The following is a 115,343-nucleotide window of genomic DNA, read 5'->3' on the forward strand; positions in this document are numbered from 1 at the left end:
GGCCGAGCAGGTGCTCGGGCTGGCGGCGCACCTGGACGACGACGGGCGGGTGCCAGTGGTCTTCTTCAGCACCGATGTGGACGGGGCCGCCGAGGTGTCGCTGGACGACTACGCCGGCCGGGTCGGCGCGCTCCACGACTCGCTGGGGCACATGGGCCGTACGAACTACCACCTGGCGATGGAGGCGGTGATCGAGCACCACCGGGAGAGCGGCGCGGACACCCCGGCACTGGTGGTCTTCCAGACCGACGGCGGCCCCTCGTCGCGGGCGGCGGCCGAGCGAGTGCTGTGCGAGGCCGCGCGGCTGCCGCTGTTCTGGCAGTTCATCGGCTTCGGCGAGGACGAGTTCCGCTTCCTGCGGAAGCTGGACGAACTGCCCGTGCCCGCGAAGCGGGTGGTGGACAACGCCGGGTTCTTCGCGGCCGGGCCCGACCCGCGCGCCGTGTCCGACGCGGTGCTGTACGACCGGCTGACCGGCGAGTTCCCCGACTGGCTGCGGGCCGCCCGGGCCGCCGGCATCGTGCGCTGAGCGCGCGGCGGACGGCGGTGGCGGGGCGGCCCGGTACGGCACCCTGCCTCAGGCCGGCGTCGTGACGCCCTGCCTCAGGCCGACGTCGTGGCCTTCCGGCGGGCCAGCCAGAACTCCTCGAAGGAGAGCAGGCCGTCGCCGTTGGCGTCGTGCTGGTCGATCAGGGTCTGGGCCAGGCCCGCGGTGATGTGGTGGTCCCCCAGCTCGCTCATCACCTGGTGGAACTCCGCCGCCGTGATCAGTCCGTCCCCGTTCAGGTCGAACCGGTCGAAAACCCTGCGCGCGGCTTCGAGATCGGCCATCTTTTGCTGCTCCTCCCCTGGTGCGGTCATGTCGCGCACACCCTAACCGGCCGCACCAGGGGCCTCACACGGCACATCCGTAACAGCAGTGCTTCAGTACATCACGCGCCACACCAGTACCGAGCGTGCCGGGAGCTCCACCACCTCACCCGCCGGGTGCACGGTGCCCGGCTCGGTCTCCTGGTCCTCCCGCGAGGTGTCCACGACCAGCTCGTACGCCTGCCCCCAGGGCGGGGAGGGCAGCCGGAAGCTCCCGTCCTCCCCCTCGGCGTGGAGGACGACCAGGAAGCTGTCGTCGGTGACCGGCTCGCCCCTCGCGTCGCGCTGCGGGATGTCCCGGCCGGACAGGTACATCCCCAAGGTGGCGCCGGGCGCGTGCCAGTCCGCCCCGGTCATCTCCTCGCCCTCACCATTGAACCAGGCCAGGTCGCGCAGCCCCTCGGGACCGTGCGCCCGCCCCGAGAAGAAGGCCCGCCGCCGCAGCACCGGGTGGTTCCGGCGCAGCGCGATCAGCCGGGCGGTCAGGTCGCACAGCGCCCGCCAGCCGGGCTCGGTGAGCAGCGACCAGTCCACCCAGCCGGTCTCGTTGTCCTGGCAGTAGGCGTTGTTGTTGCCGCCCTGGGTGCGGCCCATCTCGTCGCCGGCCACCAGCATCGGCACCCCGGTGGACAGCAGCAGGGTGGTCAGCAGGTTGCGGAGCTGGCGGCGCCGCAGGGCGGTGATCTCCGGGTCGTCGGTCTCGCCCTCCGTGCCGCAGTTCCACGACCGGTTGTCGTTCGTGCCGTCGCGGTTGCCCTCCCCGTTGGCCTCGTTGTGCTTGCGCTCGTAGCTGACCAGGTCGCGCAGGGTGAAGCCGTCGTGGGCGGTGACGAAGTTGACCGACGCGTACGGCCGCCGCCCGCCCCAGGCGTACAGGTCGCTGGAGCCCGACAGCCGGTAGCCCAGGTCGCGCACGTCCGGCAGGGCGCCGCGCCAGAAGTCCCGGACGGTGTCGCGGTAGCGGTCGTTCCACTCCGTCCACAGCGGCGGGAAGGCGCCGACCTGGTAACCGCCCGCGCCGACGTCCCAGGGCTCGGCGATCAGCTTCACCCGGCGCAGCACCGGGTCCTGGGCAATGACGGCCAGGAACGGCGAGAGCATGTCCACGTCGTGCATGGCGCGGGCCAGCGCGGCGGCCAGGTCGAAGCGGAAGCCGTCCACGCCCATCTCCTGCACCCAGTAGCGCAGCGAGTCGGTGATCAGCCGCAGCACCTGGGGCTGGACGACGTGCAGGGTGTTGCCGCAGCCGGTGTAGTCGGCGTAGCGGCGCGGGTCGTCGGCCAGCCGGTAGTAGCCGCGGTTGTCGATGCCGCGCAGGGAGAGCGTGGGACCCGTCTCGTTGCCCTCGGCGGTGTGGTTGTAGACCACGTCGAGGATGACCTCGATCCCGGCGTCGTGCAGTGCCCGCACCATCCGGCGGAACTCCCCCACCTGCTGGCCGCGGGTGCCGGAGGCGGCGTAGGCGGCGTGCGGCGCGAAGTAGCCGATGGAGTTGTAGCCCCAGTGGTTGCGCAGGCCCCGGCGCAGCAGATGGTCCTCGTGCGCGAACTGGTGCACCGGCAGCAGTTCGACCGCCGTCACCCCCAGCCGGGTGAGATGCTCGACCGCGGCCGGGTGGGCGAGTCCGGCGTAGGTGCCGCGCAGTTCGGGCGGGATGTCCGGGTGGCGCATCGTGAAGCCGCGCACATGCAGCTCGTAGATCACCGAGTCGGCCCAGGGGACCTTGGGACGGCGGTCGTCGATCCACTCGTCGCCGGCGTCGGCGCCCGCGCCCAGGGCCGACTCGACGACGACGCCCTTGGGGACGTACGGCGCCGAGTCGTGCTCGTCGCGCACGGTGTCGGCCAGCTGGCGCTGCGGCCAGCCGCGGACATGGCCGTAGACCTCGGGCGGCAGGGCGTACTCGCCGTCCACCGCCCGGGCGTAGGGGTCGAGCAGCAGCTTGGCCGGATTCCAGCGGGCGCCGGTCCACGGGTCCCAGCGACCGTGCACCCGGTAGCCGTAGCGCTGCCCGGGCAGGACACCGGGCACGAAGCCGTGCCAGATCTCGTGGGTGTGCTCGGTCAGCGGGCAGCGCGTCTCGTTGCCCGCCTCGTCGAAGAGGCAGACCTCGACGGCCTCGGCGCCCGCCGACCACAGCGCGAAGTTGGTGCCCGGCACCCCGCCGGGACCGATGTGGTGGCGGGCCCCGAGCGGCTGGGGGCTGCCGGGCCAGACGGTAGCGGACGGCGGCCGGTGACCGTTCGGCCGCGGCCACTCCGTTCCGTCGTACGCCGACTCCCAGCGGCTCTGCTGTTCGGGTGCGCTCGACACGTCCGACACGTTCTGCCTCCGGCGGCTCGCGGTTCGGACGGACACCGGGCCGGGAGGGCCCGGTGTCCGGGTCGGTCTTGCAGGAGTGTGCCCGGTGGGACCGCCGGCCTCACCCCCGTGATCGATCGTGACCGGTCCGCGGCTCCGGCCGGGTGAGGGGGCCCGGCGCCGAGGCGGCGGACCGCACCGCGTTAACGCCGACTAACCTGCCCCCCATGACTGTGACTCTCGAGGCCGACGGCGGCGTCGGCACCATCCGGCTCGACCGCCCGCCCATGAACGCGCTGGACATCGCCACCCAGGACCGGCTGCGGGAGCTGGCCGCGGAGGCGACGCACCGCGACGACGTACGGGCCGTGGTGCTCTACGGCGGGGAGAAGGTGTTCGCGGCGGGCGCGGACATCAAGGAGATGCGCGAGATGGACCACGCGGCGATGGTGGCCCGCTCCCGCGGTCTCCAGGACGCCTTCACCGCCGTGGCCCGCATCCCCAAACCGGTGGTGGCCGCGGTGACCGGCTACGCGCTGGGCGGCGGCTGCGAGCTGGCGCTGTGCGCCGACTACCGGATCGCCGCCGAGGACGCGAAGCTCGGCCAGCCCGAGATCCTGCTCGGACTGATCCCGGGCGCGGGCGGCACCCAGCGGCTGGCCCGGCTGGTCGGTCCGTCGAAGGCCAAGGACCTGATCTTCACCGGCCGCCAGGTGAAGGCCCCGGAGGCCCTGGCGCTCGGCCTGGTGGACGAGGTGGTGCCGGCCGCGGAGGTCCACGAACGGGCCCGTGCCTGGGCGGCGCGGCTGGCCGCCGGTCCGGCCATCGCGCTGCGCGCGGCCAAGGAGTGCGTGGACGCGGGGCTGGAGACGGACATCGACACCGGGCTGGCGATCGAGCGGAGCTGGTTCGCCGGACTGTTCGCGACCGAGGACCGGGAGACCGGCATGCGCAGCTTCGTCGAGGAGGGGCCGGGCAGGGCGAAGTTCCGCTGAGCCGGGCCGGTCGAAGGCCCGGGCACGGCACGGGACACGGCACCGGACACGGGGGCGGGCCCCGGGTGGAGCGCGGAGGCGCGGAACGGCGCGCGAGCCGTTTCGCGCCTCGCTCCGGTGCGCCGGAGGGGGGTGCGAGACCCGCCGCGCTCCACCAGATGCCCGGCCGGTGGACGGATTCCCGCGGTACGGCCTCGCGGCGGGCGTTCCGGAGCCATCATGAGAGCCATGGCGGGAGTCGACGGGGCGTGTACGGGACCTACCGGATCGTCGTCCGCACCGGCGCCCGTGCCCGCTGCGGCGGGCACGGCGGACCCGGGGCTCCCCGCCGCCCCGGACGAGCCCGGCGACCCGGCCACCGGGGAGGTGCGGCTGCCCAACCGCCCCGAGTCCGCGCGCACCGCGCGCCGGCTCGCCCGCTCCGTCCTGCTGGCCCGCTGGGGGCTGCCCGTCCCGCTCGCCGAGGACACCGTGCTGCTCGTCTCCGAACTGGTCGGCAACGCCGTACGGCACACCGGTGCCCAGACCCTCGGGCTGCGGATGCGACGGCAGCGCGGCCGGATCCGGGTCGAGGTCCGTGACCCCTCGCGCGGGCTGCCGTGCCTGCTGCCCGTCCGGGAGCTGGACATCAGCGGCCGCGGGCTGTTCCTGGTGGAGCGGCTCTCCGACCGGTGGGGCGTGAACCTGCTGCCGTACGGCAAGACGACCTGGTTCGAGATGCGGACCGAGGAGCACTGACCGGGGGCGTCGGCCGGTGTCAGCGGCCGGCCGCGTACCGCTGGGTACCCGCCCGGCGCCGCCGGTCGTTGCACAGCAGGCACCGGCCCCAGCCGGGGGGCAGCGGATCCTCCTTGTCCCCGTACAGCGGGTCGATCGCGCCACGCGGATGCTCGCGGCAGCCCGTACCGCCCCGGTCCCCCTCCAGCGCCCGGGCCGCCTCCAGCGCCCGGCGCAGCGCGTCCACCAGCTCGGCCGTCTGGTCCGCCGGGGGCGCGTCGTCCAGCCCGAAGGCGATGTCGGAGGCGGTGTGCAACGCGGTCTGCAGCTCCCGCACCTCCGCCCGGCGTGCCTGAGCCGCCTGTCCTGTCTGACCTGTCTGACTCATACGCCGCAGCGTAGGTGCCCGCACCGACATCCGGCCCGCGGTCCGGCGCGGGTCCCACGAAGGGGGCCGCCGCGGCCCCTCGACGGAAAACCGCGTGTGCTCCGTCAGTGGCGAACCGTAGTCTCACTCCTGATGTCTGCCGTCGCCACCGATCCCCCGCATCCCGGTTCCCCCCGCTCAGGTCCTCCCCCGGCCGCCGGTCCCCGCGAGCCCGCCGCGGGTCCCGGGCCCGCCGGGGACGCCGGCCGCTCCGCCGTACGCTCCCTGCTGCGGCTGTGGCCCCATGTGCGTCCCGTGCGGGCGCGGCTGTTCACGGCGGCGTTCGTCGCGATCGTCGCCTCCTGCCTGGGCCTGGTCATTCCGCTGATCCTGAAGTGGATCGTGGACGGCCCCATCGCCGGCCGCGACACCGGCGGGGTGTGGCTGGGCGGCGCCCTGCTGCTGGCCGTCGGCGTGCTGGAGGCCCTGCTGTTCGGGCTGCGGCGATGGCTGGTGGCCCGCCCGCTGGCCGGGGTGGAGGCGGCGATGCGCGCCGACCTGTTCCGGCACCTGCAGCGGCTGCCGGTCGCCTTCCACGACCGCTGGGCGAGCGGGCAACTGCTCTCCCGGGCCACGGCCGACCTGCACCTGCTGCGGCTGTTCCTGGCCTTCCCGCTCACCTTCCTGCTGGTCAACGCCACCACCATCCTGGTGGGCTGCGCCGTGCTGCTGGCCCAGGAGTGGACGCTGGGGCTGGTGCTGCTGGCGCCCGTGGCGCCGCTGGTGGTGCTGTGCTCGGTCTTCGAGACGCGGTACGCGCTGGCGGCGCGCCGGGCACAGGACCAGGTCGGCGATCTGACCACGGTCGTCGAGGAGTCGGTCCTCGGCATCCGGATCATCAAGGGCTTCGGGCGCCACCACAGCCAGGCCCGCGCCTTCCGGGAGCTCTCCCGGCGGCTGCTGGGCACCGAGCTGCACAAGGCGCGGCTGCTGGCGGGCATCTGGGCGGTGATCATGACGCTGCCGGAGCTGGCCATCGGCGCCGCCCTGGTGTGGGGGACGGTCCAGGTGGCCGACGGGGAGCTGTCGGCGGGCACCCTGGTCGCCTTCCTCACCACCGCGCTGGCGCTGCGCTGGCCGGTGGAGTCGATCGGCTTCCTGCTCGCCATGAGCAACGAGGCGGCCACCGCGGCCGACCGCTACTTCGAGGTGCTGGACGAGCCGGTGCCGCCGGACGTGCTCACCACCGGTGTTCCGGCGCCCGGTCCCGCTCCCGGGGCCCCGGCGGCGGGAGCCGCCCGGGCGGGCGGCCTCCGCTTCGAGCGGGTCGTCTTCCGGTATCCGGACGCGCCGCCGGACACCCCGCCCGTCCTGGACGGCGTCGACCTGCGCGTCCGGCCCGGTGAGACGATGGCGCTGGTCGGCGCCACCGGCAGCGGCAAGACCACGCTCACCGCCCTGATCCCCCGGCTGTACGAGGTCACTTCCGGCCGGATCACCCTCGACGGCCGGGACATCGCGGCGCTCCCCCGCGACGAGCTGCGCTCGCTGGTGGCCGTGGCCTTCGAGGAGCCCACCCTGTTCTCCGCCTCGGTGCGGGAGAACGTCCTCATGAGCGCCTCCTCGGCGGAGGCGCCCGGGGACGCCGACCTGGCGCGGGCCCTGCGGGTCGCCCGGGCCGAGGAGTTCGTGTCCGCGCTGCCGCAGGGGGCGGACACGCAGGTCGGCGAGCAGGGGCTGAGCCTGTCCGGCGGCCAGCGGCAGCGGCTGGCGCTGGCCCGCGCCGTCGTGGGCCGCCCCCGCTTCCTCGTGCTGGACGATCCGCTCTCCGCGCTCGACGTCCGCACCGAGGCCCTGGTGGAGGCGGCCCTGCGCGAGGTGCTGGCCGGCACCACCGCCCTGGTGGTCGCGCACCGGCCCTCCACCGTGCTGCTGGCCGACCGGGTGGCGCTGCTGTCGCGGGGCCGGATCGCGGCCGTCGGCACCCATCAGGAGCTGCTGCGCACCAGCGCCGAGTACCGCCGTCTGATGTCCGGCGCGGACCATTCTGACCGGGGGAACCACGAGGAGGGACGATGACCGCGACCGTCACCGGGCCGCCCCCCGAGGGGGAGGGCGCCCCGGAGGCCCCGGAGGACGAGCGGGGCGGCGGGGTCGCCGCGCCACCGGCACCGGCACCGGACGGGCCGGACGGCCGGACGGACGCGTTCGACCGCGACGTCCTGCCCGCACCGCGGGGCGCCTCGCGCCGGCTGCTCGGCTCACTGCTGCGCCCGCACCGGCCGTGGGTGGCCGTGGCCGCCGTGCTGCTGCTCCTGCAGCAGGCCGCCGTGCAGGCCGGACCGCTGCTGGTGGCGTACGCCATCGACCGGGCCGTGCCCGCCCTGCGCGACGGCGACCGCGGCCCGCTGCTGGCCGTCGCGGCGGGGTACGCGCTGTGCGCGCTGTCCGCCGGCGCGCTGCAGTACGCCTTCGTCCGCGCCGCCGCACGGATCAACCAGCGCGTCCTGCTGGAGCTGCGGAGCCGGATCCACCGGCACGCCCAGGCCCTCGGCGTGGACTTCCACGACCGCTACACCTCCGGCCGGCTGATCTCCCGCGCCACCACCGACGTCGAGGCGCTGCGCGAGCTGCTGGACGAGGGGCTGCAGGAGCTGCTGGGCGTGATCCTGTCGGTGGTCTACATCTGCGCGATGCTGCTCTGGCTGGACCTCGGGCTGGGCGGCGCGGCGGTGTTCTCCTTCGTGCCGCTGCTGATGATCGTGCAGAACTTCCGGCGCCGCTCGAAGCGCGTCCACAGCCGGAAGTCCACGGCCACGGCGGCGCTCATCGTGCGGTTCACGGAGACGGTGAACGGTATCCGCCCGGTGCAGGCGTTCCGCCGCGAGCGGGCGGGCGAGAAGGAGTTCGGCCGGCTCAACGACCGGCATCTGCGGCTCAACGGCGACGCCATCCTGGAGATGGCCCGCTATGTGGTCTCCTCCCGGCTGGTCGCCAACACCGCGCTGGCCGCCATCGTGCTCTGGGGCGCGCACCGGGTGGCGTCCGGCTCGCTGGAGCTGGGCGTGCTGGCCGCGGCGGCGCTGTACCTGCGGCGGCTGTACGACCCGATCGACCGGCTGGGGATGTTCCTCAACTCCTACCAGTCCGCGGCGGCCTCCCTGGAGAAGATCGCCGGACTGCTCGCCCAGCGCCCCTCCGTCCCCGAACCGGTCCGCCCGCGGCCGCTGCCGGAGCTCTCCGGAGGCGGGCCGGGCCGGGCGGCGGTGTTCGAGGGGGTGCGCTTCGCCTACCGCACCGGCGGCGAGGTCCTGCCCCGTTTCGACCTGGAGATCCCGGCCGGGCAGACGGTCGCGGTGGTGGGCGCCACGGGCGCGGGCAAGTCCACACTCGCCAAACTGCTCGCCCGCTTCTACGACCCCACCGCGGGCCGGGTGCTGCTGGACGGGGTGGACCTGCGGGAACTGGCCACCCCCGAGCTGCGGCGCGGGGTGGTGATGGTGACCCAGGAGGCGTTCCTGTTCTCCGGCACGGTCGCGGAGAACATCGCGATCGGCCGCCCGGACGCCTCCCGGGAGGAGATCGAGCGGGCGGCGCGGGCGATCGGCGCCCATGAGTTCATCGCCGCCCTCCCCGAGGGCTACGACACCGACGTGCGCAAGCGCGGCGGGCGCATCTCCGCCGGTCAGCGCCAGCTGGTCGGCTTCGCCCGGGCCCTGCTGGCCGACCCGGCCGTGCTCATCCTGGACGAGGCGACCAGTTCGCTGGACATCCCCGGTGAACGCGCGGTGCAGCGGGCCATGCACACGGTGCTGCGCGGCCGTACGGCGCTGGTGATCGCCCACCGGTTGTCGACGGTGGAGATCGCCGACCGGGTGCTGGTCATGGCGGAGGGCCGGGTGGTGGAGGACGGCCCGCCGGGCGAGCTGATCACCGGTACCGGCCGCTTCGCCGAACTGCACCGGGCCTGGCGCGGCAGCCTGGTCTGACCGGGACGGGCCTGCACCGGGCCCGTCCCGGGGCCGGACCCGCTGCCCCTCCGGAGCGGAACGGCCCGCCGGACACGGCGCCGGGCCCGGTGGGCCGCCGCACGGCAGCGGCCCGGGGCCGTCGCGGACGGCGCCTCCGGCGCCTGTGCCGCCTTCCGTTTCCCCCGTGCCGGCGCTCCGGCGCGCACGGCGCCCCTCGTCACCGGCTCATCGCGCGTCATCTTCGCGTAAACGGTTATGTTCCGGCCATTTTCTTGATCTGCTCCTGACATACACCCCGCCGCGGTGCCACTCTCCACGCTGTGCGCGCTTCTCGTCACCCGCGCGCACACGAGACGCTCACACCTCACATCCCCCCGCTTCGCAGCGCTCTCCAGAGGGAGTCCAGCGTGATACGCAGATCCACCCCCCGCACCCGCACCACCACCGCCGCCGGTGTGCTCGCCACCGCGTCGGCCCTGCTGGCGGTCGGTCTGGCCGGCCAGACCGCCACCGCCGCCCCCGGGGCCACCGCGGCCAGGCCCGACCCGGGGGCGCTCTCCGCCGAGCTCTCCCCCGCCCAGCGCGCCGGGTTACTCAGGGCCGCCGAGGCCGACACCGCCGCCACCGCCCGGGACCTGGGACTCGGCGGCAAGGAGGAACTGAAGGTCCGCGACATCGTCAAGAACGCCGACGGGACCGTCCACACCCGCTACGAGCGCACCTACGCGGGACTGCCCGTGATCGGCGGCGACCTGGTCGTCGAGGAGTCCCCGGAGGGCGAGGTCAGGGAGGTCACCAGGGCCACCCCGGCGAAGCTCTCCCTGCCGTCGACCGAGGCCCCGGAGAAGCACCGTCCGAAGACCGCCGGGGCCGACGGCGGCACCGCGCCCCGCAAGATCGTCTGGGCCGCCGACGGCACGCCGGTGCTCGCCTGGGAGCGGGTCGTCGACGGCGTCCAGAAGGACGGCACCCCCAGCGAGCTGCACATCGTCACCGACGCGCGGACCGGTGAGAAACTCGCCGAGTACCAGGGCGTGCACACCGGCACCGGCGAGAGCATGTACTCCGGGCGGATTCCCCTCACCACCGGCTCCGCGGACGGCCGTTACACCCTCCAGGACGGCGAGCGCGGCGGCCACCTCACCTACGACCTGGCCGGGAAGACCACCGGCACCGGCAGCCTCTTCACCGACGACGACGACCTGTGGGGCGACGGCTCGCCGTACGACTCCCAGACCGCCGCCGTCGACGCCCACCACGGCGCGGCCCAGACCTGGGACTACTACAAGCAGGTGCACGGCCGCGACGGCGTCCGCGGCGACGGCACCGCCCCGTACAGCCGGGTCCACTACGGCGTCAACTACGTCAACGCGTTCTGGTCGGACGACTGCTTCTGCATGACCTACGGCGACGGGGCGGGCGACACCAGGCCCCTGACCTCGCTCGACGTGGCCGCCCACGAGATGACACACGGTCTCACCTCCCACAGCGCCGGGCTGCTGTACCGGGGTGAGTCGGGCGGTCTGAACGAGGCGACCTCCGACATCTTCGCCGCCGCCGTGGAGTTCCGGGCGAAGAACCCCCAGGACCCGGGCGACTACCTGCTGGGCGAGAAGGTCGACATCTTCGGCGACGGCTCCCCGCTGCGTCACATGGACCGGCCGAGCAAGGACGGCCGTTCCCGGGACTACTGGTCCCCCAGCCTCGCCGACGAGGACGTGCACTTCTCCTCGGGCGTGGCCAACCACTTCTTCTACCTGCTCAGCGAGGGCAGCGGCGCCAAGACGATCAACGGGGTGGCGTACGACTCCCCGACCTACGACGGCAAGCCGGTGACCGGCGTCGGGATCGAGGCCGCGGAGCGGATCTGGTTCAAGGCGCTCACCGAGAAGATGACGTCCACCACCGACTACGCGGACGCGCGCGCGGCGACGCTGTCCGCCGCGGCCGACCTGTTCGGGGCCGGCAGCGAGCAGTACGAGGCGGTCGCCCACGCCTGGGGGGCGGTCAACGTCGGCCCCCGGCCCGGCGCCGCGGACGGCGGCACCGCGCAGGGCGTCGCCTTCGAGAGCACCGAGGCCCTCGCGATCCCCGACCCGGGCACCGTGGAGTCCGCGATCACCGTCGACCGGAAGGGGAGCGCGACCGCGGTGACGCAGGTGGGCGTGGACATCACCCACTCCTTCCGCGGTGATCTGCGCGTCGAGCTGGTCGCGCCGGACGGGACGGTCTTCCGGCTGAAGAACAGCAGCCTGTCGGACTCCGGCAAGAACCTCCGGCGCACCTACGAGGTGGACGCCGCCGGCAAGACCGCCGAGGGCGTCTGGACGCTGCGGGTGACCGACGCCCACAAGTCCGACTCCGGCACCCTCAACGGGTGGAAGCTGGTCTTCTGACCGGGCCCCGGCCCACTTTCCGTCGGACCACGCGCCGGGCCCCACACCGGTGCCTCCGCGAGGGAGCCGCGCCGGCCCGGCGCGGCTCCCTCCTGGCTTCAGGCCCTTCGGTCCGCCCGGCCCGGAACCCCGGGCCGGGCGGACGCGTCAGCGCAGCAGCACCCCGGCGGCCTCCCTGGCCTGGAGGTCGTCCGGGGGCAGGGCGACCAGGCCCAGTTCGGCCGGGCCGGCCAGCAGCGGATGCGCGGGCAGGACGCGGACGGTGTAACCGAACGGGCCGGGGCGGTCCAGCGCGAGCAGCCCCTCGTACAGCCGGCCGCCGTCCTCCGCGGGTTCGCCGGAGGCCTTGAGCGGCACCCGGACGGCGTCCGCGGCCGAGATGGTGTCCGCGGCGTCCACCCGTCCGGCCACCGCCTGCACCTCCACATCGCCCGGCGCCAGGTCGCCCAGCAGCACCCGTACCCGCAGCGCCAGCTTGCCGCCCAGCTCGACGGACCCGGCCACCGACTCCACATGGTCGACGGCCACCCGCGGCCAGCCGGCCCGCACCCGGGCCTTCCACTCGGCCAGCCGCTCCGCGGCGGCGGTGTCCATCGCCCGGTGGGCACGGGCGGCGGGGGTGTAGAGCCGCTCGACGTACTCGCGCACCATCCGGTCGGCGGGCAGCTTCGGGCCCAGCCGGGTGAGCGTCTGCCGGACCATCCCGATCCACCGCTCCGGCAGAGCGTCCCCGGCCGTCCCGCGCTCGTAGAAGCACGGCGCGACCTGCTCCTCCAGCAGCCCGTAGAGCGCGGCGGCCTCCATGGCGTCGCGCCGCTCCCGGTCGGCGGGGCTGTCGCCGAGCGGGATTCCCTCTCCTCCGGCTCCTCCAGCAGCCCCGCTTCCCCCCGCGGCGTCGTCGGCCGTGGGGATGGCCCAGCCGAAGTCCGGCTCGTACCACTCGTCCCACCAGCCGTCCAGCACCGAGAGGTTGAGGCCGCCGTTGAGCGCCGCCTTCATCCCGGAGGTGCCGCACGCCTCCAGCGGGCGCAGCGGGTTGTTGAGCCACACGTCGCAGCCGGTGTAGAGGTGCTGCGCCATGCCCATGCCGTAGTCGGGCAGGAAGACGATCCGGTGCCGCACCCGGGGGTCGTCGGCGAACCGCACCAGCTCCTGGATCAGCCGCTTGCCGCCCTCGTCGGCCGGGTGGGCCTTGCCCGCGACCACGAACTGGACCGGCCGCTCGGGGTGCAGCAGCAGCCGGGTGAACCGTTCGCGGTCGCGCAGCATCAGCGTCAGCCGCTTGTAGGCCGGAACGCGCCGCGCGAATCCGACGGTGAGCACGTCCGGGTCGAACACCCCGTCGATCCAGCCCAGTTCGGCGGGGGACGCGCCGCGCTGCCGCCAGGAGTCGTACAGCCGCCGCCGCACCTCCTGGACCAGTTGCCCGCGCAGGGTGCGGCGCAGCTCCCACAGCTCGGCGTCCCCCGCGCCGGGATCCAGCCGGCGCATCTCGGGGGCGGTCCAGGTGGGGGCGTGGACGCCGTTGGTGACGGAGGCGATGGGCACCTCCCCGGCGTCGAAGCCGGGCCACAGGCCGCGGAACATCTCCCGGCTGACCGAGCCGTGCAGGGTGGAGACGCCGTTGGCGCGCTGGGCCAGCCGCAGACCCATGACCGCCATGTTGAACACGCCGCCGTCGCCGCCCGGATAGGTCTCGGTGCCCAGCTGGAGCACCTGCTCGGCGGCCACCCCGGGCAGCTCGCCGTCCTCCCCGAAGTGGCGGGCCACCAGCTCGCGGTCGAAGCGGTCGATCCCGGCGGGGACGGGGGTGTGGGTGGTGAACAGCGTCCCGGCGCGCACGGCCTCCACCGCGGCCTCGAAGGGCGCGCCGCGCTCGCCCAGCTCCCGGATGCGCTCCAGGCCGAGGAAGCCGGCGTGCCCCTCGTTGGTGTGGAACACCTCCGGTTCGGGGTGACCGGTGATCCGGCAGTACGCGCGCACCGCCCGCACCCCGCCGATGCCCAGCAGCATCTCCTGGAGCAGCCGGTGCTCGCTGCCCCCGCCGTAGAGCCGGTCGGTGACGTCGCGTTCGCGCGGGGCGTTCTCCTCCACCCCGGAGTCCAGCAGCAGCAGCGGCACCCGGCCGACCTTCGCCAGCCACACCTGGGCGTGCAGCGTCCGCCCGCCCGGCAGCCGCAGCGCCGGGCGGACCGGGGTGCCGTCCGGCTCGCACAGCGGCTCCAGGGGCATCTCGTCCGGGTCCAGGACGGGGTAGTGCTCCTGCTGCCAGCCGTCCCGGGACAGGCTCTGCCGGAAGTAGCCGTGCCGGTACAGCAGGCCGACGCCGATGAGCGGGGCGCCGAGGTCGCTGGCGGCCTTGAGGTGGTCGCCGGCGAGGATGCCGAGCCCGCCGGAGTACTGGGGCAGGGCGGCGGTGATGCCGAACTCCGGGGAGAAGTAGGCGACGGCGGCGGGCAGCTCGCCCTCCGCGCGCTGGTACCAGCGCGGTTCGGTCAGGTAGTCGTGCAGGTCACCGGCGGCGGCGGAGAGCCGTCGCAGGAAGCCGGGGTCCTCGGCCAGCTCGTTCAGCCGCCGGGCGGACACGGCCCCCAGCAGCCGTACCGGGTCGCCGCCCGCGTCGCGCCAGCCGTCGGGGTCGGCGGAGCGGAACAGCTCTCTGGTCTCGGGGTGCCAGGACCAGCGCAGGTTGCGCGCGAGGTCGCTGAGGGGTCGTAGGGGCTCCGGAAGGACGGGACGGACAGAGAATCGACGAATGGCCTTCACACCTCGACGGTAGCGGGCCCGGCACCCTTTTCGCCCGGTAAACCGGAGTCCGCCGCCGATCCGGCTCATGCACGCATATGACCACACGGAGTGTCACTTTGCGTTCATGTTTCCGGCACTCGGTGCCGTGGTATACGGGCTCGAACGGGCTGTCCGAAGCGTGCGCGGCGAGCGGGTTGCGACCGTGTGACGGGGACGTTCCCCGGTGCGCTGTTACGTACCGGTAGTTCACACGGGTCCGGCTTTCCCCCCGCTCCGCCTGGGCAGGTTCTTTTCCTGCGGCCCTTTCGGGGCACTCCGAAACGAGAAGCGTCACGCCACCCGAGTGAAAGCGGACAGGAGCGGCCATGCCCGCGACCCGTCAGCGGTCTGTGGAACAGATAGAAAGTACGAAACCACCCGTAACGCCATCAGGGGATCCCATGATCGGTCGCATTCCCGTACTGGATGTCCACCCGCTCGTCGACTGTGGACGCCGTCCGGCGAAGGCGGTGGCCGGTGAGACCTTCCAGGTCTCGGCCACCGTCTTCCGTGAGGGGCACGACGCGGTCGGCGCGAACGTGGTGCTGCGCGATCCGGGCGGACGGCCCGGCCCGTGGACCCCGATGCGGGAGCTGGCGCCCGGCACCGACCGCTGGGGCGCCGAGGTGACCCCCGACGCGGAGGGCCGGTGGACCTACACCGTCGAGGCCTGGGGCGACCCGGTCACCACCTGGCGGCACCACGCAGGAATCAAGGTCCCGGCCGGCATCGACGCCGAACTGACCCTCGCCGAGGGAGCCGCCCTGCACGAGCGGGCCGCGGCCGGCGTGCCCGAGGACGCCGACGGCGGGGCCCGGGCCGCCGTGCTGGCCGCGGCCGACGCCCTGCGCGACACCTCCCGCCCGGTCGCCGCTCGGCTGGCGGCGGCCCTGACGCCCGAGGTGACGGCCGTGCTGGACCGGTATCCGCTGCGCGAGCCGGTCACCGCCACCCGCCCGCTGCCGCTGCTGGTGGAGCGCAGGAGGGCGCTGTTCGGCTCGTGGTACGAGTTCTTCCCGCGCTCGGAGGGCGCGGTCGTGAAGGAGGGCGAGCCGCCCGTGTCCGGCACCCTGCGCACGGCCGCCGAGCGGCTGCCCGCGGTCGCGGACATGGGCTTCGACGTGGTCTACCTGCCGCCGGTCCACCCCATCGGCGAGTCGTTCCGCAAGGGGCCCAACAACTCCCTCACCGCCGGCCCCCACGACGTCGGCAGCCCCTGGGCCATCGGCTCGTCCGCCGGCGGCCACGACGCGATCCACCCCGACCTGGGCACCTTCGAGGACTTCGACCACTTCGTGGCCCGCGCCCGCGAGCTGAACCTGGAGGTCGCCCTGGACTTCGCCCTCCAGTGCTCCCCGGACCACCCGTGGGTCAAGGAGCACCCGGAGTGGTTCCACCACCGCGCCGACGGCTCCATCGCCTACGCCGAGAACCCGCCGAAGAAGTACCAGGACATCTATCCGATCGCCTTCGACGCGGACATGGACGGCATCGTCGAGGAGACCCTCCGCCTGCTGCGGCTGTGGATGTCCCACGGGGTGCGGATCTTCCGGGTGGACAACCCGCACACCAAACCGGTCGTCTTCTGGGAGAAGGTGATCGCCGAGATCAACCGGACCGACCCGGACGTGATCTTCCTCGCCGAGGCGTTCACCCGTCCCGCGATGATGCACACCCTGGCGAAGGTCGGCTTCCAGCAGTCGTACACATACTTCACCTGGCGCAACGGCAGGGACGAGCTGACCGACTACCTGATCGAGCTGACCGGGGACGCCGCCTCCTACATGCGGCCCAACTTCTTCGTCAACACCCCCGACATCCTCAACGAGTACCTCCAGCACGGCGGACGGCACGCCTTCGAGATCCGGGCGGTGCTCGCCGCGACCCTCTCCCCCACCTGGGGCGTCTACTCCGGTTACGAGCTGTGCGAGAACACCCCGGTACGGCCGGGCAGCGAGGAGTACCTCGACTCCGAGAAGTACCAGCTCCGTCCGCGCGACTGGGCGGCGGCCGAGCGGGCGGGCACCACCATCGCCCCGCTGATCACCGCGCTGAACGGACTGCGCCGCCGCCACCCGGCGCTGCAGCAGCTGCGCAACCTGCGCTTCCACCACTCCGACAATCCATCGATCATCGCCTACTCGAAGCGCGGTACGCGCCCCTACGCCGACACGGTTCTCACGGTGGTCAACCTCGATCCCCACCACACCCACGAGGCCACGGTCTCGTTGAACCTGCCGGAACTCGGCCTCGCCCCCGCCCAGGAGAGCGGCGCCGAGCCCTTCCCGGTGCGCGACGAGCTCACCGGCGAGACCTATCACTGGGGCAGGGACAACTATGTGCGCCTGGAGCCGGGCCGTGCCGCGGCGCCCGCGCACATCCTCACCCTGCGACCGTCCTCACCGACCGGAGGGTCACCCACACCATGACCGTCAACGAACCCGTCATCGACACGTTCGAGGACACGCCCGCCAAGGACCGCGACCCCGACTGGTTCAAACGGGCCGTCTTCTACGAGGTACTGGTCCGCTCCTTCCAGGACAGCAACGGCGACGGCATCGGCGACCTGAAGGGCCTCACCGCCAGACTCGACTACCTCCAGTGGCTGGGCGTGGACTGCCTCTGGCTGCCCCCGTTCTTCAAGTCCCCGCTGAAGGACGGCGGGTACGACGTGGCCGACTACGCCTCGGTGCTGCCGGAGTTCGGCGACCTCGCCGACTTCGTGGAGTTCGTCGACGCCGCCCACCAGCGCGGCATGCGGGTCATCATCGACATGGTCATGAACCACACCAGCGACCAGCACCCCTGGTTCCAGGAGTCGCGGCGCGACCCCGACGGCCCGTACGGCGACTACTACGTCTGGGCCGACGACGACAAGCAGTACGCGGACGCCCGCATCATCTTCGTCGACACCGAGGCGTCCAACTGGACCTTCGACCCGGTGCGCAAGCAGTACTACTGGCACCGGTTCTTCTCCCACCAGCCGGACCTGAACTACGAGAACCCGCAGGTGCAGGAGGAGATGATCTCCGCCCTGCGGTTCTGGCTGGACCTGGGCATCGACGGCTTCCGGCTGGACGCGGTCCCCTACCTCTACGCGGAGGAGGGCACCAACTGCGAGAACCTGCCGGCCACCCACGAGTTCCTCAAGCGGGTGCGTGCCGAGATCGACGCCCACTACCCCGACACGGTGCTGCTGGCCGAGGCCAACCAGTGGCCCGAGGACGTCGTCGACTACTTCGGCGACTACTCCAAGGGCGGCGACGAGTGCCACATGGCGTTCCACTTCCCCGTCATGCCGCGCATCTTCATGGCGGTGCGGCGCGAGTCGCGCTACCCGGTCTCCGAGATCCTGGCCAAGACCCCCGCGATCCCCTCGGGCTGCCAGTGGGGCATCTTCCTGCGCAACCACGACGAGCTGACCCTGGAGATGGTCACCGACGAGGAGCGCGACTACATGTACGCGGAGTACGCCAAGGACCCGCGCATGCGCGCCAACATCGGCATCCGGCGCCGGCTCGCCACCCTGCTGGACAACGACCGCAACCAGATCGAGCTGTTCACCGCCCTGCTGCTGTCCCTGCCCGGCTCGCCGATCCTGTACTACGGCGACGAGATCGGCATGGGCGACAACATCTGGCTGGGCGACCGGGACGCGGTGCGCACCCCGATGCAGTGGACGCCCGACCGCAACGCGGGCTTCTCCTCCTGCGATCCCGGCCGGCTCTTCCTGCCCGCCATCATGGACCCGGTCTACGGCTACCAGGTGACCAACGTCGAGGCGGCCATGAGCAGCCCCTCGTCGCTGCTGCACTGGACCCGCCGGATGATCGAGATCCGCAAGCAGAACCCGGCCTTCGGGCTGGGCTCGTACACCGAGCTGCCCTCGTCCAATCCCGCCGTGCTCGCCTTCCTGCGCGAGTACGAGGACGATCTCGTGCTGTGCGTGCACAACTTCTCCCGCTTCCCCCAGCCCACCGAACTGGACCTGCAGGCCTTCAGCGGGCGCCATCCGGTGGAGCTGATCGGCGGGGTGCGCTTCCCCCCGGTGGGTGAGCTGCCGTACCTGCTGACCCTGGCGGGGCACGGCTTCTACTGGTTCCGGCTGCGGAAGCAGGCCTGACGGCGGGCGGAGTACGGGCCGCACGGCGGTGCACCGGCCCGGGGAAAACCCGTGTCACGGGTTAGTCCCGGGCCGGTGTGGGCACGATTGCCAACACCGAAGACACCACCAACGGCGCGGGTCGGCCGAGTTCGTGCCCCCCCGATGTCCTCGATACCGCCTCGGAAGTTCACTAGCCCGCTCGGTGGGTACTCCCCGACACGTCCCGCACCGCCGGACACCCACAGCCGCAATCCGGGACACTCTGCCGTACCTTTCGTGTGCCCGGGGAAAGGACGTCATGTCGGACAGCTCCTCGCCCCGCGCCGCCGTCGTCGCCACGCGCGAGTCCGGGGGCGCGGCGCTGCTGCGTTCGCTCACGCCGCTGCTCACCGAGTGGCTTCCGCGGCAGCGCTGGTTCGCCGGGAAGGGGCGGCCCGTCAGCGGCTTCACCCTGGTCGCCGCCACCGAGCTGCTGCCGTGCGCGAGCGGGGCCGCGCCCGGTCTGCTCCATCTGCTCGTACGGGCCCAGCAGCCCGGCGGCCCCGAGCAGACCCACCCGGTCCCCGCCGACTGCTACCAGCTGCTGCTCGGGGTGCGCCCCGCCCTGCCGCCGCCGCTGGCCGGTTCCCTGATCGGTCATCCCGCCGACGGGCCGCTGCGCGGCCGCACGGTGTACGAGGCGCTGCACGACCCGCGGCTGGCCGCCGTCCTGCTGGAGCGGCTGCGCTCCCCCGGCCGGCTCGGCCCGCTGCGGTTCCAGCGCGAACGCGGCACCGTCATCCCCACCGGGCTCCCGCCGAGGCCGCTGAGCGTGGAGCAGTCGAACTCCTCCGTGGTCTACGGCGACCGGTACATCCTCAAGCTGTTCCGCCGGGTCAGCCCCGGTGTCAACCCCGACCTGGAGCTGCCGCTGGCCCTGGCCCGGGCGGGCTCGGACCGGGTGCCCGCGCCGGCCGCCTGGTTCGAGGCGCGGCCCGGCGGCGAGACGGGCGACCCGATGACGCTGGGGGTGCTCCAGCCCTTCCTGCCGGGCACCAGTGACGGCTGGCAGCTCGCGCTGCGCTCGCTGGCGGTCCGCGGCGACTTCACCGGTGCCGCCCGGGCCCTGGGCAAGGCGGTCGCCGAGGTGCACACCACCCTGGCGGAAGCGCTGCCGGTGATCGCGCTGCGCCGCCGCCAGCTGGAGTTCATCGCCTCCGGCATGAACGAGCGGCTGGAGGCCGCGGCCGCCTCCGTACCCGCCCTGCGCCCGTACCAGGGGCAGCTGCGCTCCGTCTTCGACGCCGTGGCCGACCTCGGCCGCAGCGGCCGGTCCTGGTCCGCCCAGCGCATCCACGGCGACCTCCATCTGGGCCAGGCGCTGTGCGCGGGGGACACCGACCGGTGGTCGGTCATCGACTTCGAGGGCGAGCCCGCCCGTCCGATCTCCGAGCGGCGCCGTCCGCAGCCGGTGGTGCGGGACATCGCGGGCATACTGCGCTCGTTCGACTACGCGGCCTGCCAGCACGCCCGGGCCTCCTCCGGAGACGCCGGGTGGGCGCGCGAGTGGGCCGAGAAGAATCGTGACGCCTACTGCTCCGGTTACGCGAACGCCGCCGGCTCCGACCCGCGCGACGAGGACGTACTGCTGCGCGCCTACGAGACGGACAAGGCCGTCTACGAAGTCCTGTACGAGGCCAGGCACCGCCCCGCCTGGCTCGCCATCCCGATGTCCGCCATTCACCGCCTCGCGGACACCTGAACGACTCTGCGCACCAGGAGGCATCTTCCGTGACCCCCCGTCCTGACAGCCGACCGCTGCCCGACGCCTCCCCCCCGGCCGCCCGCGCCGGGAACGAAGGCGCCGCCGCGTCCCCGGACGCCGCCGGCCCGGCGGACGCGGCCGGGGCGGCGCGGCCCGCCGCGAAGAAGGCCGTCAAGAAGGCCACCGCCAAGAAGACCGCGGCGAAGAAGGCACCCGCCAAGACCACGGCCGCCGCGAAGAAGACCGCGGCCAAGAAGACGGCCAAGGACACGGCGGAGAAGACCGCCGCCAAGGCCGCGGCGAAGACCACCAAGAAGGCCACCGTCAAGAAGACGGCCGCCGAGAAGACCGCCGCCAAGAAGACCGCGGTGAAGAAGACGGCGGCCAAGAAGGCACCCGCCAGGAAGGCGGCCGGGAAGGCGCCCGGACCGGTCGCCGTGCGGCAGACCGAGCCGCTCAAGGACCACGCCCCCAACTGGCCCGACGCCCGCACCCCCGCCCCTGCCGCCGCCCCCGCCGCCGCAGGCCCCGCCGACGGCACCGGTACGGCGCCCGCCCTGGACCCCGGCGAGCGGCAGCGGCTGCTCCACGGCACCCACCACGACCCCCACACGGTGCTCGGCGCGCACCGGGTGGGCGACGGGCTGCTGCTGCGCACCCTGCGCCCGTACGCCCGCGCGGTCACCGTCCTGGTCGAGGGGATGCGGGCCGAGCTGCACGACGACGGCGACGGGCTGTTCTCGGGGGTGCTCCCCCTGACCGTGCGCGACGCCCTCCCGGCGTACCGGCTGCTGGTGCGCTACGGCGAGGCACCCGGCGAGGACGAGATCGAGACCGAGGACCCGTACCGCTTCCTGCCCACCATCGGCGAGCTGGACCTGCACCTGATCGGCGAGGGCCGCCACGAGGAGTTGTGGCGGGCGCTGGGCGCCCGCCCCATGACCGTCGACGGGGTGCCCGGCACCCGCTTCACCGTCTGGGCGCCGAACGCGCTGGGCGTACGGGTCGCCGGGGACTTCAACTACTGGGACGGGACGGTCTTCCCGATGCGCTCGCTGGGCGGCAGCGGCGTGTGGGAGGTGTTCCTGCCCGGTGTCGGCCCGGGCGCGCTGTACAAGTTCGACATCACCCGCCCGGACGGCACCCACACCCTGCGCGCCGACCCGATGGCCCGCCGCACCGAGAAACCGCCCGCGACCGCCTCGGTGGTGGAGGAGTCGGAGTACGTCTGGCAGGACGCGCAGTGGCTGGCGCGCCGCGCCGAGCTGGCCCCGCACCGGGCGCCGGTGTCGGTCTACGAGGTGCACCTGCCGTCCTGGCGCCCCGGACTGACCTACCGCGAGCTGGCCGAGCAGCTCCCGGCGTACGTGAAGGAGCTGGGCTTCACCCATGTGGAGCTGATGCCCGTCGCCGAGCACCCCTTCGGCGGCTCCTGGGGCTACCAGGTCACCGGCTTCTACGCGCCCACCGCCCGGATGGGCACCCCGGACGACTTCCGGTATCTGGTCGACCGCCTCCACCAGGAGGGCATCGGCGTCCTGATGGACTGGGTGCCCGCGCACTTCCCCAAGGACGAGTGGGCGCTGGCCCGCTTCGACGGCACCGCCCTGTACGAGCACTCCGACCCGGCCCGCGCCGAGCACCCCGACTGGGGGACGCTGGAGTTCAACTTCGGCCGTACCGAGGTGCGCAACTTCCTGGTGGCCAACGCGGTCTACTGGTGCGAGGAGTTCCACATCGACGGGCTGCGGGTGGACGCCGTCGCCTCGATGCTCTACCTCGACTACTCGCGCGAGTCCGGCCAGTGGACGCCCAACGTGTACGGCGGCCGGGAGAACCTGGAGGCGGTCTCCTTCCTGCAGGAGATGAACGCCACCGTCTACCGGCGCTGCCCCGGTGTGATCACCGCCGCCGAGGAGTCCACCGCCTGGGACGGCGTCACCCGCGCCACCCACCACACCGGGCCGGGCGGTTTCGGCGGTCTGGGCTTCGGCTTCAAGTGGAACATGGGCTGGATGCACGACTCCCTGGAGTACATGGCCAAGGAGCCGGTCCACCGCAAGTACCACCACAACGAGATGACGTTCTCCATGGTGTACGCCTACTCGGAGAACTACATCCTGCCCATCTCCCACGACGAGGTGGTGCACGGCAAGGGGTCGCTGGTGTCGAAGATGCCGGGCGACTGGTGGCAGCAGCGGGCCGGCCACCGGGCGTACCTGGGCTTCATGTGGTCCCACCCGGGCAAGCAACTGCTGTTCATGGGCCAGGAGTTCGCCCAGGGCGCGGAGTGGTCCGAGGTGCACGGCCCGGACTGGTGGCTGCTGGACCCGGCGTACTCCGCGGCGGGCGACCACCAGGGGGTGCGCGAACTGGTCCGCGACCTCAACCACGTCTACACCGCCACCCCCGCGCTGTGGGAGCGGGACACCGAGCCGGCGGGCTTCTCCTGGATCGAGGGGAACGCGGCCGAGGACAACGTCTTCGCCTTCCTGCGGTACGCCGCCGACGGCACCCCGCTGGTCGCCGTGTCCAACTTCTCCCCGGTGGTCCGCACCGACTACCGGATCGGCGTCCCGGCCGAGGTGCCGGCCTGGCGCGAGATCCTCAACACCGACGCGGCGCGGTACGGCGGCAGCGGCGTGGGCAACCCCGAGCCGCTGAAGACCGACGCATCCGCCCCGGCCCACGGCCGTCCGGCGGGCATCGCCCCGACCCTGCCCCCGCTGGCGACGATCTGGCTCGTCCCGGCCTGAGGCCGGGACGGACACGCGGTCCCGTTCCCTCTCCCGGAGGCGGGAACGGGACCGCCCGGGCCCCGGGCGGGGCGGGCGCGCAGCCGGCGGGACGGCTCAGAAGACCGCCTCGGTCTCGTCCATCCGGTCCTGCGGCACCGTCTTCAGCTCGGCCACCGCGTCCGCCAGCGGCACCATCGTGATCTCGTTGCCGCGCAGGGCCGTCATCCTGCCGAAGTCGCCGCGGTGGGCGGCCTCCACGGCGTGCCAGCCGAAGCGGGTGGCCAGTACCCGGTCGTACGCGGTGGGAGTGCCGCCGCGCTGGACGTGGCCGAGGATGACCGGCCGGGCCTCCTTGCCCAGCCGGTGCTCCAGCTCGACGGCGAGCCGGTTGCCGATGCCGGTGAAGCGCTCGTGGCCGTACTGGTCGATCTGCCCCTTCTCGTAGGACATCGAGCCCTCGGCCGGGCGGGCGCCCTCCGCCACGCAGATCACCGCGAACTTCTTGCCGCGCGCGAACCGCTCCTGGACCATCTTGCACAGGTCGTCGATCTGGAAGGGCCGCTCGGGCACGCAGATGCCGTGCGCGCCGCTCGCCATCCCGGCCTCCAGCGCGATCCAGCCCGCGTGCCGCCCCATGACCTCCACGACCATCACGCGCTGGTGGGACTCGGCAGTGGTCTTCAGCCGGTCGATGGCCTCGGTGGCCACGGTGACGGCGGTGTCGAAGCCGAAGGTGCGGTCGGTGGCGGAGATGTCGTTGTCGATCGTCTTGGGCACGCCGACCACCGGCAGCCCGGCGTCGGCCAGCATCCGGGCGGCGGTCAGGGTGCCCTCGCCGCCGATCGGGATGAGCGCGTCGAGCCCGAGGCGCTCCAGCAGCTCCTCGGAGTTCTGGCAGGCCTCGCGCAGCCGGCCGCGCTCCAGCCGGGCCGAGCCGAGGATGGTGCCGCCGCGGGCCAGGATGCCGGAGACGGAGTTGATGTCGAGCGGCCGGTGACGGCCGTCGAGCAGGCCCTTGAAGCCGTCCTCGAAGCCGATGACTTCGTCGTTCCGGTCGACCACGGCGCGGTGCACGACCGAACGGATCACGGCGTTCAGACCGGGGCAGTCGCCGCCTGCGGTGAGGACTCCGATGCGCATGGGGATCGTTTCTCCTGCTCGCTGCTGGTTCGGGTGCGCCACGCCGATTGTTTCACGCCCTGAACACATTCCGGCCGCCCGTCTCACATCTCGTTCGGTGCGCGACGTCACCGGGCCCGGCGGTAAGGTCGACGGTGGGTTGGAGCCGAACCGGAGGGTGTCCGGGGCAGGACGCGCCGGACTCGCCTGGTGAGGACGCGTTCCCGGCCCTTCTCCGCGGCGGTTCCGGCGCGGCGGACACGGGTACGCGACCGGGGACGGCCCCCCGGGCCCGGTGAACGCGAGACGTAGGGAGAACGCACGTGGCGCGCGGCGTGTACGTGACCGGCATCGGCCGCGGTGACGGCCGGCAGGTCGTGGAGCTGGGGGTCATGGAACTCCTGTCCCGCCGGATCGGCCGGGTCGGCGTCTTCCGCCCGTTCGCCCACGACGGCCCCGATCCCATCTACGACCTGCTGCGCAGCCGCTACCGGCTGTCCCAGCCGCCGGGCACGGTGATGGGCCTGGGCTACGACGAGGCCGCCGCCGTGCTGGCCGACAAGGGCACCGACGAGCTGGTCTCCCTCCTGGTGGACCGCTTCCACACCGTCTCACGCGGCTACGAGGCCGTCCTCGTGCTGGGCACCGACTTCGCCGACACCGGGCTGCCCGCCGAGCTGGCCCTCAACGCCCGGCTGGCCAACGAGTTCGGCACCCCGGTGCTGCCCGTGGTGGCCGGGGCGGGGCAGGACGAGGACTCGCTGACCGCCGAGGTCCGCAACGCCCACCACGCGTACGCCTCGCTGGGCTGCGAGGTGATCGCGATGATCGCCAACCGGGTCCCCGGCGCGTTCGCCCACCGGGCCGCCCGCACCCTGGGCGGGCAGCTCCCGGTGCCGGTGTACGCCCTGCCGGAGGAGCCCGCGCTGGCCGCCCCGACCGTCTCCCAGGTCGCCGAGGCCCTGGGCGCGGAGGTCCTCCAGGCGGACCCGGACGGGCTGGCCCGTGACGTGCGCGGTTTCGTCTTCGGCGGCGCCACGCTGCCGACCTTCCTGCCCGCCCTCACCGAGGGCTGTCTGGTCCTCACCCCCGGGGACCGCGCCGACCTCGTCGTCGGCGCGCTCGCCGCGCACTCCGCCGGCTCCCCGGCCATCGCCGCGGTGCTGCTCACCACCGACCGGCGGCCCGGCGAGGAGACGATGGCGCTGGCCGCCCGGCTCTCCCCGGGCACCCCGGTGCTGGCGGTGTCCGAGGGCTCGTTCCCGACCGCGGCCCGGCTGACCACCCTGGAGGGCAGGCTCACCACGGCCACCCCGCGCAAGGCCGAGATCGCGCTGGGCCTGTTCGAGAACGAGGTGGACACCGGCCGGCTCAGCGAACGGCTCTCGGTGGCCCGCGGCGACCGGGTCACCCCGATGATGTTCGAGCACGAGCTGATCGAGCGCGCCCGCTCCGACCGCCGCCACATCGTCCTGCCGGAGGGGACCGAGGAGCGGGTGCTGCGGGCGGCGGAGGTGCTGCTGCGGCGGGGCGTGTGCGATCTGACCCTGCTGGGCCGGGAGGGCGGGGTCCGCCGCCGCACCGCCGACCTGGGCATCGACCTGGGGCTGCTGGGCCACGACGAGCTCCCGGAGGGGACGGGCGCCTGGGCCCGGGTGGTGGACCCGGAGACCTCGCCGCTGCGCGAGCGCTTCGCCGAGCTGTACGCGAAGCTCCGCGCCCACAAGGGCGTCACCTACGAGCTGGCCTGGGACCTGGTGTCCGACGTGACGTACTTCGGCACCCTGATGGTCCAGGAGGGGCTGGCCGACGGCATGGTCTCGGGCGCGGCGCACTCCACGGCGGCGACCCTGCGGCCCGCCTTCGAGATCATCCGCACCCGGCCGGACGCCGCGATCGTCTCCTCGGTGTTCTTCATGTGCCTGGCCGAGAAGGTGCTGGTCTACGGCGACTGCGCGGTCAACCCCGACCCGGACGCCGAACAGCTCGCCGACATCGCCGTCCAGTCGGCCACGACCGCCGCCCAGTTCGGGGTGGAGCCCCGGATCGCGCTGCTGTCGTACTCCACCGGCACCTCCGGCTCCGGGGCGGACGTGGACAAGGTGCGGCGGGCCACCGAGCTGGTGCGGGAGCGCCGCCCGGACCTGCTGGCGGAGGGGCCGATCCAGTACGACGCCGCGGTGGAGCCGTCGGTCGCGGCGACCAAGCTGCCGGGCTCCAGCGTCGCCGGGCGGGCCACCGTGCTGGTCTTCCCCGACCTCAACACCGGCAACAACACCTACAAGGCCGTCCAGCGCTCGGCCGGCGCCGTGGCGGTCGGGCCGGTCCTGCAGGGGCTGCGCAAGCCGGTCAACGACCTCTCGCGCGGCGCCCTGGTGCCCGACATCGTCACCACCGTGGCGATCACCGCCGTCCAGGCGCAGCAGAACCGGCGGGAGCGGGGCGCGCCGCCGCCCGGCGGCCCGGAGGAGCGGCCGGGCGGGGCGAGCGGGACGGCGGTGCTCCGGTGAGAGGCACCCGGGTCCTCGTCCTGAACTCCGGCTCCTCATCGGTGAAGTACCAGCTCCTCGACATGGCCGACCACTCCCGGCCGGCCGCCGGCATCGTCGAGCGGATCGGGGAGCGCACCTCGTACCTGCGGCACACCCCGGCCGGCGGCGCGCCCCGGGAACGCGAGGAGGCCGTCGCCGACCACGGCGCGGCACTGGAGGCCGTCGCCGCGGAACTGGCCCGCGACGGCCTCGGTCTGGACTCCCCCGAACTGGCCGCGATCGGCCACCGCGTGGTGCACGGCGGCCGGCGGTTCACCGCGCCGACCGTGATCGACGACGAGGTGCTGGCCGAGATCGAGCGGCTGGTGCCCGTCGCGCCGCTGCACAACCCGGCCAACCTCGCCGGTATCCGCACCGCCCTGGGACTGGCCCCGGGGCTGCCGCAGGTGGCGGTCTTCGACACCGCCTTCCACACCACGATGCCGGAGTACGCCGCCCGGTACGCCATCGACCCCGCCGTCGCCGACGCGCACCGGGTGCGCCGCTACGGCTTCCACGGCACCTCGCACGCGTACGTCTCGCGCCGCACCGCCGAGCTGCTGGGCCGCGAGCCGTCCGAGGTGAACGTCATCGTGCTGCACCTGGGCAACGGCGCCTCGGCCTCGGCGGTGGCGGGCGGGCGGTGCGTGGACACCTCCATGGGGCTCACCCCGCTGGAGGGCCTGGTGATGGGCACCCGGTCCGGCGACATCGACCCGGCGGTGGTCTTCCACCTGGCGCGGGTCGCCGGGATGTCGGTCGACGAGATCGACACCCTGCTGAACAAGCGCAGCGGTCTGCTGGGGCTGTGCGGGGACAACGACATGCGGGAGGTCCTGCGCCGGATGGACTCCGGCGCAGAGGACGCCGGGGACACCGGGGACACCGGGGACACCGAAAGCGCAGCCTCCGCGAAGCTGGCCTTCGACATCTACATCCACCGGCTGCGCAAGTACATCGGCGCCTACTTCGCCGTGCTCGGCCGGGTGGACGCGGTCGCCTTCACCGCCGGGGTCGGGGAGAACGCCGCCCCGGTGCGCCGCGCCGCCGTCGCCGGGCTGGAGGGGCTGGGCCCGGTGGTGGACCCGGAGCTGAACGAGGCGCGCGGCGGCGGGCCGCGGCTGATCTCCCCGGCGTCCGCGCGGGTCGCGGTGGCCGTCGTGCCGACGGACGAGGAGCTGGAGATCGCCACCCAGACGTATGCGCTGGTCACCGGTGCCGCCGCGAGACCGGGGTGATCCGGCTCACCCCCTGGAACGTTTTGCCACTGAACAAAAGATAGGATCGCCCCCATGCGCCGTTCCAAAATCGTCTGCACCCTGGGTCCCGCCGTGGATTCCTACGAGCAGCTCAAAACGCTGATCGAAGCCGGCATGAACGTGGCCCGCTTCAACATGAGCCACGGAAGCCACCCGGAGCACGAGGAGCGGTACCACCGACTCCGCAAGGCCGCCCAGGAGACCGGACGGGCGATCGGCGTCCTCGCCGACCTCCAGGGTCCCAAGATCCGCCTGGAGACCTTCGCCGACGGGCCGGTGGAGCTGGTCCGCGGGGACGAGTTCACCATCACCACCGAGGACGTCCCCGGCGACCGGACCATCTGCGGCACCACCTACAAGGGGCTGCCCGCCGACGTCTCCAAGGGCGAGGCGATCCTGATCAACGACGGCAACGTCGCCCTCCAGGTCATCGACGTGGAGGGTCCGCGGGTGCGCTGCATCGTCATCGAGGGCGGTGTGATCTCCGACCACAAGGGCATCAACCTGCCCGGTGTGGCGGTCAACGTCCCGGCCCTGTCGGAGAAGGACGTCGAGGACCTGAGGTTCGCGCTGGAACTGGGCTGCGACATGGTGGCGCTGTCCTTCGTCCGGGACGCCGCCGACGTCCGCGACGTGCACCGGGTGATGGACGAGGTCGGCCGCCGGGTCCCGGTGATCGCCAAGGTGGAGAAGCCGCAGGCCGTCGAGAACATGGAGGACGTCGTCCTCGCGTTCGACGGCGTGATGGTCGCCCGCGGCGACCTGGCGGTGGAGTACCCGCTGGAGAAGGTCCCGATGGTGCAGAAGCGGCTCATCGAGATGTGCCGCCGCAACGCCAAGCCGGTGATCGTGGCGACCCAGATGATGGAGTCGATGATCACCAACTCCCGGCCCACCCGCGCCGAGGCCTCGGACGTGGCCAACGCGATCCTGGACGGCACGGACGCGGTGATGCTCTCGGCGGAGTCCTCCGTCGGCCAGTATCCGATCGAGACCGTCAAGACGATGTCGAGGATCGTCCAGGCCGCCGAGGAGGAGCTGCTCTCCCGCGGCCTCCAGCCGCTGGTACCCGGCAAGAAGCCGCGCACCCAGGGCGGTTCGGTGGCCCGCGCGGCATGCGAGATGGCGGACTTCCTCAACGGCAAGGCGCTGATCGCCTTCACCAAGTCCGGCGACACCGCCCGGCGGCTGTCCCGCTACCGGGCCGCCCAGCCGATCCTGGCCTTCACCACCGAGCCGTCCACCGCCTGTCAGCTCGCGCTCAGCTGGGGCGTGGAGACCTTCGTGGTACCGCACGTCGACCACACCGACGAGATGGTCGACCTGGTGGACGCCGAACTGCTCAAGCTCCAGCGGTACAACCCCGGCGACACCATGGTCATGACGGCCGGTTCGCCGCCCGGCGTCCCCGGCACCACCAACATGGTGCTGGTGCACCACCTGGGCAACGAGGAGCGCTGACGGCGGTCCCGCGAGAGCACGGGAACGGCGGCGGCCCGCGTACCACCTCCCCGGTACGCGGGCCGCCGCCGTTCCGCCGGTCTGCCGCCGTGTCGGCCTGCCGGCGCCCGGTCAGCCCTCGTTGTACAGGTGCATGCCCGGGATGTGCAGGGTGCCGCCGAACTGGCCGGCCTGTGTCACCGACACCTCGGTGAAGAACACCTCGGGGACGTTCAGCGGCGGCGGGGACTCGGGGCTGAAGGTGATCGGGATCAGTCCGAACAGCTTGCCCTTCAGCTCCTCGGTGTACATGGTCACCGTGCCGTTGCGGATGGTGGACGTGCTGCCCCTGGCCGCCTGGACGTGCCCGGCGGTGCCGCCGGGGCCCTCGACGATCTGGTGCAGGTCCCGGATGTCGACCGCGGAGGCGGTGAACTTCAGGACGTTCTTGACCTTGCCGCCGTAGGTGCGGACCTTGACGATGCCGTGGTAGTCGAGTCCGTGCAGCGTCAGGAGACTGGTCTCCAGCCGCCACGGGGCGTCGGGCAGCAGGGCCTCGGTCCGCTCCTCCTCGGCGTCCGCCAGCGCCTGGGCGTCGTAGGCGGGGCAGGGGAAGGGCTCCTTGCCGGAGGCGTCCTTGCCGGTCTCGTCGTCCTTCTCGGCGTCCTCGGTGGTCTTCGCGTCCTCGGTGGTCTTCTCGGCGGCCTCGCCGGCCCCGGCGGCGTCCTCCGCCGCTTCCTGCACGGCCTTCACGGCCTTCTCGGCGTCCTCGGCGGCCTTCCGCGCCTTCCCGGCGGCCTCCTCCAGTTCCTCACCGGCCTTCTCGGCGGCCTCCTTCGCCGGGGTGTCGGAGGTACCGGCGGACGGCTCCGGCGAGCCGGACGGGGCGGCCCCGGCCTCCGGGGTCTCCTGCCGCTCGCTCCGGTCGTCCGGGGTGAGCAGGCCCTTGAGGGCGTCACCCAGCCCCAGGGGGTCCAGCGGGTTCCGCTCCTGTTCCGCCTCGGCCGCGCCGGCCGCCTCGTCGGTCTCCTGCGCGGTCCCGGACGGCTCCGGTCCGGGCTCCGGCGCGGTGGTGGCGGTCTCCGGTGCGCGCTTGCGCGCCTCCCCGGAGCCGGTGTCCTGGTTCCCGGAGTCGTCCTCGCCGGTTCCGGCGGCCGGGGACTCCCGCGGCGCGGGGATCCTCCCGGGCTCGGCGGCCTTCTCGGTCCGCTCCGGCTTCTCCCGGTCCTCCTCCTGCTCCCGCTCCTGCTCCGCCTCCTTGTCGGGCGCGGACACGCACGGCCCGTCCTGGAAGGGGTTCTTCGGCAGCGGCTTGGCGCCGGCGAGCTGCGGGGTGAGGCCCATGCCCATGAGCACGGCGGTGGGCATGGCCGCCAGGGCCACCGCCTTGCCCGCGGGGACGTGCAGCCGGGTCAGCAGCGGCTTCCTCGGCGCGGCGTGCCGCGGTCCGGTCCTCGTACGCCGGGACGCCCCGGCGCCGGTGGCGCCTTCACTGTCCCCCTGGTCTCCCCGGCGCGCCTCGTCAGGCGTCACGGTGCACCCCGTTCTGTCCGTTCTCGGCCCCGGCGGGGTCCGGGCCCGTGCCGGGAGAGGTGCCCGGGCCGGCCGTTCCGTCAGCCGGGGACCGCTCCTCCTTGGCGGGCACCCAGGAGAGGCCCATGGCTCCGCCGACCAGGGCCAGCAGGAAACCGACGAAGAAGCCTCCGAGGTTGGAGACCACCAGGGAGACCAGCCCCAGCAGGATGGCGGCGACCCCGGCGAAGACCCGGGAGTGCGGCTGGAACCACATGGTCAGGCCCAGCACGATCAGCAGCACTCCGATGATCAGCGACCCGGAGCCCGTGGTGGTGGCCAGCCGGAAGGACAACTGGTCCAGGCCGGGATCGGCGTATGGGATGTAGATGATGGGTATGCCGCCCAGCAGCGTCAGCAGTCCCGCCCAGAAGGGGCGCTGCCAGCGCCACATGCGGAACGACTGCCGCCAGTGGCTGATGCGTTCACGCGCTCCCGGCGACTCGGCACTCATCGAAAACAGCTCCCTCGGGCTGAACTGTCACAAAGATCAATGGCACTGCGGGGAGCCGGGGGACCGAACGGCGTACGGTCCCCCGCCTCCCGGCGTTCAGTGCGTCAGAAGCACTCGTTCTTGCCCTTGGCGACCTTCATCGAAAGGCCGGAGAGCTCGAAGGTGCCGGCGCTGGTGGCCCAGGACGTCTGCTTGACATCGGTGAGCACGGCCTTGTCGGCCTCCTGCGCGAAGGAGCCCGGCGCGTGCTTGCGCACGGTCTCCTCGACCTTGGGGCCCTTGGACGCGGCACCGGCCGCGACACCGATGTTGATGTTGGTGAACGTCGCGTCGGCGTCGAGCTGGTCGAGGTCGATGTAGAGGTTCTTCGCCTTCACGACCTTGCCGTTGTTGCCCGCGGTGAGCTTCAGCGAGACATCGCCGAAGAGCGGCACGGGCACCACGACGGACTGGCACAGGCCCCGCAGGTCGGCGTCCTTGAACGCCGAGACCGCGACGGGGATGGTCTTGCCGTCGTGCGTGGTGTTGACCGTGCCGTACTGAACGAACCCTTCGCCGTCCAGCCGGTCAACAGAGACCTTCGCCTGCTGGCCGGAGATGCTGAACGACGCGGCGAGCGCCCCCTGTGCGAGGGCGACCCCGACCGCTGCCGTGGCGGCAACGCTCGGGACCATGACAACGGCGAACCGCTTCCATCTGGTCCCGCCACGAGCCACAGACTCCATGACTTTCCTCCTTCTCGGACGTACATCTCCGGCCCGGGTGTGGCCCGGACGGGATGGGAGAAGTGCTACGTCCTCGGGAGGGAAAGCGCCGGCCGACGGACGAGTGGGTCTCCCCAAGCCTCCGAAGCACCGGCGATCACCCCCGAGCGACAACCACGTGACCGCGCTCCCGCGCGGTCTGCCGGACAGGCTCCGCCTCGCGGCGGAGACCCCCCTGTCCACGACCGGCGCCGAGGCGCCGGCCCACCCGGTGGGGACCCGTTGCCCGCCGGTGCCCGGGTGTGGTGTGCCGGGGCTGCGAGCGATGGACCGAGCGTGGCCGATCGTGCTGCATGAGACGCCGCGGCACAAGGGGTGTCGTTACTTGCGAGTAACGAGCGGATGACGGGAGTGCCTCCCAGGGCGGCGGAACGGACACGGAGGGTCGCCGGACGGCCCGCCTGAAATGCGGACACAGCCGGAACAAGCCGAAGAGAAGCACAGGAGGGCCTTACTGCAAGTAACAGCAGCCGCGACTGCCAAGTTTTGGCAAAGTCGCGGCCGCTGTTTGTCTTCATGTCAGCAAGTGGCGACCCTCTGGAATGGGCAGGTCAGAACAGCACCCGGGCGAGGGCGCCGCGCGCCGCGACCACCCTCGGGTCTTCGGCGCCCACCACCTCGAAGAGTTCCAGGAGGTGTACGCGCGCGGCGTCCCGGTCCTCGCCCGCGGTCCGCCTGACCGCCTCCACCAGCCGGCCGAAGGCGTCCTCCACATGTCCGCCCACCAGGTCCAGGTCGGCCGCCCGGATCTGGGCCCGCACATCGGCCGGAGCGTCCGCGGCCTCCTTGCGCACCCGCGCCGCGTCCAGCCCCTGCACGCGCTGCAGCAGCTCCGCCTGGGACAGCCCCAGCTTGGCCTCCGTGTTGCCCGGGTCACCGGCAAGCACGTTCCGGTACGCCTGTACGGCACCGCCCAGATCACCCGCGTCCAGCGCCGAGTGGGCGGCGGCCAGCGCCGGGTCCTCCGGCTCGCGGGGCTCGGCGGCCCGCTCCTCGTCCGCACCGTCCGCGACGGACACCCCGGTCAGGCCGAAGCGCTGCTCGGCGACCTGGACCAGCTGGTCCAGCACCTCGCGGACCTGCTGCTCGGGCGCGGCACCCTGGAACAGCGGCAGCGCCTGGCCCGCCACCACCGCGAAGACCGCGGGGATGCCCTGCACCCCGAACTGCTGGAAGAGCATCTGGTTGCGGTCCACGTCGATCTTCGCCAGCACGAGCCGCCCGGCGTACTCCCGCACCAGCCGCTCCAGCAGCGGGCCGAGCTGCTTGCACGGCTCGCACCACTCGGCCCAGAAGTCGATGACGACCGGGACCTCGGTGGAGCGCTGGAGCACCTCCCTCTCGAAGTCCGCCTCGTCTACGTCGGTCACCAGAGAGGGCACCGAGGCGTCCGGGGCGGCGCCGGCGCCGCCCTGCTGCCCGGCGGCCCGGGCCCTGGCCCTGGCCTCCTCCGCTTTCTGCTTGGCCTCTCCGGCCGCCTTCACCGCGGCGAGGTCGACCACTCCGCTCATGGACATGTTCCGTGGCTGCATGAGACCAGTTTCCCCCGTCCGCGGACCGTTCCGTACAGCATGGCGCGAGTCGGCACCGGGTCCCCACCCGGCGCCCGTGGCTGTCGCCCGGCGACCGCCGTCTCCGGGCTTTTTACGCTACGGGCCGTAGCGTATCTCACGGACACCGCTAGAGTCTGCGGTCATGGCCGGTTCTCCGCACCGTACGGGCAGGCCGCGCAGCGCCGCGGCCGACCGCGCGATCCTCGACGCCACCCGCTCGGCACTGGTGGAACTGGGGTGGGGCAGGCTGACGATGGGGGACGTGGCCGTCCGCGCGAAGGTGGCCAAAACGACGCTCTACCGGCGCTGGGCCAACAAGAACGATCTGGTCGTGGACGCGGTGGCCGTCCTCTTCGACAATCTGCGGCTGCCCGACCGCGGCAGTCTGCGGGCCGACGTGGAGGGCGTCGTCCTGTCCTTCGCCGAACTGCTGGAGCGTCCGGAGACGAAGGCCTCGCTGATGGCGGTGGTCGCCGAGGCCACCCGTGACGAGACGCTGCGCGGCCGGATCCGCACCGCGATCGTGGACCGCCAGAAGCGCCTGGTCGTCGAGGGCCGCCGCCGCGCCCAGGCCCGCGGCGAGCTGCCCGGTGACCCGCCGGGCCCGGCGGGCGCCGCCGAGGCGGCCCGGGCGGTGGACCTGGTCTTCGACGTGATCGCGGGCGCGGTCGTCCACCGCTGCCTGGTCAGCGCGGAGCGGGTCACCCCCGCGTGGGCCCGCGCCCTGACCACCCTGCTGCTCCAGGGCCTGGCGGCCCCTCAGCCGCCCGCCGGGGACCGGGCGGCGGTCCCGGCGGACCCGGCGGACGGGGAGCGGGATCAGAAGCCGGCGGGCTCGGTGTAGACGCCCCACTCCTCGCGGAGCACCCCGCAGATCTCGCCCAGCGTGGCCTCGGCGCGCACCGCCCGAAGCATCGGCTCGATCATGTTCCCCCCGTCCCGGGCGGCGGCCAGCATCCCGTCCAGGGCGGTACGCACGCGCGCGTCGTCGCGCCCGGCCTTCCGCTCGGCCAGCACCCGCACCTGCTCGCGCTCGACCTCGTGGCTGACCCGCAGGATCTCCAGGTCGCCGGTGACCGAACCGGTGTGGCAGTTGACACCGACGATCTTCTTCTCGCCCTTCTCCAGCGCCTGCTGGTACCGGAAGGCGGCCTCGGCGATCTCGCCGGTGAACCAGCCGTCCTCGATGCCCCGCAGGATGCCCGAGGTCATCGGGCCGACGGGATGGTTCCCGTCGGGCACGGCGCGCCGGCCGCGCTCCCTGATCTCCTCGAAGATCCGCTCCGCGTCCGCCTCGATCCGGTCGGTCAGCGCCTCGACGTACCAGGAGCCGCCCAGCGGGTCGGCGACATTGGCGACGCCCGTCTCCTCCATCAGCACCTGCTGGGTGCGCAGCGCGATCTCGGCGGCCCGCTCGCTGGGCAGCGCGAGGGTCTCGTCCAGGGCGTTGGTGTGCAGCGAGTTGGTGCCGCCCAGCACCGCGGCCAGCGCCTCCACGGCGGTGCGCACCACGTTGTTGTACGGCTGCTGCGCGGTGAGCGAGACGCCCGCGGTCTGGGTGTGGAAGCGCAGCCACTGCGCCTTCTCGCTCCGCGCGCCGTACACGTCCCGCATCCAGCGCGCCCAGATGCGCCGGGCGGCGCGGAACTTGGCGATCTCCTCGAAGAAGTCGACGTGCGCGTCGAAGAAGAACGACAGGCCCGGCGCGAAGACGTCCACGTCCAGACCACGGGAGAGGCCCAGCTCCACGTAGCCGAAACCGTCGGCGAGGGTGTACGCCAGCTCCTGCGCGGCCGTGGAGCCCGCCTCGCGGATGTGGTAGCCGGAGACCGACAGCGGCTTGTACGCCGGGATGTCGCGCGCGCAGTACTCCATCAGGTCGCCGATCAGCCGCAGATGCGGCTCGGGCGGGAACAGCCACTCCTTCTGCGCGATGTACTCCTTGAAGATGTCCGTCTGGAGCGTGCCGTTGAGGACGGCCGGGTCGACGCCCTGGCGCTCGGCGGCCACCAGGTACATGCAGAACACCGGCACCGCCGGGCCGCTGATCGTCATGGAGGTGGTGACCCCGCCCAGCGGGATGTCCCGGAAGAGGACCTCCATGTCGGCGGCCGAGTCGATCGCCACGCCGCAGTGGCCGACCTCGCCCAGCGAGCGCGGGTCGTCGGAGTCGCGGCCCATCAGGGTCGGCATGTCGAAGGCGACCGACAGCCCGCCGCCGCCCGCCTGGAGGATCATCTTGTAGCGCTCGTTGGTCTGCTCGGCGTTGCCGAAGCCCGCGAACTGGCGGATGGTCCAGGTCCGGCCGCGGTAGCCGGTGGGGTGCAGGCCGCGGGTGAAGGGGTACTCCCCCGGCCAGCCGATCCGCTCGAACCCCTCGACGGTGTCGCCGGGGGCGGGACCGTACACGGGCTCCACGGGGTCCCCGGAGAACGTGGTGAAGTCGGCCTCCCGCTTGTGCGCGGCGTCGTACCGGGCCTGCCAGCGTCGGCGGCCCTCTGCGATGGCGTCAGCGTCCATGCCCACAAATTTACTAGGACGTCCAAGTAATTGTCGACGGAAAGCCGCCCGGCGCGGTGACGCGTCCGGGCGGCCTTCCGTACGGCAGGACGGCGCGGGGTGCCCGTCAGGCCCGGGCGGGGGCCGTGCCCTCGTCCACGACCAGCGGCTCGACCTGGCGCGACAGCCTGCGCTCGACGAAGAAGGCGGCGGTGGGGATCGTGCCCGCGAGCAGCACCCAGAGCAGCCTGGGGACCGGCAGTTTCGCCTTGAGGCCCAGATCGAAGGCGAAGACCAGGTACAGCACGTACAGCCAGCCATGGGCGAGGCTGACGACGTAGGTGAAGCCCTCGGCGCCGTCCACCTCCAGCAGATACTTGCCGATCATGCCGAGGGTCAGCAGGATCAGCAGCACACCGGTGACGTACGCCATCACCCGGTAGCGGGTCAGCACGCTCTTCTTCATGCCCACGAGCGTAACCGCCCGGTTCCGGCGCCCCGCCCGGGGCCCGCCTCAGTCCTCCCGGAAGTCGCCCGCCGCCACCCGCAACGGGCGCAGCAGCGCGAAGATCTCGCCGCACTCCTCGGCGTCGTACGCCCCGAGCCCGAAGTCCATGGCCATCAGGTCACGGGTGGCCGCCTCGCAGACCTCCCGGCCCCGGTCGGTGATGGAGGCCAGCGTGCCGCGGCCGTCGTTGGGATTGGGACGCTTGGCGACCAGGCCCGACCGCACCAGGCGGTCGATGGTGTTGGTCACGGAGGTGGGGTGCACCATCAGCCGCTCGCCGATCTTCGACATCGGCAGCTCGCCCTTCTTGGAGAAGGTCAGCAGGACCAGGGCCTCGTAGCGGGCGAAGGTCAGTCCGTAGGGTTTGACGACCGCGTCGACCTCGGCGAGCAGGATCTGGTGCGCGCGCATGATCGAGGTGATCGCGGCCATCGAGGGCACGGACCCCCAACGCTGCTTCCACAGGTCGTCGGCGCGGGCGATCGGGTCGAACGACAGACTGAGCGGCTTCGGCACGGCTACGACCATACCGGCCGGTCACATCGTGGTCAGCTCCGTTCCGGTCCCCGGTCACCGCGGACGGACCCGGGAAGCGGCACGGGCTCGGGTACGGGGTGCCGCCGCACGGCGCGGACCACCAGGAGCACGCACACCGCGCCCAGCGCCCCCGCCCCGGCGACCACCCGGTGCGGCGGCACGAACTCGGCCACCAGCCCGCCCGCGGCCATGCCCAGCCCCTGGACCGACATCAGCCCCGCGGACAGCACGGTCATCGCCCGGCCGCGCAGTTCCCGCGGCACGGCGTCCAGGTACCAGCGGTCCAGTCCCAGGGTGTACGCCGCCCCCAGCCCGGCCAGGAAGAGGGCCGCCAGCGCCGGGAGGAGCCCCGGACGCAGCGCGTAGACCAGCAGTGGCAGCGGCACCAGCACGGCCAGCGGCAGCACCAGCCGCTCCCGGGCCGCCGGCCCCAGCAGCCCGCCGGCCGCCACCTCGGCCGCGACCGCCCCCACCGGCAGCGCGGCCAGCAGCAGTCCCGTGCCGACCGCTCCGGCACCGATGTGCTCGGCGTACGGCGCGGCCAGCGCCTCCGGCACCACCATGAAGGCCGCCGGCACCCAGCACAGCGCGAGCAGGGCCCGCACCCGCCGGTCGGCCAGCAGGACCCGGGTGCCGCCGGCCGTCCGCTCCCGGGCCAGCGGACCGCGCTCCCGGGTGCCGAGCCGGAGGATCACCGCGGAGAGGAGGAAACCCGCCGCGGTGAGCAGCAGCGCGGTGCGCGGCGCCACCACGGCCAGCAGCAGCCCGCCCGCGGCGAAGCCGGCGATCTGGGCGGCCTGGGCGACGATCCGGATCAGGGAGCGGCCCAGGACGAAGGCGTCCCCGTGCAGGATCTCCCCCAGGCTCGCCGCCCGCACCCCGGTGAACAGCGGCGCCACGAACGCCGCCGCCGCACGGAGCGCCAGCAGCGCCGCGGGCGGCAGACCGGGCAGCACCATGGCGGCGACGCACCCGGCGGAGAACAGATCGCACACCACCAGGGTCCGCCGGGCCGGGAACCGGTCGGCGAGCGGGGCGAGCACGGCGCCGCCGACCGCGTACGGCAGGAGCCCGAGCGCGAAGGCGAGCGCGGTCAGCAGGGTGGAGCCGGTCTCCCGGAACACCAGCACCGACAGGGCGAGCTGGGCGACGACGGTGCCCAGCAGCGACAGCACATGGGCGGCGAAGACGGCCCGGAACTCGCGCACGGCGAACACGGCGCGGTATCCGGCGCGCCCGGGGGTGCCGGGATCGGCGGGCTTCCGGGAAGTGGACGGCATGCCCGGCAGCCTGCGCGGCGCGGTCGGGACGGCCTAGTCTTTCGGCTCAGGCCGAATCACCCGAGCCCGTACGGAGGTGGCGCATGCCGGTCCAGCTGCGGCTCGGCGAGGCCGATCTGCTGCGCTGCCGCTTCGCGGTCTCACCGCTGTGGGAGACCCAGGGGGCCGCCCGCGCCCTGGCGCACCCGGGCCCCTACCACCTGCCGTGGCTGCGCCGGAGCGCGCCGGCGGCGGCGGGCCTGGGGCTGGAGCCGCTGTGGCTGCTGATGCCGGCCAGGGGGTACACCCCGGACTTCCTGTGCCCGCCGCCCGCCGGCGGGCCGGTCCCCTCCTTCGCGGCGGAGCTCGCCCGGGTGCGGGCCACCGACCCCGTCACCGCCCGCGCGGAGATCGCACGCTCACTGGCCGGGGTGCCGGGCGCGGCGGACAGCCCGGCCGGCCGGGACTTGCTGGCGGACCCCGCGCGGGCCGTGCGGACCGTGGCCGGGCTCCTGGACCGGGTCTGGCGGGCCCTGGTCGCGCCCGACTGGCCGCGGCTGCGGGCCCTGCTGGAGGCGGACGTCGCCTTCCACGCGCGGCGGCTGGCCGAGGGCGGTCTGGCCCGGCTGTTCGCCGAGCTGCACCCCCGGGTGAGCTGGTCCGAGGCCGACGGCACGCTGTCGGTGCGGCTCCCGCACGACCACACCTGCGTCCTGGGCGGCGAGGGCCTGACCCTGGTGCCGAGCGTGTTCGTGTGGCCCAACGCCGTGGGAGGCACGGCGGGGAGCGCGTCGCACGGCCCCGCCCGGCTCCCCGGCGGGGAGCCGGGCGTACCGTCGGTGATCGTCTACCCGGCACGCGGCATCGGCGGGTTGTGGACCGCGGCCGGCGACGGACCGTCCGGAGCGCTGGCCCGGCTGCTGGGCCCGCGCCGCGCCGCCGTGCTCGCCGCCCTCGCCGAGCCCGCCTCCACCACGGCGCTGGCCGCCCGGCTCGGGCTCGCCCCGTCCTCGGTCTCGGCCCATCTGCGGACACTGCGCGAGGCCGGGCTGCTCACCTCGCACCGGGTACGCCACCAGGTGGTCTACGAGCGGACCCCGCTGGGCAACGCGCTGGCGGCCGGCGGGCGGTGAGCCGGCCCGGATCCGGCCGTACGCCAGGCCGTCAGCCCAGGTGCCGCTCGACGCTCGCCACCTTGGCGGTCAGGCCGTCGGTGACGCCGGGGCGGATGTCGGCCTTCAGCACCAGCGAGACGCGCGGTGCACGGGCCTCGACGGCGGCCACCGCCCGCCGCACGACGTCCATGCACTCCTCCCACTCGCCCTCGACCGAGGTGAACATCGCGTCCGTGCGGTGGGGCAGGCCGGACTCGCGGACCACCCGCACCGCGTCCGCCACGTACTCCCCCACCTCCTCGCCGACGCCGAGCGGGGTGACCGAGAAGGCGACGATCACGCGTCCACCGCCCCGGTCCGGGGCTGCTCGGCCTGCCGGCGGGACTGCTCGGCGCGGGCCCGGGCGGCGATCACGCTGTCCTCGGTCTCGCGGCGCAGCAGCCTGTCGGCGTAGAAGCCGCCGCCGGGCAGCACGGAGAGCACCAGGTAGAGGGCGGCGCGGCCCATCGGCCACCGGGCCCGGTTCCAGGCGTCCGCCCAGAAGAGCACGTAGAGGATGACGAGGACGCCGTGGACGGCGCCCATCACCGGCACGGCGTTGAAGTCCGTCGTCCGCTTGAGCACGGAGCACACCAGCAGCACCAGGAAGGAGACCGCCTCCGGGGTGGAGATCAGCCGGAGGCGGCGCAGCGCTGAAGCAGTCTTGAGGTCCACGGGGGAGATCCTTTGTGAAGGGATGCACAAGCTCTGCCATTGTGACAGCCTCCCGCCGGGCGCGGACGTGCGGGTAGATTGCGTCATGTGGCTCAGTTCCGACTCCAAGGCAGCAAGGTGCTCGCCGTCGACCTGACCGGTGACACGGTCCGGGCGAAGAACGGCGCGATGGTCGCCTACGAGGGCCAGATGGCCTTCAAGAAGCTCTCCGGCGGCGGCGAGGGCCTGCGCGGCATGGTCACGCGCCGCCTAACCGGCGAGCAGATGGAACTGATGGAGGTGAAGGGCCAGGGCACCTGCTACCTCGCCGACCGCGCCAGCGAGATCGTCCTGGTGCCGCTGACCGGCGAGAAGCTCCAGGTGGAGGCGAGCAACCTGCTCTGTGTGGACGGCTCGCTGCGCACCGGCACCACCTTCACCGGGATGCGCGGCGCGACCCAGGGCAACGGGCTGTTCACCACCACCGTCGAGGGGCACGGCACGGCGGCGCTGATGTCGGACGGCCCCGCGGTGGTGCTGCGCGTCACCCCGCAGTCCCCGCTCCAGGTGGACCCGGGGGCGTATGTGGCGCACACCGGCAACCTCCAGCAGCACTTCCAGTCCGGGGTGAACTTCCGGACCTTCATGGGTGAGGGCTCGGGCGAGTCCTTCCAGCTGCGCTTCGAGGGCGACGGGCTGGTGTACGTGCAGCCGAGCGAGCGGAACACCATCGGGGGTGACGTGTAGTGCCTTTCCGGGAGATCAGTTCCAAGATGATCGAGGCCCGGGTGGTGCCCGGGCAGCGGCTGTTCAGCCAGCGCGGCGCGATGATCGCCTACCAGGGCCAGGTCACCTTCACCCCCAACATGCAGGGCGGCCAGGGCGGCGTCGGCTCGATGATCGGGCGGCGGCTGGCGGGCGAGGCCGCCCCGCTGATGACCGTGGAGGGCGACGGCACGGTGCTCTTCGGCCACGGCGGCCACCACGTCGAGGTGATCGAACTGGCCGGTGACACCCTCTTCGTGGAGGCCGACCGGCTGCTCGCCTTCGACGGGACGCTGGAGCAGGGCACGATGTTCATGGGCTCCCAGGGCGGGGTCATGGGCATGGTCCGCGGTCAGGTGACCGGGCAGGGCCTGTTCACCACCACCCTCAAGGGCCACGGCTCGGTGGCGGTGATGGCGCACGGCGGGGTGATCCGGCTCCCCATCACCCCGGGCAACCCCGTCCGGGTGGACCCGCAGGCGTACGTCGCGCACCACGGGAACGTGCAGAACAAGCTCTCCACCGCGCTCGGCTGGCGGGACATGGTCGGGCGCGGCTCGGGCGAGGCGTTCCAGCTGGAGCTGTCCGGCCAGGGAGTGGTGTTCGTGCAGGCGAGTGAGGAGAAACTGTGAGCAGTCCGGTCGTCCACGACGCCCACACCCTGCCGTCGAACGACAACGTCAACGCGTACACCTTCTGTGTGGACCTGCGGGGGCAGTGGTTCCTGCAGAAGGGGAAGATGATCGCCTACTACGGGCAGATCAGCTTCAACGGCATCGGCCACGGCCCGCTGGACCGCCTGGTCGCCACCAGCTTCCACTCCCCGCTGCACGCCTCGGACTGGGTGGTCGCCGAGGGCCAGGGCAAGATGCTGCTCGCCGACCGGGCGTTCGACGTGAACTCCTACGACCTGGAGGACGGCAACCTCACCATCCGGTCGGGCAACCTGCTGGCCTTCGAGCCGAGCCTGTCGCTGAAGCAGTCGATCATCCCGGGCTTCGTCACGCTGCTCGGGACGGGGAAGTTCGTGGCGGCCTCCAACGGCGAGGTGCACTTCGTCGAGCCGCCGGTCCGGGTGGACCCGCAGGCGCTGGTGGGCTGGGCGGACTGCCCCTCGCCCTGCCACCACTACGACCACGGGTACATGCGCGGGGTCCTCGGCGGGCTGCGGGCGGTCACCGGGATCGGCGGGACCTCCGGCGAGGAGCACCAGTTCGACTTCGTCGGGGCGGGCACGGTGCTGATCCAGTCCACCGAGGTGCTGATGGCGGAACGGGCCACCGGCGCCGCCCCGAACGAGCCGGGCGTACCCGGCGGCGGGCCCGGCGGAGGTCATGGCGGGGGCCATGGCGGGCAGCAGTTCCCGCAGCTTCCGGGACAGTTCGGGAGCATCCAGCGGCGCTTCGGCCTGTAGTGGGTGGTTTACCGCCGGTAAGAGGTTCTCGGCGGGTCCGGCGGCGAAGCGCCGGATAGAGTCCACCCCCATGGACACCGACAAGGAATCCCGCTGGCTCAGCGAGGAGGAACAGCACGCCTGGCGCGTGCACCTCGACGTCAACAGGCTTCTGATGTACCAGCTGGAGCGGGATCTCCAGCCGTTCGGGCTGACCCTCAACGACTACGAGATCCTGGTGAACCTGTCCGAGTCGGAGGGCCGCCGGATGCGGATGAGCGATCTGGCCGCCGCCACCCGCCAGTCCAAGAGCCGCCTGTCCCACCAGATCACCCGTATGGAGAAGGCCGAACTGGTGCGCCGGGAGAACTGCGAGTCCGACAAGCGCGGGCTGTTCGCGGTGCTCACCGAGCGCGGCTGGCGGACGATGAGCGAGGTGGCGCCGCATCACGTCGCCTCGGTGCGGCGCCACTTCATCGACCTGCTCCCGCCGGAGGCGCTGTGCGGCCTGTACAAGGCGCTGACGCCCGTCGCCGAGCACCTGCGGTCGGTACGCGGCCGCGGCTGAGACGGCGACCCCCGCGTGTCGGCAGCCGGTGATGGGGAATGATGGACCGGCCCGCTCAGTCTCCGTGACCGACGAGACCCGACGGGTCCGTGGCTGGCGGTGTCTTTCCGGGGGAACGCGGCACCGGACGAGCGGGAGGGCCGTCCGCCGCCGGATCCGCCCCAAGAGGTGACCCCGACATGAGTCAGCCTCCCGGCTGGCCCCCGCCGCCCCCCGACGGCCACGGCGCCCCCGGTTCCCAGGGCGGCCCCCCGCCACCGCCCCCCGGCCCGCCGCCCGCCGGTCCTCCGGCGTATCCCGCGGGCGGGCAGCCCGGCTACGCGTATCCGCCGCCCCAGCAGCCGCCGCACCCGCAGCAGTCGCCGCAGGCACCGCAGTCGCCGTATCCGCCGCCCCAGCAGCCCTACGGGCAGCAGGGCCCGTACGGCGCCTGGCCGCCCCCGCCTCCGCCGGACGGCGGAAGCTCCGGCGCGCGGGGCAAGGTGGCCCTCATCGTCGGCGGTGCCGCGGTGCTGCTCGCCCTCATCGGCGGCGGTACCTACCTGGCGGTCCGGGACGACGGGGACGACGGGAAACAGCCCGCCGCCGGCGCCTCCGTGAGCCCGGAGCCCACCGGCTCCTCCGCCTCCGACCCGGCCGCGGAGCCCTCGGCGGAACCCGAGGCCACCGACGACCCGCTCGCCGGGGACACCGAGGAGCCCGAGGAGCCGGCCGGGCCGCCGCCCGCCGACCGGGCCGACTTCCTGGGGCAGTGGCAGGCCGACGCCGGCCAGACGCTGACCATCGGCGCGAAGCTCGACAGCGGGGAGATGAAGGGCAAGAACTCGGCCATCTGGATCGATCCGGGGGGCGAGGGCCTGTGTCTGGGCGTCGGACAGAACCAGGGCGACGACTTCCGGCTGGCGCTCAGATGCGGACAGGGGGAGGACGAGAAGTACCTCGCCGCCACCGCCGCCAAGTCCCCGGACGGTGACAGCATCAGCCTGAAGTGGGACGAGGGCGGTACGGACGAACTCGCCTGGAGCGGTTAGCGCCCGTGCGGGCGGGGTCCGCCCGGTGCCGGGGCGCCCTGGTGCCGGAGCGGCCACGGGGCGGCCCGAAGCCGTACGGGCCGGACCTCCTGCCCGGTGCCCCGGCCGACGCGCCACGGGGCGCCCCCCGGCGGTGACCGGGGTGGCACCGGGGCAGCCGGTGTCCGAAGGGGCCGCGAGGTGTGCCGGTGGGTGCGCCCGTGAGACGGGTGCAGGCCGCGGGCGGCCGGGGCACCGCCCGGGCTCCCGGCCGTCCGCGGCACCGGTCCGGGCTCCGAAGGCGCGGCGCGCCGTCAGGTCCCGGCAGCGGGCAGCCGCAGGGTGAACAGGGCGCCCCCCTCCCGGGCCCGGCCGGCGGTCAGGGTGCCGCCGTGGCGGACCGCCACGTCCCGGGCGATGGCCAGCCCCAGCCCGGCCCCGCCGTCGTCCCGGCTGCGCGCGTCGTCGAGCCGCACGAACCGCTCGAAGATCCTCTCCCGTTCCGCCTCCGGGACGCCCGCGCCGTCGTCGGCGACTTCCAGCACCACCTGCCCGCCCTCGCGGCGCACTCCCACCCGGACCCCGTGCTCCGCGTGGCGCTGCGCGTTGTCCAGGAGGTTGCCCAGCACCCGGACGAGCTGGCCGCGGGAGCCCGTCACCTCCGGTGGGGGACCCCGGTGCTCCTCGACGGCCACGGGGACCCGGTCCGCGGGGCGCTGTGCCAGTTCCTCCCGCACCAGCGCGTCCAGCGCCACCCGCTTGTCCCCCGGCCGCTCCCCCGCGTCCAGCCGGGCCAGCAGCAGCAGGTCGGCGGCGAGGTCCTGAAGCCGTACGGTGTCGTGGACGGCGCCGTCGAGGTCGAGCAGCCGGGGATGGGCCGCGGCCACCTCCAGCTGGGTGCGCAGGGAGGCGATCGGGCTGCGCAGTTCGTGCGAGGCGTCGGCGACGAAGCGGCGCTGCCGCTCGACGGCCGCCTGGAGGGCCGCCAGGGTCTCGTTGGTGGTCCGGGCCAGTCTCGCGATCTCGTCCCCGGTGGCGGGCTCGGGCACCCGCCGCGACAGGTCGGTGCCGGCCGCGATGGCCGCCATCTCCCGCCGGATGCCCTCCACCGGCCGCAGCGCCCCGCGGGTCACCAGCCAGGTGACCCCCCCGACCACGGTCAGCAGCACGGGCAGCCCGATCAGCATGGCGTCGCCGACGGTGGACACCGCCTCCTCCTGCTCGGCGAGGGACGCGCCCGCGTAGACGGTGACGGGGACCCGGTCGCGGGTGACGCTCTGCACGGCGACCAGCCGGAAGTCCTGCAGTTCGGTCGCCCGGCCCTCCCGGAAGGTCACCTCGCCGTCGTCGTCGACGGGCAGGGGGACGGTCTCGGTGACGCTGTTGCGGTCCACCTCGACGGGCTCCTCGGGCGGTGCGGTGGTGCCGCCGCCGTCGTCGTCATCGTCGCCGTCACCGTCGTCGTCGTCGCCGTCACCGGTCTGGCCCTCCCGGCCCTCCGGGGAGGGCGTGGCGGGCGGCTGCCGCGGTCCGGATTCCGCGGGCCGGTTGAAGTCGGCCACGGGGGCACGGTCGCGCAGCGGGCGGCTGGCGCCGAGCACCGTTCCGGCGGCGTCCACCACCTGCACCGGTTCGTCGTCCGCCAGCGCGTCCATCCCGGCCACCTCGTCCACCGGTACGTCGACGATCCCGGCGGCCACCTCGCGGGCGGTGGTCTCGGCATGCAGCCGGGCGTTCTCCGCGAGGCCGCCGCGCAACACCGCGACCACCGCGAAGCCGGCCGCCACCAGGGCGACGGCCACCACGAGCGTGGCGCCGAGCGCGGCGCGCGTACGGACGGTGAACCGGGCCAGGGACGGCCTAGGCACCGGCACCCACCAGCCGGTACCCGGCACCGCGGACGGTGGCGACCGCGCCGGGGCCGAGCTTGCGGCGCAGCGCGCTGACGTACACCTCGACGATGTTGACGTCTCCCTCGTAGGCGAAGTCCCAGACGTGTTCGAGGATCTCCGACTTGGAGACCACCTCCCCCGCCCGCACCGCCAGGTACTCCAGTACCGCGAACTCCTTGGCGGTCAGCGCCACGTCCCGGCCTGCCACCGTCACCCGCCGCGTGCCGGGGTCCACGACCAGTTCTCCGACACGCACCACGGACGCCCCGCCGCGGGTACGGCGGCGCAGCAGCGCGCGGACCCGGGCGAGCAGCACCACGTAGGAGAACGGCTTCGTCAGGTAGTCGTCGGCGCCGGTGTCGAGCCCCTCCGCCTCGTCGTACTCACCGTCCTTGGCGGTCAGCATCAGGATGGGCGTCTCGTCGCCCGCGGCGCGCAGCGCGGCGCAGACCCGGTAGCCGTTCATGCCCGGCAGCATGATGTCGAGGACGATCAGGTCGTACGGACCCTCGGTCGCCCGGTGCAGCCCGTCGATCCCGTCGTGGGCCACGTCGACGGCGAAGCCCTCGGCCGTGAGCCCCCTGGCCAGCGACAGGGCGAGCCGCTTCTCGTCCTCCACGATCAGTACGCGCACGGCCCCAGCCTGACAGAACGCGCCTGAAGAGATCTTCAGGTGGTTTCAGGAAACCTTCAGTCGGCTCCTGCGACGGTATCGCCCATCAACCGCAGGCCCCGCCGCTCGGGAGGAATCAGCTCATGAACCGCAAGCCGACCGTCAACCGCAAGCTGGTCATCGCCGCCGTCGCCACCGCCGCACTCGCCGTCGGCGGGACCACCCTCGCCTTCGCCGACGACGACACCTCGTCGGACGCCCTGACAGCGGCTCTGCGGGCCGACGCCGACGACCGCGACGACCGGGACGACAGCAGGGACGACCGCGACGACTCCGACGACCGACGGGAACTGCACGACGCGAAGGTGACGCTCCAGAAGGCCGTCGAGGCCGCGCTGGAGGCCGTGCCGGGCACGGCGGAGTCCGCGGAGCCGGCCGACGACGGCGACCGGCCGGCCTGGGAGATCGACGTCCTGGGCGAGGACGGCAGGTGGCACGAGATCACGGTGGACGCGGGCAGCGGCGGCATCCTCGCCCAGGACATCGACCGGGATGACCACCAGGACGACGACCGCGACGACCGCGACGACCGGGACGACCGGGACGACGACCGCTGACCTGCCGCCCCGCCGGGACTACTCCCCGGTCAGCCCGGCGACCAGTTCGTCGGCCGCCGCGTACGGGTCGAGCGTCCCGGCCGTGATCCGCTCGGCCAGCGCGTCCAGCCGCCGGTCGCCGTGCAGGTCGCCGATCCGCTCGCGCAGCGCGGTCACCGCGATGGTCTCCACCTCGCGGGCCGCGCGCGCCCGGCGGCGGACGGCGAGCACGCCGTGCTCCGCCATCCAGGCGCGGTGCTTGTCCAGCGCCGCCACCACCTCGTCGACGCCCTCGCCGCGCGCGGCGACGGTCTTGACGATCGGCGGGCGCCAGTCGCCGGGCCTGCGGGCCTCACCGAGGCCCAGCATGTGGTTCAGCTCCCGGGCGGTGGCGTCGGCACCGTCCCGGTCGGCCTTGTTGACCACGTACACGTCACCGATCTCCAGGATTCCGGCCTTGGCCGCCTGGATGCCGTCGCCCATGCCGGGAGCGAGGAGGACGACACAGGTGTCGGCCTGCGAGGCGATCTCCACCTCGGACTGGCCGACGCCGACCGTCTCCACCAGGACCACGTCGCAGCCCGCCGCGTCCAGCACGCGGATGGCCTGCGGGGCCGCCCAGGCCAGCCCGCCGAGGTGGCCGCGGGTGGCCATGGAACGGATGTAGACGCCCGGGTCGCCGGCGTGCTCGGACATCCGCACCCGGTCGCCCAGCAGCGCGCCGCCGGAGAACGGCGAGGAGGGGTCCACGGCCAGCACGCCGACCCGCCGGCCGGCCTTCCGGTACGCGGTCACCAGCGCCGAGGTGGAGGTGGACTTGCCCACCCCCGGTGAGCCGGTCAGCCCGACGACGTAGGCGTTGCCGGTGAGCGGCGCCAGCGCCGCCATCACCTCGCGCAGCTGCGGGGAGGCTCCTTCCACCAGCGAGATCAGCCGGGCCACGGCCCGGGGCCTGCCCTGCCGCGCCTGCTCCACCAGTCCGGCGACGTCCACCGCCATGCGTGCCGCTCTCCTCAGTCCGTTCATCGGCCTCCCGGCCGATCGCCGTCCGTCCACCAACCGACCGGCTGATCGCCGTCCGTCCACCAACCGACCGGCCGATCGCCGTCCGTCCACCAACCGACCGGCCGATCGCCGTCCGTCCACCAACCGACCGGCCGATCGCCGTCCGTCCACCAACCGACCGGCCGATCGTCCCATCCGTCCACCGGCCCCGCCGCCGTACCGCCCGTCTCCCCCGCGGCCACGGGCCGCGCGGGCCGCACACCGCCTACGGAACGCGTACGGCGGCGTGCGGACCCGCGCCCGGTGTCACTTCCCCGGCACCCGCAGGACCAGGGCGTCGCCCTGGCCGCCGCCACCGCACAGCGCCGCGGCGCCGATGCCGCCGCCCCGCCGCCTGAGCTCCAGGGCGAGGTGGAGCACGATCCGCGCCCCGGACATCCCGATCGGGTGACCGAGCGCGATGGCGCCACCGTTGACGTTCACCTTTTCGTGGTCGATTCCGAGATCCTTCACCGACTGCACCGCGACGGCCGCGAAGGCCTCGTTGATCTCGACCAGATCGAGGTCGCCGACCTCCAGCCCCTCCTTGCCCAGCGCGTGCCGGATGGCGTTGGACGGCTGCGACTGCAGCGAGTTGTCCGGGCCCGCGACATTGCCGTGGGCGCCGATCTCGGCGATCCACTCCAGGCCCAGCTCCTCCGCCTTCGCCCGGCTCATCACGACCACCGCGGCGGCGCCGTCGGAGATCTGCGAGGACGAGCCGGCGGTGATGGTGCCGTCCTTGGCGAAGGCGGGCCGCAGCCTGCCCAGGGACTCGGCGGTGGTCTCCGGCCGGATGCCCTCGTCCTTGGTGAACAGCACCGGGTCGCCCTTGCGCTGCGGGATCTCCACCGGGGTGATCTCGGCGTCGAACAGGCCGTTCTTCTGCGCGGCGGCGGCCCGCTGGTGGGACCGGGCGGCGACCTCGTCCTGCTCGGCGCGGCCGATGGCCAGCCGGGTGTTGTGCTTCTCGGTGGACTCGCCCATGGCCACGTTCTCGAAGGAGTCGGTGAGGCCGTCGTGCGCCATGGCGTCCAGCATCTGCACCGCGCCGTACTTGAAGCCCTCACGGGACTTGGGCAGCAGGTGCGGGGCGTTGGTCATGGACTCCTGGCCGCCCGCGACGACCACGTCGAACTCACCGGCCCGGATGAGCTGGTCGGCCAGGGCGATGGCGTCCAGCCCGGAGAGGCACACCTTGTTGACCGTGAGGGCGGGGACGTTCATGGGGATGCCGGCCTTCACCGCGGCCTGCCGGGCCGGGATCTGCCCCGCCCCGGCCTGGAGCACCTGTCCCATGATCACGTACTGGACCTGGTCCCCGGCGATGCCCGCGCGGTCCAGGGCGGCCTTGATGGCGAAGCCGCCGAGGTCGGCTCCGGAGAAGGACTTCAGCGAGCCCAGCAGGCGGCCCATGGGAGTACGGGCACCGGCGACGATCACGGAGGTGGTCGCGGACGCCGCGCTGGTCCTGTCGCCGGTCCTGGCGTTCGTCTTTTCGGTCACGGTGCGGCCCCTTTCGGAGCGGGAGTTAACGAGGGTTTATCGCCAATGTACTGAGCGGCACCGGCCAAGGTCACCGGTCGGTCGGTGTGACCGTGCGCACGTTGCGTAACCGTCCACCGGGCGGTCCACTGTTGTCATGCTGACGCGTATCGACCACATCGGGATCGCCTGCTTCGACCTGGACAGGACGGTCGAGTTCTACCGTGCCACCTACGGCTTCGAGGTGTTCCACACCGAGGTGAACGAGGAGCAGGGGGTGCGCGAGGCCATGCTGCGGATCAACGGCACGGACGACGGCGGCGCCTCCTACCTCCAGCTGCTCGAACCGGTCCGGGAGGACTCCACCGTCGCCAAGTGGCTGGCGAAGAACGGTGAGGGCGTGCACCACATCGCCTTCGGCACCGCGGACGTCGACGGGGACGCCGAGGACATCCGCGGCAAGGGCGTACGCGTGCTGTACGACGAGCCGCGCACCGGCTCGATGGGCTCGCGGATCACGTTCCTGCATCCCAAGGACTGCCACGGCGTCCTCACGGAACTGGTCACCTCCGCTCCCGTACAACACTGACGCGGGCTCCCCCGGCCGGTAGAGTGGCCGTTCGGCCGGGGCTGCGGGCTGACTGGGGTCCGTCCCAGGTTCCGCCGATGATCTGACACCATTTCTCCGAGGGGTCAGTTCACCTTCACCACGACCAGGGGACGGATGGGACCGCGCAGTGCGGGGCTACGACCGCTACGAGGCTGACGACCACCTATCCCGGCTCGAAGCCGAGATGAAGCGGCTGAAGGACGAGCGGGACAAGGCGGTCGACCACGCCGACGACCTCGGCTACCAGGTCGAAGTGCTGCGCGCCAAGCTGCACGAGGCGCGCCGCGCTCTCGCCGCGCGCCCGGCCGGTTACGACAACCTGTCCCACCAGGCCGAACAGCTGCTGCGCAACGCACAGCTCCAGGCCGAGCAGCTGCGCGCCGACGCCGAGCGCGAACTGCGCGAGGCCCGTGCCCAGACCCAGCGGATCCTCCAGGAGCACGCCGAGCGGCAGGCCCGGATGGAGGCCGAGCTGCACGCGGAGGCCGTGGCCCGCCGCCAGCGGCTGGACGAGGAGCTCAACGAGCGCCGCGCGACCGTCGAGTCCCATGTCAACGAGAACGTCGCCTGGGCCGAGCAGTTGCGCGCCCGCAGCGAGGCGCAGGCCCGCCGGCTGATGGACGAGGCGCGCGGCGAGGCCGAGCAGACCCTGGCCGCCGCCCGGGCCGAGGCCGAGCGGCTGGCCGACCAGTCCCGGCAGCGGCTGTCCACCGAGGCCGAGACCGCCCGCGCCGAGGCCGAGGCCCTGCTGCGCCGGGCCCGCGCGGAGGCCGAGCGGCTGCTGAACGCCGCCGGCGCCCAGGCCCAGGAGGCCACCGAGCACGCCGAGCGGCTGCGCACCTCCACCGCCACCGAGGCCGAGGCCGCCCGGGCCGAGGCCACCGGTCTGCTCCGGCGGGCCGAGCAGCGGATCCAGGAGGCCGACACGGCGCTGCGCGAGGCCCGTGCCGAGGCCGACAAGGTCCTCGCCGAGGCGAAGGAGGCCGCCGCCAGGCGGCTGGCCGACGCCGAGGCGGAGAACGAGCAGCGCAGCCGTACCGCCAGGGCAGAGATCGCCCGGCTGGTCGCCGAGGCGACCAAGGACGCGGAGAGCGCCAAGACGGAGGCCGAGCAGGTGCGGGCCGACGCCCGCGCCGAGGCCGAGCGGCTGATCGCCGAGGCGAAGGAGACCGCCCGGGCGGTGTCGGCCGAGGAGTCGGCCGCCCAGCTCGCCGAGGCCGCCCGTACCGCCGAGGAGGTGCTCACCAAGGCGGCCGAGGAGGCCAAGTCCACCACCCGGGCCGCCACCGAGGAGGCCGAGCGGCTGCGCGCCGAGGCCGAGGCGGAGGCCGACCGGCTGCGCGCCGAGGCGCACGACCTCGCCGAGCAGCTCAAGGGCGCGGCCCAGGACGACACCAAGGAGTACCGCGCCAAGACCGTCGAACTCCAGGAGGAGGCGCGGCGGCTGCGCGGCGAGGCGGAGCAGCTGCGCGCCGAGGCGGTCGAGGAGGGCGAGCGGATCCGCGGCGAGGCCCGCCGCGAGGCGGTCCAGCAGATCGAGGAGGCGGCCAGCCGCGCCGAGGAGCTGCTCAGCCAGGCCAAGGCGGACGCCGAGGAGACCCGCGGCGCCGCCACCGCCGAGAGCGAGCGGGTCCGCACCGAGGCGATCGAGCGGGCCGCCACCCTGCGCCGGCAGGCCGAGGAGGCGCTGGAGCGGGCCCGCACCGAGGCCGAGCAGCTGCGCGCGGACGCCGAGCGGCAGGCCGAGGAGACCCGCGCGGAGGCCGAACGGGCCGGGCAGCGGCTGCGCGAGGAGACCGAGGAGGCCGTACGCGCCCGCCGGACCGAGGCGGAGACTGAGCTGGAGCGGCTGCGCACCGAGGCCGAGGAGCGGCTGACGGCGGCCGAGGAGCGGCTGCGCGAGGCCCGCGCCGAGGCCGAGCGGCTGCGCGAGGAGGCCCGTACCGAGACGGAGCGGCTGCGCGCGGAGTCGGCGGAACGGTTGCGGGTCCTGCGGGAGCAGGCCGAGGAGGAGGCCGAGCGGCTGCGCACCGAGGCGGTCTCGGACGCCGCCCAGGCCCGGGCCGAGGGCGAGGCCCTCGCGGTACGGCTGCGCGGCGAGGCGGCGGCCGAGGCCGAGCGGCTGCGCACCGAGGCGCAGGAGACGGCCGACCGGGTGCGGGCGGAGGCCTCCACCGCGGCCGAGCGCATCGGCGCGGAGGCGGCCGAGGCGCTGTCCGCGGCCCAGGAGGAGGCGCAGCGGCGGCGGCGCGAGGCCGAGGAACTGCTCGCCGACGCCCGTGCGGACGCCGACCGCGAGCGCGCCCAGGCCCGGGAGCAGAGCGAGGACCTGCTCGCCTCGGCCCGCACCCGGGTCGAGGAGGCGCAGGCCGAGGCCGAGCGGCTGGTCGTCGAGGCCGAGCGGCACGCGGGCGAACTGGTCGCGGCGGCCGAGCAGAAGGCCCAGCAGGTGCGCGACTCGGTCGCGGGGATGCACGAGCAGGCCGAGGAGGAGATCGCCGGTCTGCGGTCCGCGGCCGAGCACGCCGCGGCCACCCTGCGCCGGGAGGCGAAGGAGGAGACGGACGCCGCCAAGTCGCTGGCGGAGCGCACGGTCTCGGAGGCGATCGCCGAGGCGGAGCGGGTCCGCACCGGCGCGGACCAGGAGGCCGAGCGGACGCGTGCCGAGGCCGACCGGATCCGGGACGAGGCCCGGGAGGCGGCGGCGCGGAAGCTGGGCGAGGCGGCCGAACAGGCCGACCGGCTCGTCGCCGGGGCCCGGGAGGAGGCCGTCCGCATCGCGGCCGCCGCCGAGGAGCAGGCGGACACCATGGTCGGCGCCGCCCGCCGGGAGGCCGAGCGGCTGATGACCGAGGCGCGGGGCGAGAGCACCGAGCTGGTCGAGAAGTCCCGCCGCGACTCCGACACCATGCTGGAGGAGGCCCGCCGCGACGCCACGGCCATACGGGAGCGGGCCGAGGAGCTGCGGGCCCGTGTCGAGGCCGAGGTCGAGGAACTGCACGACCGGGCGCGCCGGGAGTCGGCCGAGGCGATGCGGTCCGCCGGCGAGCGCGTGGACAAGCTGGTGAAGGCCGCGGACGAACAGCTCGCCGAGGCCCGGGAGAAGGCCCGCCGGACGATGGCGGACGCGGACTCCGAGGCGGGTAAGGTCCGTATCTCGGCTGTGCGGAAGGCCGAGGGGCTGCTCAAGGAGGCCGAGCAGAAGAAGACCGCGATCCTCCGGGAGGCCGAGCGGGTGCGCGCCGACGCCGAGGCGGAGGCGAAGCGGACCCTGGAGCAGGGCAGACGCGAACTGGACGTCCTGACCCGCCGCCGCGAGGACATCAACGCCGAGATCTCCCGCGTCCAGGACGTGCTGGAGGCGCTGGAGTCCTTCGAGGCACCCGGTGCCCGCGGCGGGGGCGGGAAGGGCGACAGAGGCGGAAAAGGAGCCGACGGGGGATCAAACGGCGTGGTGAAGGCCGGAGTCGGAGCAGGAGCCGCACATGCGAACAGCAAGCAGGGCAAGAACTGAACCACTCGAACGGGCGTACATTCTCCATATCAAACCGGCATCTTCTCGGTGACACGCCGCTTTCGCCCCTAGGATTCCCCCTATCACTCTCCCGTCCGACCCCGTCTGACTCGACAGGAACCCCATGAGCGACAACACCTCTCCTTTCGGCTTCGAGCTCGTGCGGCGTGGCTACGACCGCGGGCAGGTGGACGACCGCATCGCGAAGCTCGTCGCCGACCGTGACAACGCGCTGGCCCGCATCGCGTCTCTGGAGAAGCGCATTGAGGAGCTTCACCTCGAGACACAGAACGCCCAGGCCCAGATCAACGACTCCGAGCCGTCGTACGCCGGGCTGGGGGCCCGGGTCGAGAAGATCCTCCGCCTCGCCGAGGAGGAGGCCAAGGACCTGCGCGAGGAGGCCCGCCGGGCCGCCGAGCAGCACCGCGAGCTGGCCGAGTCCGCCGCCCAGCAGGTGCGCAACGACGCCGAGTCGTACGCCGCCGAGCGCAAGGCCAAGGCGGAGGACGAGGGCGTCCGGATCGTCGAGAAGGCCAAGGGCGAGGCCGCCACGCTGCGCGCCGACGCGCAGAAGGACGCCCAGGCCAAGCGCGAGGAGGCCGACGCACTCTTCGAGGACACCCGGGCCAAGGCCGCCCAGGCCGCCGCGGACTTCGAGACCAACCTGGCCAAGCGGCGCGAGCAGTCCGAGCGCGACCTCGCCTCCCGCCAGGCCAAGGCGGAGAAGCGGCTGGCGGAGATCGAGCACCGTGCCGAGCAGCTCCGCCTGGAGGCCGAGAAGCTGCGCACCGACGCCGAGCGCCGCGCCCGTCAGACGGTGGAGACCGCCCAGCGCCAGGCCGAGGACATCGTGGCCGACGCCAACGCCAAGGCCGACCGCGTCCGCAGCGAGTCCGAGCGGGAGCTGGCGGCGCTCACCAACCGCCGCGACAGCATCAACGCCCAGCTGACCAACGTCCGCGAGATGCTGGCCACGCTGACCGGCGCGGCCGTCGCCGCCACCGGGCAGACCGGCACGGACGGGGACGACGAGCCGCTGAGCCGCGGCGTTCCCGCGCAGCAGTCCCGCTGACGCCGCCCGTTCCGTCCCGGGTCCGCCCGCCGGGTGCCTCCGGCGGGCGGACCGGGCGGGGGCGGCACCGGTCACGGCAGAACGAACGGCGGGCCGGTGCCCCGCACCGCTTCGGGCGGTGCGGGGCACCGGCCCGTCCGGATTGCCGGGAACCGGACGGCCGCCGATACTCTCCTAGTTCCATTGGGGGCGGCACGCCCCGAACCGCACAAGGCCAGCAGGGGCGGAAAGCATGATCGAAGCAGTCGGCCTGACGAAGCGCTACGGCGCCAAGACGGCCGTGTACAACCTGTCCTTCCAGGTGCGGCCGGGCGCCGTCACCGGCTTTCTGGGGCCGAACGGTTCCGGGAAGTCCACCACCATGCGGATGATCCTGGGGCTGGACGCGCCCAGCGACGGGCACGTCACCGTCAACGGCCTCCCGTACCGCCGGCTGCCCAACGCCCCGCGGCAGGTGGGGGCGCTGCTGGACGCCAAGGCGATCCACGGCGGGCGCAGCGCGTACAACCATCTGCTCTGCCTGGCCCAGCTGTCCGGCATCCCCCGGCGGCGGGTGGACGAGGTGCTGGGGGTCGTCGGCCTGCACGAGGTGGCGAGGAAGCGCTCCAAGGGCTTCTCGCTCGGCATGGGCCAGCGGCTGGGCATCGCGGCGGCGCTGCTCGGCGATCCGCAGGTTCTGCTGTTCGACGAGCCGGTCAACGGGCTGGACCCGGAGGGCATCCGCTGGATCCGCACCCTGATGAAGCGGCTGGCCGCCGAGGGCCGTACGGTCTTCGTCTCCAGCCACCTGATGAGCGAGATGGCCCTGACGGCCGACCATCTGATCGTGATCGGCCGCGGCCAGCTGCTCGCGGACATGTCCGTGAAGGACTTCATCGCGCACAACTCCGCGGACTTCGCCCGGGTCCGCACCCCGGACGGTGAGCCGGAGCAGCGCGAGAAGCTGACCGCCGCGCTCGCCGAGGCGGGCGCCCAGGTGCTGCCGGAGCAGGACGGCACCCTGCGGGTGACCGGTCTGCCGCTGCCGCGGATCAGCGATCTGGCGCACGAGGCGGACGTACGGCTGTGGGAGCTCTCCCCGCACACGGCCTCCCTCGAGGAGGCCTACATGCGCATGACGCAGGGGGCGGTGGACTACCGCTCCACCGAGGACCAGCGGGCCGGGCTGCTGGCACCGGCGGGACAGGGACAGCCCAACCCGTACGCGGCGCCGCCCGGCGCGCTCCCCGGTGCCGCCGCCTGGCCGCCGCACGGTGCCGCCCCGGCGCATCCCTACGCGCCGCCCGCCCCGGGCGGTCCGGGGCAGCCGAACCCGTACGCGGTGCCGGCGCAGAACCCGCAGCCGTCCCCCCAGGTCCGGGGCTGGCAGCCCCCGCCGACCGCGCCGCAGGTGCCCCAGCAGGCCACCGCACCCGCCGCCCCGGCCGCGCCCCCGGCGCCCCCGGCCTCCCCCGCGCCCGCCCCCGCCGACCTCACCAAGCGCGACAACGAGGACGCCCGATGACCACTCCCCAGCAGCCCCAGGCCGCCCCGCCGGTCCCGCAGACGGCACCCCCGGCCGGCTGGACCGGCGGCCCCGGTCCCGGTCCCGGTTATGCCTCGCCGATCCCCGTGGTGACCACCCACCTCGGACACGCCATCGCCTCGGAGTGGACCAAGATCCGTTCGGTGCGGTCCACCGTGTGGACACTCGCCATCATGTTCGTGCTCGTCGTCGGCATCGGCGCGCTGGTCGCCGTCGGCCTGGGCACCGAGGACACCGCCGGGGCACCGGTGCTCGCGGGCGGGTTCTTCGGTCTGATGCTCGGTCAGCTGTGCGTCATCACCCTCGGGGTGCTGGTGATCACCTCCGAGTACAGCACCGGCATGATCCGCACCACCCTCACCGCCTGCCCGCAGCGCGCCCGGGTGCTCACCGCCAAGGCCGTCGTCTTCTTCCTGCTGTCCTTCACGATGACGCTGATCGCCTGCACGCTGACCGCGCTGATGCAGTCGGCGGCGGTCGAGGGCAAGCCCCTGTCCGAGTTCGCCTCCACGGACTCCTTCAACGGGGAGACCATCAGCGCCGGCGAGGCCGTCGCCACCGGCGGCGAGTGGCTGGGCGCCACGGTCGGGGCGGCGCTGTACGTGGCGCTGCTGGGGCTGCTGTCACTGGCGGTCGGCGCACTGCTGCGCAGCACGCCGGGGGCGATCACCAGCATGCTCGGGCTGGTGCTGCTGCCCTTCATCGTCTCGCTGTTCCTCTTCACCGAGAGCGTTCGGGAGTTCGGCGAGAAGCTGCGCGAGTACTCGGCGCTCAACGGCCTGTCCTCGCTGTTCCGGCTGCCGATGGAGGGCGACGCGACCGGCACCGGCTGGCCGCTGCTGGGGCTGCTGGCCCTGGTCACCCTGGCCGCGCTGATCGGCGCGTACGCCCGCGCCACCACCCGCGACGTCTGACCCGGTCGCCGGGCCGGCGACCGGCGCCGGTCAGTACCGGGGTGCCTGACGGGACCGCTGGAGCCGCGCGCTCCGGCGGTCCCTGGCGTTCCAGCAGGCCCGGTGCCAGTGCCGCCGGTCCTCCACCCGGCCCTCCCGCTGCCAGGCGACGACGTGGGCCGTCCCGGGCGGGATCTCCTGGTCGCAGCCGGGGCACCGGTAGTGCTTGCCGGCGGACTGCCCGGCCACCTGCCGCACCACCCACTCCTCGCCCCGCCACTCGTCGGTGCGCTCCAGTCCGTAGCGGTCCGGTGCCCCGCCGGTACGGCGGGCGGGACTGCCACCGCCGCGCGGGCGGTTTCGACGCGGGGACACGGATACCTCGCTGAGCTGCTCGGGGCCTGGGACCGGCCGGTACGTCTGCGCACACTTCCCTCTCAGCCTACGCACCCGGGCACCCGGGTCCGCGACCGCCGGTATGTCCCGCAGACTCCTCACACCATCCGAAAAAAACTCGGCAGGCCGTGCCTCCGGCACGTGTCAGGCGTTGTTGCCTCCGGAGGACCGACCGTTGAGCACGTCGTGGAGAGCGGTGTCGAGGGCGGTTTCCCGGAAGCGATGAGGAGGCAGGTCTCGATGCGTTCGACACAGGTGGGGGCTTTCGTGCTGGCGGCCCAGTTCCCCGGGCAGGGGCAGGGGGAGGCGCTCCACCGGGCCGTGCGCGCCGCGGAGGCCGCCGAGGCGGCCGGGCTGGACGACGTGTGGCTGGCCGAGCACCACTTCGTCCCCTACGGCGTCTGCCCCTCGGCGGTCACCCTGGCCGCGCTGCTGCTGGGGCGCACCCGGCGCGTCGGGGTCGGCACCGCCGTGAGCGTGCTGCCGAACGCGCACCCGGTCGCCCTCGGCGAGCAGGCGGCACTGCTGCACCTGACTTCCTCGGGCCGGTTCACCCTGGGGGTCGGGCGCGGTGGCCCCTGGGTCGATCTGGAGGTCTTCGGCGGTGGCGCCGAGGCGTACGAGCGGGGCTTCCCCGAGTCGCTGGACCTGCTGCTGCGCTGGCTGCGCGAGCCGCGGGTCGGCGCGGACGGCGAGCGCTACCGCTTCCGCGAGGTCCCCGTCGTACCGCGCCCGGACCAGGCCCTGGCCGGGCCGGGCACGGTACCCGTGCTGGTGGCCTGCACCTCGCCCGGCTCCGTGCGGCTGGCGGCGGCACGCGGGCTGCCGATGCTGCTGGGCATGCACTGCGGGGACGAGGAGAAGGCGGAGATGGTCGCCCTGTGGCGACGCGAGGCGCTGGCGGCCGGGCTGGATCCGGCGGCGGTGGCTGCGGCCGGGCACGTGTCGGCCGGGGTGGCGCAGGTGGCCGACACCCGCGCGGAGGCCGTGGAGGTCCTCACCAAGGCGATGCCGGGCTGGCTGCGGCAGGGGCTGGAGGCGCACACCACCGTGGACGGCAGGGCGCGCGGGATGCGCGACCCGCAGGCCTACACCGAACTGCTGTGCGCGCTGCACCCGGTCGGCCCGCCCCGGCTGTGCGCGGACCGGCTCGCGGCGACCGCGGAGCGGACCGGAATCCGGAGGTTCGCCCTGCTGGTGGAGGGATCGGGCGAGCTGGCCGGCACCGAGCTGAACGTCCGGCGGCTGGGCGCCGAGGTACTGCCGCTCCTCCCCCGGGCGGCGGGCACGTCCCCGGACACGCCGCCGGGTACGGGCACGGGGCCGGGCACCGCGCCGTGACCCGGCCTCCGTCCGCTGTCCGTCCGCTGTTCCCCCGTCAGCAGTCGCGCAGCTCCGGTGACTGGTTGAGGAGCTGGCCGCGGATGGAGGTGAAGCGGGTGAGCCGCTCGTCCGCCGAGGCGTCCAGCGGGAAGACCGCCACCCGGTGACAGTTCTGGAAGGCCAGCCGCACCCCGAAGTGACGCTCCAGCGCACCGCGTATCGCGTCACTCGCCAGCGCGCGCAGCAACTGGCCGCGGGCCTGCTCGTCCGGAGGCGGCGTCAGGTTGTCGGCGATGTCCCCGCCGTCGACTCTGAGCCGGGCCGCCAGAGAGCCGATCAGCTCCCATGCGTAGGGCAGGGAGGTACGGACGCAGTCGACGAAGGCCGCTTCGTCGACCTCGCCTCGCTCGGCCTGTTCGAGGAGGGCCGGTGAGACGTCGAGCGACATGAGTACTCCTCTCGCGACCCCGGGCGAACCGGGATCTTCGGGGCGTGAAGAGGCATCACCGTGTAACCGAACGGTCCCGTATGGCGACGCCCCGCGGCAACGTTATGCCGGTGCATGCGGCGGCACCAGGCGCCTGGGCACACAACAAGCCACCCCGAACCCCCCGCCGAACGGGGAGAAGCGGGGGCGAATCGCGTGCGCGGCCCTCCGTCCAGTAGCGTGGCCGACCATGCGTCTCGTCATCGCCCGCTGCTCGGTGGACTACGCCGGAAGACTCACCGCCCATCTCCCCTCGGCCCCCCGCCTCATCCTGGTGAAGGCCGACGGGTCCGTCTCGGTCCATGCGGACGACAGGGCCTACAAGCCCCTCAACTGGATGTCTCCCCCCTGCACCCTGAAGGAGGGGGAGGAGGACGGAGTGGCCGTGTGGACGGTGGTGAACAAATCGGGTGAGAAACTCATCATCACCATGGAGGAGGTTCTCCACGACTCCTCGCACGAACTCGGTGTCGACCCCGGCCTGATCAAGGACGGCGTGGAGGCGCACCTGCAGGAACTGCTCGCTGACCGAATGGAGACCCTCGGCGAGGGCTGGTCGCTGATCCGGCGCGAATACCCCACCGCCATCGGCCCGGTGGACATCCTGGGCCGGGACGCACGGGGGACCACCGTCGCCGTCGAGATCAAGCGGCGCGGCGAGATAGACGGCGTCGAACAGCTCACCCGCTACCTGGAGTTGCTCAACCGCGACCCCCTGCTGGCCCCGGTCCGCGGGGTGTTCGCGGCGCAGGAGATCAAACCGCAGGCCCGGGTGCTGGCCACGGACCGCGGTATCGACTGTGTCGTCCTCGACTACAACGCGCTGCGCGGTATCGAGGACGACAAACTGCGGCTGTTCTGAGCCCTCCGGGGCCCCGTCACCGACTCCGCCACCGGATCACCGCCCCGCCCCCCGGAGCCGCGGCTCGCGCGGCTCCGGGGGCGGGCCCGTGTAGGCCGGGACGGTCACATGACCGGGCTGCCCGTCCCGGTCTCCTCCGGCCCGGTGGCCGAAGCGCTTCCGGAGACGGGTGTCTCCGGGGCGGGGGCACCGGCGGTGGTGTTCTCCTCCTCGCCAGGATCGGTCTCGTCATCACTCGGTGATGCCGGAGGAGTGCTGGAGGGCGGTTCGCTCTCGCCGTCGTCCCCGCCGGAGTCGGTACCGCCGTCGTTCCCGCTCGAGGAGCCGCTTCCACCGGAGGAGTCGCTCCCCCCGGGGCCCCCGGGCACGGAACCGGACGAGCCGCCGGACGGGGAGGAGTCCCCGTCACCCGTCCCCCTCGAACCGCCTCCGGACGAACCGGTCGCCCCGCCGGCCCCCTCCTCGTCCTCTTCCCTGGGACCGGTGGAGGGCCGACTGCTCCCGCTGTCCTGCGACGACGGGGAGACCCCCGGAGCGCCGGTGCCGGCCGACGGCGTACCCGATCCGCTCGGAGTGCCGCTGGGGCCGGGCGTCTTCTCGCCCGTCTTCTCGGCGCCCGGCCCGGAGTCGTTCACGGTGATGCCCTCGTCCTCCAGGGGGGAGAAGGTCGGGTTCACCCCGCCGGCGGGCTCGCTGCCCGAGGTCATGCCGAGCGTGACGACCGCGCCGACCGCCACGGCCAGCAGCGCGCCCGCGCCCGCCGCGAGGGCGTTGCGCCGTGCGCCCAGGAGGGCGAGCCCGCGGCGGGAGCCGCCGCCCCCGCCGTACGCCGCCGCGACGGACGGTGTCGGCCGGGTCAGCGCGTCGTCGCCGTACGTCTCGTCGTCCGCGCTGCCCACCGTGACCGGCGGAACCGTCAGGGCAGCGGGCAGGCCGTCGAGCGCCGGTGTGCCGCCGGTTGTCCGCGGACCGGTCGCCGCGGGCGGCGGCACGGACGGCCCGGGCCGTGCGGACGGCACCGGCAGCCGGTCGGAGAGGGAGGGCACCACCGGCGGAACGGCGGCCGCGGGCGGGAGGGCGGGCAGCGGGGACGGTCCCGCCGACAGGGCGCCGGGGCCGCCGTCCGCCCGCGGTGCGGAGCGGTCCTCGACCAGGGCCAGCGCGCGCCGTCCGGCCACCGTGCCCCGGCGGTCGGCGAGCACTCCGCGCAGCCCGATCGAGGCCTCCAGTTCCACCCGGGCCCGGTCCAGCCGGCCGGTGCACAGGGCCAGCACGCCCAGGTCGTGGTGGAAGTAGGCCTCCTCGGCCACCTCGCCCGCCGTGCGCGCGGCCTCCTGTCCGCCGCGCAGCATGCGCTCCCAGGCACTCCAGTACAGCGACGCGGCCAGGACGGGCGCGGCCGTACGGGCCAGCAGCACGGCGGCGCTCGCCTGCCCCCCGCGCTGTGCGCCCTGGACGGCGGCGAGCACCGCCTCGGCCTCCTGTGCCACCTGCCCGGGGGTGACCGAGGGGTGGCCGGTCCACCAGGCGTAGTGCCGTGCGGCGGTGTGGGCGCGGTCCTCCGCGCCCTCGGCGTATCCGGCCTCGGTCAGCTGCCCGGTCACTCCGGGGGCGAGCCGGTGGTGAGCGCCCGCGGCGGTGGCCAGACCGCAGGCGAGCAGTTCGCCCAGGGCCTCGTCGGCGCGGGGATCGCCCACCAGGGCGGGCAGATGGGCGGGGTGCGGCAGTACGCCGCCGAGCGCGACGGCGAAGCGCAGCACCTCGCGGGTGGCCCCGGACAGCCGGGCGGCCAGCAGCGGGGCGGGCGCGGCGCCCTCGGCGAGGGTCGGCAGCGAGGTCCCGCCGGCGGTCCGACCGCCGTCCTGACAGCCGTCCTGACCGCCGTCCCGGCCGGTCTCCCCGGGCCCGGCCTCGGTGGCGGACCCGGTGCCGGGGACGTCCCCCTCGTCGGCGGAGCCGGTGCCGCCGTCCGGGGTGCGCGCCGGCCCGTCCGCGTCGGCCGTCCCGGCGCGCGACGTGTCGCGCTGCCGCAGCAGCGCTCCGGCCTGGACGAAGCGCAGCGGCAGTCCCTCGGACTCGAACCACAGGTCCGCCGCCCAGTTCATCTCCTCCTCGGTGAGCGGGCGCCGGACGATGTGCTCCATCAGCGCCCGGCAGGCACTGCGGCTTATGCCGGAGAGGGCGACCTCCTCCAGGTGTGCGTCGGGCGAGGGCGCGGGGGTGTCGGGCGCCGCCGAGATCAGGAAGGCGCACTCGGGGGTGGCGTCCAGGAGGGAGTCGAGGCCCTGGCCGCCGAACTCGATGTCGTCCAGCAGGACGACCGCGCCGATGCCGCGCAGCGCGTCGGCCAGTTCGGTGCCGTCGGGACGGTGACCGGGGGCGTCGTGGACGGTGGCGAACAGCTCCTGCATCAGGTCGCCGGCAGTGCGGTGGCAGCCGCTGAGGCGTATGACACCGTCCGGTGCCAGACCGGCGCAGTCGGCCGCGACGGCGGCCAGCAGAGCGGTGCGTCCGGAACCGGGCGGGCCGGTGAGCCGGACGGACCTGCCCTGTCTGAGGAGCTGGACGAGACGTTCGCGTTCCGCCGTGCGCTCCAGCAGCGGCAGATCGGGGGAGACTCCCACCGGGACCGGCGGCAGAGTGGCGCGGTCGCACTCGGCACGGGACTCGGGGGCACGCCGCCGGGGGACGCCGGGGTGCCGCCCGGGCGGGCAGGGTTCGATCTCGCTGCCGTCGACGGGGTTGACCGTCAGCAGGTACTCGCCCGCTGTCAGCGGGACGACGCGGGTGACGGCCCCGCTGTCCTGTTCCTCTGATCCCTGGTGGTCAGGGTCCATGATCGGCGCCCCCAGATGCGGTGCGTACTCGTGTCAGCTCGCCCGGGCCGACCGCACGCTCGCCTTCGCTCGTGGCCCGGTGACCGGCCGCCGCGGAGTCCGGGCGGCGGGCACCCGAACCCTAGCCGCAGGGGACGGCCTGTCCGCAACCCGTGACCTGCCTCTTGTCGAAATCGTCACGCAATCGAACCGTCACGGACCGGGGCCTTCACGGGGCAGGGCCTTCATGGGCCGGAGTCGTCACGGGCGGCGCCCCGCCCCCGGCGGGATCGCCGCCCTCGATGGCCAGGATGCGGTGCAGCCGGGTGGCCACCAGCAGGCGCTGCATCTGGGGCGGTACGTCCCGCAGGACCAGACGGCGCCCGCAGCGGCCCGCCCGCCGGTGCACCCCCATGATCACTCCGAGGCCGGTCGCGTCCCACGAGTCCAGTTCGGCGAGGTCCAGCACGAGATCGCCCTCTCCGGAGTCGACCGCGGTGTGCAGGACCGTACGGGCGTCCGCCGCGCTGCGGACGTCGAGGCGACCTCCGACGACCAGTTCCGCGTGGTCGCCCCTGATATGCATATCCGTTCCCCCGGAAGAAGTGGTCCGTGTGTATCCGTTGTCGGCGTATGTCTCACCACAACTGACTGCCTCTTCGACGGCGAAGTTGCCGCCTGTCCCCGTTCCGGCCTCAAATTCACCCATAAGGACGGTCTGCCTTATGTCTGCGGCTTCAGTAGTGGTAGAAGCCCTGGCCGCTCTTGCGCCCGAGGTCGCCCGCGTCCACCATCCGCCGCATCAGCTCCGGCGGGGCGAACTTCTCGTCCTGCGACTCGGTGTAGATGTTCTCGGTGGCGTGCAGCAGGATGTCCACACCGGTGAGGTCGGCGGTGGCCAGCGGGCCCATGGCGTGCCCGAAGCCCAGCCTGCAGGCGGTGTCGATGTCCTCGGCGGTCGCCACCCCCGACTCGTACAGCTTCGCCGCCTCGACTACCAGCGCCGAGATCAGCCGGGTGGTGACGAAGCCCGCCACATCGCGGTTGACGACGACGCAGGTCTTGCCGACGCTCTCGGCGAACTCCCGGGCGGCGGCGAGGGTCTCGTCGCTCGTCTTGTGGCCGCGCACCAGCTCGCACAGCCGCATCATCGGCACGGGTGAGAAGAAGTGCGTGCCCACGACCCGCTCGGGGCGCCGCGTCGCCGCCGCGATCTTGGTGATCGGGATGGCGGAGGTGTTGGAGGCCAGCACCGCCTCGTCCTTCACCAGACCGTCGAGCGTGCGGAAGATCTCCTGCTTGACCTCGACGCGCTCGAAGACGGCCTCGACCACGATGTCCGCGTCGGCGGCGGCGTCGAGGTCGGTGGTCGTGGTGATGCGGGCGAGCGCCGCCCCGGCCTCCTCGGCCGTCAGCTTCTCCTTGGCGACGAACTTGTCGTACGAGGCCCGGATGCCGTCCGTACCGCGGGCCAGCGCCTCGTCGGTGACGTCCCGCAGCACCACCTCCCAGCCTGCCTGGGCGGAGACCTGCGCGATGCCCGATCCCATGAGTCCGGCACCGATGACGGCGAGCTTCCTGGCCACGTTTCTTCGTCCCTTCCGAGGCTTCCACGGCATTGTGCGAGCGGCTCTCAGGCGGACCCTAGCGTCAGTGGGGGCGCGTTGGGCGGGGAAGAGATGCGCGTCACGTCTCAAATGGCGGACATCACACCGGGGGCGTCACCCGCCGGTCCGCCGCGCGCAGTTGGCCGCCGTCCCCGTGACGGTGGGCACACGGCTCCGCCGCCGGGGCGGGAGCTGACTAGGCTCACCCCATGGTCAACCTCACCCGCATCTACACCCGTACCGGCGACGACGGCACCACCGCCCTCGGTGACATGAGCCGTACCGCCAAGACCGACTCCCGTATCGCCGCCTACGCCGACTCCAACGAGGCCAACGCCGCCATCGGAGTGGCCCTCGCCCTGGGCGGGCTGACCGAGGAGGTCGCGGCGGTGCTGACCCGGGTGCAGAACGACCTGTTCGACGTGGGCGCGGACCTGGCCACCCCGGTGGTGGAGAACCCGGAGCACCCGCCGCTGCGGGTGGAGCAGAGCTACGTCGACCGGCTGGAGGCCGACTGCGACCGCTTCCTGGCGGATCTGGAGAAGCTGCGCAGCTTCATCCTCCCCGGCGGCACCCCGGGAGCGGCCCTGCTCCACCAGGCGTGCACGGTGGTCCGCCGTGCGGAGCGCTCCACCTGGGCGGCGCTGGAGGAGCACGGCGAGAGCATGAACAAGCTGACCGCCACCTATCTCAACCGGCTGTCGGACCTGCTGTTCATCCTGGCGCGCACGGCCAACAAGACCACCGGCAAGGGGACCGGCGACGTGCTGTGGGTGCCCGGCGAGAACCGCTGACGCACCGCGGGGCGTCTCCCGCGCGCCCGCGGAGGACGCCCCGTACGGGCCCGGTCCGTCTCAGCGGCCCGTCCGCTCCGGTTCGGCGGGCCGGCCGCCCGCCCCGTCCCCGGCGGCGCCCCCCGGCGGCCGCTTCGGCCAGACGGTGTAGCCGGCCGCGATGACCAGGCTGATCCCGATGACGAAGAGCATCTTCCGCTGCCAGTCCACCAGCGACTCGCTCCGCCCGGCGTCGCCGACGTACCAGACGGCGCCCTGGAGCAGCGCCATGGCGACCAGCGCGCCGAGCACCGAGCGCGCGCACATCTTCCACTCGTGGACGGCCCGCGCCATCCCGTACTTCGGGGGTCTCACCGGCGGCGGGCCGCCCGCGAAGCGGTGGGCGAAGTGGCCGTCGGCCCACCTGACCGCGTAGTGGCCGTAGGCCACCGTGAAACCGACGTACACGGCCGCCAGGCCGTGCGTCCAGTTCCCCTCCGCGCCGCGCCGCAGGTCGACCGCGGTGGCGGCCAGCAGCACCAGTTCCAGCAGCGGCTCGCACAGCAGCACCGCCGCCCCCAGCCGCGGTCTGCGGGCCGGGTAGCGCAGGGCCAGCCCCGCGGCGAGCAGCACCCAGAAGCCCACTTCGCAGACGATGATCAGGGTGACGACCACGGGGCGGCTCTCCTCTCCGGTTCCTCGGGGGCCGGGGAACGACGCTCCCAGCCTGCCCCGCCCCGTCCGCGGGGACGTCACCCGTCGTGACGATCCCGGACTGCATCCTTCGATGTACCGCGCCGCTGTCCGGGACCGGCCGTACCGCGGAGGCCGAAGGCGCCCCGGGCCGTGTTGGATGGCGGGGTGACCGCCCGCTCCCCCGCCCCGCCGCTCGCCCGCCCGCACCGCGACGACGTGCTGATCGCCGTCGCCGGGCTGGCCGGCGGGCTGGTGCTGTGGCGGCTGGGGCTGTTCACCACCTTCCCCCGCGGCGAACTGCCCGGCGGGCTCTCCCTGCTGCCGCTGGCCGTGATGAGCGGTGCGGAGCTGCTGCGGCGGACCGCTCAGCCGTGGGCGCTGTGGCTCGCGACGGCGGCCCTCGCCGCCGATCTGGTGATCGGCTCGCTGCTGGCCACCGTCCTGATGTTCACCGACGTCGTCTACGCGGCGGTGCTGTACGGCCCGCCGGGACTGGCCCGCCGGGTGCCCCCGGCCACCGTCCTCGTCACGATCGCCGTCACCCTCGCCGCCCTCTTCGCCCTGCGCGGGCCCGAGGCGCTCACCCTCGGCATCGTCGCCGCGCTGGTCTCGGTCGGTCCCGCCTTCACCGGTTCCGTCGTCCGGGACCACCGCGACCGGGCCGTCGCCGAGCGGCTGCGGGCCGAGCAGACCGCACTGCTGGCGGAGATGGACCGGGTCCAGGCCGTCACCGCCGAGCGCGCCCGGATGGCCCGCGAGCTGCACGACGTCGTGGCCAACCACCTCTCCGCGATCGCCGTCCACTCCACCGCGGCGCAGTCGCTGGACGATCCCGCCGCGACCCGGGAGGCGCTCGCGGTGATCCGGGAGAACAGCGTGCAGGGATTGGCCGAGATGCGCCGCCTTATCGGTCTGTTGCGGGATGCCCGAGAAGGGGAGGAGGTGTCCGCCGCCCCGACGCTGGAGGGCCTGGACGCCCTGCTCGCCCAGGCCCGCGCCCACGGCGGGGCCGACGGGCTCGGTTTCGTCCTGCGCGACGAGCGCTCCGGCGGCCCGCTGCCCGCGCCCGTGGAGCTGGCGGCCTACCGCATCGTCCAGGAGGCGCTGACCAACGCCCTCAAGCACGCCTCCCCCGGCCCGGTGACCGTCTGCCTCACCGGCCCCGGGGAGGACGGCGGCCCGCTGACCGTCCGGGTCACCAGCCCGCTCGGCGCCCGGCCCGGTCCGCGCGCCCCGGGCTCGGGTGCCGGGCTGATCGGGATGCGCGAGCGGGTCGGGCTGCTGGGCGGCGACTTCTCGGCGGGCCCGGCCGCCGGCCCCGGCGGCGGTGAGCGGTGGGAGGTGCGCGCGGTGCTGCCCGTGGCGGAGGAGCGGACGGAGGCCCGTACGGAGGGAACGAGAGGAAGGAGCGGCGGATGACCGCCGGGGTGATTCGGGTGCTCGTCGCCGAGGACCAGGCGGCCGTACGCGCCGGGCTGGTCCTCATCCTCCGCAGCGCCCCGGACATCCGGGTCGTCGGGGAGGCGGCCGACGGCGAGGAGGCCGTGCGGCTCGCCCGCGAACTGCGGCCCGACCTGGTGCTGATGGACGTGCGGATGCCGCGGCTGGACGGGGTTTCGGCGACACAGCGGGTGGTGGCCGGGAAGCTGGCCGAGGTACTGGTACTGACCACCTTCGACCTCGACTCGTACGTCTTCGGGGCGCTGCGGGCGGGCGCGGCGGGCTTCCTGCTCAAGGACAGCGACGCGGCGACGCTGCTGGCGGCGGTACGGGCGGTGGCGCGCGGCGAGGGGGTGATCGCCCCGGCCGTGACCCGCCGGCTGATCCGGGAGTTCGCCCGTACCACCGCTCCCCGAAGCGGCCGGGAAGCCGACCCCGCGGTGCTGGACTCCCTCACCCGGCGGGAGCGCGAGGTCCTGGCGTGCCTGGGCGAGGGACTGTCCAACGCCGAGATCGCCGGGCGGCTGACCATGGCGGAGGCCACGGCGAAGACCCACGTCAGCAGGCTGCTGGCGAAGCTGGAGCTGCGCAGCCGGGTCCAGGCGGCGGTACTGGCGCAGGAGTTGGGCATCAGTGACGCATAACCCTCCCTTAAGTCTCTCTTGGTACAGACCTGTTGACCGGTGGTCCAGACCTCTTTACGCTCCCAGCAACTGCACGCGGCTGCCATGCACATGGCACCCACAGGCGCGGCGCAGCAGACCCCCGACGGTCCGGCCCCCACCGGACCCTGTGCGAGGAGCGCTCTTGAGAACGAACACCACCGCACACCCCCTCAGACGCAAGGCCATGGCGGCCGCGGCCGCGCTGCTGATACCCCTGGGCGCCCTGGTGGTCATGGCCCCCACGGCCCAGGCCGCCGAGGAGGCCACCGCCACCTACACCGAGGTCTCCGACTGGGGCAGCGGCTTCGAGGGCAAGTGGACGATCCGGAACACCGGTGACACCCCCATCGACGGCTGGACCCTGAACTGGGACTTCCCCTCCGGCACCACGGTGGGCGCCTTCTGGGACGCCGACGTCAGCGGCTCCGCCGGCACCTACACCGCGAAGAACAAGACCTGGAACGGCACCCTGGCCCCCGGCGCCAGCGTCAGCTTCGGCTTCAACGGCTCCGGCAGCGGCGAACCGTCCGGCTGCGCCATCAACGGCCGCCCCTGCGACGGTTCGGCCGGTCCCGGGGAACCGGAGGAGCCCGAGGAGCCGAACGAGCCGGAGGAGCCCGAGGAGCCGGGCGAGCCCGCGCCCCCCGGTGACCACATCAACCTGGGCTACTTCATCGACTGGGGCGTCTACCAGCGCGACTACCACGTCAAGAACCTGGTGACCTCCGGCTCCGCCGCCAAGCTCACCCACATCAACTACGCCTTCGGCGACGTCAAGGGCGGCAAGTGCGCCATGGGCGACGCCTACGCCGCCACCGACAAGGCGTACACCGCCGAGCAGAGCGTGGACGGCGAGGCCGACACCTGGGACCAGCCGCTGCGCGGCAACTTCAACCAGCTGCTCAAGCTGAAGGAGATGTACCCGCACATCAAGATCCTGTGGTCCTTCGGCGGCTGGACCTGGTCCGGTGGCTTCCCCGACGCCATGAAGGACCCGGCCGCGTTCGCCGAGTCCTGCCACCAGTTGGTCAACGATCCCCGCTGGGAGGGCCTCTTCGACGGCATCGACCTGGACTGGGAGTACCCCAACGCCTGCGGGCTGAGCTGTGACACCAGCGGCCCCGAGGTGATCGAGGACATGGCGCGGGCATTCCGTGCCAGGTTCGGCGACCAACTCGTCACCGCGGCCATCACCGCCGACGGCTCCAGCGGTGGAAAGCTCGACCAGGCCGACTACGCCGGAGCGTCGAAGTACTTCGACTGGTACAACGTGATGACGTACGACTACTTCGGCGCCTTCGCCGCCCAGGGGCCCACCGCCCCGCACTCCCCGCTGACCTCGTACGACGGCATCCCGAAGCAGGGCTTCAACTCCGCCGCGGCCATCCAGAAGCTGAAGGCCGAGGGCGTCCCCGCGGACAAGCTGCTGCTGGGCATCGGCTTCTACGGCCGCGGCTGGACCGGTGTGACCCAGAAGGAGCCCGGCGGCACCGCCACCGGTGCGGCGCCCGGCAGCTACGAGGCGGGCATCGAGGACTACAAGGTCCTCAAGAGCCGCTGTCCCTCGAACGGGGTCGTCGCCGGCACGGCGTACGCGCACTGCGGCAACGAGTGGTGGAGCTACGACACCCCCGCCACCGTCGCCGGGAAGATGGACTACGCCAGGCAGCAGGGCCTGGGTGGCGCCTTCTTCTGGGAGTTCAGCGGCGACACCTCCGACGGTGAGCTGATCACCGCCATCCACAACGGTCTCAACGGATAGCGGAGCGCGCACTCCCGCGCGGGGCGCCACAAGCGCCGGACGGCGGAGCGGGGAGACGGCCGATGGGCCGTCTCCCCGCTCCATGTCTTTCCGCGTCCTCCGCGTCCGCGCCGACGCCCTGGGAGCCGCCCGGGACCCCGCCGCGCGAATCCCGCCGGGCTCACCGCCGGACCGGCGCTCCCCGGACCAGCCCGGGGTGCCCGGGGTCCGCCGCAGGCGCCCGTCCCGGGCCGCACCGGCCTCTCCCGGGTTCCGCCCCGAGGCCGCTCACACGACCGAGTGGTCCCGCTCGCAGACCGGGCCTCCCGCCCCGGAGTCCGGGGCGGGAGGCCCGTCACGGGATCCGCACACGCCCGGCGGCTTCCCCCGGCCCCGGGCCGGGGCCCCATCGTGGGAAGACCCGCTCACACCGATGGGCCCCCGGACCGGAGTCCGGGGGCCCACGACGGGGAACCACATCACGCCACGTTGACCCTCTGCCCGGGGGGCGCGGCCTCCAGCCAGGCGAGGAAGCCGGTCAGCGCGTCCTCGCTCATCGCCATCTCCACCCGGGTGCCCCGCAGCGAGCAGGCGAGGATCACGGAGTCCGACAGCAGCGCCAGCTCCTCCTCACCCTGCGGAGTGCGGCGCTCCAGCACCTCGATGGCCTCGCGCTCCAGCAGCCGGCGCGGCCGGGGCGCGTAGGAGAACACCCGGAACCACTCGATGCGGTCACCGCTGTAGCGGGACACCCCGTAGACCCAGCCCTTGCCGCCGTTCCCGGCCCCTTCCGCGGCTCCCGGGGCGTTCCACCGCAGGCTGCAGTCGAAGGTGCCGCCCGGCCGCTGGATCAGCCGCCGACGCAGTCCGAAGACGAACAGTCCCAGTGCCAGCAGCAGCACCGCGCACCCGAGCAGCACAAGAGCGAGGACCATCTCACCGACCTCCTCGCCTTGTCCGTCCGTGTGCCCGTATCACAGCCACCATCGCCTCAGCCGCGGACCGCCCCGGAGCGATGCTCCGACGCGATCCGCGGCTGAGGTACTTCCCGCCCGCGCGGGCTCAGCGTCCGCTCGCCACGGCCCGCAGCCGGATCTCGGCGCGCCGCTCGGCGGCGGCGTCCGCCTCCGCCTTCGCCCGCTCCAGCGCGCGCTCGGCACGCTGGGCGTCGATCTCGTCGGACAGCTCCGCGATCTCCGCGAGTATCGACAGCTTGTTGTCCGCGAAGGAGATGAAGCCGCCGTGCACCGCGGCGACGACGGTGTCCTTCCCGCTCTCGCCGGTCGTACGGATCGTCACCGGTCCCGACTCCAGCACACCGAGCAGCGGCTGGTGGCCGGGCATGACGCCGATATCACCCGACGAGGTGCGCGCGACGACCAGGTCGGCCTCGCCCGACCAGACCTTGCGGTCCGCGGCGACCAACTCGACGTGCAGCTCAGCCACAGTGGCTCCTCGAAACTGGGGTTTTCACAGAATAACCGGGTGCGGTGACAGGGGACGGGCGGACCCGCCCCCCGCCACCGAGCACGGACGTCAGGAGACGCCCAGCTCCTTGGCCTTGGCCTTCAGGTCGTCCAGGCCACCGCACATGAAGAACGCCTGCTCCGGGAAGTGGTCGTACTCGCCGTCGGCGATCGCGTTGAACGCGGCGATCGACTCGTCCAGCGGGACGTCCGAGCCGTCCAGACCGGTGAACTGCTTCGCCGCGTGGGTGTTCTGCGACAGGAAGCGCTCGATCCGGCGGGCGCGGTGGACCACCAGCTTGTCCTCCTCGCCGAGCTCGTCGATACCGAGGATGGCGATGATGTCCTGGAGGTCCTTGTACTTCTGCAGGATCCCCTTGACCCGGGTGGCGCACTCGTAGTGCTCGTCGCTGATGTACCGCGGGTCCAGGATGCGGGAGGTGGAGTCCAGCGGGTCCACCGCCGGGTAGATGCCCTTCTCCGAGATCGGACGCGACAGCACGGTGGTCGCGTCCAGGTGGGCGAAGGTCGTCGCCGGGGCCGGGTCGGTCAGGTCGTCCGCGGGCACGTAGATCGCCTGCATCGAGGTGATCGAGTGACCGCGGGTGGAGGTGATGCGCTCCTGGAGCAGACCCATCTCGTCCGCCAGGTTCGGCTGGTAGCCCACCGCGGAGGGCATGCGGCCCAGCAGGGTGGAGACCTCGGAACCGGCCTGGGTGAAGCGGAAGATGTTGTCGATGAAGAACAGCACGTCCTGCTTCTGGACGTCGCGGAAGTACTCCGCCATCGTCAGACCGGCCAGGGCGACCCTCAGCCGGGTGCCCGGCGGCTCGTCCATCTGCCCGAAGACCAGCGCGGTCTGCGGGAGAACGCCGGACTCCTCCATCTCGACGATGAGGTCGTTGCCCTCACGGGTGCGCTCGCCGACGTCGGCGAACACGGAAACGCCCTCGTGCAGCTTCGCCACACGCATGATCATTTCCTGGATGAGGACGGTCTTGCCGACGCCCGCGCCGCCGAACAGACCGATCTTGCCGCCCTTGACGTACGGGGTCAGCAGGTCGATGACCTTCAGACCGGTCTCGAACATCTCGGTCTTGGACTCGAGCTGGTCGAAGGCCGGGGCCTTGCGGTGGATCGGCCAGCGTTCGGTGACCTCGGACTCGGCCTCCGGCTCGTTCAGGATCCGGCCCAGGGTGTTGAACACCCGGCCCTTGGTGACGTCGCCGACGGGCACCGTGATGCCCTCGCCGGTGTCGGTCACCGGGGCCTGGCGGACCAGGCCGTCGGTGGGCTCCATGGAGATGGCGCGGACCAGGCCCTCACCGAGGTGCTGGGCGACCTCGAGGGTGAGCGTCTTCTTCGCGCCCTCCTGGGAGGGGTCGGCGACCTCGACGGTCAGGGCGTTGTAGATCTCCGGCATCGCGTCGACGGGGAACTCCACGTCGACGACCGGGCCGATGACCCGCGCGACACGGCCCGCGGCCACGCCCGCAGTGGCGGTCGGCTCAACAGTGGTGGTCATAGTTGTCAGTCACTCCCCGCGGAAGCGTCGGCCAGCGCGCTGGCACCACCGACGATCTCACTGATTTCCTGGGTGATGTCGGCCTGGCGGGCCTGGTTGGCAAGCCGCGTGAGCGACTTGATGAGGTCCTCGGCGTTGTCCGTCGCCGACTTCATCGCGCGCCGGCGGGCGGCGTGCTCGGAGGCGGACGCCTGGAGGAGGGCGTTGTAGATCCGGCTCTCGACGTACCGCGGCAGCAGGGCGTCGAGAACCTCCTCGGCCGACGGCTCGAAGTCGTAGAGCGGGAGGATCCGCTGGTCCTTCCGCTCCTCCGCCTTCTCCAGACCGGAGGCGCTCTCGTTCCCCAGCTCGTCGAGGCTGAGCGGGAGCAGCCGCCGGTCGACCGCCGTCTGCGTGATCATCGACACGAACTCCGTGAAGACGATGTGCAGCTCGTCGATGCCGCCCTCGGCGGTGTCCTTGCGGACCGCCTCGATCAGCGGCCCGGCGACGGCCTTGGCGTCGGAGTACGACGGGCGGTCGGTGAAGCCCGTCCACGACTGGGCGATCTTCAGGTCGCGGAAGCTGTAGTACGCCACGCCCTTGCGGCCGACGACGTAGGTGTCGACCTCCTTGCCCTGCGCCCGCAGCCGCTCGGTCAGCCGGTCCGCCGCCTTGATGGCGTTGGACGAGTAACCGCCGGCCAGCCCGCGGTCGCTGGTGACCAGCAGGATCGCGGCCCGGGTGGGGTTGTCGGCCTCGGTCGTCAGCGGGTGCTGGGTGCTGGAGCCGGTGGCGACCGCGGCCACCGCCCGGGTCAGCTCGCTCGCGTACGGCGTGGAGGCCGCCACCTGGCGCTGCGCCTTGACGATGCGCGAGGCGGCGATCATCTCCATCGCCTTGGTGATCTTCTTGGTCGAGGTGACGGAACGGATCCGCCGCTTGTAGACCCTTACCTGGGCACCCATGCTCAGCCCTCGCCCAGCAGCTTGCCGTCCGAGGTCTCGAACTGCTTCTTGAAGGAGGCGACGGCGTCCGACAGCGCCTGGATCGTGTCGTCCGACATCTTGCCGCCCTCGCGGATGCCGACCATCAGGTCCTTGTGCTCGCGGCGCAGGTAGTCCAGCAGCTCGCTCTCGAAGCGCCGGACGTCCTCCACCGGGACCTCGTCCATGCGGCCGGTGGTGCCGGCCCAGATGGAGACGACCTGGTTCTCGGTCGGGTACGGGTTGTACTGCGGCTGCTTGAGCAGCTCGACCATGCGCTTGCCGCGCTCCAGCGAGGCCTTGGAGGCCTCGTCCAGGTCGGAGCCGAAGGCGGCGAACGCCTCCAGCTCGCGGTACTGGGCGAGGTCCACGCGCAGCCGGCCGGAGACCTGCTTCATGGCCGGGTGCTGGGCGGAGCCACCCACCCGGGAGACCGAGATGCCGACGTTCAGCGCCGGGCGCTGGCCCGCGTTGAACAGGTCGGACTCCAGGAAGCACTGGCCGTCGGTGATGGAGATGACGTTGGTCGGGATGAACGCCGAGACGTCGTTGGCCTTGGTCTCGATGACCGGCAGACCGGTCATCGAACCGGCGCCCATCTCGTCCGAGAGCTTGGCGCAGCGCTCCAGCAGCCGGGAGTGCAGGTAGAAGACGTCGCCCGGGTAGGCCTCGCGGCCCGGCGGACGGCGCAGCAGCAGGGAGACGGCGCGGTAGGCGTCGGCCTGCTTGGACAGGTCGTCGAAGATGATCAGGACGTGCTTGCCCTGGTACATCCAGTGCTGGCCGATGGCCGAGCCGGTGTAGGGGGCCAGGTACTTGAAGCCCGCCGGGTCGGACGCCGGGGCGGCGACGATGGTGGTGTAGTCCAGGGCACCGGCCTCCTCCAGCGCGGCGCGCACGGAGGCGATGGTGGAGCCCTTCTGGCCGATGGCGACGTAGATGCAGCGGACCTGCTTGCTCGGGTCGCCGGACTCCCAGTTGGCCCGCTGGTTGATGATGGTGTCCACACAGAGCGCGGTCTTGCCGGTCTGCCGGTCACCGATGACCAGCTGCCGCTGGCCGCGGCCGATCGGGGTCATCGAGTCGACGGCCTTGTAGCCGGTCTCCATCGGCTCGTGCACCGACTTGCGCTGCATGACCGTGGGGGCCTGCAGTTCGAGGGCGCGGCGGCCCTCGGTCGCGATCTCGCCGAGGCCGTCGACCGGGTTGCCCAGCGGGTCGACGACACGGCCGAGGTAACCGTCGCCGACCGCGACGGAGAGGACCTCGCCGGTGCGGCGCACCGTCTGGCCCTCCTCGATGCCGCTGAACTCGCCGAGGACGATCGCACCGATCTCGCGCTCCTCGAGGTTGAGGGCGAGGCCGAGGGTGCCGTCCTCGAACTTCAGCAGCTCGTTCGCCATGGCCGAGGGAAGTCCCTCGACCTTCGCGATGCCGTCGCCGGCAACGCTGACCGTCCCGACCTCTTCGCGCGAGGCCGCGTCCGGAGTGTACGACTGGACGAAATTCTCCAGCGCGTCCCGGATCTCATCCGGCCGGATCGTGAGCTCCGCCATCTGGGTTCCCTGCTCTCCTTGTTGGGCCCGTATGTGTCCAGGGGGTCTGGGGTGTCCCCCCAGAGGGTGGTGTCGGCCCAACTCGGGCCGTCCGTACTGCTTGTTGAGTTGGTGTGCCGGCGGCGCGACATCCCCGCCGCGCCGGGTCAGCCCGCCATCCGCCGGGTCGCCTGCTCCAGCCGCTCCTCGACCGTGCCGTCGATGACCTCGTCACCGATCCGCACCCTGATCCCGCCGAGGACCTGCGGGTCCACGTCGAGGTTGAGGTGCACCTCGCGGCCGTACAGCCTGGTCAGCGCGGCGCCGAGACGCTGCTTCTGACCGTCGTTGAGCGGCACCGCGGAGGTGACCACGGCCACCGACCGGTCGCGGCGCTCCGCGGCCAGCCTGGAGAGGGCCTCCAGCCCTCCTTCAAGACTACGGCCACGCGGCTGCCTCACCAGGCGGGTGACCAGACGCTCGGTGACGGGCTGGGCCCTGCCTCCGAGCAGCCGGTGCAGCAGCTCGGTCTTGGCCGCCTTGAGGCTGTCGTCGGCGACCTTGCCGCTGAGGGCGGAGCGCAGCTCGGGCGCGGCGGCGAGGATCCGGGAGAACCGGAACAGCTCGTCCTCGGCGTCGCTCAGCGTGCCGTCCCGCTCGGCCGCGACGAGGTCGGCCACGTCGGCCAGCTGCTCGACCGCGTCCACCAGGTCGCGCGAGCGCGACCAGCGGGAGCGGACCATGCCGGACACCAGGTCGACCGTCTCGCCGCCCACCTGGCCGCCCAGCAGGCGCCCGGCCAGCTGGGCCTTGGCCTCACCGGGCTGCGCCGGGTCGGTCAGGACCCGACGCAGCGACACCTCGCGGTCGAGCAGCGCGGTGACCGCGGCCAGCTCATCGGCGAGCCTGGCCGCGTCGACGGACGTGGAGTCCGTCAGCGCGTCCAGCCGCTCCCGGGCGGCGGCCAGTGCCTCGCGGCTCGCTCCGTTCATCGGGCGGCTCCGGTGGCCTCCGAGGCGGCCGCCTTCGACTCCAGCTCGTCGAGGAAGCGGTCGATCGTGCGGCTCTGCCGGGCGACGTCCTCGAGGGACTCGCCGACGAGCCGGCCTGCCAGGTCGGTGGCGAGCTTGCCCACGTCCTGGCGCAGCGCCTGCGCCGCCTGCCGGCGGTCGGCCTCGATCTGGGCGTGACCGGCGGCGATGATCTCCTCGCGCTGCCGCTGGCCCTCCGCGCGCATCTCGGCGATGAGCGCGGCACCCTGCTCCCGCGCCTCCTCGCGCAGCCGCGCGGCCTCGTGGCGGGCCTCGGCGAGCTGGGCCTTGTACTGCTCAAGGGTCTGCTGCGCCTCGAGCTGGGCCGCCTCGGCCTTCTCGATGCCGCCCTCGATGGCCTCGCGCCGCTCCTCCAGGACCTTGTTGATGGCCGGGAGGAGCTTCTTGGCGAGGAAGCCGAAGACGATGGCGAACGCGATCAGGCCGATGACGAGCTCTGGGATCGGCGGGATGAGAGGATTCTGAGGCTCCTCCGCCGCCAGCTGTACCAGGGCGTTCACATCAGTGCCTTCCGTCGAAAGGGGCTGTCAGTGGTGCGTGCTCACTGACCGAACACGAACGGCATGACGATGCCGATCAGGGCCAGCGCCTCGCAGAAGGCGAAGCCGAGGATCTGGTTGGCACGGATCAGACCGGCGGCCTCGGGCTGGCGGGCCAGGGCCTGGGTGCCGTTGCCGAAGATGATGCCGATGCCGACGCCGGGGCCGATGGCGGCGAGACCGTAGCCGATGGAGCCGAGGGAGCCGGTGACGGCGGCGAGGTTCGCGAGGTCGGACATGCCGTTTCTTCCTTCTTCTTCAAGAACCGGTGGGGGTTGGCCACCGGGTGACCGTGGGTGGGAGGGCAGGGGGCTCAGTGGTGCTCGGCGAGCGCGCCCTGCACGTAGTTGGCGGCCAGCAGGACGAAGACGTACGCCTGGACGGCCTGGATGAAGAGCTCGAACGCGGTGAGGACGATCACCATCACGAACGAGACACCGGCGTAGACGATGCCGATGCCGTTCAGCAGGTACCAGGCGGCGATGGTGAACATCACCAGCAGCAGGTGACCGGCGAACATGTTGGCGAAGAGCCGGACCGCGTGGGTGAAGGGGCGGACCAGGGTGTTGGAGAAGAACTCGATCACCACGACCAGGGGGAGCACCGCGCCGAGCGACTTGTCGTAGCCCGTGAGGTTCTTGAAGCCGCCGGTGAAGCCGTGCTTCTTGAACGTCAGGTACATCCACGTGACGTAGACGAGCAGGGCCATGCCCGCCGGGAAGGCGATGATCGAGGTCACCGGGAACTGGGCCAGCGGCACGATGGACCAGAGGTTCATGATCCAGATGAAGAAGAACAGCGCCACCATGAAGGGCACGAACTTCTCGCCGTCGCGCTTGCCGAGCGTCTCGTAGACGATGCCGCGGCGCACGAAGTCGTAGCCGGCCTCGCCGACCATCTGGAGCTTGCCGGGTACCAGGCTCGGCTTGTTGAAGGCCGCCCAGAAGAAACCGACCACCACGACCGTGCTCAGCAGCGCCAGCAGGATCGGCTTGTTGAACTCGAACCCGCCGATCGTGAACATCGGCTCGAAGATGAACGAGTGCAGGCCCGGAGCAGGAAAGCCGCACCCGTCGAAGATGTGGCAGTCGACCTCGAAGGCGAGCATCTGGTCAGAACTCACCGCGGGCTCCTTCAACATGGCGCATGGGTACGGCAACCTCGATGTGTCGGCGCGGCGCACGGCCACGGAACGGCACTGGACTGGTCTTGCGGGTATGGGTGCGGCTGATGGGCTGCGCCGGCTGTCGCTTCCGTCCCGGTGCGTCGGTGGGCGAAGCAGCGGATTCAGCCACCCGCGCCTGCGATACCGCAGTTGGCACCGGACGATAGCAGGAGTTCGAACGCGCCCTCGCCCCGCCCCCGCACGTCACGGTTTGGGCCCCTGGGCCGCGGGCTTCCGCTCGGCGGAGGATTCGGGCTCCACGTACAGGATCTTCGCCTTCATGTGCGCGTGGGCCTGGGCGGCGATCCACACCAGGGTGGTGCCGAGCAGGGTGAAGGCGAACACCTTGGTGTCGAACAGCGTGGTGTTCTTGAAGACCGCGAGCACGACCGCGAGCAGCAGCAGCTGTGTCGTGTAGAGCATCAGGCCCATGGCCTGGAACAGATGCGGGAGGTTCTTGGCGGTGTGCTGGAGGACGGCGAGGCCGATCCCCATGAAGAGGATGACGATGACCGCTCCGAACGCCGCGCCGATCACACCCTGGCCGCCGGCGAACACCCCGCCGGCGACCGCGGCCAGCGCACCGGCGGCGGCGGTCGGAAGGGCGCAGCGCAGCAGCATGCGAGCGTCGTTCGACTGCATGGAGGAGGCTCCGAGGTTTCGGGGGCGTCTTGTCGTCGCTGACGAGCGTGTCCCCGGCGTTCGAGGGCGCAGCCCTCGCCCCGGAGGACCGCCGCACTACGGTCCGTCCCTGTGGTCACCGGGTTCTCGTGAACGGTATCACAAACTATTTGATGAGGTCTTTACCTAGTTCGTGTGCGGACTCTCACACGTTCGGGGTACACGCTGCGGCATCGGGCTGACACGCAGCGGGAAGAGTTCCGGATGGCGTGCTATGGGCGGCCGTCGGTGCCGTGGCCGGCCCCGTGCCGCGCGAGCCGGTCGCGTTCCCGCAGCGCGGTCGCGCCGTTGACGCCGTTGGCCCCGGACGGCCCGGGCGGCGGCTCGTCCCCCTCCCCGGCGCCGTCCTTCCCCTTCTCCGTACCCGCCTCCCCCGTGCCCCGGTCCGCCGCCGTCCCTGCCCCCGCCTCTGCCCCCGCCGCCTCCGCGGTCTCCGAGTCCGTCCCCGCTTCCGGCCCTGCCTCCGCACCCTCGCGGAGCCGGTAGCGCGGCGGTACGAGCCGCTCCGCCCAGGTGGGCACCCGCGGGGTGAACCGCGGCAGCAGCAGGATCACCAGCCCCACCGCGCTGAGCCCCACGATGGTCAGCACGATGACCAGGCTGGAGGACCGCACCGAGAAGGCGACCGCGCCGAAGGCGATCAGCGCCGACCAGAAGTACATGATCAGGACGGCCCGGCTGTGCGAGTGGCCGATCTCCAGCAGCCGGTGGTGGAGATGGCCCCGGTCGGCCGCGAACGGCGACTGGCCGCGCCAGGTGCGCCGCACCACGGCCAGCACCAGGTCGGCGATGGGCACCGCCAGCAGGGTCAGCGGCAGCAGCAGCACGGGCATGTAGACCGGCGCCATCGTCTGGACGGTGGTCTTGACCGAGCCGGTGGTGTCGGTGATGACGTCCGGGTCGACCTGCCCGGTGATCGAGACGGCGCCGGCGGCCAGCACCAGCCCGATGAGCATCGAACCGGAGTCGCCCATGAAGATCCGCGCGGGGTGCATGTTGTGCGGCAGGAAGCCCAGGCACATGCCCATCAGGATGGCCGCGAAGAGCGTCGCGGGCGCGGCGGCCTCGATGCCGTAGCCGTACCAGATCCGGTAGGCGTACACGAAGAACGCCACCGCGGCGATGCAGACCATGCCGGAGGCGAGGCCGTCCAGACCGTCCACGAAGTTGACCGCGTTGATGGTGACGACGACCATCGCGACCGTCAGCAGCGTGCCCTGCAGGGGGGTCAGCGCGACGTTGCCCACCCCGGGCACCGGCAGCCACAGGACCGTCAGCCCCTGCCAGACCATCACGCCCGCGGCGATCATCTGGCCGCCGAGCTTGACCAGCGCGTCCACGCCCCACTTGTCGTCCAGGACGCCCAGCAGCCAGATCATCCCGGCGCCGGCCAGCAGGGCGCGGGGTTCGTCGGAGAGCCGGAAGACGTTGCCGACGTTGGTGAGCTGGGAGGCCACCAGCAGGCCCGCGCACAGCCCGCCGAACATGGCGATGCCGCCGAGCCGCGGCGTCGGCTCGCGGTGCACGTCGCGCGCCCGGATCTCGGGCATGGCTCCCGCCGCGATGGCGAACTTCCGCACCGGCCCGGTGAGGAGGTAGGTGACCGCGGCCGTGACGCACAGCGTCAGCAGGTATTCACGCACGCATTCCCCAGAACTCTCGCAGGCCCGCCGGACTCACGCCCGAAGACCACACCATAGACAACGGCCCGCCGCCGCCCGGCCGACGGCCCGGGGACCGCCCCGGAAGGGCGCCGCACTCACACGTTCCCCGGGGCCCCCGCGGGTTCCCCGGGTTCACACCCGGGACACCACACCTTAGACAACGGCCCGCCGTGGCCGGTTCCCGCCCACCGGCGCGCTACGTGCGCGCGGGCACCCCGGTCAGGGCCGTCACCACCGGGTCGAGGGCGGTGTGTATCTCCTCGCCGACGCTGCGGAAGTACGTGATCGGCGCGCCGTAGGGGTCGTACACCTCGTCGGCCTCCGCGCTGGGCGCCAGCAGCCAGCCGCGCAGCGCAGCGGCGGCCCGCACCAGCGCGCGGGCCCGCTCCACCACGCCGCCCTCGCCGTCCGGGTCGGGGAGCGTGGCGGGGTCTATGGCCCGCACCAGCCGGGTGAACTCCTTGAGGGTGAAGGTGCGCAGCCCCGCGGAGTGCCCCATGGAGATGACCTGCGCCCGGTGGTCGCGGGTCGCGGTCAGCACCAGATCGGCGCGGATGACGTGCTCGTCCAGCAGCTCGCGGCCGAGGAAGCCGGACGGGTCCGCCCCGTACTCGTACAGCACGGCCGCCGCGTGCTCCTCCATCGGCGCGCCCTCGTGCCCCCAGGTGCCCGCGCTCTCCACCACCAGCCCGCCGGCCCGCCGGTCGCCGAGCCGGTCCACCAGGGCGTGCCTGGTCAGCCGCTCGGTGATCGGGGACCGGCAGACGTTGCCGGTGGAGACGTGGAGGATGCGGAAGACCTGCGGTATGCCATGCTCCCCGGACAGCCCGTCGGGCGGCGTCAACTGGCGACCTCGAGGTCGGGTACGACCTTGCGCAGCTCGTCCGCGTCGAGGGCGCCCGCGCGCAGCAGCCGGGGCACCGGGCCGGTGACGTCGACGATCGAGGAGGGCACCGAGTCGGGGGTGGGGCCGCCGTCGAGGTAGACCGAGACGGAGTCGCCCAGCATCTCCTGCGCGGCGTCGCAGTTCTGCGGGGCCGGGTGCCCGGTGAGGTTGGCCGAGGACACCGCCATCGGGCCGGTCTCGGTGAGCAGCTCGATGGCCACCGGGTGCAGCGGCATGCGGACCGCGACCGTCCCGCCGGTCTCGCCCAGGTCCCAGGTCAGCGAGGGCTGGTGCCGGGCGACGAGGGTGAGGGCGCCCGGCCAGAAGGCGTCGACCAGCTCCCATGCCCGCTCGGAGAAGTCGGTGACCAGGCCGTGCAGGGTGGTCGGGGAGCCGATCAGGACCGGTGAGGGCATGCCGCGTCCGCGTCCCTTGGCCTCCAGCAGGTCGCCGACGGCCTCCGGGGAGAAGGCGTCGGCACCGATGCCGTAGACGGTGTCGGTGGGCAGCACGACGAGTTCGCCGCGGCGTACCGCGGAGGCGGCCTCACGCAGACCGGTGGCGCGGTCGGTCGCGTCGGAGCAGTCGTAACGCCGTGCCATTTACGGCACCTCCCTGCGGGCTGTGGCAAAACGGGGCCGGTTGTTCAGGTCGGGGTGGTCCGCGGCGTCCGCCCAGCCGCGGTCCTCGGTGAAGATCCAGGGCACCTGGCCGCCCTGGGTGTCGGCGTGCTCGACGACCACCAGGCCGCCGGGGCGCAGCAGCCGGTGCGCGGTGCGCTCGATGCCGCGGATGGTGTCCAGGCCGTCCTCGCCGGAGAACAGTGCCAGCTGCGGATCGTGGTCGCGGGCCTCGGGGGCGACGTACTCCCACTCGGTGAGCGGGATGTACGGCGGGTTGGAGATGACCAGGTCGACCTGACCGTCCAGCTCGGGCAGGGCGGTCAGCGCGTCACCGTGGTGCAGGGTCACCCGGGAGCCCTCGGTGTTCTTGCGGGCCCACTCCAGGGCGCCCTCGTCCAGCTCGACGGCGTGCACCCGCGAGCGCGGCACCTCCTGGGCGAGCGCGAGGGCGATGGCGCCGGAGCCGGTGCACAGGTCGACGATCAGCGGTTCGGCGACGTCCATGGCGCGGACCGCGTCTATCGCCCAGCCGACGACGGACTCGGTCTCGGGACGGGGCACGAACACGCCGGGGCCCACCTGGAGTTCCAGATAGCGGAAGAAGGCGCGTCCGGTGATGTGCTGGAGCGGCTCGCGGGCCTCCCGGCGCGCGACGACCTCCCAGTAGCGGGCGTCGAACTCGGCGTCCGCGACCCGGTGCAGCTCCCCGCGCCTGACACCGTGCACGTACGCCGCCAGCTCCTCCGCGTCGAAGCGCGGGGAGGGCACTCCGGCGTCGGCGAGCCGCTGGGTGGCCTGGGCCACCTCGGCGAGCAGCACGTTCACGTTCCTCGTCCTCCACCCGTCCCTGCCCGGCCCCGGCGGGGCGCCGTGCTGTTCCTTCGGCGTGTCCGGCGTTCCCGGTGTCGCCGGTGCTACTGCGCGGCCGCGAGCCTGGCCGCGGCGTCGGCGTCCACACACGCCTGGATCACCGCTTCCAGCTCGCCGTCCAGCACCTGGTCCAGGTTGTACGCCTTGAAGCCCACCCGGTGGTCCGAGATCCGGTTCTCCGGGTAGTTGTAGGTGCGGACCCGCTCCGACCTGTCCACGGTACGCACCTGGCTGCGGCGCGCGTCCGACGCCTCCCGCTCCGCCTCCTCCTGGGCCGCCGCGAGCAGCCGGGCACGCAGGATGCGCAGCGCCTGCTCCTTGTTCTGCAGCTGGCTCTTCTCGTTCTGGCAGGACACCACGATGCCGGTGGGCACATGGGTGATACGGACCGCGGAGTCGGTGGTGTTCACCGACTGGCCGCCGGGCCCGGAGGAGCGGTAGACGTCGATCCGCAGGTCGTTCGCGTTGACCTCGACGTCGACGTCCTCGGCCTCGGGCAGCACCAGGACGCCCGCGGCGGAGGTGTGGATACGGCCCTGGGACTCGGTGGCGGGCACCCGCTGGACGCGGTGGACGCCGCCCTCGTACTTCAGCCGGGCCCACACGCCCTGGCCGGGCTCCGCGGCGCCTCCCCGGGCCTTCACGGCGACCTGGACGTCCTTGTAGCCGCCGAGGTCGGACTCGGTGGCCTGGATGATCTCGGTCTTCCAGTTGCGCCGCTCGGCGTAGCGCAGGTACATGCGCAGCAGGTCGCCGGCGAACAGCGCGGACTCCTCGCCGCCCTCACCGGCCTTGATCTCCAGGATGACGTCCTTGTCGTCGCTGGGGTCGCGCGGGACCAGCAGCAGCCGCAGCCGCTCGGTCAGCTCCTCGCGGCGGGCCTCCAGCTCCTTGAGCTCGGCGGCGAAGTCCGGGTCGTCCGCGGCGAGCTCGCGGGCGGTGGCGATGTCGTCACCGGTGCGCCGCCAGTCCCGGTAGGCGCCGACGATCGGGGTCAGCTCGGCGTAGCGCTTGTTGAGCCGGCGCGCGCGGGCCTGGTCACCGTGGATCGCGGGGTCGGCGAGCTGCTTCTCGAGGTCGGCGTGTTCACCGATCAGTTCCTCGACCGCCTCGAACATCGTGGGAGTTCCTTAGCTGTGGGCCTGAGGGTGGGGCCGGGGTGGTGTGCCGCCCCGGGCCGGGAGGCGGGGCGGCGGGAGCCTGCCTGGACGGCAAAACGCCGGTCCGGCCACCCGGGGCGGGCGGCCGGGAACCGGCGTCGGAGGTCGCTACTTCTGCCGCGACCCGGCGTTCTTGCCGAAGCGGGCCTCGAAGCGGGCCACACGGCCACCGGTGTCGAGGATCTTCTGCTTGCCCGTGTAGAACGGGTGGCACGCGGAGCACACGTCGGCGCGGATGGAGCCGCCGCTGACGGTGCTGCGGGTGGTGAAGGAGTTTCCGCAGGTGCAGCTGACCTGGGTCTCCACGTACTCCGGGTGGATGTCGCGCTTCAAGGTATCTCCTAGGTATCGGGAGGGCACCGGGTCGCACCGGCTCCTTCCGCCCGATGGCGGGTGGGAAGGTCGGCTGCCTGTGCGTGAACCGGGACCGACGGACCAGTCTGCCACTACTGGCCGCACCACCCAAAACCAGGGGCGGGAGGCCGTTATTCCGCCGCCCGTCCGCGGCCCGCGCCCCTGCCCCGCGCCACTGTTCCGGCGTGCCGCGGCCCGCCGGGACTACGGGGCGATCGACCCCTCGGTCGCGGAGTCGGGGACCGGCTCGTCCCTCCGCAGCGCCGTCCAGATCCGCTGGGCCCCGCGCTGGATGGGCTCCACCCGGTTGGGGTCGGCCTCGGAGTACCGCACCGGCAGCGTGACCAGCTGGATGTCATCGGAGTCGATGCCCTTGAGGACCTTGCCCAGCCCGGCCAGGTCGGCGGTCGAGGCCAGTCCGGAGTCGGTGGTGACGGCGGAGGTGGCGGTGTCCACCAGGTCGTAGAACCGCTTGGGCTCGGAGAGCACCCCGACGCTCCGCACCTGCTCCACCAGGGCCCTGACGAACTTGTGCTGGAGGTCTATGCGTCCCAGGTCGCTGCCGTTGCCGATGCTCTTGCGGGTGCGGACCAGGCCCAGGGCCTGCTCCCCGTCCAGGGTGTGGTCTCCCGGGGGGAGGGTGAGGTGGCTGTCCTCGTCGTCGATCGGCCTGGTGGTGGTGATCTCCACGCCGCCGAGCTCGTCGATCAGCTTCTTGAAGCCGGTGAAGTCGATCTCTATGTAGTGGTCCATGCGGATGCCGGTCAGCGACTCGGCCGTCTTCACCGCGCACACGGGACCGCCGATCTCGTACGCCTTGTTGAACATCGCCCGCGGTGCGGCGGGGGCCGTGCCGCCCTCGGTCCGCTCGCAGGCGGGCCGGTGCACGAGGGTGTCCCGGGGGATGGAGACCACGCTGGCCCGGTCGTGCGACTCGGCGATGTGCACGATCATCGCGGTGTCGGAGCGCGCGGTGCCGTCGTCGCGGCCGTAGCGGCCGTTGTCGCCGGAGCGGGTGTCGGAGCCCAGGACGAGGATGTCCAGCGAGCCGTTGGGCACGTCCGCGGGCCGGTCCGTGCCCAGGGCGGAGTCGATGTCGACGTCCGAGATGTTGTCGTCGAGCCTGAGATGGACGAACCCGAGCCCGGCCCCGGCCAGCACCAGCGCGCCGGTCACCACCCAGAGCGCGGCCCGCAGCGCCCGGTGCCGCCGTGACAGGGATGTCCGGCCCGCGCCGGTGCCGCCGTCTGCGGTGGTGTGCTCGTTCGCCATCTCGTTCCTCGTCCCGCCGTGCGCCTCCGCCGGTGGAGTCCCACGGAAGGGCCGCCGGCGCCCCCACGGAAGCCACCGGTCCGGTGGTACGGCCGGTCGGGGGCGTTCGGCCAGGGGAGTTCCCTCTCCACTTGGACGGCGTACCCCCACCGGCCGGGTTCACTCCGTCGCGCTCCGGGGCCCGCCGGGCGTGACACACGGCGAGGGCCGCCCCACCGCACGGGGTGGGGCGGCCCTCGCCGCCGCTTCGGACCGGCCGTCCGCCGCTAGTCGCCGTTGCCGGGCGCCGGCGTCGTCTTCTGGATCTGCATGAGGAACTCGGCGTTGGACTTCGTCTGCTTCATCTTGTCCAGCAGCAGCTCGATGGCCTGCTGCTGGTCCAGCGCGTGCAGCACGCGCCGCAGCTTCCAGACGATGCCCAGCTCGTCGGCGCCCATCAGGATCTCCTCCTTGCGGGTGCCGGACGCGTCGACGTCCACCGCCGGGAAAATCCGCTTGTCGGCGAGCTTCCGGTCCAGCTTGAGCTCCATGTTGCCGGTGCCCTTGAACTCCTCGAAGATGACCTCGTCCATCCGCGAGCCGGTCTCCACCAGCGCGGTGGCCAGGATCGTCAGGGAGCCGCCGTCCTCGATGTTCCGCGCGGCGCCGAAGAACTTCTTCGGCGGGTAGAGCGCGGTGGAGTCGACACCACCGGACAGGATGCGGCCCGAGGCCGGGGCGGCCAGGTTGTAGGCACGCCCCAGACGGGTGATCGAGTCCAGCAGCACCACCACGTCGTGGCCGAGCTCCACCAGCCGCTTGGCCCGCTCGATTGCCAGCTCGGCGACGGTGGTGTGGTCCTCGGCGGGGCGATCGAAGGTCGAGGAGATGACCTCGCCCTTGACCGACCGCTGCATGTCGGTGACCTCCTCCGGCCGCTCGTCCACGAGCACGACCATCAGGTGGCACTCGGGGTTGTTGCGGGTGATGGAGTTGGCGATCGACTGCAGGACCATGGTCTTGCCGGTCTTCGGCGGGGCCACGATCAGACCGCGCTGGCCCTTGCCGATGGGCGAGACCAGGTCGATGATCCGCGAGGTGAGGTGACCCGGCTCGGTCTCCAGGCGCAGCCGCTCCTGCGGGTACAGCGGGGTGAGCTTGCCGAACTCGGGACGGCCCTTGCCGCTCTCGGGCGACATGCCGTTCACCGAGTCCAGGCGGACCAGCGCGTTGAACTTCTCGCGCCGCTCGCCCTCGCGCGGCTGGCGGACCGCGCCGGTGACGTGGTCGCCCTTGCGCAGGCCGTTCTTGCGGACCTGGGCGAGGGAGACGTACACGTCGTTCGGGCCCGGCAGGTAGCCGGAGGTGCGGACGAACGCGTAGTTGTCCAGGATGTCGAGGATGCCGGCGACCGGGATCAGGACGTCGTCCTCGGAGACCTGCGGCTCGGCGGCGAAGTCGTCACGGCCGCGGCGGCCGCGGCGGTCGCGGTAGCGGCCCCGGCGGCCCCGGCGGCCGCCCTCGAAGTCGTCGTCGCGGTTGTCCCGGTTGTCGCGGTTGTCCCGACTGCCGCGGTTGCCGCCGTCCTGGTTCTGCTGGCCGCCACCGCCGCCGTCGTTCTTGTTGCGGCGGTCGCGCTGCCGGCCGCCCTTGGCCTGACGGTCGCCCTTGTCCTGCTTGCCGTCCTGCCGGGCGTCCCTGTCCTGCTTGCCGTCCTGGCGGACGTCCTGCCGGGCGCCGTCGCCGCGGGACTCGGCGGACCTGTCCCGGTCGGCCCGGTCCGTCTTCTCGGCCCGCTCGCCGCCGTCGTCGGCGGCCGGGGCCTCGGCGGCCCCGCCGTCGCTCCTGCCGCGCCGGCCGCGCTCACCGGCGGGCTCGTCGCTGCCCGGCTGGCCGGGGATGTCGATCTGCTGCTGCGCGGCATCACCGGGGCCCTGGGCGCCCTCGCCCGTACGCGTCTTGGAGGTCGCGCGACGGCGCGGCTTGCTCTCGGCGGGGGCGGCCGTCTCGGTGCCCGCGCCACCCGCGGCACCGCCGCCGGCGTTCTCCGCCTGCTTGGCACGGATGGTCTCGATCAGCTGGCTCTTGCGCATGCGCGCCGTGCCCTTGATGCCGAGGCCGGAGGCGACTTGCTGGAGCTCTGCCAGCACCATGCCCTCAAGGCCCGTGCCGGAGCGGCGACGCCTGGGGGCGGTACCTGCTGCGGGCGCGGCGGAGGCGTCCGTGGCGGGCGCGGCTTCGGCGGTGTCCACGCCCATCAGATCGGTGGTATCGCTCACGAAGGGTCCTTCCCTGGAGCGGGCGTCGGCCTGTCTGGCTCGGCGACCGGTTGTGCTGTCCGGCTGCGGTCCTTGTGTCGACCGGGCCGGGGCGGTGGTTCCGCCTCGGTGTACGGCGGAGGAATCAGTACATTCGGTGTGGCGTGAAGGGATGACGTGTGTCAGTCACGCCGTTCCGGGGCGAGCTCGGCACTGCTCGGCAGGCTGCTCAGGCAGTTCTGGAGGCTCCCGGAAGGAGGAGTGGCCCCTGTATGGGACTGTACCCATGGGATCACGGAGAGCACCGCACCGCCCATGGGTAATCCCAGAAGGCTGCGAGTGCAGACTTGAGGTTAACACTACCGGCCCCCACAAACATTCCCCCTCTCGTAGGCCCGCATTCGTGTCACCGGCCCCGCGCTCACTGGCCCGTACCGGCCAGCGGCAGGACGCCGGCGCCCGTGGTGTCGACGGTCAGCCGGTTGGCCGCCCATCCGTCGCCCGCCAGCCGCGCGACCTTCTCGGCCGCGTCCTCCCCGACCAGCGCGAGCACCGTGGGGCCCGCGCCGGAGATGACCGCGGGCACTCCGTCGGCGCGCAGCCGGTGCACCAGCTCCGCGCTCTCCTCCATCGCCGGGGCGCGGTACTCCTGGTGGAGCCGGTCCTCGGTGGCGGGCAGCAGCAGCTCGGGGCGGCGGGTCAGCGCCTCGACGAGCAGTGCCGCCCGGCCCGCGTTGGCGGCCGCGTCCACATGCGGGACGGTGCGCGGCAGCAGCCCGCGGGCGGTCTCGGTGAGCACCGGCCGGTCCGGGACGAAGACCACCGGCACGACGGCCGGGTCCGGGTCCATCCGGATCGCCCGGGCCGCGCCGCCGTCCGTCCAGGCCAGGGTGAAGCCGCCGAGCAGGCAGGCCGCCACGTTGTCGGGGTGGCCCTCGATCTCCGTCGCCAGTTCCAGCAGGGCGACCTCGTCGAGCTTCTCAGCGCCGCCGGTGGTCACCGCTCGGGCGGCGATGATGCCCGCGCAGATGGCGGCCGAGGAGGAGCCCAGACCGCGGCCGTGCGGGATGCGGTTGGCGCAGACGATCTCCAGACCGCGCGGCTGGCCGCCCAGCATGTCGAAGGCCGTGCGCAGGGAGCGCACGAGCAGGTGGCTCTCGTCGCGGGGCAGGGTGTCGGCGCCCTCACCCGCGATGTCGATGTGCAGACCGGAGTCGGCGACACGCACCACGACGTCGTCGTACAGGCCCAGGGCCAGGCCGAGGGCGTCGAAGCCGGGGCCGAGGTTGGCGCTGGTGGCTGGGGTGCGCACCCGGACGGCGGCGGCACGGAACGCTGGACCGGCCATCTCTCGACGACTCTCCTTGACGTGGCTGGACGTGGTGGGACGTGGTTCGGCGTGGCTGGACGTGGTGGGGGTGTGGATCGGTGCGGCTGTGCTGGTCTGTTGCTCGGTGGATGCTGTCCTGGGGGCGGGATCGGAGGCAGACGGCGCGACGTCTCGGAACCGCGGCCGGGGCCGGACCGGTCCACTGACCTCTGGCACATGCCATGCGGCAGGTCGGGACGTGCTCCCAGCCTATCGAAGGACGGTTCGGTGACGACACAGGGCGTACGAGAGGCGCACGATGCGTGTCGCGCGCTCGTATGCGCCCCCCTCGGCGGGCACGACCGTCCCCGGTGCCGTACCCGCCCGTCCGGCGGGTCATGCGGGCCACCCGGGTCACGCCCGGGAGGTCACGTCAGGGGGTCACACCAGCCCCAGCCGGTCGGCCGCGGCGACCGCGTCGACCGGTACGACGACCGGCTGCGGCGCGCCCTGCACGGCCCAGTCGGGGTCCTTGAGGCCGTTGCCCGTGACGGTGCAGACGATCCGCTGGCCCGGATCGACCTTCCCCTCCTCGGCGGCCTTGAGCAGACCGGCCACGGAAGCGGCGGAGGCCGGCTCGACGAAGACGCCCTCCTGGGCGGCCAGCAGCCGGTACGCGGCCAGGATCTGCCGGTCCGTCACCTCGTCGATGAAGCCACCGGACTCGTCACGGGCCCGCTCGGCGGCCTCCCAGGAGGCCGGGTTGCCGATGCGGATGGCGGTGGCGATGGTGCGCGGGTCCTTCACCGGCTCGCCCCGCACGATGGGCGCCGAGCCGGACGCCTGGAAGCCCCACATCCGCGGGGTGCGGGAGGAGTGCGCGCCGTCCCCGGCCGACGGGTCGGCGTACTCGCGGTAGCCCCGCCAGTAGGCGGTGATGTTGCCCGCGTTGCCCACCGGCAGGACATGGATGTCGGGGGCGTCGCCGAGCATGTCGACGATCTCGAAGGCCGCGGTCTTCTGGCCCTCGATGCGCACCGGGTTGACCGAGTTGACCAGCGCCACCGGGTAGTTGTCCGACAGCCCGCGCGCCAGGGTGAGGCAGTCGTCGAAGTTCCCGTCGACCTGGAGGATGCGGGCGCCGTGCACCAGCGCCTGGCCCATCTTGCCCAGCGCGATCTTGCCCTGCGGCACCAGGACGGCGCACACCATCCCCGCGCGCACCGCGTAGGCGGCGGCCGAGGCGGAGGTGTTGCCGGTGGAGGCGCAGATGACCGCCTGCGCGCCCTCCTGCTTCGCCCGGGTGATGGCCATCGTCATCCCGCGGTCCTTGAAGGAGCCGGTGGGGTTGGCGCCCTCGACCTTGAGGTGGACCTCGCAGCCGGTGCGCTCGGAGAGCACCTGGGCGGGCACCAGCGGCGTACCGCCCTCGCGCAGGGTGACGACGGGGGTGTCGTCGGTGACCGGGAGCCGGTCGCGGTACTCCTCGATGATGCCCCGCCACTGGTGGGCGCCGGACATTCGCGGAGTGGTGTTGCCAGGGCTGGCGGTGGTGGCGGTCATCTCTCTCATTCCCCTTCGACCCGCATGATGCTCGCGACGCCGCGCACGGTGTCCAGCCCGCGCAGCGCCTCGACGGTCGCCGACAGGGCGGCGTCCGGTGCCCGGTGGGTGACGACGACCAGCGAGGCGCCGTCCTCCGGGCTGTCCTTGCCCTGCTGGCGCACGGTGTCGATGGAGACCCCGTGCTCGGCGAAGACGGTGGCGCACTGGGCGAGCACGCCCGGTTTGTCGGCGACGTCCAGGCTGATGTGGTAGCGGGTGACCACCTCGCCCATCGGGCTCACCGGGAGCTGGGCGTAGGCGGACTCCCCCGGGCCCGTCGAGCCGCCGAGCCGGTTGCGGCAGGCGGCGACCAGGTCCCCCACGACGGCGGAGGCGGTGGGGGCACCGCCCGCGCCGGGACCGTAGAACATCAGCCGGCCGGCGGCCTCCGCCTCGACGAAGACCGCGTTGTACGCCTCGCGGACGGAGGCGAGCGGATGGCTGAGCGGGATCATCGCCGGGTGGACGCGGGCGGTCACCGAGCGGCCGTCGGCGGCGCGCTCGCAGATGGCCAGCAGCTTGACCGTACAGCCCATGCGCCGGGCGGAGGCGATGTCCGAGGCGCTGACCTCGGTCAGCCCCTCGCGGTGCACGTCGTCCAGGCGGACCCGGGTGTGGAAGGCGATGCCCGCCAGGATCGCGGCCTTGGCCGCCGCGTCGAAGCCCTCCACGTCGGCGGTCGGGTCGGCCTCGGCGTACCCGAGGGCGGTGGCCTCGTCCAGCGCCTCGGCGTACCCGGCGCCGGTGGACTCCATCCGGTCGAGGATGAAGTTGGTGGTGCCGTTGACGATCCCCAGCACCCGGTTGACCTTGTCGCCCGCCAGGGACTCGCGCAGCGGGCGCACCAGCGGGATCGCGGCGGCCACCGAGGCCTCGTAGTAGAGGTCGACGCCGTGCTTCTCGGCGGCCTCGTGGAGGGTCGAGCCGTCCTCGGCGAGCAGCGCCTTGTTGGCGGTGACCACGCTGGCGCCGTGCTCGAAGGCGGTGGTGATCAGGGTGCGGGCGGGCTCGATGCCGCCGATGACCTCAACCGCCACGTCGATGTCGCCCCGGGCCGCCAGGGCGGCGGCGTCGGTGGTGACCAGCTCGGGCGCGATGCCCTCCCGGACCCGCCCGGGGCGCCGGACGGCGACCCCGGCCAGCTCGACCGGGGCGCCGATCCGGGCGGCGAGGTCCTCAGCGTGCGTCGTCATGATGCGTGCCACCTCCGAGCCGACGACACCACAGCCCAGCAGCGCCACCTTCAGCGGACGCGTACGCATCATGAGACCTCGCTTCTTCACAGTCCGGTGGAGTTCAAGTCTCACGCACCGGTCGGCGGTTCCCCCGCCTCATCCAGCATGCGAGACATGCCTCCCTCTCTTCGAGACGCCGCCGTCCGGACGGCCCCCCGCTACCCCACGTCCAGCCGGAGCAGGTCCTCCTCCGTCTCCCGCCGGACGATCACCCGGGCCCGCCCTCCCGAGACCGCCACCACCGGCGGCCGCGGGACGTGGTTGTAGTTGCTCGCCATGGAGCGGCAGTACGCGCCGGTGGCCGGGACGGCGAGCAGGTCGCCGGGGGCCAGGTCGGCGGGGAGGAAGGCGTCCCGCACCACGATGTCGCCGCTCTCGCAGTGCTTGCCGACCACCCGCGAGAGCACCGGCGCGGCGTCGGACGTACGGGAGACCAGCGCCACGGTGTACTCGGCGTCGTACAGCGCGGTACGGATGTTGTCGGACATGCCGCCGTCCACGCTGACGTAGGTGCGCAGGCCCGGCAGCTCCTTGACGGTGCCCACCTCGTACAGGGTGAAGGTGGTCGGCCCGGCGATGGCCCGGCCCGGCTCCACCGACAGCCGCGGCAGCGCCAGCCCGGCGGCCTCGCACTCGTGGGCGACGATGTCGTGCAGCGACTTGGCGATCTCGTGCGGCTCGCGCGGGTCGTCGTCGGCGGTGTAGGCGATGCCGAGCCCGCCGCCGAGGTCGATCTCGGGCAGCTCCACGCCGTGCTCGTCGCGGACGTCCCGCAGCAGGCCCACCACGCGGCGTGCGGCGACCTCGAAGCCGGCCGTGTCGAAGATCTGCGAGCCGATGTGGGAGTGGAGACCGATCAGCTCCAGGCTGTCCAGCTTCAGCACCCGCCGCACCGCCTCGGCCGCCTGCCCGCCGGCGAGCGCCAGGCCGAACTTCTGGTCCTCGTGGGCGGTGGCGATGAACTCGTGGGTGTGCGCCTCCACGCCCACCGTCACCCGGATCTGCACCCGCTGGCGCCTCCCGAGTCGCTCGGCGACGGCCGCCACCCGGGCGATCTCCTGGAAGGAGTCGACCACGATCCGGCCGACCCCGGCCCCGACGGCCCGCTCGAGCTCGGCGGTGGACTTGTTGTTGCCGTGCAGGGCGATGCGCTCGGGCGGCATCCCGCCGGCCAGCGCGGTGGCCAGCTCGCCGCCGGAACAGACGTCGAGGTTGAGGCCCTCCTCCGTCAGCCAGCGCACCACGGCGCGGCACAGGAAAGCCTTCCCGGCGTAGAACACGTCGGCCTCCGCGCCGAAGGCCTCGCGCCAGGCCCGGCAGCGGGCCCGGAAGTCGTCCTCGTCCAGGACGTAGGCGGGGGTGCCGAACTCCTCGGCCAGCGAGATCACGTCCAGCCCGCCGACACTCGTGACGCCCCGCTCGCCGCGGGTGACGGTACGGGCCCAGATGCGCGGGTCGAGGGCGTTGAGGTCGGCGGGCGGCGGGGTGTAGTGCCCCTCGGGGAGCACATCGGCGTGGCGGGGTCCGGCGGGGTGTGCGGAACGGCTCATGGTGGCTTCGGTACTTTCCGTCGGGATCCGGCCGAATCCTGCTGGATTCCGCTGAATCCGGCTGAACTCGGCTAGAGGTGTGCGGGTGCGGTGACGCCCAGCCGGGACAGGCCGCCGGCCAGCACCGCCCCGGTGGCCTGGGCGAGGGCCAGCCGGGCACGGTGGGCGGCCCGGGGTTTCCGCTCCCCGGCGGGCAGCACGGAGGCGTGCACGTCGAGGAAGGCGTCGGCGACCGCCGTCAGGTGGCGGGCCAGCCGGGCGGACCCGGCGGCGGCGATCCGCTCGTACTCGGCCAGCAGCCCGAGGAGCTCCCGCTCCCGCGGCCCGTCGTACGGGTGGCCGTCCGCCCCGGGCTCCGGTCCGAAGCCGAGGTCGCGCGCGTTGCGCAGCAGCGCCCGGGTGCGGGCGTGCGCGTACTGGACGAGGAAGAGGGGGTTGCCCTCCCGCTGCTCCACCGGGGGCCGTACGCCGGTGGCGGCGGCCCAGCCCCGCAGGTCGCGGGCGGGGTCGGTGGACTCCGCCACGGGCGCGTCGCCGTCCGTGGCGGCCAGGGCGGCCACCAGGGCGGCCCGGGCGCGGTCCGCGACGGTGATGTTGAGGAAACCCGGCCCGGCGACCGCCACCTCGGCGATGCCCTCCTCCCGGGCCAGCCGCTCCCGCAGGACCTCGGCGACCCGGTGGGCGGGCCGTCCGGTGACGGCGGCCAGCCGCAGCGCGGCGTTGGTGGCGTAGTCCCCGCGGCCCGGGTGCGGCGGCCGGCCCACGGTGATCCGCGCGGCCGGCCCGTCCAGGGCGCCCAGCGCGTCCGCGGGCAGCGCGCCCAGCGCGCCGTCGCCGGCGGCACGGCGCACGGTGCGCAGCACGGTGCGCGAGAGCTGGGCGGGAGTCACGGGACAAGGGTATGGGAGGAGGGGGCGGGGTACGCGAACGTGTTTCGCGGGATGACACGCACCTCACACCGTCCGTACCCGCTCAGCCCAGCGGCCGTACGGCGGAGTCCGCCCCGTACGGCTCACCCGTCCCGGGCGTCCCCGACGCCCCGGCGGCCAGCCGTCGCACCAGCCGCACCAGCCCGGTGGGGTCGAACGGCTTGGCCAGGAAGGCGTCCACCCCGGCCGCCCGCATCCGCTCCCCGTCCAGCTCGGACCGGGTGCACGCACTGATGATCGCCAGCGGGACGTCCCGCGTCCGCTCGCGGGCGCGCAGCCGCTCGGCGGTCCGCAGACCGTCGAGCCGGGGCATCACGAGGTCGAGGGTGATCACGTCGGGCCGCACCCGCTCCACGATCTCCAGACACTCGGCACCGTCGACCGCGGTCACGACCTCGAAGCCTTCGAGTTCGAGGTTGACCCTGATCAGCTGCCGGATGGCCTTGTCGTCGTCCACCACAAGGACCCGGCCGGGCACGCCAGGCACATACACGAGAGTAGGCCCCCGCCTCCCGCCGCGCCCGGGTTTTCCCTTTTTCCGCCCGCACCGCGACCCGCACCCGCCGCGGGAAACCTGTTCCGACCCACCCCCCGGAAGCTGGTAGTGTTCTACCCGTCGACGCGATCACCGCCGACGACGCCCCCGTAGCTCAGGGGATAGAGCAACGGCCTCCGGAGCCGTGTGCGCAGGTTCGAATCCTGCCGGGGGCACCTCGCAGAAGGTGCCGAGACGCCCCGCCACCAGCCAGAAAGCTGGATGCGGGGCGTTGCTGTGTGCGCAGCCGTGTGCCACCGGATGCGGCCTGATGTCGGGAGCCGCGGACTGTTCGTGGACAGGACCGCAGGAGAGTCGCCGCAGGTCAGGGGCGAGAAGCTGCGGCGTGGTCATCTCCGGCGTGGCGCGCTCGACCCGTCGCTTCAACAGGCGTCACCGGGACGTCCAAGGCCTGAGAACCGAACTTATGGGAGCAGAGGCGGTGCGGAAGGCAGCCGCACGCACGGTACAGACCTCGCTGGAAGCCGGCTACTCCTGGATGCGAGGGCTCACCTGCTACGGAAGCAGGTGAGCCCTCGCCTCATCAACTGCTCCTCTTCAGCCCGCCTCGTCCTCCCGCTGCCAGGCACGGGGCCAGTTACCAGATGGTGGAGGCGGTCCCGAAATACCCAGATCACGTCGCGCGAGAGCGTAGAAGGCATCACGCGCTTGGCTCACCTGCCGAACCGCCCTCTCCCATCCAGCAGGGTCATCCCTCAGCCCGCGCGCATACAGCTCGACGTTCCATACGGCCTCGTGCCACCTACGAGCCGCCCCTATGGTTTCAGCGTCCCCAACAAGCAGCACGGATTCCCATTCGGCTGCACGCTGTGCCTCAGCCTCAACGAGCTGCTCCAGGCCCTGCTCCGGATCCAAAGGGTCCACAGCATGCTGGAACCCTCTTGCGGCCCCCATACGCTGCGCGATGTTTATCTGATGCTTCAGAGTGTTCGCGTAGGACGCGTAGGTGTCCAACCTCTTCTGGTCCCAGCGCTCGGCTCTGGCCCGTCGCCACCGGCTCCGCTCTGTCAAGCTGGTTGCTACGTAGGAGCCAGCAGCTCCTACGACAACACCAGCCAAGGCAGGCAACTGCTCCCACACCGTCGATCCCCCTGACACTGACGCAGAGAAGTCCTGCCCAGGCCGCGGCGAAGCCCAACCTACTCGCATGAGCAGGTTGGGCTCTGCCCTCCGCTCGGGTGCCGTCTGTCAGGCGTTGTCTTGAGCGTCTTCGAGTAGCTCAGCGATGCGTCGGCAGACACGGGTTTCCCAGGAGCACAGGGCGTAGAGAACTCCGTGATCACGGGCGTCCGTGCCTGTTCTGCATCGGGCCCCGCCCGACCTGGCCGTCCGCCAGGAACCGGACGTCAGCCGACTACGCCGAAGCCCTGCCGGGACAGGTGCCGAGGACTTCCCGTTCCATGTCGCGGCCGACGCATGAAGCGCCTCGGTTCCTTCGTCGCGAAGAACCGGTGGATCACCGGGGAGGCTCCAGTCTCGCCCCGCCCGCACCCGGACGTCGGCTCCGGGACGGAGGGCCGGCGGAGGAGGAACAGTCGGCTGTCGGGTGGGGGATCCTGGACCCAGACCCCGAGACGGCGGCCGACCGCGGCTACCGGGCTTCGTCACCCGGTTCCCGGACGGTTGACACAACGGCTCCGGGCCCGTTCGGCGCAGGTCCGGCCGCTGCCCCGGCCCGGGCGGTCGCGGCCCCGGAGAGACCGGCCTCTCCCGCCTCCGGTTTCACCATGACCTTCTGCTCCCGCTCGATCATGCCCAGCGCCACCCCGGCGATGATGATGGCGCCGCCCGCCACCTGGGCCAGCCGGATCGACTCCCCGTTGATCACGACGGCGCCGAGAACGCCGAAGACCGGGACCAGGTTGAGGATGTTCACGGCGACGCTCGACGCCATCCTGCGCAGCCCGTAGTTGTAGAGCAGGAAGCCCCCGACCGAGCAGGCCACTGCCAGGTAGACGAGCAGCGACGAGGCGGTCAGGCCCGGCATCCGCCAGTCGCCGGCCTCCACCAGGGAGGCGAGGAGGAATCCGGCCGCCCCCGCCAGGGTCTGGTAGTACGTGACGCTCATGGCGTTCTGACCGGTGCTCGCGCGCTTGCCGAGCACGTTGTACCCGGCCCAGGTCAACCCGCCGAGCAGCAGGAGGATGTCCCCCGCCCACCGTGAACTTCCGCCGACCTGGGCGCCGTTGCGTACGACGAGGAAGGCGCCGACGGTGGCCAGCAAGACGCCCGTCACACGCAGCGGCGGCATCCGGGTGCGGAAGAGGACCCGTTCCAGCAGCATCGTCATCAGCGGGTACGTGGCCACGATCAGGGACGCGTCGGACGCCGTGGAGAGATCGACGCCGACGTTCTCCAGGATGAAGTAGACGGTGATGCCGAGGAATCCGCTCAGGTAGAGCTGCCGCCGCTGCGGTGCGTCCGGCCGGACCGGGCGGTGCCGGCTCATCCGCACCATCACGCCCAGGAGTAAGGCCGCCAGGGTGAACCTGACGGCGCCGATGCTGAGCGGGCCGACGTCCTCCAGCACCTGCTTGGTCACCGCGTACGAACTGCTCCACAACAGCGCGGCCGCCACAACCGCGCACACCGCCCCCGCGCCGGGCCCGCGCTCACTCATCTGAAGTCGACTCTCCCCACTACCACCGAACACGCCGTGACCGAACGAACGTCAACCAATCAGGAAGAAGGCTAGCAAGATCATCGACGATAGCGCCTACAATCCGAATCACCTTCGGAATCCGGCAGCGCGAGGCGAGTATGGACGAACTAGATTCGGCGTTGGTGCGGATGCTCCAGGAGGATGGTCGGCGCACCAACCGGGACATGGCCCAAGCGCTCGGTATCGCCCCGTCCACCTGTCTGGAACGGATCCGGGCGCTGCGCGAGCGCGGCGTACTGACAGGTTTTCACGCGGAGGCCGACCTCGCGAAGATCGGCCGCGGACTGCAGGCCGTGATCGCCGTACGGGTCCGCCCGCCGACGCGTGCGGTGATCGAGGCCTTCCAAGCCTTCCTGGAGCGGATGCCCGAGGTGATATCGCTCTTCGTCCTCACCGGAAACGACGACTTCCTGGTGCACGTCGCCGTCCGCGACACCGACCATCTGCACGCGGTGGTCCTGGACAAGCTGACGAAGCGTCCGGAGCTCGCCGACGTACGGACATCGGTGGTCTACGGGCACATGCGCAAGAAAGTCATAAGGCCGATGTGACGCGCCGTGCGGACCCCTCGCGAGCCGGTCACCGGGACGGTGGCGCGGTCTGGGCCGCCGCCGTGATCAGCAGGTCGTTCACCTCGGGACTGCCCACGGTCACCCGCAGGCCGCTGCGCGGGAAGGCCCGGACCAGCAGGCCGCGCCGCTCCCACTCCTCCGCCACCGACTCCGAGGCCTCGCCCGCCGGAAGCCACAGGAAGTTGGCCTCGCTGGGCAGCACCTCCCAGCCGAGCCCGAGGAGCGCCTCGCGGGTCCGCTCCCGTTCCGCGACGATCCGCTCCACCCGCTCGAAAAGTTCCGCCCGCACGCGCAGCGCGGTCAGCGCGGCCTCCTCGGCTATGCGGCCCACCCCGCACGGCACGGCGCACTTGCGCAGTGCCCCGGCTATCGCGGGCTGGGCGACACCGTAGCCGACGCGCAGCCCCGCCAGACCGTATGCCTTCGAGAAGGTGCGCAGCGTCAGCAGGTTGGGCCGGTCGTGGTGCAACTCCACGCCGTCGGAGGCGTTCGGCGAGCGGGAGAACTCGAAGTAGGCCTCGTCCAGGACGACCAGGACATCGCCGGGCACCCGGTCCAGGAACCGCTTGAGTTCGGCGGTGCCGACGGCCGTGCCGGTGGGGTTGTTCGGCTCGCACAGGAAGACGGCCCTGGTCCTGGGGGTGATGGCGGCGGCCATGGCGTCCAGGTCGTGAACGCCGTCGACGAGCGGCACCTCCACCGGGACGGCCCCCGCCATCCGCGCCACGATCGGATACGCCTCGAACGAGGGCCAGGCGTAGACGACCTCGTCGCCCGGCTCCAGCATGGCCTGGCCGATCTGCTGGTAGATGCCGACCGAGCCCGGGCCGGTGACGAGGTGCCCGGGCGGGACGTCCAGCCGCCGGGCAAGGGCATCCATCAGGCGCTCGGGGTGAATGGTCGGGTAGTGGTTGGTCTGCGCCGCCGCCCGGGCGATGGTCTCCCGGACGGAAGGCAGTGGCGGGTACGGGTTCTCGTTGAGGAACAGCCGGTGGGAGGGGCCCTCGGCGGGCGGGGCCGGAGGCTTGGGCACATAGGCCGGTATACCGGCGAGCACCGGGCGGGGCGCGGGGGCGAGCGCGCCCGGGGCGCCGGGTGCGCTCAGGGCGCTTGTCGTACTCGTTGTGCTCATGGCTGGCTCTACTTCCTCTCGGGTCTCCTCAGTCCTGGTCCCAGGCTTGGCCGAGCCCCTGGGCGGCGGCCGCCTCGGCGATCGCGAAGCCGGACATGATGTCCTGCACCCCGAGCCCGAGCGACTTGTAGACGGTGATCTCCCGCTCGCCGCGGCGGCCCGGATGGCGGCCGAGCAGCACTTCGCCCAGCTCGGCGAGAATGTGCTCGGGCCCGACCAGCCCGGCGTCCAGCGGCGCCTTCAGGTCACCGGATTCGGCAAGCGCCGACTGACGGCTGTCCACGAAGAACGCCGCCCGCGCCACCGCCTCCGCCGACAGCTCGCGATGGTCGACGAAGGAGGCGCCCGCCGCGTTGACATGGGCGCCCGGGGCGAGGGCGTCGGCCTCGACGAGCGGCTCCTTGGCGGCGGTCGTGGTACACACGAGATCGGCCCCGGCCAGGGCGGCGGCCGGGTGGCCCGTGACCTCGACCTCGATGCCTAGTTCCTCCGCGGCCCACCGGTGGTAGGCCTCGGCGTTGGCCGGGGTGCGGCTCCACACCCGTACCCGACGGAGCTCACGGACCACGGCCATGGCCTCCAGGTGGCTGCGGGCCTGCACCCCGGAGCCGAGGATCGCCAGGTCCCCCGCGTCGGGCCGGGCCAGCGCGTCGGTCGCCACCGCGGAGACCGCGGCTGTACGTATGGCCGTCACGGCACCCGCGTCCATCAGGGCGAGCGGGGCGCCGGTCTCCGGATCGAAGACCATGACGACCCCGATGTGCAGGTCCAGGCCGCGTGCCGGGTTCTCCGGCTTGAGCACCATGGCCTTCAGCCCGTACCCGGCCTGCCCCTCACCGGCCACGAAGCCCGGCATGGTGCCGAGCAGTCCGCTGTCGCGCTCCGGGCGCAGGATGGTGCGCAGCGGCTGGTCGACGAGGCCGGAGCTGTAGCGGCGCATGGCCTCGGCCATGACCTCGGTGGCGCGTTCCATCGGGTAGACCCGGCGCACCGTGGCGCGGTCGATCAGGAGCATGGGCGGGCGTCTTCCTTCCTCGTCGTTCACGGGAGACCGGGGCAGGTGCGGCGCGCGGCGGGGCCGGCCGGGGTCGGGGGCGGGCCGGCCCCGGCCGGGCGGACGGAAGCCCCGGGCGGGCCGGACTCGGGCCGGCGGGCGGACTGCCGCGGCCGGCGTCAGCGATACAGCGGCAGACTCCCGGTGATCTTGTCCACCGCCTTCTTGCTGCCGCACAGGGCCACTCCGATGTAGGGGAGTTCGCCGGTGGGGATCTCGGCGGTGCGGCGCGTGTACTCGTCGTACGACCGCGACGACTGGGCCACCGAGGTGAAGTCGACGACGAAGACATCGCTCGCGCCCACCGCCCGGACCGCGACGTCGCGCAACTCCCCGGCATCGGCCTTCAGGACGGGCAGCGGGATCGAGGTGATACCCGTGTGCGGTCGGCCGTCGGCGTCCTTCACGTCGTCGCCGACGATGCCGTCGACGAACTTCCCGACCGACAAGGCGAGCGCGGCGACGGTGTTCATCGCCAGCCCTGCGGGAAGCTCCTTGTCGATGACGATGGCACACTTTTCGAACTGGTACCCCACGGGTCTCCCCATTTCTTCATCTCTCGCACTCGTACAGAATCCGGATGCCATTCACGGAAGAACCCACGGATCTCTCAAGGGTGCGTCCGGAGCTCATTCTTCGACATCCGCGATCACCCAGTCGCTGATCTCACGCCAGGCGCTGATGGCTCTCTGGTGGAAGGGGTGCACCAAATAGCGCTCCACGGCCTCCATGTCGTCCAGCAAACCGACGGCGATGAAATCGTACGCGATCGGCCGGGTGGATATGTTGCGTCCGACGGTCCACTCCCGGAGTTCCGGTACCTCGCCGCCCACCTTGGCCGCGATCTGCTCGGCCTGCCGGGCTCTGTCGTCGTCCCACGAGACGCCGGGCTTGAACTTGAACAGCACGTAGTGGCGGATCACAGGCGTCCTCCTGGTACGGGGGGGAAGGGTTTCGGCTCTCGGGGACCTCGTCGCGCACGGCGGCGGACCGCCGGTCGCCGAGGGAGTGGTCGGGCAGGCGGCTGCGGTCGGGGAGCGCCCGTCCGGGCAGGCGTCCGCCGGGGTCCCCGGCCGGCTCGGCGGCTGCCGCGCCGGCCACCGCCTCCGGAAGCGCACGGGTGCGCCCGGCCGCGTCGGCGAACGTCCTGACGCCGCACCACCCGGACGGCGGGGAGCACGGGCGGTCCGGTCCGGACGCGGTCCCGTCCGCCGGTCCCGGATGTTCTCGGTACCGCTGGCCACTGTTCCTCCCTGCCGGGCCGAGCCGTCCGGCGCACGCCGCCGGCAGGCCCGCGATGCCCGGCTGAGCAAATGGAACGGCGGGCTGCCGGGCGAGGCGCTGCGGGACTGCCCGGGATGCCGCGCCAATCTAGTCACTTCTGCGGGGGAGACACACAACTTCCGAATTCCATTCGGTAATCGAGAGAGGCATTCAGTGCTGAACGAACTTGATTCGGTTCCTGTCGCGTTTCTCCGGCGCGATGCACGGCGGGCCGACCGCGATCCGGCCCGCGTCTCCGGCTCCGCCCCGTCGGCATGCCCGGTGTGGAGGACTTCCCGGTCCAGCCGGTGGTCCGCGGCACCGGGCACCCGTACGCCTTTGTGCTCGACTTTGTGCTCGACCGTCCGACGCGGCTCCGGGGATCGCGACGTGCGCACCTCGGCGGCCTTCCGGCAGATGCCCACGCCGGTGGTCGGGCCGCCGATCCGGCGGACCGGCGCGGGCACCGCGGCTAGCCCGCCAGGGGAACGGCTCCCGGGACGGCCACGGTGTCCGCGCCGGCCGTCTGGAGGGCCCGCTTCCGGGAGGTGAACACCGACCACAGCATCCGGATGTCACGGGTACGGGTGACGAAGGTCAGGCCGTGCGCGGCCGCGGCGGGAGCGGTGGTGAGCGCCAAGTCGACTTCCCCCCTGCTCGCCGTGGCGGCCGCGGCGCTGGTGGAGTTGGTGTGAGTGACCCCCGAGACGGTGACCCCCGGGCCGATCAACTGCTCGATCAGCGGTACGGGGGCGGGGTGGCTCGCCACCCGCACCCGGTCCGTCAGCTTCGCCCCGGGACGCGCGGCGAGTCCGTACTGCGGGGTGTCGAAGACGAACGCCCCGGCCAGGGAGAGCTCCGGGTCCATATAGAACTGGCTTATCGCGGCATAGGCGTTGGCGACCAGGAGTAAGGTCCCCTCCTCCCTGCGCAGCGCGTCGCCCGCCCTCTCGTAGTCGTCGTACAGGGAGATGACGGTCTCGCACCCGTTGTGGGCGCTCAGCAGGCCGCTCAGATGGCGGGCCGCCGCCTCACTGCTGGTGCCCGCGGGGCCCAGGGTGACGATGCCCTCCCGCTGGGATCCGTACGACAGCAGGATGTCGATCAACGGTTCACGTGTCTGGTTCATGGTGCCGGTTCCCCTTGGCGTTCCCGGTTCTTTCCCCCGGTGAGTGTCTGCATGGTCCGCGCTGAACGTGTGGAGCGGTCGCGGTGCGGCCCGGACGGTCAGGCCGGGCCGCACCATCCGCCTTTTTGGCAGGGACATGCCTAGCTGGTGGTCGAGTCGGGGCACACCCGGACGGCGAGCGGAGAGAGAAGGGAGGAGGCCCGCGACGGGAGAGCCGCGGAAGGGGTCACAGTTCCACCGGAGTGAGCCAGTGACGGTACCTGTCGTCCTCGCCCCGCACCGCGCGGTGGTAGAGCTCCCTCAGCCGGGTGGTGACCGGACCCGGGACGCCGCGGCCGACCTTGCGGCCGTCCACCTCGCACACCGGCTGGATCTCGATGCCCGTCCCGGTGAGGAAGACTTCGTCCGCGGTGTACAGCTCGGACCGGGCGACGGCCCGTTCCACCGGGACCGTGCCGAGTTCGTCGCGGGCCAGTTCGGTCACACAGGCCCGGGTGATGCCCTCCAGGATGTCGGCACTGGGCGGCGGCGTGACCAGCTCCCCCCGCCGCACCAGGAACACGTTGGACGTGCTGGCCTCGGCGACGGTCCCCGCCTGGTTGAGCAGGATGGCTTCGTCGAAGCCGGCGGCATGCACCTCGTCGACCGCCAGGGCGTTGTTGGCGTAGCCACCGGTGATCTTCGCCCGCGCGGGCAGGGAGGTGTCGGGGATCCTGCGCCAGGAGGACACCCCGCACCGCAGGCCCAGCCCGGAGACCGTGCTGCCCATCGGAACGGTGTGGAGCGACAGGGAGGTGGTGACCCCGCGCAGTTTCACCCCGAACGGGACACCGGGCTCGAAGGACCGCTTGTAGGCCAGCGGGCGGATGTAGGTGTGCCCGCGGTGGCCGTTGCGCCGCAGCAGGTCCACGGTGACGTCCACCAGTTCGTCGGCACTGGCGGGGAGATCGAGCCGCAGGAAGCCGCAGGAGTCGGCGAACCGCTCGTAGTGGTCCCTCAGCCGCAGGGCGTACAGCTCTTGCTGTGCGCTGTTCCAGTAGGCCCGGATGCCTTCGAAGACGCCCGTTCCGTAGTTGAGCGCCTGGATGGAGGGGGTCAGCCGGACCTCGGACATCCGGACGAAGTCGCCGTCCAGGTACAGCCAGGGCGTCGCGGCGGCGGTGGGACGCTCGCCGAGCGTTCCGGTTCCCCCGGTTCCGTTCTTCACCGCACCTCCCGCTGTCCGGCGATGGCCAGGGCGGCCAGCCGCTCCGCCTCGGGCTCCGCGGTGCGCCGGTCGTGGATGCGGGCCGCCTTCCAGCTGACCATCGCGCCGGTGGTGGTGATGGCGCCGAGGTCGTCGGTGAACCGGATCTCGGCGGGCGTGCCGAAACGTTCCATCAGGTCGGCGCGGAGGGCGCCCGTACCGGTGCCGGACCGGTCGGCGAAATCGGCCGTCTCCAGCAGCACGGTCAAGGTGTCCACGCCTTCGATCCGGTCGATGACGACCTGGTAGCCCTGGCAACCGGTGAGCCGGCCGAGGACGAGCTGTTCGAGGTCGAAGGCGTGGACCGTGTTGCCGTTCAGCGTCAAGCGGTCCCGCACCCGGCCCAGCGGCCGCAGGAGGGGTGAGGGGTAGGAGGCCCCGGTCCCGGCCGGCCGCATCACCACCATGTCGCCGGTCCGGTAGCGGATCAGCGGCTTGCTGCCGCGGTACAGGTGGGTGATCACCAGTTCGCCCTGGACGGCACCGTCTGGCCCGGCCTGCACCGGGGTTCCGGAGTTCGGGTCGATCACCTCGTAGCAGACGTTGAGCGGGGCGGTGTGCAGCAGTTCGTCGTCGCGCACGGCCGCGAGGATCGACGCCTCCTGCGAGGCGTACATGCTGTTGTACGCCGTGGCGTCCCACAACGAGCCGATGTTCGCCGCCAGGGCCGGGGTCAGCAGCTCGCCCACCAGCAGCAGGAAGGAGACTGAGAGATCCCGCCGCGGGTCGAGGCCGGCCCGTCGCGCCTCCTTGGCCAGCGCCATCGCCATGCCCGGCGTGCAGACCAGACCGGTGAACGGCATCTCCCGGAGGAGTTGAAGGGCGCGCCGGTAGCCGACGACCGGGGAGTGCGGCCACATCTTGGCCACCGTGTGGCCGAGGTTGCGGAACACGTCGCCGAAGGTGTCCCCGGTGGAGTGGAGTTCGGTCGGCCCCATCACGGCTACGAGATGAGGGCCGTCGTGCCGCCGGAGCACCGTGTCGTAGCACAGCGAGAGCACTGTGTTGTTGACGATGGAGTCCACGTTGTTCCGGGGGCAGGGGGTCGCCGGCCCGGTGGTGCCGGTGGTCTCGTAGAACACCCAGCTGTCGGTGACCGGCTGTGAGGCGGTCCCCAGCATGTTCTGCCGCAGATCGTCCTTCGTGGTGAACGGCAGGTCCCCGAGGTCCCCGAGGGCGAACCGGCCGATTCTCTCGTCGGAGAGCCCGGCAAGTCTCTCGCCGTAGAAGGGCGAGTTGTCCCTGGTGTAGCGGAGTACGTCTCTCAACTGGTCGAGCTGGTGCGCCGCGAGCCGTTCCGAGGTCCACTTTCCGGCCTCGAACTCCCGGTGCGCGCGGAGCGTATCACGGGCGAATCGGTTCAGCTCTTCATTGAAGAGGGTGAACAAGGATGTCTCCTTGCGTGGTTTCCAGCCGATACCGGGCCGACGTCTGCGGTGCTTTTTGACATGCCCGGCACAGGGCGCGAAAGAAAGATAAAAGTGCGACGAAAGGCGCTTTCAGACGGGGCCCGCTCAGGGCCGGCGGCCGCCCGGCCACTGTTTTACCACCACGTCCGCGCACCCCTCGGCGATCGGGACGCCGCATGCGGCGCGGCGGGGAACTCTCCACTCTCGGATGTTCCGACGGCTGTGAGGTCACAGGCTTCGACACGGTCCGCGACATTGCGTCCCGCAGCCCACTTCAGAATTTCGGATTTCCCCCCGGGGCGCCCACAGGAAACCTGTTCGCCCCTCTTCACTCCCGAATCGCCACGACTGACACCCTCACTGAGGCGAGACGGCATGGTGTTCCTGGTCAAGAGATTCGCTTCCCCCTACTGCACCGTGTCTCCGCACAGTGCATCGTGCGGTTCCAGAAAGCCCCACACTGGAAGTAGGGCCCGGAAATCCATCGGTTCCGCAACGGATTCATAACCCCTTCCACCAGAAGGGAAACACGATCCCGCACCGGTCGTCAAGGAGTTTCCGGCCCGGCCGGCCGCAGGGCCGCCTCCTCCGTTGACCCCGGCACAGGCTGGCCGAAAACACCCACCTGACAGCCACGTCATTGCGGCGGAACATCCGGTTCCGAATATCCTTCACCCGCAGTTTCCCGACCTACCCACAGGTAGCTGTGGCACGCGTCACGCAAAAATCGCGCCGCTCCCCCGACCACCGGGCAGTCAAAAGGGAATTTCCTACATGAGCGCCGGGCACCCGGAGAAACGAACTTTCCGGGAAGTTCTTCTGTCATTGATTTGGCGTGAACTGAATGAACCGCGCCTGCGCGGCCCACACAACAGGAACCGGACGGTCCGCATAGCGGAAATCAGCACACGTCCCGGCACCGACGGAACAGGTTGCCACTCGGGGAAAACGGGAGACCAGATGATTTTTCCGAACGGAGAGGAAGCAGGTGAAATGTTACGGATGCCCGAGGCGGTCCCGCGGGTGAGCGAGGCGCCGGCGGCCCGCAGCAACGGCGTCACCCGGCCACCGCGGGCCGTGGTACGCCTCCCTGCGGGGGTCCGTGTCCGAAGCCGGAGCGGTAACGCCACCCGGCGTTCCGCGCGGTGGGCCGGCAAACGGCCGCCCCGCGAGTCGAACCGACGCCGGCGGGCCGACGCAGCGGGGTGGGCGGTGCCGGCCCACCGCGTACCCCCTCCCCCGCCGGTCGATCCGCTCCCGGACCGCGGCCCCCGTACGATGACGCCCGTACGAACCACGAACACGGTGGGGGGCCGTCTTCCGTCCGTCCGGGAACCGGCCGCGGACGTTCCGGAGAAGGCCCGGGGAGATCACCGCCCACGTCGGCCGCGGAGGAACGGCCGCGGTGGAGGCGGGTGACGCCCTCCCGCCGGTCCGGGAAGGGCACCCCGGCGAACAGGACGTCCGCGGAGAACCGGGAGAGTCGCCCAAGGGCACCGGCCGGGCCGGGAGCCGGCGGCCGGGCCCGGCCCTCAAGCCACCGGGAGTCGCCGCCGCGGGCGCGGCGGCCGGTTGCCGCATCGCGGAGCGGACCCGTGAGCGGGCCGGGTGCACCGGTGCGACCGCGCACGGCCGGGAACCGAGTGGGCTGCCGGAGTAGGGTCCAGGCAGTCCCCGATGGTCCGGAACACACGGGCGCGTCCGAAAGGCATGGTCAGCGATGGGATTCACCCCCGGCCGCATCATCACCCACTGCCCGTACTGCGGGACCGGCTACCCGGAGAACGCCGGATGGCCCCGGGACTGCGCCGGCTGCGGGGAGACGAGCTGGGCGAACCCGCTGCCCGTGGCGGTCGCGCTGCAGCCCGTCACCACAGCGGGCGGCGGCCGGGGGGTGGTGGTGGTACGGCGGGACATCGAGCCCTTCCGCGGCGAGCTGGCCCTGCCCGGCGGCTACATGGAGCTGGGCGAGACCTGGCAGCAGGCTGCCGTACGGGAGCTGTGGGAGGAGACCGGGCTGGAGGCCGACGCCGGACGGATGCGGCTCTTCGACGCCCACAGCTCGCCCAGGACGCTGCTGGTCTTCGGTCTGCTGCCCGCACGGGACGCGGCCTCGCTCCCGCCGTCGGCACCCACGGCCGAGGCGACGGAGTGGCTGGTGCTCCAGGAGCCCGTCGAGCTGGCCTTCCCCGCGCACACCGAGGCGCTGCGGGCGTATCTGGCCGGGGAGCACGGGGCGGGCGCCGCGCCCCTCGGGTGACGGCGGCCGGCGGCGGTGACCGGTGGCGGCTGGAAGGGTACGTTCCGGATCCGTGAGGGCGGGATGACGGGTCGTCATGTGCCCTGGTCATGAAGCACCGGAGGGCCGGGCGGCGCGGCGGCCCGCCGTTCCGTCCAGTACACGGTCCGGCCAATTTCCTTGCGGGCGGCGGCAGATGGGCAACAAGGCGTTTACCGATGCGCCACACGGGCGATACGTTGGTTACCTGGGAGCGCTCCCATCGAGCGTCCGCCGGACAGACCCCACTCCGCCCGCCGGCCGCACCGACCCGGACTGCTCCCGCACTGCTGTACAACCCCGACGACGGGTTGCGGTCGGCCCGCTCTGACGTCGGCGGGCCGATGTCGTCGGTCATCCGCACTCCGAAGGAGACCCCCCACATGACCACTCGACACAGCGGTCGGCGCGGCCTGCTCCGTGCGCCCCGCCTCCTGACCTTCCTGGGCGCGGCCGGACTCGCCATGGTCACCGCCGCCTCGACCACCACCCCCGCGGCGGCCCACGGCGCCACCATCGACCCGGGCTCCCGCACCTACCTGTGCTACAAGGACCTGGTCAGGAACGGGCACCAGACGCCCTCCAACCCCGCCTGTGCCGCCGCGGTCCAGCAGAACGGCACCGCCGGTCTGTACAACTGGTTCGCCGTGCTCGACTCCAACGGCGGCGGCCGCACCACGGGCTACATCCCCGACGGCAAGCTGTGCAGCGGCGGCGACCGCGGTCCGTTCCAGTTCTCCGCCTACAACGCGGCCCGCGCCGACTGGCCCAAGACGCACCTGTCCTCGGGCGCCAACATCAGGCTCAAGCACAGCAACTGGGCGCACCACCCGGGCAAGTTCGACGTGTACATCACCAAGCAGGGCTGGTCCCCGAACAAGGCCCTGGCCTGGGGTGACCTGGAGAAGATCAGCACGGTGACCAACCCGCCGCAGTCGGGCGCCGTCGGCTCCGAGGAGGGCCACTACTACTGGAACGTCCAGCTGCCGCAGCGGTCCGGCCAGCACATCCTCTACGTCCACTGGGCCCGCTCCGACAGCCAGGAGAACTTCTACTCCTGCTCCGACGTCGTCTTCGACGGCGGCAACGGCAACGTCACCTGGTGACGCACTGAGCCGAGGGGAGGCCGGCGGTCCGGTGACGTAGGTCCCGCGTGACCGGGCCACCGACCGCTCCCCGCGAACCCCGCCGGGCGCCGCCCGGCGGGGTTCTCCCGTTCCCGGCTCGCTCCCGCCCCGCCCCGGCCTGACGGCCGTCAGGCCGGGGCGCCCACCAGGCGCGCCACGTCCAGGACGCGGTGCGCGAAGCCGGACTCGTTGTCGTACCAGCCGAAGACCTTCACCTGCCGCCCGCCGCCGGTGACCTGGGTCAGCTGCGAGTCGAAGACGCAGGAGGCCGGGTCGCCGACGATGTCGCTGGAGACCAGCGGCGCGTCCGCGTAGCGCAGCACCCCGGCGAGCGGCCCCCCGGCGGCGGCCTCGGCGAAGAACCCGTTGACCTCCGCCGCGCTGGTCGGCCTGCCGACGCGGGCGGTCAGGTCGGTGAGGGAGCCCACCGGCACCGGCACCCGCAGCGCCGTCCCGGTGAGCTTCCCGTCCAGAGCGGGCAGCACCTGCCCGATGGCCCGGGCCGCGCCGGTGGAGGTGGGCACGATGTTGAGGGCGACCGAACGGGCCCGGCGCGGCACCCCGGTGGAGCTGCTCCCCACCCCGGACGCGCTGTCCGTCTGGACGGCCGCCGCCGGGATGCTCGACTCCCCCGCCCCGGCCGGCGCCGCGGACCTCGCCCGCGCGATACGGCTGCGGGAGGCGGTCTACCGCCTCGCCCACGCCGCCGCCACCGGCACGCCCCTCCGGCCCGAGGACTGCGGGACGGTCAACGAGGCCGCCGCCGCGCACCCGCCGGTCCGGGTCGAGCTGCGCCCCGACGGCACGGTCCGGCGCACCGGCACCGTGGACGCCGTCCTGTCCTCCCTGGCCCGTGCCACCGTCACCCTGCTCGGCGGGGCGACACCCGGCCTGCTCAAGGAGTGCGCCTGGTCGGACTGCACCCGCCTCTACCTCGACCGCTCCCACCGCGGCTCACGCCGCTGGTGCGACATGGCGGGCTGCGGCAACCGCGCCAAGGCCGCGGGCCACCGCGCCCGCCGCACCGCCCGGTAGCGGGCGGTCACCCACGCCGGCCCGCCCGCGTCGGTCAGCTCGCGCGGCCCGCCCGGACACCGCCTCCACGGCCACGGCCATGGCCACGGGGCCGCACCGCCGGTGGCGCGGCCCCGTCCGGCCGCCGCGCCACCCGTCCGGCCCGGCGTCACTTCCTGCACAGCCGACAGGCCTTGAGCCCCCGCTCCTTCGCCTTCTCCTCGGGGATCGTCTCCCGCCCTCCGCAGGTCTCCTGCTTGCCGTTCAGCGCCGGGCAGCCGGGATCGGTGTGGTACGCGTACCGGTGCACCCCGATGCGCACGTGGACTTCCCTCATGCTCGGTCCTCCCTGCTGCGCCGTTCCCCGTGCCACCGGGGCCGTCCGCCACCGGGCGGCACGCGCTTTCAAGGCCGGTTTCCCAGCCCCCCGGCAGAACCAATCACCCTCTCCAGGAGCGCGTTGAAGCTCACCCCGGAGCTCGGAACGGACTCTCACCCCCCGTCGGTAGGCCCACGTCGGTAGGCCCACCCCGCCCTGGAGGAGAAGCAGCAGACCCTGGTCAACCGTCTCGGGACCGACGGCATCCGGCTCACCGGAAAGGGCTGCGAGGTCCACGGCCACGACCTCGGCACCACGTGCACCGCCGGGTGGACACGGGAGCCGGGCTCAGCCTTCTCCGGCTCCGGCTGCCCGGCGGACGAAGGCATCGCCCCCGGCAGCGGTCCTCCGGGGGACCAGCCGGGCGGTACCGTGCACAGCCCCAGCCGTCCGCGACGGAGGACAGACATCGTGAGCGCGCAGCCCGACGATCCGTACGGGCCTCTGGTTCCGATGCCCGATCTCACTCCCGGCGCCCTGCGGGACGCGGTCGCCCGGATCACCCCCAGCCGGACTCCCGGGCTCACCAGGCACCTGTTCGAGGCCACCACGAATGCGCAGCAGACGCAGAGCCTCGCCCCGCTGCGTGCCTTCGTGCACTCCTGGGCCGTGTTCGTCGCGATCGAGCGTCGTCCCGAACGCGCCGTCCGCCTGCGGGAACTGGAGCGGATCGTGGAAGCGGGTGAGCAGGACCCGACGGAGGCGATCACCGAGATCCGGCGGATCCGCTACGAGGCGGTGACAGAGGCCGGGCTGTGAGTGACTGGAAGTGGGACTACAACCCCGATGAGACCTGCATCGCCGGCGGTCTCCCGCCCGGCGTGGTGACGGAAGTGGAGAGGATCGCCACCGCGCTCACCGCTCCCGGCCCCGACACGGTGCGGGTCGGCAGGCGTTCGACCGGGAAGGCGGGTTGCGCGAGTTCGACATCCTCGGCGGCCGCGGCTTCATCAGCTTCCTCGCGGTACCTCGCCACCAGTGCGTCTACGTCCGCGGCGTCACCTGGTACGGCTGACGCGAGGCGTCCCGCCCGCCGCCCGCTCCGGAACCGGCCGGGGAAAGTGGCGTCCCGGACATGAGGGTCGCGTTCTTCGGCCGGAGCGGCACAGGAGGGCCTGCGGACCGCAAAGCTGCAAGGAGGGAGCATCGCGATGCCCGGAGACGGGCTGTCCAACGCTGTGTACGCGCTCATCGTCGGGGCGTGGCTGATGTATCTGGGGCCGGTGGTGTGGCGCCGGCTCGCGTCCGACCCACACGCCGCCGACCGGGCGGCTCTGCGTCACGCGACCGTGATCGCCGCTGTTCTCGGCGCAGCGGTCGGCGGGATCGTGGCGCCGGTCAGCGTGTGGCGCGGCATCGCGGCAGGCATCACGGTGTTCGCCTTCGCGCGGGTCGTGATTCCGCGGTACGCCCGGCGGAAACTGGCGGAGGAGAGGTGAGACCACCCTCTTCGCCCGGGTGGAGCCATGTGCCCCGGTGACAGGACGCGGCTGCCGAGCCGGCACCTCCCGCCCGTTCCGGGAACGGGGGCTTCGTGCTCCACGGAGCCGTCCGGTCGCGGCTGCGGATCTGGGCGGCCATCAACGGCGGAGGAGCCGTGCGGCGCCCTGGAGGCGGTACGGCGGCGGTCCGTGCCCTGAGGCCCCGGAGGCCGGAGGAGGTTCCGCCGTGCCCGGACGCCGCGGGACGGCTCACCCGGGTTCGTCCACGCGGGCCGGAAAAAAATTCCGCCGGTGATGTCGAGAACCCGTGGCCTGCTCCGTCCCCGCAGTGAACGCGACCACAATGGGTCGTACCACACGAGGAGACATCCGATGGCCAAGTACCTGCTGCTCAAGCACTACCGAGGCGCCCCGGCCGCGGTCAACGACGTGCCCATGGAGAAGTGGACGCCGGAGGAGATCTCGGCCCACGTGCAGTACATGCGCGACTTCGCGGCCCGGCTGGAGGGGACCGGCGAGTTCGTCGACGGGCAGGCACTCGCCCCCGAGGGGACGTGGGTCCGCTACGACGGCGAGGGCCGGCCGCCGGTCACCGACGGCCCGTTCGCCGAGACCAAGGACCTCATCGCCGGCTGGATGGTGATCGACGTCGACAGCCACGAGCGCGCCGTCGAGCTGGCCGGGGAGCTGTCGGCCGCCCCCGGGGCGGGCGGGGAGCCGATCCACGAGTGGCTGGAGGTGCGTCCGTTCCTGACCGCGCCGCCCACCATCACGGAGTGACCCGAGGTGGACGAGACTCTGCTGAGGAGCCTCACACCGAGCGTGCTCGGAATCCTCGTCCGCCGCGGAGCAGACTTCGCGGCGGCCGAGGACGCCGTGCAGGACGCGCTGGTCGAGGCGGTCCGCGTCTGGCCGGCCGGTCCCCCGCGGGATCCGAAGGGCTGGCTGGTCACGGTGGCCTGGCGCCGGTTCCTCGACGCGGCCCGGTCGGACGCCGCCCGCCGCCGCCGTGAGGACCTCGTGGACGAGGAGCCGGCACCGGGACCCACGCCCGCGGTGGACGACACGCTCCAGCTCTACTTCCTGTGCGCCCACCCGTCACTGACGCCGTCGTCCGCGGTCGCGCTCACCCTGCGCGCCGTCGGCGGGCTCACCACCCGCCAGATCGCCCGGGCCTGTCTGGTGCCCGAGGCGACGATGGCCCAGCGCATCAGCCGGGCCAAGCGCACCGTCTCGGGTGTGCGGTTCGACCGGCCCGGTGATGTCGCCACCGTGCTGCGCGTCCTGTACCTGGTCTTCAACGAGGGCTACTCCGGGGACGTCGACCTGGCCGCCGAGGCCATCCGGCTCACCCGGCAGCTCGCGGCCGTGATCGACCACCCCGAGGTGGCGGGGCTGCTCGCCCTCATGCTGCTCCACCACGCCCGGCGCGCCGCCCGGACCGCGCCCGACGGCGGCCTGGTGCCGCTCGCCGAGCAGGACCGCGGCCGGTGGGACACCGGGATGATCGCCGAGGGCGTCGGGATCCTGCAGGCGGCCCTCGCCCGCGACCGGCTGGGCGAGTTCCAGGCCCAGGCCGCCATCGCCGCCCTCCACGCGGACGCGCCCACCGCCGGGGAGACCGACTGGGTGCAGATCGTCGAGTGGTACGACGAGCTCGTGCGCCTGACCGACAGCCCCGTCGTCCGGCTCAACCGCGCGGTGGCCGTCGGCGAGGCCGACGGGCCGCGCGCCGGGCTGGCGGCGCTCGCGGAGCTGGACGACGCCCTGCCCCGCCACACCGCGGTGGCGGCGTACCTCCACGAGCGCGACGGCGATCCGGCGACGGCGGCGCGGCTGTACGCCGAGGCGGCCCGCAAGGCGCCCAGCCTCGCCGAACGCGACCACCTGACGCGCCGGGCCGCCCGCCTCAACACCCGCCGCTCCCGCTGACGGGCGTGTCCGGTTCCCGGACACGCCCGCGGCACCCCGTGCGGCCCCGTGGCCGCAGCGGTCGCATCGCAGTGAACAGACGCGCCGGAGGTGTGGCGCGTGCCCCAAGGGCCTCGTTCCCGGAGCGCCCGGTGAAGGAGCCCGTCCGCGGCGGCTCGGCTGTCCGGGGAGCGCCTCACCCGGGCTCCGGCTACGAGGAGTCGATACGGCCCGGCAGCCGGCGTCCCGGACCCCGGCGCCTCGTGGCCCGGTCCCGGGACCGGGACCGGGCCGGATGGTTTTCCGGGGCCGTCGGTTGCCTCGACTCGGCTTCGTCGAACAGGTGTTGCTCTGTCCGGGGGCGGTAACGGCGGTGTCCTGGGTCGAGGACTTCCCTGGCTCCGGGCCGTCCGCGGGGCGCATGGTGACTGCACAGCCACTCCCCACCGGGACACGGGGCTCCGCGCCCCGGTCCCCCCGCGCAAAGGAGTCTTCCCATGTTCTCCAGCCGCCGCGCCAAGTCCTTCCTCGTCGCCGTCGCGTTCCTCACGGGCACCGGACTGCTGACCGCCTGCCAGGGTGAGGACACGGCGAGCGCCGACACCTCCGCGAGCACCGGCAGCAGCACGGCGGTCCCGGCTCAGAAGAAGGCGAAGCCCACGGGCGTCAGCGGCACCTTCGCCGACGGGGTGGTGGAGTACCTCGCCCCGGACAAGTACCTCGTGAGCACCGGGGACAGGGACCAGCAGTTCTGGGTGTCGCGCGACACCAAGGTCCACGGTGCCGGCACCATCTGCGGCAAGGCCGGCGCGAGCGGCACCGAGTGCACGCTCGAAGAGCTGGAGAAGGTCCTCAAGGGGGGATCCGTCCCCGCGGACGTCGTCCTGAAGGACGGCATCGCGACCACGATCACCGAGCGGCAGGCGCCGGACGAGGGCGCCCCCGTCGAGGATCCCGAGCCGGTCACCGAGGGGATCGGCAAGGGCAAGGGCGTCAACGGCACCTGGTTCGGCAGCGTCACCCGCCTCGCACCCGGCAAGTACATCGTCACCGGTCCCGGCGGCGAGGCCCAGCAGTTCTTCGTCGGCGAGGACACCAGGATCTGGGGCTCCGGCGACATCTGCGGCGACGAGGACGCGCAGGCCGTCACCGCCTGCACCGAGGCGCAGCTCGAGGCCGCCGCCAAGGGCCCGGGCGTCTCCGCGGAGGTCGTGATCGCCAACGGCATCGCCACCACCATCACCGACGACCACTGAGCCCCGCCGTCGCTGCCGGGTCTGGTCAAGGGAAGGCAGGCACCGGCCCGCTGCCGGCCGAGGGGACGGGCCCGGGCGGCTCGTGTCCTCGGCCGGACGGATGAGGGGCGCCTCCGAGCGGCCTCGACCCCCCGGACAGGGGCCCGACAGGGCTGTTCCGTGAGGACGCACCATCACCGCGGTTCTCGGCTGAGCCCGATCCTGCACCATC

General features: G+C 72.8%; 99 protein-coding genes, 1 tRNA gene and 1 pseudogene (1 of these 101 cut by a window edge). 42 read left to right on the forward strand and 59 right to left on the reverse strand.

The genetic code is table 11. The features are described 5' to 3' along the window. A protein-coding gene (locus tag V1L54_RS04585; RefSeq protein ID WP_330116544.1) for a vWA domain-containing protein crosses the window boundary here: on the forward strand, positions 1-529 show its 3' portion. The gene continues 239 nt to the left of window position 1, outside the view; only the last 529 of its 768 coding nucleotides appear in the window; the start codon falls outside the window, past its left edge; its stop codon occupies positions 527-529. 74 nt (positions 530-603) lie between these two features. Here the strand turns inward: V1L54_RS04585 and V1L54_RS04590 are convergent, their stop codons facing one another. After that, positions 604-831, reverse strand: a complete 228-nt coding sequence (locus V1L54_RS04590) for an EF-hand domain-containing protein (RefSeq protein ID WP_330116545.1) — start codon at positions 829-831, stop codon at positions 604-606. Between the two features lie 93 nt (positions 832-924). Next, on the reverse strand, positions 925-3,183 hold the full coding sequence (glgX, locus tag V1L54_RS04595) for a glycogen debranching protein GlgX (protein ID WP_330116546.1): 2,259 nt from the start codon (positions 3,181-3,183) through the stop codon (positions 925-927). A gap of 215 nt (positions 3,184-3,398) precedes the next feature. Between glgX and V1L54_RS04600 the strand changes: the two genes are divergently transcribed. Next, the gene (locus V1L54_RS04600; RefSeq protein WP_330116547.1) at positions 3,399-4,166 is read left to right on the forward strand and encodes an enoyl-CoA hydratase/isomerase family protein; all 768 of its coding nucleotides are present in this window, start codon (positions 3,399-3,401) and stop codon (positions 4,164-4,166) included. 228 nt (positions 4,167-4,394) lie between these two features. After that, positions 4,395-4,904 (forward strand): ATP-binding protein, encoded by a 510-nt coding sequence (locus V1L54_RS04605; RefSeq protein WP_443076478.1) that lies wholly within the window; start codon positions 4,395-4,397, stop codon positions 4,902-4,904. A gap of 19 nt (positions 4,905-4,923) precedes the next feature. Here V1L54_RS04605 and V1L54_RS04610 read toward each other — a convergent pair whose 3' ends face one another. Beyond that, the gene (locus V1L54_RS04610; protein ID WP_330116549.1) at positions 4,924-5,271 is read right to left on the reverse strand and encodes a hypothetical protein; all 348 of its coding nucleotides are present in this window, start codon (positions 5,269-5,271) and stop codon (positions 4,924-4,926) included. A gap of 132 nt (positions 5,272-5,403) precedes the next feature. Between V1L54_RS04610 and V1L54_RS04615 the strand changes: the two genes are divergently transcribed. The 3 genes from V1L54_RS04615 to V1L54_RS04625 all read left to right on the forward strand — a co-directional run bounded on the left by V1L54_RS04615 (position 5,404) and on the right by V1L54_RS04625 (position 11,617). Beyond that, positions 5,404-7,329: an ABC transporter ATP-binding protein gene (locus V1L54_RS04615; RefSeq protein ID WP_330116550.1), complete on the forward strand. Its 1,926-nt coding sequence runs from the start codon at positions 5,404-5,406 to the stop codon at positions 7,327-7,329. Continuing rightward, the gene (locus V1L54_RS04620; RefSeq protein ID WP_330116551.1) at positions 7,326-9,239 is read left to right on the forward strand and encodes an ABC transporter ATP-binding protein; all 1,914 of its coding nucleotides are present in this window, start codon (positions 7,326-7,328) and stop codon (positions 9,237-9,239) included. Before V1L54_RS04615 ends, V1L54_RS04620 begins: the two co-directional genes overlap by 4 nt. A 389-nt stretch (positions 9,240-9,628) precedes the next feature. After that, positions 9,629-11,617, forward strand: coding sequence for a M4 family metallopeptidase (locus tag V1L54_RS04625; RefSeq protein ID WP_330116552.1), 1,989 nt, complete (start codon positions 9,629-9,631; stop codon positions 11,615-11,617). Positions 11,618-11,764: 147 nt separating this feature from the next. Here the strand turns inward: V1L54_RS04625 and glgP are convergent, their stop codons facing one another. Beyond that, the gene (gene glgP / locus V1L54_RS04630; RefSeq protein WP_330116553.1) at positions 11,765-14,383 is read right to left on the reverse strand and encodes an alpha-glucan family phosphorylase; all 2,619 of its coding nucleotides are present in this window, start codon (positions 14,381-14,383) and stop codon (positions 11,765-11,767) included. A 422-nt stretch (positions 14,384-14,805) separates the two neighbouring features. Here glgP and V1L54_RS04635 point away from each other — a divergent pair, with 422 nt between their 5' ends. The 4 genes from V1L54_RS04635 (at position 14,806) to glgB (ending at position 23,009) form a co-directional block, all read left to right on the forward strand. Continuing rightward, positions 14,806-16,833, forward strand: coding sequence for an alpha-1,4-glucan--maltose-1-phosphate maltosyltransferase (locus V1L54_RS04635; protein WP_330116554.1), 2,028 nt, complete (start codon positions 14,806-14,808; stop codon positions 16,831-16,833). Next, a complete protein-coding gene (gene treS / locus V1L54_RS04640; RefSeq protein WP_330116555.1) occupies positions 16,830-18,527 on the forward strand; it encodes a maltose alpha-D-glucosyltransferase in 1,698 nt (565 codons plus the stop codon). Before V1L54_RS04635 ends, treS begins: the two co-directional genes overlap by 4 nt. A 280-nt stretch (positions 18,528-18,807) precedes the next feature. Continuing rightward, positions 18,808-20,250, forward strand: coding sequence for a maltokinase N-terminal cap-like domain-containing protein (locus tag V1L54_RS04645; protein WP_330116556.1), 1,443 nt, complete (start codon positions 18,808-18,810; stop codon positions 20,248-20,250). Between the two features lie 29 nt (positions 20,251-20,279). After that, positions 20,280-23,009, forward strand: a complete 2,730-nt coding sequence (glgB, locus tag V1L54_RS04650; protein ID WP_330116557.1) for a 1,4-alpha-glucan branching enzyme — start codon at positions 20,280-20,282, stop codon at positions 23,007-23,009. A 96-nt stretch (positions 23,010-23,105) separates the two neighbouring features. Here the strand turns inward: glgB and V1L54_RS04655 are convergent, their stop codons facing one another. After that, a complete protein-coding gene (locus V1L54_RS04655) occupies positions 23,106-24,131 on the reverse strand; it encodes an ATP-dependent 6-phosphofructokinase (protein ID WP_330116558.1) in 1,026 nt (341 codons plus the stop codon). A 302-nt stretch (positions 24,132-24,433) separates the two neighbouring features. On the opposite strand from V1L54_RS04655, the gene pta reads away from it, so the two are divergent. The 3 genes from pta to pyk are packed head-to-tail and all read left to right on the forward strand — an operon-like array spanning position 24,434 to position 29,361. Then, positions 24,434-26,620, forward strand: a complete 2,187-nt coding sequence (pta, locus tag V1L54_RS04660) for a phosphate acetyltransferase (RefSeq protein WP_330116559.1) — start codon at positions 24,434-24,436, stop codon at positions 26,618-26,620. Beyond that, positions 26,617-27,879: an acetate kinase gene (locus V1L54_RS04665; RefSeq protein ID WP_330116560.1), complete on the forward strand. Its 1,263-nt coding sequence runs from the start codon at positions 26,617-26,619 to the stop codon at positions 27,877-27,879. The genes pta and V1L54_RS04665 overlap by 4 nt, the downstream gene beginning before the upstream one ends. 54 nt (positions 27,880-27,933) lie before the next feature. Next, a complete protein-coding gene (gene pyk / locus V1L54_RS04670) occupies positions 27,934-29,361 on the forward strand; it encodes a pyruvate kinase (RefSeq protein ID WP_330116561.1) in 1,428 nt (475 codons plus the stop codon). A 111-nt stretch (positions 29,362-29,472) separates the two neighbouring features. Here pyk and V1L54_RS04675 read toward each other — a convergent pair whose 3' ends face one another. From V1L54_RS04675 to V1L54_RS04690, 4 genes are all read right to left on the reverse strand, one after another. After that, positions 29,473-30,873 (reverse strand): putative sodium/potassium/calcium exchanger, encoded by a 1,401-nt coding sequence (locus V1L54_RS04675; protein WP_330116562.1) that lies wholly within the window; start codon positions 30,871-30,873, stop codon positions 29,473-29,475. Next, on the reverse strand, positions 30,863-31,366 hold the full coding sequence (locus tag V1L54_RS04680) for a DUF6114 domain-containing protein (RefSeq protein ID WP_330116563.1): 504 nt from the start codon (positions 31,364-31,366) through the stop codon (positions 30,863-30,865). Before V1L54_RS04680 ends, V1L54_RS04675 begins: the two co-directional genes overlap by 11 nt. Before the next feature lie 104 nt (positions 31,367-31,470). Further along, positions 31,471-32,091, reverse strand: a complete 621-nt coding sequence (locus V1L54_RS04685; protein ID WP_330116564.1) for a DUF6230 family protein — start codon at positions 32,089-32,091, stop codon at positions 31,471-31,473. Between the two features lie 590 nt (positions 32,092-32,681). Further along, positions 32,682-33,662, reverse strand: coding sequence for a tetratricopeptide repeat protein (locus V1L54_RS04690; protein ID WP_330116565.1), 981 nt, complete (start codon positions 33,660-33,662; stop codon positions 32,682-32,684). Positions 33,663-33,825: 163 nt separating this feature from the next. Between V1L54_RS04690 and V1L54_RS04695 the strand changes: the two genes are divergently transcribed. Continuing rightward, entirely contained in the window at positions 33,826-34,527 is a 702-nt protein-coding gene (locus V1L54_RS04695; protein ID WP_330116566.1) for a TetR/AcrR family transcriptional regulator, read from the forward strand. Here V1L54_RS04695 and icmA read toward each other — a convergent pair. From icmA to V1L54_RS04715, 4 genes are all read right to left on the reverse strand, one after another. Next, positions 34,503-36,203 carry a coenzyme B12-dependent isobutyryl-CoA mutase large subunit gene (gene icmA, locus V1L54_RS04700; protein ID WP_330116567.1) on the reverse strand — a complete coding sequence of 567 codons (1,701 nt, stop codon included), beginning with the start codon at positions 36,201-36,203 and terminating at the stop codon, positions 34,503-34,505. The genes V1L54_RS04695 and icmA overlap by 25 nt on opposite strands. 106 nt (positions 36,204-36,309) lie before the next feature. Beyond that, the gene (locus V1L54_RS04705) at positions 36,310-36,648 is read right to left on the reverse strand and encodes a DUF3817 domain-containing protein (protein ID WP_330116568.1); all 339 of its coding nucleotides are present in this window, start codon (positions 36,646-36,648) and stop codon (positions 36,310-36,312) included. A 48-nt stretch (positions 36,649-36,696) separates the two neighbouring features. Beyond that, positions 36,697-37,206, reverse strand: a complete 510-nt coding sequence (locus tag V1L54_RS04710; protein WP_330116569.1) for a MarR family winged helix-turn-helix transcriptional regulator — start codon at positions 37,204-37,206, stop codon at positions 36,697-36,699. A 32-nt stretch (positions 37,207-37,238) separates the two neighbouring features. Further along, complete coding sequence (locus V1L54_RS04715; protein ID WP_330116570.1) at positions 37,239-38,507, reverse strand: MFS transporter; 1,269 nt, start codon at positions 38,505-38,507, stop codon at positions 37,239-37,241. 83 nt (positions 38,508-38,590) lie between these two features. On the opposite strand from V1L54_RS04715, the gene V1L54_RS04720 reads away from it, so the two are divergent. Continuing rightward, a complete protein-coding gene (locus V1L54_RS04720) occupies positions 38,591-39,619 on the forward strand; it encodes an ArsR/SmtB family transcription factor (RefSeq protein WP_330116571.1) in 1,029 nt (342 codons plus the stop codon). 31 nt (positions 39,620-39,650) lie between these two features. Here V1L54_RS04720 and V1L54_RS04725 read toward each other — a convergent pair whose 3' ends face one another. Together V1L54_RS04725 and V1L54_RS04730 are read right to left on the reverse strand one after the other, a co-directional pair. Beyond that, the gene (locus V1L54_RS04725) at positions 39,651-39,941 is read right to left on the reverse strand and encodes an MTH1187 family thiamine-binding protein (protein ID WP_330116572.1); all 291 of its coding nucleotides are present in this window, start codon (positions 39,939-39,941) and stop codon (positions 39,651-39,653) included. Beyond that, positions 39,938-40,315, reverse strand: a complete 378-nt coding sequence (locus V1L54_RS04730) for a DUF3817 domain-containing protein (RefSeq protein WP_330116573.1) — start codon at positions 40,313-40,315, stop codon at positions 39,938-39,940. The genes V1L54_RS04725 and V1L54_RS04730 overlap by 4 nt, the downstream gene beginning before the upstream one ends. An 87-nt stretch (positions 40,316-40,402) precedes the next feature. Here V1L54_RS04730 and V1L54_RS04735 point away from each other — a divergent pair, with 87 nt between their 5' ends. From V1L54_RS04735 to V1L54_RS04755, 5 genes are all read left to right on the forward strand, one after another. Beyond that, entirely contained in the window at positions 40,403-41,041 is a 639-nt protein-coding gene (locus tag V1L54_RS04735; protein ID WP_330116574.1) for an AIM24 family protein, read from the forward strand. Then, entirely contained in the window at positions 41,041-41,691 is a 651-nt protein-coding gene (locus tag V1L54_RS04740) for an AIM24 family protein (RefSeq protein WP_330116575.1), read from the forward strand. Before V1L54_RS04735 ends, V1L54_RS04740 begins: the two co-directional genes overlap by 1 nt. Then, positions 41,688-42,473 carry an AIM24 family protein gene (locus tag V1L54_RS04745; RefSeq protein ID WP_330116576.1) on the forward strand — a complete coding sequence of 262 codons (786 nt, stop codon included), beginning with the start codon at positions 41,688-41,690 and terminating at the stop codon, positions 42,471-42,473. Before V1L54_RS04740 ends, V1L54_RS04745 begins: the two co-directional genes overlap by 4 nt. A 70-nt stretch (positions 42,474-42,543) precedes the next feature. Continuing rightward, the gene (locus V1L54_RS04750) at positions 42,544-43,020 is read left to right on the forward strand and encodes a MarR family winged helix-turn-helix transcriptional regulator (RefSeq protein ID WP_330116577.1); all 477 of its coding nucleotides are present in this window, start codon (positions 42,544-42,546) and stop codon (positions 43,018-43,020) included. Between the two features lie 179 nt (positions 43,021-43,199). Further along, positions 43,200-44,051 (forward strand): hypothetical protein, encoded by an 852-nt coding sequence (locus V1L54_RS04755; RefSeq protein WP_330116578.1) that lies wholly within the window; start codon positions 43,200-43,202, stop codon positions 44,049-44,051. A gap of 293 nt (positions 44,052-44,344) precedes the next feature. On the opposite strand, the gene V1L54_RS04760 is transcribed toward V1L54_RS04755, so the two are convergent. Both V1L54_RS04760 and V1L54_RS04765 read right to left on the reverse strand, forming a co-directional pair. After that, the gene (locus tag V1L54_RS04760) at positions 44,345-45,898 is read right to left on the reverse strand and encodes a sensor histidine kinase (protein WP_330116579.1); all 1,554 of its coding nucleotides are present in this window, start codon (positions 45,896-45,898) and stop codon (positions 44,345-44,347) included. Next, on the reverse strand, positions 45,891-46,556 hold the full coding sequence (locus tag V1L54_RS04765) for a response regulator transcription factor (RefSeq protein ID WP_330116580.1): 666 nt from the start codon (positions 46,554-46,556) through the stop codon (positions 45,891-45,893). Before V1L54_RS04765 ends, V1L54_RS04760 begins: the two co-directional genes overlap by 8 nt. A 122-nt stretch (positions 46,557-46,678) precedes the next feature. On the opposite strand from V1L54_RS04765, the gene V1L54_RS04770 reads away from it, so the two are divergent. After that, positions 46,679-47,152: a PepSY domain-containing protein gene (locus V1L54_RS04770; RefSeq protein ID WP_330116581.1), complete on the forward strand. Its 474-nt coding sequence runs from the start codon at positions 46,679-46,681 to the stop codon at positions 47,150-47,152. A gap of 18 nt (positions 47,153-47,170) precedes the next feature. Here the strand turns inward: V1L54_RS04770 and meaB are convergent, their stop codons facing one another. Both meaB and V1L54_RS04780 read right to left on the reverse strand, forming a co-directional pair. Next, complete coding sequence (gene meaB / locus V1L54_RS04775) at positions 47,171-48,130, reverse strand: methylmalonyl Co-A mutase-associated GTPase MeaB (protein ID WP_330116582.1); 960 nt, start codon at positions 48,128-48,130, stop codon at positions 47,171-47,173. 312 nt (positions 48,131-48,442) lie between these two features. Next, positions 48,443-49,618 (reverse strand): acetyl-CoA C-acetyltransferase, encoded by a 1,176-nt coding sequence (locus V1L54_RS04780; protein WP_330116735.1) that lies wholly within the window; start codon positions 49,616-49,618, stop codon positions 48,443-48,445. 199 nt (positions 49,619-49,817) lie between these two features. Between V1L54_RS04780 and mce the strand changes: the two genes are divergently transcribed. The 5 genes from mce (at position 49,818) to V1L54_RS04805 (ending at position 57,295) form a co-directional block, all read left to right on the forward strand. Continuing rightward, positions 49,818-50,249 carry a methylmalonyl-CoA epimerase gene (gene mce / locus V1L54_RS04785; protein ID WP_330116583.1) on the forward strand — a complete coding sequence of 144 codons (432 nt, stop codon included), beginning with the start codon at positions 49,818-49,820 and terminating at the stop codon, positions 50,247-50,249. Positions 50,250-50,397: 148 nt separating this feature from the next. Further along, the gene (gene scy / locus V1L54_RS04790) at positions 50,398-53,784 is read left to right on the forward strand and encodes a polarized growth protein Scy (protein WP_330116584.1); all 3,387 of its coding nucleotides are present in this window, start codon (positions 50,398-50,400) and stop codon (positions 53,782-53,784) included. 124 nt (positions 53,785-53,908) lie between these two features. Continuing rightward, complete coding sequence (locus V1L54_RS04795) at positions 53,909-54,856, forward strand: coiled-coil domain-containing protein (protein WP_330116585.1); 948 nt, start codon at positions 53,909-53,911, stop codon at positions 54,854-54,856. A 232-nt stretch (positions 54,857-55,088) separates the two neighbouring features. Then, positions 55,089-56,360, forward strand: a complete 1,272-nt coding sequence (locus V1L54_RS04800) for an ABC transporter ATP-binding protein (protein ID WP_330116586.1) — start codon at positions 55,089-55,091, stop codon at positions 56,358-56,360. Continuing rightward, complete coding sequence (locus tag V1L54_RS04805) at positions 56,357-57,295, forward strand: ABC transporter permease (RefSeq protein WP_330116587.1); 939 nt, start codon at positions 56,357-56,359, stop codon at positions 57,293-57,295. The genes V1L54_RS04800 and V1L54_RS04805 overlap by 4 nt, the downstream gene beginning before the upstream one ends. Before the next feature lie 30 nt (positions 57,296-57,325). Here the strand turns inward: V1L54_RS04805 and V1L54_RS04810 are convergent, their stop codons facing one another. Then, positions 57,326-57,649 carry an Rv1322 family protein gene (locus tag V1L54_RS04810; RefSeq protein ID WP_330116588.1) on the reverse strand — a complete coding sequence of 108 codons (324 nt, stop codon included), beginning with the start codon at positions 57,647-57,649 and terminating at the stop codon, positions 57,326-57,328. A 261-nt stretch (positions 57,650-57,910) separates the two neighbouring features. Between V1L54_RS04810 and V1L54_RS04815 the strand changes: the two genes are divergently transcribed. Continuing rightward, a complete protein-coding gene (locus V1L54_RS04815) occupies positions 57,911-59,011 on the forward strand; it encodes an LLM class flavin-dependent oxidoreductase (protein WP_330116589.1) in 1,101 nt (366 codons plus the stop codon). A 37-nt stretch (positions 59,012-59,048) separates the two neighbouring features. Here the strand turns inward: V1L54_RS04815 and V1L54_RS04820 are convergent, their stop codons facing one another. After that, complete coding sequence (locus V1L54_RS04820) at positions 59,049-59,441, reverse strand: SCO5389 family protein (RefSeq protein WP_330116590.1); 393 nt, start codon at positions 59,439-59,441, stop codon at positions 59,049-59,051. 229 nt (positions 59,442-59,670) lie between these two features. On the opposite strand from V1L54_RS04820, the gene nucS reads away from it, so the two are divergent. Then, entirely contained in the window at positions 59,671-60,342 is a 672-nt protein-coding gene (gene nucS, locus V1L54_RS04825; RefSeq protein ID WP_330116591.1) for an endonuclease NucS, read from the forward strand. Positions 60,343-60,446: 104 nt separating this feature from the next. Here the strand turns inward: nucS and V1L54_RS04830 are convergent, their stop codons facing one another. The 3 genes from V1L54_RS04830 to V1L54_RS04840 all read right to left on the reverse strand — a co-directional run bounded on the left by V1L54_RS04830 (position 60,447) and on the right by V1L54_RS04840 (position 64,744). Next, positions 60,447-63,179: an ATP-binding protein gene (locus tag V1L54_RS04830; RefSeq protein ID WP_330116592.1), complete on the reverse strand. Its 2,733-nt coding sequence runs from the start codon at positions 63,177-63,179 to the stop codon at positions 60,447-60,449. Positions 63,180-63,387: 208 nt separating this feature from the next. Continuing rightward, positions 63,388-63,744 carry an STAS domain-containing protein gene (locus V1L54_RS04835; protein WP_330116593.1) on the reverse strand — a complete coding sequence of 119 codons (357 nt, stop codon included), beginning with the start codon at positions 63,742-63,744 and terminating at the stop codon, positions 63,388-63,390. Positions 63,745-63,895: 151 nt separating this feature from the next. Further along, entirely contained in the window at positions 63,896-64,744 is an 849-nt protein-coding gene (locus tag V1L54_RS04840) for a 3-hydroxyacyl-CoA dehydrogenase family protein (protein WP_330116594.1), read from the reverse strand. Positions 64,745-64,974: 230 nt separating this feature from the next. On the opposite strand from V1L54_RS04840, the gene V1L54_RS04845 reads away from it, so the two are divergent. Next, positions 64,975-65,559 (forward strand): cob(I)yrinic acid a,c-diamide adenosyltransferase, encoded by a 585-nt coding sequence (locus V1L54_RS04845; protein ID WP_330116595.1) that lies wholly within the window; start codon positions 64,975-64,977, stop codon positions 65,557-65,559. A gap of 60 nt (positions 65,560-65,619) precedes the next feature. Here the strand turns inward: V1L54_RS04845 and V1L54_RS04850 are convergent, their stop codons facing one another. Beyond that, on the reverse strand, positions 65,620-66,213 hold the full coding sequence (locus tag V1L54_RS04850) for a hypothetical protein (RefSeq protein ID WP_330116596.1): 594 nt from the start codon (positions 66,211-66,213) through the stop codon (positions 65,620-65,622). Positions 66,214-66,399: 186 nt separating this feature from the next. Between V1L54_RS04850 and V1L54_RS04855 the strand changes: the two genes are divergently transcribed. From V1L54_RS04855 to V1L54_RS04865, 3 genes are all read left to right on the forward strand, one after another. Continuing rightward, complete coding sequence (locus V1L54_RS04855; RefSeq protein WP_330116597.1) at positions 66,400-67,653, forward strand: sensor histidine kinase; 1,254 nt, start codon at positions 66,400-66,402, stop codon at positions 67,651-67,653. Then, on the forward strand, positions 67,650-68,318 hold the full coding sequence (locus V1L54_RS04860; protein WP_330116598.1) for a response regulator: 669 nt from the start codon (positions 67,650-67,652) through the stop codon (positions 68,316-68,318). The genes V1L54_RS04855 and V1L54_RS04860 overlap by 4 nt, the downstream gene beginning before the upstream one ends. Positions 68,319-68,523: 205 nt before the next feature. After that, the gene (locus tag V1L54_RS04865; RefSeq protein WP_330116736.1) at positions 68,524-70,101 is read left to right on the forward strand and encodes a glycosyl hydrolase family 18 protein; all 1,578 of its coding nucleotides are present in this window, start codon (positions 68,524-68,526) and stop codon (positions 70,099-70,101) included. 458 nt (positions 70,102-70,559) lie between these two features. Here the strand turns inward: V1L54_RS04865 and V1L54_RS04870 are convergent, their stop codons facing one another. From V1L54_RS04870 to V1L54_RS04985, 24 genes are all read right to left on the reverse strand, one after another. Then, positions 70,560-71,015 (reverse strand): DUF2550 domain-containing protein, encoded by a 456-nt coding sequence (locus V1L54_RS04870; protein WP_330116599.1) that lies wholly within the window; start codon positions 71,013-71,015, stop codon positions 70,560-70,562. A 127-nt stretch (positions 71,016-71,142) separates the two neighbouring features. Continuing rightward, entirely contained in the window at positions 71,143-71,526 is a 384-nt protein-coding gene (locus tag V1L54_RS04875) for a F0F1 ATP synthase subunit epsilon (RefSeq protein WP_330116600.1), read from the reverse strand. Between the two features lie 90 nt (positions 71,527-71,616). After that, entirely contained in the window at positions 71,617-73,071 is a 1,455-nt protein-coding gene (atpD, locus tag V1L54_RS04880) for a F0F1 ATP synthase subunit beta (protein ID WP_330116601.1), read from the reverse strand. 5 nt (positions 73,072-73,076) lie between these two features. Next, on the reverse strand, positions 73,077-74,018 hold the full coding sequence (locus V1L54_RS04885) for a F0F1 ATP synthase subunit gamma (protein ID WP_330116602.1): 942 nt from the start codon (positions 74,016-74,018) through the stop codon (positions 73,077-73,079). 2 nt (positions 74,019-74,020) lie between these two features. Beyond that, entirely contained in the window at positions 74,021-75,592 is a 1,572-nt protein-coding gene (atpA, locus tag V1L54_RS04890; protein ID WP_330116603.1) for a F0F1 ATP synthase subunit alpha, read from the reverse strand. A 146-nt stretch (positions 75,593-75,738) separates the two neighbouring features. Further along, positions 75,739-76,563: a F0F1 ATP synthase subunit delta gene (locus tag V1L54_RS04895; protein ID WP_330116604.1), complete on the reverse strand. Its 825-nt coding sequence runs from the start codon at positions 76,561-76,563 to the stop codon at positions 75,739-75,741. Continuing rightward, positions 76,560-77,123 carry a F0F1 ATP synthase subunit B gene (locus V1L54_RS04900; protein ID WP_330116605.1) on the reverse strand — a complete coding sequence of 188 codons (564 nt, stop codon included), beginning with the start codon at positions 77,121-77,123 and terminating at the stop codon, positions 76,560-76,562. Before V1L54_RS04900 ends, V1L54_RS04895 begins: the two co-directional genes overlap by 4 nt. Positions 77,124-77,164: 41 nt before the next feature. Continuing rightward, entirely contained in the window at positions 77,165-77,401 is a 237-nt protein-coding gene (gene atpE, locus V1L54_RS04905; RefSeq protein ID WP_093661941.1) for an ATP synthase F0 subunit C, read from the reverse strand. Positions 77,402-77,475: 74 nt separating this feature from the next. Then, positions 77,476-78,303, reverse strand: a complete 828-nt coding sequence (atpB, locus tag V1L54_RS04910; protein WP_443076480.1) for a F0F1 ATP synthase subunit A — start codon at positions 78,301-78,303, stop codon at positions 77,476-77,478. 228 nt (positions 78,304-78,531) lie between these two features. Further along, positions 78,532-78,969, reverse strand: coding sequence for a Cg1360 family ATP-synthase-associated protein (locus V1L54_RS04915; protein WP_330116607.1), 438 nt, complete (start codon positions 78,967-78,969; stop codon positions 78,532-78,534). Positions 78,970-79,220: 251 nt separating this feature from the next. Next, complete coding sequence (locus V1L54_RS04920) at positions 79,221-80,651, reverse strand: MraY family glycosyltransferase (RefSeq protein WP_330116608.1); 1,431 nt, start codon at positions 80,649-80,651, stop codon at positions 79,221-79,223. Positions 80,652-80,868: 217 nt separating this feature from the next. Then, on the reverse strand, positions 80,869-81,516 hold the full coding sequence (locus tag V1L54_RS04925; RefSeq protein WP_330116609.1) for an arsenate reductase/protein-tyrosine-phosphatase family protein: 648 nt from the start codon (positions 81,514-81,516) through the stop codon (positions 80,869-80,871). After that, on the reverse strand, positions 81,513-82,160 hold the full coding sequence (locus V1L54_RS04930; protein ID WP_330116610.1) for an L-threonylcarbamoyladenylate synthase: 648 nt from the start codon (positions 82,158-82,160) through the stop codon (positions 81,513-81,515). The genes V1L54_RS04925 and V1L54_RS04930 overlap by 4 nt, the downstream gene beginning before the upstream one ends. Beyond that, positions 82,161-83,006, reverse strand: coding sequence for a peptide chain release factor N(5)-glutamine methyltransferase (prmC, locus tag V1L54_RS04935; RefSeq protein ID WP_330116611.1), 846 nt, complete (start codon positions 83,004-83,006; stop codon positions 82,161-82,163). An 89-nt stretch (positions 83,007-83,095) separates the two neighbouring features. Beyond that, on the reverse strand, positions 83,096-84,169 hold the full coding sequence (gene prfA / locus V1L54_RS04940) for a peptide chain release factor 1 (RefSeq protein WP_330116612.1): 1,074 nt from the start codon (positions 84,167-84,169) through the stop codon (positions 83,096-83,098). 150 nt (positions 84,170-84,319) lie between these two features. Further along, positions 84,320-84,544, reverse strand: coding sequence for a 50S ribosomal protein L31 (gene rpmE / locus V1L54_RS04945; RefSeq protein WP_330116613.1), 225 nt, complete (start codon positions 84,542-84,544; stop codon positions 84,320-84,322). A gap of 225 nt (positions 84,545-84,769) precedes the next feature. Further along, positions 84,770-85,837, reverse strand: a complete 1,068-nt coding sequence (locus V1L54_RS04950; RefSeq protein ID WP_330116614.1) for an LCP family protein — start codon at positions 85,835-85,837, stop codon at positions 84,770-84,772. Positions 85,838-86,103: 266 nt separating this feature from the next. Beyond that, positions 86,104-88,095, reverse strand: a complete 1,992-nt coding sequence (gene rho, locus V1L54_RS04955; RefSeq protein WP_330116615.1) for a transcription termination factor Rho — start codon at positions 88,093-88,095, stop codon at positions 86,104-86,106. 400 nt (positions 88,096-88,495) lie between these two features. After that, a complete protein-coding gene (thrB, locus tag V1L54_RS04960; protein ID WP_330116616.1) occupies positions 88,496-89,422 on the reverse strand; it encodes a homoserine kinase in 927 nt (308 codons plus the stop codon). A gap of 402 nt (positions 89,423-89,824) precedes the next feature. Beyond that, positions 89,825-90,904: a threonine synthase gene (gene thrC, locus V1L54_RS04965; RefSeq protein WP_330116737.1), complete on the reverse strand. Its 1,080-nt coding sequence runs from the start codon at positions 90,902-90,904 to the stop codon at positions 89,825-89,827. Positions 90,905-90,951: 47 nt separating this feature from the next. Then, positions 90,952-92,253 carry a homoserine dehydrogenase gene (locus V1L54_RS04970; protein WP_330116617.1) on the reverse strand — a complete coding sequence of 434 codons (1,302 nt, stop codon included), beginning with the start codon at positions 92,251-92,253 and terminating at the stop codon, positions 90,952-90,954. A 128-nt stretch (positions 92,254-92,381) separates the two neighbouring features. Continuing rightward, positions 92,382-93,773, reverse strand: a complete 1,392-nt coding sequence (gene lysA / locus V1L54_RS04975; protein WP_330116618.1) for a diaminopimelate decarboxylase — start codon at positions 93,771-93,773, stop codon at positions 92,382-92,384. A 71-nt stretch (positions 93,774-93,844) separates the two neighbouring features. Then, a complete protein-coding gene (locus V1L54_RS04980) occupies positions 93,845-94,663 on the reverse strand; it encodes an arginine--tRNA ligase (RefSeq protein ID WP_330116619.1) in 819 nt (272 codons plus the stop codon). 82 nt (positions 94,664-94,745) lie between these two features. Next, the gene (locus tag V1L54_RS04985; RefSeq protein WP_330116738.1) at positions 94,746-95,180 is read right to left on the reverse strand and encodes a response regulator; all 435 of its coding nucleotides are present in this window, start codon (positions 95,178-95,180) and stop codon (positions 94,746-94,748) included. A gap of 161 nt (positions 95,181-95,341) precedes the next feature. On the opposite strand from V1L54_RS04985, the gene V1L54_RS04990 reads away from it, so the two are divergent. Then, a tRNA-Arg gene (locus V1L54_RS04990) sits at positions 95,342-95,413 on the forward strand. 1,436 nt (positions 95,414-96,849) lie between these two features. Here the strand turns inward: V1L54_RS04990 and V1L54_RS04995 are convergent. Then, on the reverse strand, positions 96,850-97,878 hold the full coding sequence (locus V1L54_RS04995; protein WP_330116620.1) for a DMT family transporter: 1,029 nt from the start codon (positions 97,876-97,878) through the stop codon (positions 96,850-96,852). A 140-nt stretch (positions 97,879-98,018) separates the two neighbouring features. Here V1L54_RS04995 and V1L54_RS05000 point away from each other — a divergent pair, with 140 nt between their 5' ends. Next, a complete protein-coding gene (locus V1L54_RS05000; RefSeq protein WP_330116621.1) occupies positions 98,019-98,471 on the forward strand; it encodes an Lrp/AsnC family transcriptional regulator in 453 nt (150 codons plus the stop codon). 28 nt (positions 98,472-98,499) lie between these two features. Here the strand turns inward: V1L54_RS05000 and V1L54_RS05005 are convergent, their stop codons facing one another. The 7 genes from V1L54_RS05005 to V1L54_RS05035 form a co-directional block, all read right to left on the reverse strand. Next, complete coding sequence (locus tag V1L54_RS05005; protein ID WP_330116622.1) at positions 98,500-99,624, reverse strand: histidinol-phosphate transaminase; 1,125 nt, start codon at positions 99,622-99,624, stop codon at positions 98,500-98,502. Positions 99,625-99,652: 28 nt separating this feature from the next. Beyond that, positions 99,653-100,639 carry an ornithine cyclodeaminase family protein gene (locus V1L54_RS05010; RefSeq protein WP_330116623.1) on the reverse strand — a complete coding sequence of 329 codons (987 nt, stop codon included), beginning with the start codon at positions 100,637-100,639 and terminating at the stop codon, positions 99,653-99,655. A gap of 158 nt (positions 100,640-100,797) precedes the next feature. Continuing rightward, a complete protein-coding gene (locus tag V1L54_RS05015; protein WP_330116624.1) occupies positions 100,798-101,214 on the reverse strand; it encodes a DUF2000 domain-containing protein in 417 nt (138 codons plus the stop codon). 93 nt (positions 101,215-101,307) lie between these two features. Then, on the reverse strand, positions 101,308-101,601 hold the full coding sequence (locus V1L54_RS05020) for a Dabb family protein (protein ID WP_330116625.1): 294 nt from the start codon (positions 101,599-101,601) through the stop codon (positions 101,308-101,310). Positions 101,602-102,413: 812 nt separating this feature from the next. Continuing rightward, positions 102,414-103,070, reverse strand: a complete 657-nt coding sequence (locus V1L54_RS05025; protein ID WP_330116626.1) for a hypothetical protein — start codon at positions 103,068-103,070, stop codon at positions 102,414-102,416. A gap of 226 nt (positions 103,071-103,296) precedes the next feature. Further along, on the reverse strand, positions 103,297-104,277 hold the full coding sequence (locus V1L54_RS05030) for a branched-chain amino acid transaminase (protein WP_330116627.1): 981 nt from the start codon (positions 104,275-104,277) through the stop codon (positions 103,297-103,299). Further along, positions 104,274-105,704, reverse strand: a complete 1,431-nt coding sequence (locus V1L54_RS05035; RefSeq protein ID WP_330116628.1) for a phenylacetate--CoA ligase family protein — start codon at positions 105,702-105,704, stop codon at positions 104,274-104,276. The genes V1L54_RS05030 and V1L54_RS05035 overlap by 4 nt, the downstream gene beginning before the upstream one ends. Before the next feature lie 1,741 nt (positions 105,705-107,445). On the opposite strand from V1L54_RS05035, the gene V1L54_RS05040 reads away from it, so the two are divergent. Then, complete coding sequence (locus tag V1L54_RS05040) at positions 107,446-107,985, forward strand: NUDIX domain-containing protein (protein WP_330116629.1); 540 nt, start codon at positions 107,446-107,448, stop codon at positions 107,983-107,985. A gap of 401 nt (positions 107,986-108,386) precedes the next feature. After that, positions 108,387-109,103: pseudogene (locus tag V1L54_RS05045) on the forward strand (lytic polysaccharide monooxygenase auxiliary activity family 9 protein); the annotation flags it as partial. A gap of 155 nt (positions 109,104-109,258) precedes the next feature. On the opposite strand, the gene V1L54_RS05050 reads toward V1L54_RS05045, so the two are convergent. Then, positions 109,259-109,654: a hypothetical protein gene (locus tag V1L54_RS05050; RefSeq protein ID WP_443076481.1), complete on the reverse strand. Its 396-nt coding sequence runs from the start codon at positions 109,652-109,654 to the stop codon at positions 109,259-109,261. A gap of 1 nt (position 109,655) precedes the next feature. Between V1L54_RS05050 and V1L54_RS05055 the strand changes: the two genes are divergently transcribed. Further along, on the forward strand, positions 109,656-110,165 hold the full coding sequence (locus V1L54_RS05055) for a CGNR zinc finger domain-containing protein (RefSeq protein WP_330116630.1): 510 nt from the start codon (positions 109,656-109,658) through the stop codon (positions 110,163-110,165). A 148-nt stretch (positions 110,166-110,313) separates the two neighbouring features. Here the strand turns inward: V1L54_RS05055 and V1L54_RS05060 are convergent, their stop codons facing one another. Continuing rightward, on the reverse strand, positions 110,314-110,481 hold the full coding sequence (locus tag V1L54_RS05060; RefSeq protein ID WP_330116631.1) for a hypothetical protein: 168 nt from the start codon (positions 110,479-110,481) through the stop codon (positions 110,314-110,316). Between the two features lie 453 nt (positions 110,482-110,934). Between V1L54_RS05060 and V1L54_RS05065 the strand changes: the two genes are divergently transcribed. The 5 genes from V1L54_RS05065 (at position 110,935) to V1L54_RS05085 (ending at position 115,132) form a co-directional block, all read left to right on the forward strand. Next, the gene (locus tag V1L54_RS05065) at positions 110,935-111,282 is read left to right on the forward strand and encodes a DUF6247 family protein (protein ID WP_330116632.1); all 348 of its coding nucleotides are present in this window, start codon (positions 110,935-110,937) and stop codon (positions 111,280-111,282) included. A 392-nt stretch (positions 111,283-111,674) separates the two neighbouring features. After that, the gene (locus V1L54_RS05070; protein WP_330116633.1) at positions 111,675-111,962 is read left to right on the forward strand and encodes a hypothetical protein; all 288 of its coding nucleotides are present in this window, start codon (positions 111,675-111,677) and stop codon (positions 111,960-111,962) included. A 375-nt stretch (positions 111,963-112,337) separates the two neighbouring features. Continuing rightward, the gene (locus V1L54_RS05075) at positions 112,338-112,745 is read left to right on the forward strand and encodes a YciI family protein (protein WP_330116634.1); all 408 of its coding nucleotides are present in this window, start codon (positions 112,338-112,340) and stop codon (positions 112,743-112,745) included. A 6-nt stretch (positions 112,746-112,751) separates the two neighbouring features. After that, positions 112,752-113,897 (forward strand): RNA polymerase sigma factor, encoded by a 1,146-nt coding sequence (locus tag V1L54_RS05080; protein ID WP_330116635.1) that lies wholly within the window; start codon positions 112,752-112,754, stop codon positions 113,895-113,897. Positions 113,898-114,373: 476 nt separating this feature from the next. Beyond that, positions 114,374-115,132, forward strand: a complete 759-nt coding sequence (locus V1L54_RS05085; protein ID WP_330116636.1) for a hypothetical protein — start codon at positions 114,374-114,376, stop codon at positions 115,130-115,132. The last annotated feature ends 211 nt before the right edge of the window (positions 115,133-115,343 follow it).

Source organism: Streptomyces rubellus (assembly GCF_036323805.1).
In the GTDB taxonomy this organism is placed as follows: domain Bacteria; phylum Actinomycetota; class Actinomycetes; order Streptomycetales; family Streptomycetaceae; genus Streptomyces.

What these genes read in the sequence shown, in the direction of transcription:
- V1L54_RS04590 (WP_330116545.1), bottom strand. Translation starts at nt 831, where the DNA reads ATGGCCGATCTCGAAGCCGCGCGCAGGGTTTTCGACCGGTTCGACCTG.
- V1L54_RS04600 (WP_330116547.1), top strand. Translation starts at nt 3,399, where the DNA reads ATGACTGTGACTCTCGAGGCCGACGGCGGCGTCGGCACCATCCGGCTC.
- V1L54_RS04605 (WP_443076478.1), top strand. Translation starts at nt 4,395, where the DNA reads ATGGCGGGAGTCGACGGGGCGTGTACGGGACCTACCGGATCGTCGTCC.
- V1L54_RS04610 (WP_330116549.1), bottom strand. Translation starts at nt 5,271, where the DNA reads ATGAGTCAGACAGGTCAGACAGGACAGGCGGCTCAGGCACGCCGGGCG.
- V1L54_RS04615 (WP_330116550.1), top strand. Translation starts at nt 5,404, where the DNA reads ATGTCTGCCGTCGCCACCGATCCCCCGCATCCCGGTTCCCCCCGCTCA.
- V1L54_RS04620 (WP_330116551.1), top strand. Translation starts at nt 7,326, where the DNA reads ATGACCGCGACCGTCACCGGGCCGCCCCCCGAGGGGGAGGGCGCCCCG.
- V1L54_RS04635 (WP_330116554.1), top strand. Translation starts at nt 14,806, where the DNA reads ATGATCGGTCGCATTCCCGTACTGGATGTCCACCCGCTCGTCGACTGT.
- treS (WP_330116555.1), top strand. Translation starts at nt 16,830, where the DNA reads ATGACCGTCAACGAACCCGTCATCGACACGTTCGAGGACACGCCCGCC.
- V1L54_RS04645 (WP_330116556.1), top strand. Translation starts at nt 18,808, where the DNA reads ATGTCGGACAGCTCCTCGCCCCGCGCCGCCGTCGTCGCCACGCGCGAG.
- V1L54_RS04655 (WP_330116558.1), bottom strand. Translation starts at nt 24,131, where the DNA reads ATGCGCATCGGAGTCCTCACCGCAGGCGGCGACTGCCCCGGTCTGAAC.
- pyk (WP_330116561.1), top strand. Translation starts at nt 27,934, where the DNA reads ATGCGCCGTTCCAAAATCGTCTGCACCCTGGGTCCCGCCGTGGATTCC.
- V1L54_RS04680 (WP_330116563.1), bottom strand. Translation starts at nt 31,366, where the DNA reads ATGAGTGCCGAGTCGCCGGGAGCGCGTGAACGCATCAGCCACTGGCGG.
- V1L54_RS04685 (WP_330116564.1), bottom strand. Translation starts at nt 32,091, where the DNA reads ATGGAGTCTGTGGCTCGTGGCGGGACCAGATGGAAGCGGTTCGCCGTT.
- V1L54_RS04690 (WP_330116565.1), bottom strand. Translation starts at nt 33,662, where the DNA reads ATGCAGCCACGGAACATGTCCATGAGCGGAGTGGTCGACCTCGCCGCG.
- V1L54_RS04695 (WP_330116566.1), top strand. Translation starts at nt 33,826, where the DNA reads ATGGCCGGTTCTCCGCACCGTACGGGCAGGCCGCGCAGCGCCGCGGCC.
- icmA (WP_330116567.1), bottom strand. Translation starts at nt 36,203, where the DNA reads ATGGACGCTGACGCCATCGCAGAGGGCCGCCGACGCTGGCAGGCCCGG.
- V1L54_RS04705 (WP_330116568.1), bottom strand. Translation starts at nt 36,648, where the DNA reads ATGAAGAAGAGCGTGCTGACCCGCTACCGGGTGATGGCGTACGTCACC.
- V1L54_RS04715 (WP_330116570.1), bottom strand. Translation starts at nt 38,507, where the DNA reads ATGCCGTCCACTTCCCGGAAGCCCGCCGATCCCGGCACCCCCGGGCGC.
- V1L54_RS04720 (WP_330116571.1), top strand. Translation starts at nt 38,591, where the DNA reads ATGCCGGTCCAGCTGCGGCTCGGCGAGGCCGATCTGCTGCGCTGCCGC.
- V1L54_RS04750 (WP_330116577.1), top strand. Translation starts at nt 42,544, where the DNA reads ATGGACACCGACAAGGAATCCCGCTGGCTCAGCGAGGAGGAACAGCAC.
- V1L54_RS04755 (WP_330116578.1), top strand. Translation starts at nt 43,200, where the DNA reads ATGAGTCAGCCTCCCGGCTGGCCCCCGCCGCCCCCCGACGGCCACGGC.
- V1L54_RS04770 (WP_330116581.1), top strand. Translation starts at nt 46,679, where the DNA reads ATGAACCGCAAGCCGACCGTCAACCGCAAGCTGGTCATCGCCGCCGTC.
- meaB (WP_330116582.1), bottom strand. Translation starts at nt 48,130, where the DNA reads ATGGCGGTGGACGTCGCCGGACTGGTGGAGCAGGCGCGGCAGGGCAGG.
- mce (WP_330116583.1), top strand. Translation starts at nt 49,818, where the DNA reads ATGCTGACGCGTATCGACCACATCGGGATCGCCTGCTTCGACCTGGAC.
- V1L54_RS04795 (WP_330116585.1), top strand. Translation starts at nt 53,909, where the DNA reads ATGAGCGACAACACCTCTCCTTTCGGCTTCGAGCTCGTGCGGCGTGGC.
- V1L54_RS04800 (WP_330116586.1), top strand. Translation starts at nt 55,089, where the DNA reads ATGATCGAAGCAGTCGGCCTGACGAAGCGCTACGGCGCCAAGACGGCC.
- V1L54_RS04805 (WP_330116587.1), top strand. Translation starts at nt 56,357, where the DNA reads ATGACCACTCCCCAGCAGCCCCAGGCCGCCCCGCCGGTCCCGCAGACG.
- V1L54_RS04815 (WP_330116589.1), top strand. Translation starts at nt 57,911, where the DNA reads ATGCGTTCGACACAGGTGGGGGCTTTCGTGCTGGCGGCCCAGTTCCCC.
- V1L54_RS04820 (WP_330116590.1), bottom strand. Translation starts at nt 59,441, where the DNA reads ATGTCGCTCGACGTCTCACCGGCCCTCCTCGAACAGGCCGAGCGAGGC.
- nucS (WP_330116591.1), top strand. Translation starts at nt 59,671, where the DNA reads ATGCGTCTCGTCATCGCCCGCTGCTCGGTGGACTACGCCGGAAGACTC.
- V1L54_RS04830 (WP_330116592.1), bottom strand. Translation starts at nt 63,179, where the DNA reads ATGGACCCTGACCACCAGGGATCAGAGGAACAGGACAGCGGGGCCGTC.
- V1L54_RS04835 (WP_330116593.1), bottom strand. Translation starts at nt 63,744, where the DNA reads ATGCATATCAGGGGCGACCACGCGGAACTGGTCGTCGGAGGTCGCCTC.
- V1L54_RS04845 (WP_330116595.1), top strand. Translation starts at nt 64,975, where the DNA reads ATGGTCAACCTCACCCGCATCTACACCCGTACCGGCGACGACGGCACC.
- V1L54_RS04860 (WP_330116598.1), top strand. Translation starts at nt 67,650, where the DNA reads ATGACCGCCGGGGTGATTCGGGTGCTCGTCGCCGAGGACCAGGCGGCC.
- V1L54_RS04865 (WP_330116736.1), top strand. Translation starts at nt 68,524, where the DNA reads ATGGCGGCCGCGGCCGCGCTGCTGATACCCCTGGGCGCCCTGGTGGTC.
- V1L54_RS04870 (WP_330116599.1), bottom strand. Translation starts at nt 71,015, where the DNA reads ATGGTCCTCGCTCTTGTGCTGCTCGGGTGCGCGGTGCTGCTGCTGGCA.
- atpD (WP_330116601.1), bottom strand. Translation starts at nt 73,071, where the DNA reads ATGACCACCACTGTTGAGCCGACCGCCACTGCGGGCGTGGCCGCGGGC.
- V1L54_RS04885 (WP_330116602.1), bottom strand. Translation starts at nt 74,018, where the DNA reads ATGGGTGCCCAGGTAAGGGTCTACAAGCGGCGGATCCGTTCCGTCACC.
- atpA (WP_330116603.1), bottom strand. Translation starts at nt 75,592, where the DNA reads ATGGCGGAGCTCACGATCCGGCCGGATGAGATCCGGGACGCGCTGGAG.
- V1L54_RS04895 (WP_330116604.1), bottom strand. Translation starts at nt 76,563, where the DNA reads ATGAACGGAGCGAGCCGCGAGGCACTGGCCGCCGCCCGGGAGCGGCTG.
- atpE (WP_093661941.1), bottom strand. Translation starts at nt 77,401, where the DNA reads ATGTCCGACCTCGCGAACCTCGCCGCCGTCACCGGCTCCCTCGGCTCC.
- atpB (WP_443076480.1), bottom strand. Translation starts at nt 78,303, where the DNA reads ATGTTGAAGGAGCCCGCGGTGAGTTCTGACCAGATGCTCGCCTTCGAG.
- V1L54_RS04915 (WP_330116607.1), bottom strand. Translation starts at nt 78,969, where the DNA reads ATGCAGTCGAACGACGCTCGCATGCTGCTGCGCTGCGCCCTTCCGACC.
- V1L54_RS04930 (WP_330116610.1), bottom strand. Translation starts at nt 82,160, where the DNA reads ATGGCACGGCGTTACGACTGCTCCGACGCGACCGACCGCGCCACCGGT.
- prfA (WP_330116612.1), bottom strand. Translation starts at nt 84,169, where the DNA reads ATGTTCGAGGCGGTCGAGGAACTGATCGGTGAACACGCCGACCTCGAG.
- V1L54_RS04950 (WP_330116614.1), bottom strand. Translation starts at nt 85,837, where the DNA reads ATGGCGAACGAGCACACCACCGCAGACGGCGGCACCGGCGCGGGCCGG.
- thrB (WP_330116616.1), bottom strand. Translation starts at nt 89,422, where the DNA reads ATGGCCGGTCCAGCGTTCCGTGCCGCCGCCGTCCGGGTGCGCACCCCA.
- thrC (WP_330116737.1), bottom strand. Translation starts at nt 90,904, where the DNA reads ATGTCCGGCGCCCACCAGTGGCGGGGCATCATCGAGGAGTACCGCGAC.
- V1L54_RS04970 (WP_330116617.1), bottom strand. Translation starts at nt 92,253, where the DNA reads ATGATGCGTACGCGTCCGCTGAAGGTGGCGCTGCTGGGCTGTGGTGTC.
- lysA (WP_330116618.1), bottom strand. Translation starts at nt 93,773, where the DNA reads ATGAGCCGTTCCGCACACCCCGCCGGACCCCGCCACGCCGATGTGCTC.
- V1L54_RS04995 (WP_330116620.1), bottom strand. Translation starts at nt 97,878, where the DNA reads ATGAGTGAGCGCGGGCCCGGCGCGGGGGCGGTGTGCGCGGTTGTGGCG.
- V1L54_RS05000 (WP_330116621.1), top strand. Translation starts at nt 98,019, where the DNA reads ATGGACGAACTAGATTCGGCGTTGGTGCGGATGCTCCAGGAGGATGGT.
- V1L54_RS05005 (WP_330116622.1), bottom strand. Translation starts at nt 99,624, where the DNA reads ATGAGCACAACGAGTACGACAAGCGCCCTGAGCGCACCCGGCGCCCCG.
- V1L54_RS05010 (WP_330116623.1), bottom strand. Translation starts at nt 100,639, where the DNA reads ATGCTCCTGATCGACCGCGCCACGGTGCGCCGGGTCTACCCGATGGAA.
- V1L54_RS05025 (WP_330116626.1), bottom strand. Translation starts at nt 103,070, where the DNA reads ATGAACCAGACACGTGAACCGTTGATCGACATCCTGCTGTCGTACGGA.
- V1L54_RS05040 (WP_330116629.1), top strand. Translation starts at nt 107,446, where the DNA reads ATGGGATTCACCCCCGGCCGCATCATCACCCACTGCCCGTACTGCGGG.
- V1L54_RS05055 (WP_330116630.1), top strand. Translation starts at nt 109,656, where the DNA reads ATGTTGAGGGCGACCGAACGGGCCCGGCGCGGCACCCCGGTGGAGCTG.
- V1L54_RS05060 (WP_330116631.1), bottom strand. Translation starts at nt 110,481, where the DNA reads ATGAGGGAAGTCCACGTGCGCATCGGGGTGCACCGGTACGCGTACCAC.
- V1L54_RS05070 (WP_330116633.1), top strand. Translation starts at nt 111,675, where the DNA reads ATGCCCGGAGACGGGCTGTCCAACGCTGTGTACGCGCTCATCGTCGGG.
- V1L54_RS05075 (WP_330116634.1), top strand. Translation starts at nt 112,338, where the DNA reads ATGGCCAAGTACCTGCTGCTCAAGCACTACCGAGGCGCCCCGGCCGCG.
- V1L54_RS05085 (WP_330116636.1), top strand. Translation starts at nt 114,374, where the DNA reads ATGTTCTCCAGCCGCCGCGCCAAGTCCTTCCTCGTCGCCGTCGCGTTC.